The 115,343-nt window shown below is 33.6% G+C and carries 101 protein-coding genes and 1 tRNA gene (2 of these 102 only partly in view); 71 read left to right on the plus strand and 31 right to left on the minus strand.

What is annotated here, in order from left to right; genetic code table 11:
• The 41 genes from ACXX80_RS08580 to ACXX80_RS08780 form a co-directional block, all read left to right on the plus strand.
• On the plus strand, nucleotides 1-600 hold the 3' portion of the coding sequence (locus ACXX80_RS08580; protein WP_417953226.1) for a LacI family DNA-binding transcriptional regulator. It extends 441 nt beyond the left edge of the window; only the last 600 of its 1,041 coding nucleotides appear in the window; its start codon lies beyond the left edge, outside the window; it ends in the stop codon at nucleotides 598-600.
• A gap of 692 nt (nucleotides 601-1,292) precedes the next feature.
• A complete protein-coding gene (locus tag ACXX80_RS08585) occupies nucleotides 1,293-2,162 on the plus strand; it encodes an ABC transporter permease (protein ID WP_458552824.1) in 870 nt (289 codons plus the stop codon).
• A 58-nt stretch (nucleotides 2,163-2,220) separates the two neighbouring features.
• The gene (locus tag ACXX80_RS08590; protein ID WP_458552825.1) at nucleotides 2,221-3,498 is read left to right on the plus strand and encodes an ABC transporter ATP-binding protein; all 1,278 of its coding nucleotides are present in this window, start codon (nucleotides 2,221-2,223) and stop codon (nucleotides 3,496-3,498) included.
• Between the two features lie 11 nt (nucleotides 3,499-3,509).
• A complete protein-coding gene (locus ACXX80_RS08595) occupies nucleotides 3,510-4,127 on the plus strand; it encodes an acyltransferase (protein ID WP_458552826.1) in 618 nt (205 codons plus the stop codon).
• Nucleotides 4,124-5,077, plus strand: coding sequence for a hypothetical protein (locus ACXX80_RS08600; RefSeq protein ID WP_458552827.1), 954 nt, complete (start codon nucleotides 4,124-4,126; stop codon nucleotides 5,075-5,077). The genes ACXX80_RS08595 and ACXX80_RS08600 overlap by 4 nt, the downstream gene beginning before the upstream one ends.
• On the plus strand, nucleotides 5,067-6,233 hold the full coding sequence (locus ACXX80_RS08605) for a glycosyltransferase family 4 protein (RefSeq protein ID WP_458552828.1): 1,167 nt from the start codon (nucleotides 5,067-5,069) through the stop codon (nucleotides 6,231-6,233). The genes ACXX80_RS08600 and ACXX80_RS08605 overlap by 11 nt, the downstream gene beginning before the upstream one ends.
• On the plus strand, nucleotides 6,230-6,871 hold the full coding sequence (locus ACXX80_RS08610; RefSeq protein ID WP_458552829.1) for an acyltransferase: 642 nt from the start codon (nucleotides 6,230-6,232) through the stop codon (nucleotides 6,869-6,871). Before ACXX80_RS08605 ends, ACXX80_RS08610 begins: the two co-directional genes overlap by 4 nt.
• A complete protein-coding gene (locus ACXX80_RS08615) occupies nucleotides 6,868-7,761 on the plus strand; it encodes an NAD-dependent epimerase/dehydratase family protein (protein ID WP_458552830.1) in 894 nt (297 codons plus the stop codon). Before ACXX80_RS08610 ends, ACXX80_RS08615 begins: the two co-directional genes overlap by 4 nt.
• Nucleotides 7,740-8,897 (plus strand): glycosyltransferase, encoded by a 1,158-nt coding sequence (locus ACXX80_RS08620; protein ID WP_458552831.1) that lies wholly within the window; start codon nucleotides 7,740-7,742, stop codon nucleotides 8,895-8,897. The genes ACXX80_RS08615 and ACXX80_RS08620 overlap by 22 nt, the downstream gene beginning before the upstream one ends.
• A gap of 46 nt (nucleotides 8,898-8,943) precedes the next feature.
• Nucleotides 8,944-9,681: an FkbM family methyltransferase gene (locus ACXX80_RS08625; protein WP_458552832.1), complete on the plus strand. Its 738-nt coding sequence runs from the start codon at nucleotides 8,944-8,946 to the stop codon at nucleotides 9,679-9,681.
• Nucleotides 9,674-10,582, plus strand: a complete 909-nt coding sequence (locus ACXX80_RS08630; protein ID WP_458552833.1) for a glycosyltransferase family 2 protein — start codon at nucleotides 9,674-9,676, stop codon at nucleotides 10,580-10,582. Before ACXX80_RS08625 ends, ACXX80_RS08630 begins: the two co-directional genes overlap by 8 nt.
• On the plus strand, nucleotides 10,582-11,424 hold the full coding sequence (locus ACXX80_RS08635; RefSeq protein WP_458552834.1) for a glycosyltransferase family 2 protein: 843 nt from the start codon (nucleotides 10,582-10,584) through the stop codon (nucleotides 11,422-11,424). The genes ACXX80_RS08630 and ACXX80_RS08635 overlap by 1 nt, the downstream gene beginning before the upstream one ends.
• Nucleotides 11,425-11,468: 44 nt before the next feature.
• Nucleotides 11,469-12,311 carry a glycosyltransferase family 2 protein gene (locus ACXX80_RS08640; protein WP_458552835.1) on the plus strand — a complete coding sequence of 281 codons (843 nt, stop codon included), beginning with the start codon at nucleotides 11,469-11,471 and terminating at the stop codon, nucleotides 12,309-12,311.
• Complete coding sequence (locus ACXX80_RS08645; RefSeq protein WP_458552836.1) at nucleotides 12,311-13,252, plus strand: glycosyltransferase family 2 protein; 942 nt, start codon at nucleotides 12,311-12,313, stop codon at nucleotides 13,250-13,252. Before ACXX80_RS08640 ends, ACXX80_RS08645 begins: the two co-directional genes overlap by 1 nt.
• 129 nt (nucleotides 13,253-13,381) lie before the next feature.
• Nucleotides 13,382-14,233, plus strand: a complete 852-nt coding sequence (locus ACXX80_RS08650; RefSeq protein ID WP_458552837.1) for a glycosyltransferase family A protein — start codon at nucleotides 13,382-13,384, stop codon at nucleotides 14,231-14,233.
• Nucleotides 14,230-15,084, plus strand: coding sequence for a glycosyltransferase family 2 protein (locus tag ACXX80_RS08655; protein ID WP_458552838.1), 855 nt, complete (start codon nucleotides 14,230-14,232; stop codon nucleotides 15,082-15,084). Before ACXX80_RS08650 ends, ACXX80_RS08655 begins: the two co-directional genes overlap by 4 nt.
• Nucleotides 15,081-15,860, plus strand: a complete 780-nt coding sequence (locus ACXX80_RS08660) for a glycosyltransferase family 2 protein (protein WP_458552839.1) — start codon at nucleotides 15,081-15,083, stop codon at nucleotides 15,858-15,860. The genes ACXX80_RS08655 and ACXX80_RS08660 overlap by 4 nt, the downstream gene beginning before the upstream one ends.
• 22 nt (nucleotides 15,861-15,882) lie before the next feature.
• Nucleotides 15,883-16,617, plus strand: a complete 735-nt coding sequence (locus ACXX80_RS08665; RefSeq protein ID WP_458552840.1) for a glycosyltransferase — start codon at nucleotides 15,883-15,885, stop codon at nucleotides 16,615-16,617.
• A 10-nt stretch (nucleotides 16,618-16,627) separates the two neighbouring features.
• Entirely contained in the window at nucleotides 16,628-18,025 is a 1,398-nt protein-coding gene (locus ACXX80_RS08670; protein ID WP_458552841.1) for a DUF6056 family protein, read from the plus strand.
• Nucleotides 18,026-18,118: 93 nt separating this feature from the next.
• Complete coding sequence (locus tag ACXX80_RS08675) at nucleotides 18,119-18,298, plus strand: hypothetical protein (RefSeq protein ID WP_458552842.1); 180 nt, start codon at nucleotides 18,119-18,121, stop codon at nucleotides 18,296-18,298.
• A 196-nt stretch (nucleotides 18,299-18,494) separates the two neighbouring features.
• On the plus strand, nucleotides 18,495-19,217 hold the full coding sequence (locus ACXX80_RS08680) for a class I SAM-dependent methyltransferase (protein WP_458552843.1): 723 nt from the start codon (nucleotides 18,495-18,497) through the stop codon (nucleotides 19,215-19,217).
• A 34-nt stretch (nucleotides 19,218-19,251) separates the two neighbouring features.
• The gene (locus tag ACXX80_RS08685; protein WP_458552844.1) at nucleotides 19,252-20,067 is read left to right on the plus strand and encodes a glycosyltransferase family A protein; all 816 of its coding nucleotides are present in this window, start codon (nucleotides 19,252-19,254) and stop codon (nucleotides 20,065-20,067) included.
• Between the two features lie 44 nt (nucleotides 20,068-20,111).
• Nucleotides 20,112-21,041, plus strand: coding sequence for a glycosyltransferase (locus ACXX80_RS08690; RefSeq protein WP_458552845.1), 930 nt, complete (start codon nucleotides 20,112-20,114; stop codon nucleotides 21,039-21,041).
• Between the two features lie 14 nt (nucleotides 21,042-21,055).
• Nucleotides 21,056-22,249, plus strand: a complete 1,194-nt coding sequence (locus ACXX80_RS08695) for a glycosyltransferase family 4 protein (protein WP_458552846.1) — start codon at nucleotides 21,056-21,058, stop codon at nucleotides 22,247-22,249.
• Nucleotides 22,250-22,264: 15 nt separating this feature from the next.
• A complete protein-coding gene (locus ACXX80_RS08700; protein ID WP_458552847.1) occupies nucleotides 22,265-23,404 on the plus strand; it encodes a glycosyltransferase in 1,140 nt (379 codons plus the stop codon).
• Complete coding sequence (locus ACXX80_RS08705) at nucleotides 23,404-24,279, plus strand: glycosyltransferase family 2 protein (protein WP_458552848.1); 876 nt, start codon at nucleotides 23,404-23,406, stop codon at nucleotides 24,277-24,279. The genes ACXX80_RS08700 and ACXX80_RS08705 overlap by 1 nt, the downstream gene beginning before the upstream one ends.
• Nucleotide 24,280: 1 nt before the next feature.
• On the plus strand, nucleotides 24,281-25,717 hold the full coding sequence (locus ACXX80_RS08710; protein WP_458552849.1) for an MBOAT family O-acyltransferase: 1,437 nt from the start codon (nucleotides 24,281-24,283) through the stop codon (nucleotides 25,715-25,717).
• A gap of 2 nt (nucleotides 25,718-25,719) precedes the next feature.
• Nucleotides 25,720-26,637, plus strand: coding sequence for a hypothetical protein (locus ACXX80_RS08715; RefSeq protein ID WP_458552850.1), 918 nt, complete (start codon nucleotides 25,720-25,722; stop codon nucleotides 26,635-26,637).
• A gap of 60 nt (nucleotides 26,638-26,697) precedes the next feature.
• Entirely contained in the window at nucleotides 26,698-27,858 is a 1,161-nt protein-coding gene (locus ACXX80_RS08720) for a cytidylyltransferase domain-containing protein (RefSeq protein ID WP_458552851.1), read from the plus strand.
• A complete protein-coding gene (locus ACXX80_RS08725) occupies nucleotides 27,851-28,726 on the plus strand; it encodes an N-acetylneuraminate synthase family protein (RefSeq protein WP_458552852.1) in 876 nt (291 codons plus the stop codon). Before ACXX80_RS08720 ends, ACXX80_RS08725 begins: the two co-directional genes overlap by 8 nt.
• A 78-nt stretch (nucleotides 28,727-28,804) precedes the next feature.
• Nucleotides 28,805-30,202 (plus strand): glycosyltransferase family protein, encoded by a 1,398-nt coding sequence (locus tag ACXX80_RS08730; protein WP_458552853.1) that lies wholly within the window; start codon nucleotides 28,805-28,807, stop codon nucleotides 30,200-30,202.
• 1 nt (nucleotide 30,203) lies between these two features.
• Entirely contained in the window at nucleotides 30,204-31,637 is a 1,434-nt protein-coding gene (locus ACXX80_RS08735; protein WP_458552854.1) for an MBOAT family O-acyltransferase, read from the plus strand.
• A gap of 142 nt (nucleotides 31,638-31,779) precedes the next feature.
• A complete protein-coding gene (locus ACXX80_RS08740) occupies nucleotides 31,780-32,658 on the plus strand; it encodes a hypothetical protein (protein WP_458552855.1) in 879 nt (292 codons plus the stop codon).
• 3 nt (nucleotides 32,659-32,661) lie between these two features.
• Complete coding sequence (locus tag ACXX80_RS08745; RefSeq protein ID WP_458552856.1) at nucleotides 32,662-33,813, plus strand: glycosyltransferase family 4 protein; 1,152 nt, start codon at nucleotides 32,662-32,664, stop codon at nucleotides 33,811-33,813.
• A complete protein-coding gene (locus ACXX80_RS08750) occupies nucleotides 33,810-35,354 on the plus strand; it encodes a glycosyltransferase family 2 protein (RefSeq protein ID WP_458552857.1) in 1,545 nt (514 codons plus the stop codon). Before ACXX80_RS08745 ends, ACXX80_RS08750 begins: the two co-directional genes overlap by 4 nt.
• Entirely contained in the window at nucleotides 35,351-36,343 is a 993-nt protein-coding gene (locus ACXX80_RS08755) for a glycosyltransferase family 2 protein (RefSeq protein ID WP_458552858.1), read from the plus strand. The genes ACXX80_RS08750 and ACXX80_RS08755 overlap by 4 nt, the downstream gene beginning before the upstream one ends.
• Nucleotides 36,344-36,414: 71 nt before the next feature.
• Nucleotides 36,415-36,969, plus strand: coding sequence for a serine O-acetyltransferase (locus ACXX80_RS08760; RefSeq protein WP_458552859.1), 555 nt, complete (start codon nucleotides 36,415-36,417; stop codon nucleotides 36,967-36,969).
• The gene (locus tag ACXX80_RS08765) at nucleotides 36,969-38,084 is read left to right on the plus strand and encodes a glycosyltransferase family 4 protein (RefSeq protein WP_458552860.1); all 1,116 of its coding nucleotides are present in this window, start codon (nucleotides 36,969-36,971) and stop codon (nucleotides 38,082-38,084) included. Before ACXX80_RS08760 ends, ACXX80_RS08765 begins: the two co-directional genes overlap by 1 nt.
• A 121-nt stretch (nucleotides 38,085-38,205) precedes the next feature.
• Nucleotides 38,206-39,306 carry a glycosyltransferase gene (locus ACXX80_RS08770; RefSeq protein ID WP_458552861.1) on the plus strand — a complete coding sequence of 367 codons (1,101 nt, stop codon included), beginning with the start codon at nucleotides 38,206-38,208 and terminating at the stop codon, nucleotides 39,304-39,306.
• Nucleotides 39,303-40,649 carry an O-antigen ligase family protein gene (locus ACXX80_RS08775; protein ID WP_458552862.1) on the plus strand — a complete coding sequence of 449 codons (1,347 nt, stop codon included), beginning with the start codon at nucleotides 39,303-39,305 and terminating at the stop codon, nucleotides 40,647-40,649. The genes ACXX80_RS08770 and ACXX80_RS08775 overlap by 4 nt, the downstream gene beginning before the upstream one ends.
• Nucleotides 40,650-40,942: 293 nt before the next feature.
• Nucleotides 40,943-42,337 (plus strand): exopolysaccharide biosynthesis polyprenyl glycosylphosphotransferase, encoded by a 1,395-nt coding sequence (locus ACXX80_RS08780; RefSeq protein ID WP_458552863.1) that lies wholly within the window; start codon nucleotides 40,943-40,945, stop codon nucleotides 42,335-42,337.
• Between the two features lie 23 nt (nucleotides 42,338-42,360).
• On the opposite strand, the gene ACXX80_RS08785 is transcribed toward ACXX80_RS08780, so the two are convergent.
• Both ACXX80_RS08785 and ACXX80_RS08790 read right to left on the minus strand, forming a co-directional pair.
• The gene (locus ACXX80_RS08785; protein ID WP_458552864.1) at nucleotides 42,361-43,500 is read right to left on the minus strand and encodes a lipoprotein N-acyltransferase Lnb domain-containing protein; all 1,140 of its coding nucleotides are present in this window, start codon (nucleotides 43,498-43,500) and stop codon (nucleotides 42,361-42,363) included.
• Nucleotides 43,501-43,525: 25 nt separating this feature from the next.
• A complete protein-coding gene (locus ACXX80_RS08790; RefSeq protein WP_458552865.1) occupies nucleotides 43,526-44,596 on the minus strand; it encodes a putative type IX sorting system protein PorV2 in 1,071 nt (356 codons plus the stop codon).
• 193 nt (nucleotides 44,597-44,789) lie between these two features.
• Here ACXX80_RS08790 and ACXX80_RS08795 point away from each other — a divergent pair, with 193 nt between their 5' ends.
• Nucleotides 44,790-45,506, plus strand: coding sequence for a CDP-alcohol phosphatidyltransferase family protein (locus ACXX80_RS08795; RefSeq protein ID WP_458552866.1), 717 nt, complete (start codon nucleotides 44,790-44,792; stop codon nucleotides 45,504-45,506).
• 10 nt (nucleotides 45,507-45,516) lie between these two features.
• Nucleotides 45,517-46,380 (plus strand): glycoside hydrolase family 25 protein, encoded by an 864-nt coding sequence (locus ACXX80_RS08800; protein WP_458552867.1) that lies wholly within the window; start codon nucleotides 45,517-45,519, stop codon nucleotides 46,378-46,380.
• Between the two features lie 183 nt (nucleotides 46,381-46,563).
• On the opposite strand, the gene lptB is transcribed toward ACXX80_RS08800, so the two are convergent.
• The 4 genes from lptB to ACXX80_RS08820 all read right to left on the minus strand — a co-directional run bounded on the left by lptB (nucleotide 46,564) and on the right by ACXX80_RS08820 (nucleotide 49,536).
• A complete protein-coding gene (gene lptB / locus ACXX80_RS08805) occupies nucleotides 46,564-47,304 on the minus strand; it encodes an LPS export ABC transporter ATP-binding protein (RefSeq protein WP_099713342.1) in 741 nt (246 codons plus the stop codon).
• Nucleotides 47,305-47,409: 105 nt separating this feature from the next.
• Nucleotides 47,410-47,763 (minus strand): carboxymuconolactone decarboxylase family protein, encoded by a 354-nt coding sequence (locus ACXX80_RS08810; protein ID WP_114753020.1) that lies wholly within the window; start codon nucleotides 47,761-47,763, stop codon nucleotides 47,410-47,412.
• Complete coding sequence (tatC, locus tag ACXX80_RS08815; RefSeq protein WP_417951872.1) at nucleotides 47,756-48,571, minus strand: twin-arginine translocase subunit TatC; 816 nt, start codon at nucleotides 48,569-48,571, stop codon at nucleotides 47,756-47,758. The genes ACXX80_RS08810 and tatC overlap by 8 nt, the downstream gene beginning before the upstream one ends.
• Nucleotides 48,571-49,536: a KpsF/GutQ family sugar-phosphate isomerase gene (locus tag ACXX80_RS08820; protein WP_458552868.1), complete on the minus strand. Its 966-nt coding sequence runs from the start codon at nucleotides 49,534-49,536 to the stop codon at nucleotides 48,571-48,573. Before ACXX80_RS08820 ends, tatC begins: the two co-directional genes overlap by 1 nt.
• A gap of 85 nt (nucleotides 49,537-49,621) precedes the next feature.
• Here ACXX80_RS08820 and recQ point away from each other — a divergent pair, with 85 nt between their 5' ends.
• On the plus strand, nucleotides 49,622-51,817 hold the full coding sequence (recQ, locus tag ACXX80_RS08825; RefSeq protein ID WP_458552869.1) for a DNA helicase RecQ: 2,196 nt from the start codon (nucleotides 49,622-49,624) through the stop codon (nucleotides 51,815-51,817).
• A 68-nt stretch (nucleotides 51,818-51,885) separates the two neighbouring features.
• Here recQ and ACXX80_RS08830 read toward each other — a convergent pair whose 3' ends face one another.
• Nucleotides 51,886-52,128, minus strand: a complete 243-nt coding sequence (locus ACXX80_RS08830; protein ID WP_458552870.1) for a hypothetical protein — start codon at nucleotides 52,126-52,128, stop codon at nucleotides 51,886-51,888.
• Nucleotides 52,129-52,336: 208 nt separating this feature from the next.
• On the opposite strand from ACXX80_RS08830, the gene ACXX80_RS08835 reads away from it, so the two are divergent.
• Nucleotides 52,337-53,902, plus strand: a complete 1,566-nt coding sequence (locus ACXX80_RS08835; protein WP_458552871.1) for an NAD(P)/FAD-dependent oxidoreductase — start codon at nucleotides 52,337-52,339, stop codon at nucleotides 53,900-53,902.
• Between the two features lie 947 nt (nucleotides 53,903-54,849).
• Here ACXX80_RS08835 and ACXX80_RS08840 read toward each other — a convergent pair.
• From ACXX80_RS08840 to ACXX80_RS08865, 6 genes are all read right to left on the minus strand, one after another.
• On the minus strand, nucleotides 54,850-55,935 hold the full coding sequence (locus ACXX80_RS08840) for a glycoside hydrolase family 130 protein (protein ID WP_458552872.1): 1,086 nt from the start codon (nucleotides 55,933-55,935) through the stop codon (nucleotides 54,850-54,852).
• Nucleotides 55,936-56,016: 81 nt separating this feature from the next.
• On the minus strand, nucleotides 56,017-56,802 hold the full coding sequence (locus ACXX80_RS08845; protein ID WP_458552873.1) for a CHAD domain-containing protein: 786 nt from the start codon (nucleotides 56,800-56,802) through the stop codon (nucleotides 56,017-56,019).
• A gap of 471 nt (nucleotides 56,803-57,273) precedes the next feature.
• Entirely contained in the window at nucleotides 57,274-58,587 is a 1,314-nt protein-coding gene (locus ACXX80_RS08850) for an amidohydrolase (RefSeq protein WP_458552874.1), read from the minus strand.
• A gap of 209 nt (nucleotides 58,588-58,796) precedes the next feature.
• Nucleotides 58,797-59,423: a peptide-methionine (S)-S-oxide reductase MsrA gene (gene msrA / locus ACXX80_RS08855; RefSeq protein ID WP_417951864.1), complete on the minus strand. Its 627-nt coding sequence runs from the start codon at nucleotides 59,421-59,423 to the stop codon at nucleotides 58,797-58,799.
• A gap of 17 nt (nucleotides 59,424-59,440) precedes the next feature.
• On the minus strand, nucleotides 59,441-60,001 hold the full coding sequence (msrB, locus tag ACXX80_RS08860; RefSeq protein ID WP_458552875.1) for a peptide-methionine (R)-S-oxide reductase MsrB: 561 nt from the start codon (nucleotides 59,999-60,001) through the stop codon (nucleotides 59,441-59,443).
• Nucleotides 60,002-60,150: 149 nt separating this feature from the next.
• The gene (locus tag ACXX80_RS08865) at nucleotides 60,151-60,612 is read right to left on the minus strand and encodes a GNAT family N-acetyltransferase (RefSeq protein WP_458552876.1); all 462 of its coding nucleotides are present in this window, start codon (nucleotides 60,610-60,612) and stop codon (nucleotides 60,151-60,153) included.
• A gap of 168 nt (nucleotides 60,613-60,780) precedes the next feature.
• Between ACXX80_RS08865 and idi the strand changes: the two genes are divergently transcribed.
• From idi to ACXX80_RS08900, 7 genes are all read left to right on the plus strand, one after another.
• A complete protein-coding gene (gene idi, locus ACXX80_RS08870) occupies nucleotides 60,781-61,329 on the plus strand; it encodes an isopentenyl-diphosphate Delta-isomerase (RefSeq protein ID WP_458552877.1) in 549 nt (182 codons plus the stop codon).
• A gap of 12 nt (nucleotides 61,330-61,341) precedes the next feature.
• The gene (locus ACXX80_RS08875) at nucleotides 61,342-61,752 is read left to right on the plus strand and encodes a 6-pyruvoyl trahydropterin synthase family protein (RefSeq protein ID WP_315209145.1); all 411 of its coding nucleotides are present in this window, start codon (nucleotides 61,342-61,344) and stop codon (nucleotides 61,750-61,752) included.
• Nucleotides 61,752-62,207, plus strand: coding sequence for a peroxiredoxin (locus ACXX80_RS08880; protein WP_458552878.1), 456 nt, complete (start codon nucleotides 61,752-61,754; stop codon nucleotides 62,205-62,207). The genes ACXX80_RS08875 and ACXX80_RS08880 overlap by 1 nt, the downstream gene beginning before the upstream one ends.
• Nucleotides 62,208-62,359: 152 nt before the next feature.
• Nucleotides 62,360-63,322 (plus strand): type I phosphomannose isomerase catalytic subunit, encoded by a 963-nt coding sequence (locus ACXX80_RS08885; protein WP_458552879.1) that lies wholly within the window; start codon nucleotides 62,360-62,362, stop codon nucleotides 63,320-63,322.
• A gap of 68 nt (nucleotides 63,323-63,390) precedes the next feature.
• Nucleotides 63,391-63,657 carry a hypothetical protein gene (locus ACXX80_RS08890; protein ID WP_099713324.1) on the plus strand — a complete coding sequence of 89 codons (267 nt, stop codon included), beginning with the start codon at nucleotides 63,391-63,393 and terminating at the stop codon, nucleotides 63,655-63,657.
• 78 nt (nucleotides 63,658-63,735) lie between these two features.
• Nucleotides 63,736-63,809, plus strand: a tRNA-Thr gene (locus ACXX80_RS08895).
• A 127-nt stretch (nucleotides 63,810-63,936) separates the two neighbouring features.
• Entirely contained in the window at nucleotides 63,937-64,401 is a 465-nt protein-coding gene (locus ACXX80_RS08900; RefSeq protein WP_458552880.1) for a hypothetical protein, read from the plus strand.
• Between the two features lie 211 nt (nucleotides 64,402-64,612).
• On the opposite strand, the gene ACXX80_RS08905 is transcribed toward ACXX80_RS08900, so the two are convergent.
• The 11 genes from ACXX80_RS08905 to ACXX80_RS08955 all read right to left on the minus strand — a co-directional run bounded on the left by ACXX80_RS08905 (nucleotide 64,613) and on the right by ACXX80_RS08955 (nucleotide 73,372).
• On the minus strand, nucleotides 64,613-65,323 hold the full coding sequence (locus ACXX80_RS08905) for a DUF4369 domain-containing protein (RefSeq protein ID WP_458552881.1): 711 nt from the start codon (nucleotides 65,321-65,323) through the stop codon (nucleotides 64,613-64,615).
• A gap of 215 nt (nucleotides 65,324-65,538) precedes the next feature.
• Complete coding sequence (locus ACXX80_RS08910) at nucleotides 65,539-67,407, minus strand: M61 family metallopeptidase (protein ID WP_458552882.1); 1,869 nt, start codon at nucleotides 67,405-67,407, stop codon at nucleotides 65,539-65,541.
• A gap of 54 nt (nucleotides 67,408-67,461) precedes the next feature.
• On the minus strand, nucleotides 67,462-68,409 hold the full coding sequence (locus ACXX80_RS08915) for an alpha/beta hydrolase (protein WP_458552883.1): 948 nt from the start codon (nucleotides 68,407-68,409) through the stop codon (nucleotides 67,462-67,464).
• A gap of 1 nt (nucleotide 68,410) precedes the next feature.
• Nucleotides 68,411-68,752, minus strand: a complete 342-nt coding sequence (locus tag ACXX80_RS08920) for a hypothetical protein (protein WP_458552884.1) — start codon at nucleotides 68,750-68,752, stop codon at nucleotides 68,411-68,413.
• A gap of 65 nt (nucleotides 68,753-68,817) precedes the next feature.
• Nucleotides 68,818-69,096 (minus strand): DUF2805 domain-containing protein, encoded by a 279-nt coding sequence (locus ACXX80_RS08925; protein WP_458552885.1) that lies wholly within the window; start codon nucleotides 69,094-69,096, stop codon nucleotides 68,818-68,820.
• 119 nt (nucleotides 69,097-69,215) lie between these two features.
• Complete coding sequence (locus tag ACXX80_RS08930) at nucleotides 69,216-70,043, minus strand: sterol desaturase family protein (RefSeq protein WP_458552886.1); 828 nt, start codon at nucleotides 70,041-70,043, stop codon at nucleotides 69,216-69,218.
• A 44-nt stretch (nucleotides 70,044-70,087) separates the two neighbouring features.
• The gene (locus tag ACXX80_RS08935; RefSeq protein ID WP_458552887.1) at nucleotides 70,088-70,690 is read right to left on the minus strand and encodes an alpha-ketoglutarate-dependent dioxygenase AlkB family protein; all 603 of its coding nucleotides are present in this window, start codon (nucleotides 70,688-70,690) and stop codon (nucleotides 70,088-70,090) included.
• A 68-nt stretch (nucleotides 70,691-70,758) separates the two neighbouring features.
• Nucleotides 70,759-71,466, minus strand: coding sequence for an aquaporin Z (gene aqpZ / locus ACXX80_RS08940; protein ID WP_458552888.1), 708 nt, complete (start codon nucleotides 71,464-71,466; stop codon nucleotides 70,759-70,761).
• Nucleotides 71,467-71,483: 17 nt separating this feature from the next.
• A complete protein-coding gene (locus tag ACXX80_RS08945) occupies nucleotides 71,484-71,849 on the minus strand; it encodes a DoxX family protein (protein WP_458552889.1) in 366 nt (121 codons plus the stop codon).
• A gap of 67 nt (nucleotides 71,850-71,916) precedes the next feature.
• Nucleotides 71,917-72,813 carry an EamA family transporter gene (locus ACXX80_RS08950; RefSeq protein ID WP_458552890.1) on the minus strand — a complete coding sequence of 299 codons (897 nt, stop codon included), beginning with the start codon at nucleotides 72,811-72,813 and terminating at the stop codon, nucleotides 71,917-71,919.
• Between the two features lie 157 nt (nucleotides 72,814-72,970).
• Nucleotides 72,971-73,372, minus strand: coding sequence for a DUF2721 domain-containing protein (locus tag ACXX80_RS08955; RefSeq protein WP_395380992.1), 402 nt, complete (start codon nucleotides 73,370-73,372; stop codon nucleotides 72,971-72,973).
• Between the two features lie 170 nt (nucleotides 73,373-73,542).
• Here ACXX80_RS08955 and ACXX80_RS08960 point away from each other — a divergent pair, with 170 nt between their 5' ends.
• The gene (locus ACXX80_RS08960) at nucleotides 73,543-75,648 is read left to right on the plus strand and encodes a TonB-dependent receptor domain-containing protein (RefSeq protein ID WP_458552891.1); all 2,106 of its coding nucleotides are present in this window, start codon (nucleotides 73,543-73,545) and stop codon (nucleotides 75,646-75,648) included.
• A gap of 192 nt (nucleotides 75,649-75,840) precedes the next feature.
• Nucleotides 75,841-77,385: a DUF2254 family protein gene (locus ACXX80_RS08965; protein ID WP_458552892.1), complete on the plus strand. Its 1,545-nt coding sequence runs from the start codon at nucleotides 75,841-75,843 to the stop codon at nucleotides 77,383-77,385.
• A 201-nt stretch (nucleotides 77,386-77,586) separates the two neighbouring features.
• Here ACXX80_RS08965 and ACXX80_RS08970 read toward each other — a convergent pair whose 3' ends face one another.
• From ACXX80_RS08970 to htpG, 5 genes are all read right to left on the minus strand, one after another.
• Entirely contained in the window at nucleotides 77,587-78,165 is a 579-nt protein-coding gene (locus tag ACXX80_RS08970) for an NAD(P)H-dependent oxidoreductase (RefSeq protein WP_458552894.1), read from the minus strand.
• A gap of 5 nt (nucleotides 78,166-78,170) precedes the next feature.
• Nucleotides 78,171-79,106 (minus strand): saccharopine dehydrogenase family protein, encoded by a 936-nt coding sequence (locus tag ACXX80_RS08975; protein WP_458552896.1) that lies wholly within the window; start codon nucleotides 79,104-79,106, stop codon nucleotides 78,171-78,173.
• 151 nt (nucleotides 79,107-79,257) lie between these two features.
• Nucleotides 79,258-79,836 carry a Crp/Fnr family transcriptional regulator gene (locus tag ACXX80_RS08980; protein ID WP_458552898.1) on the minus strand — a complete coding sequence of 193 codons (579 nt, stop codon included), beginning with the start codon at nucleotides 79,834-79,836 and terminating at the stop codon, nucleotides 79,258-79,260.
• 187 nt (nucleotides 79,837-80,023) lie between these two features.
• A complete protein-coding gene (locus ACXX80_RS08985) occupies nucleotides 80,024-81,187 on the minus strand; it encodes a leucine-rich repeat domain-containing protein (RefSeq protein ID WP_458552900.1) in 1,164 nt (387 codons plus the stop codon).
• A gap of 481 nt (nucleotides 81,188-81,668) precedes the next feature.
• On the minus strand, nucleotides 81,669-83,570 hold the full coding sequence (gene htpG / locus ACXX80_RS08990; protein ID WP_458552901.1) for a molecular chaperone HtpG: 1,902 nt from the start codon (nucleotides 83,568-83,570) through the stop codon (nucleotides 81,669-81,671).
• Between the two features lie 179 nt (nucleotides 83,571-83,749).
• On the opposite strand from htpG, the gene ACXX80_RS08995 reads away from it, so the two are divergent.
• From ACXX80_RS08995 to ACXX80_RS09005, 3 genes are all read left to right on the plus strand, one after another.
• Nucleotides 83,750-84,226 (plus strand): lipocalin family protein, encoded by a 477-nt coding sequence (locus ACXX80_RS08995; protein ID WP_458552903.1) that lies wholly within the window; start codon nucleotides 83,750-83,752, stop codon nucleotides 84,224-84,226.
• 18 nt (nucleotides 84,227-84,244) lie between these two features.
• Complete coding sequence (locus ACXX80_RS09000; protein WP_458552904.1) at nucleotides 84,245-84,940, plus strand: YiaD family glycine zipper/OmpA-like lipoprotein; 696 nt, start codon at nucleotides 84,245-84,247, stop codon at nucleotides 84,938-84,940.
• Between the two features lie 103 nt (nucleotides 84,941-85,043).
• Nucleotides 85,044-85,991, plus strand: coding sequence for an ABC transporter ATP-binding protein (locus ACXX80_RS09005; RefSeq protein ID WP_458552905.1), 948 nt, complete (start codon nucleotides 85,044-85,046; stop codon nucleotides 85,989-85,991).
• A 55-nt stretch (nucleotides 85,992-86,046) separates the two neighbouring features.
• Here the strand turns inward: ACXX80_RS09005 and ACXX80_RS09010 are convergent, their stop codons facing one another.
• A complete protein-coding gene (locus ACXX80_RS09010) occupies nucleotides 86,047-88,458 on the minus strand; it encodes a S9 family peptidase (RefSeq protein WP_458552906.1) in 2,412 nt (803 codons plus the stop codon).
• Nucleotides 88,459-88,750: 292 nt separating this feature from the next.
• Between ACXX80_RS09010 and ACXX80_RS09015 the strand changes: the two genes are divergently transcribed.
• The 13 genes from ACXX80_RS09015 (at nucleotide 88,751) to ACXX80_RS09075 (ending at nucleotide 111,194) form a co-directional block, all read left to right on the plus strand.
• Nucleotides 88,751-89,758, plus strand: a complete 1,008-nt coding sequence (locus tag ACXX80_RS09015; protein WP_458552907.1) for a 3-oxoacyl-ACP synthase III family protein — start codon at nucleotides 88,751-88,753, stop codon at nucleotides 89,756-89,758.
• Between the two features lie 335 nt (nucleotides 89,759-90,093).
• On the plus strand, nucleotides 90,094-91,104 hold the full coding sequence (locus ACXX80_RS09020) for a LacI family DNA-binding transcriptional regulator (RefSeq protein ID WP_458552909.1): 1,011 nt from the start codon (nucleotides 90,094-90,096) through the stop codon (nucleotides 91,102-91,104).
• 192 nt (nucleotides 91,105-91,296) lie between these two features.
• Complete coding sequence (locus tag ACXX80_RS09025; protein ID WP_458552911.1) at nucleotides 91,297-94,413, plus strand: SusC/RagA family TonB-linked outer membrane protein; 3,117 nt, start codon at nucleotides 91,297-91,299, stop codon at nucleotides 94,411-94,413.
• A gap of 20 nt (nucleotides 94,414-94,433) precedes the next feature.
• Nucleotides 94,434-96,344: a SusD/RagB family nutrient-binding outer membrane lipoprotein gene (locus tag ACXX80_RS09030; RefSeq protein WP_458552912.1), complete on the plus strand. Its 1,911-nt coding sequence runs from the start codon at nucleotides 94,434-94,436 to the stop codon at nucleotides 96,342-96,344.
• 484 nt (nucleotides 96,345-96,828) lie between these two features.
• Nucleotides 96,829-98,766: a beta-mannosidase gene (locus tag ACXX80_RS09035; protein ID WP_458552913.1), complete on the plus strand. Its 1,938-nt coding sequence runs from the start codon at nucleotides 96,829-96,831 to the stop codon at nucleotides 98,764-98,766.
• Between the two features lie 83 nt (nucleotides 98,767-98,849).
• Entirely contained in the window at nucleotides 98,850-101,126 is a 2,277-nt protein-coding gene (locus tag ACXX80_RS09040; protein WP_458552914.1) for a GH92 family glycosyl hydrolase, read from the plus strand.
• A gap of 130 nt (nucleotides 101,127-101,256) precedes the next feature.
• Nucleotides 101,257-103,539: a GH92 family glycosyl hydrolase gene (locus ACXX80_RS09045; protein ID WP_458552915.1), complete on the plus strand. Its 2,283-nt coding sequence runs from the start codon at nucleotides 101,257-101,259 to the stop codon at nucleotides 103,537-103,539.
• A 4-nt stretch (nucleotides 103,540-103,543) separates the two neighbouring features.
• Nucleotides 103,544-105,004: a glycoside hydrolase family 125 protein gene (locus ACXX80_RS09050; RefSeq protein ID WP_458552916.1), complete on the plus strand. Its 1,461-nt coding sequence runs from the start codon at nucleotides 103,544-103,546 to the stop codon at nucleotides 105,002-105,004.
• Between the two features lie 49 nt (nucleotides 105,005-105,053).
• The gene (locus tag ACXX80_RS09055; protein WP_458552918.1) at nucleotides 105,054-106,142 is read left to right on the plus strand and encodes a glycoside hydrolase family 18 protein; all 1,089 of its coding nucleotides are present in this window, start codon (nucleotides 105,054-105,056) and stop codon (nucleotides 106,140-106,142) included.
• Nucleotides 106,143-106,194: 52 nt separating this feature from the next.
• Nucleotides 106,195-108,489: a glycoside hydrolase family 20 protein gene (locus ACXX80_RS09060; protein WP_458552919.1), complete on the plus strand. Its 2,295-nt coding sequence runs from the start codon at nucleotides 106,195-106,197 to the stop codon at nucleotides 108,487-108,489.
• Between the two features lie 80 nt (nucleotides 108,490-108,569).
• Nucleotides 108,570-109,472: an ROK family protein gene (locus tag ACXX80_RS09065; protein ID WP_458552920.1), complete on the plus strand. Its 903-nt coding sequence runs from the start codon at nucleotides 108,570-108,572 to the stop codon at nucleotides 109,470-109,472.
• Nucleotides 109,473-109,526: 54 nt separating this feature from the next.
• The gene (locus ACXX80_RS09070; protein WP_458552921.1) at nucleotides 109,527-110,522 is read left to right on the plus strand and encodes an isoaspartyl peptidase/L-asparaginase family protein; all 996 of its coding nucleotides are present in this window, start codon (nucleotides 109,527-109,529) and stop codon (nucleotides 110,520-110,522) included.
• Nucleotides 110,523-111,194: a copper homeostasis protein CutC gene (locus ACXX80_RS09075; protein ID WP_458552922.1), complete on the plus strand. Its 672-nt coding sequence runs from the start codon at nucleotides 110,523-110,525 to the stop codon at nucleotides 111,192-111,194.
• 108 nt (nucleotides 111,195-111,302) lie between these two features.
• Here ACXX80_RS09075 and ACXX80_RS09080 read toward each other — a convergent pair whose 3' ends face one another.
• Nucleotides 111,303-113,714, minus strand: a complete 2,412-nt coding sequence (locus tag ACXX80_RS09080; protein WP_458552923.1) for a TonB-dependent receptor — start codon at nucleotides 113,712-113,714, stop codon at nucleotides 111,303-111,305.
• Between the two features lie 292 nt (nucleotides 113,715-114,006).
• Here ACXX80_RS09080 and argS point away from each other — a divergent pair, with 292 nt between their 5' ends.
• On the plus strand, nucleotides 114,007-115,343 hold the 5' portion of the coding sequence (argS, locus tag ACXX80_RS09085) for an arginine--tRNA ligase (RefSeq protein WP_458554089.1). The gene runs 442 nt beyond the window's last position; 1,337 of the gene's 1,779 nt are visible here — the first part of the coding sequence; its start codon is at nucleotides 114,007-114,009; the stop codon falls past the right edge of the window.

A 115,343-nucleotide genomic window follows, 5' to 3' on the forward strand; every position in this document is an offset into this window, starting at 1 on the left:
AACATCATTGTGAACACGTTTAATAACCAAGTCGAATCCAGTTTTGTGAAAAGTTTCGTTGGTCAAGATTTATTCCGAAGTGGGCGAGTGGCGGCAAAATTATTAGATTCGATTACTGATAATGGCCAAATTGCTATTGTTCATATTGATGAAACCTACAAAAATGCAATTCACATGCAGGAAAAGGAACGGGGTTTTAGAACTTATTTTGATGAGAAAGAAAATTCGGCATACACGATTACCACTCTAAAATTAAAAAATCCAAATGTTGAACTTAATTTCAATACTTTCCTGAATGAAAACCCTGATTTGTCGGGTATCTTTATTACCACTTCTAAAGCGTATCAAATTGCTAAGGTAATTAGTGCATTTAAACGTAAAAAAATTGGAGTAGTCGGTTATGATTTGATTGATGAAAATGTTACTTATTTGAATCAAGGTGTCATTGATTTTATGATTCATCAAAATCAGAAAAGACAAGCGTATCTGGGAATAACTTCTTTAGTAGAACATTTTCTCTTTCAGAAAGAAATTCCAGAAATGATTCTTTTGCCTATTGATATTGTGAACGCAGAAAATGCGGAGTATTATATTGAATAATTTTACCTTTTTATATTCAATCTTCAAAAATAATGCTAAAAATAACCGCATTATTTCTCTTTATTGGATTTTATACAACTTTAAATGTGCAAAATTCCTTTATTGATAGCATTTGGTTTTGATCTTATGCACCTATAATATTGCTTTTATCTATGTATTATCGGTAATTTGGTGTTCCACTTTTGGACACATACATACCCTGACATTATCTAATGCCACATTTTAGTTTTTCATAGACTCTTTGTTAGTGTAGCGCTATTTTAGGACAAGACATTTGATACAGTAAAAAAAGTATATGAATAAGTCTCCAATGTTTTAAAATTGTCGATAGGTTGTTAATTGTTGGTGTTATTTGTAATGTAATAGTATATTCGCTGAAAAATAACTCTTTCTACAGATGGGCTTTGCCTCAAAACTGTAAGTTAGAGCAGCGAAGCGTATCAATAACTTTTCATTTTGGCTGTGAATCTTATCTCATCTAACCTTAGTAGTAGATACTATTCAAGAATAAATTGAATGCATCACTATTTTTAAGGAAATACCAAATACAAATTATTTATATTTGCTTTATAATGATACTGTTTGCTTAGTAAAATAAATGAGCTCTTGTTTCTCGATTCCGCACGAGATGACAGGCTCGAAATGGCAGGCTCGAAATGGCAAAATTAACGATAGGATTTTAGCATAAACCAATGAACCAACCCGAACAAACCAATACCACGTGGCTGTTTGAAATAACACCTAAAAATAAATTCTTTTCACTGAACCTTAAGGAAGTTTGGCAATACCGCGATTTGCTGCTGCTTTTTGTAAAAAGAGATGTGGTGACAGTATATAAACAAACGGTTTTAGGACCGCTATGGTACTTGATTCAGCCGTTGTTTACCTCGATTACGTTTACTATTATTTTTAATAACGTTGCTGGTATCAGTACGGGTAGTGTTCCTCCTTTTTTATTTAATTTGGCAGGAATCACCGTTTGGAACTATTTTACGGCTTGTCTTAACGGTACATCAAACACCTTTGGTGCCAATGCAGGAATTTTTGGTAAAGTATATTTCCCACGTATTATTGTACCACTCTCGATAGTGGTTTCTAATTTGTTAAAATTTGGGATACAGTTTTTTATATTTATTTGTTTTTACCTCTATTATTATATTCAAGGTGCTGCAATAGAAATGAATGTTGACGTTTTGTTTTTTCCATTATTGATTGTTATGATGGGTATTTTAGGATTGGGATTAGGAATGCTAATCTCTTCATTGGTTACGAAGTACCGAGATTTTAGTAATCTGATTGGCTTTGGCGTGCAACTGTTGATGTATTTATCAGCCGTGATGTATCCTATGGTATTAATCAAAGAAAAATTGCCTACTTATGGATGGCTTGTGGAGTACAATCCCTTGGCCTATGTTATAGAAACGACGCGATATATGTTATTGAATGTTGGACATATTTCTATTTTAGGATTAAGTTATACTTTTTTAGTAACCGTAGTGGTGTTTTTTACTGGAGTGCTTATATTTAATAGAACGGAGAAGAGTTTTATAGATACAGTTTAAATTTATTATTATTGATTACACGATTAGCCGAATAAACAGTTAACCAATTATACTTCCATTGAAAGATATTATATTAAAAGCCGAGAATATTTCTAAGCAATACCGCTTGGGGCTGGTAGGTACTGGTACGTTGAGTCATGACTTGAACCGTTGGTGGCATCAAATACGTGGTAAAGAGAATCCGTATTTAAAAATTGGAGATACTAATGACCGAAGCACTAAAGGAACCAGCGACTACGTTTGGGCATTGCAAGACATTAACTTCGAAGTGGAACGTGGCGAAATTTTAGGGATTATTGGTAAAAATGGTGCAGGAAAATCTACTTTATTGAAAATTTTATCCCGCGTTACGGCACCTACTACTGGAAGCATTAAGTTTGGAGGGCGTGTAGCCTCATTGCTTGAAGTAGGTACTGGATTTAACGGGGAAATGACGGGTAGAGAAAATATTTATCTGAATGGGGCTATTCTCGGGATGACCAAAAAAGAAATCACGGCTAAACTTGACGAAATCATAGATTTTTCCGGTTGCGAACGCTATATTGATACCCCAGTAAAGCGTTACAGCAGCGGTATGTATGTACGTTTGGCTTTTGCAGTAGCCGCATTTTTAGAGCCTGAAATTTTGATTGTGGATGAGGTACTAGCCGTGGGTGATGCTGAGTTCCAGAAAAAAGCCATTGGTAAGATGGGGGAAATTAGTAAAAGTGAGGGCAGGACAATTCTATTTGTAAGTCATCAGTTAGGAGCTGTTGCAACGCTGTGTAACAAAGGAATGTTGATGGAAAATGGTGGAATTGTTGATTACGGTTCTACTTCATCGATTATTGAAAAATATTTGATTCCAAACAATGATGATTTTGCTTCAAATTCTTATTTGCCAAATGTTGAATCTTTTGAAAATAAAAAAATATTTTTCACAAAGGGTGAAACAATTAATTCGAAAAACATGAATGCCGATTTCTTTGGATTTAATGAAGAAATTAAAATTCGATTAGGAGTTACAATTAAGGCAGATGCTAAAAATGTTGTTTTAGGAATTGGTGTACAAGATAAGTTTAATGTAAGGGTTTGTACATTTATGAATTATTTAACCGATATTATTATCGATAATACTAAGGATGTTTTTACTGTAGAAGTAACCTTGCCCAAAGAGATTATAGCACCAAATCACTATAGTTTTATTTTTGCTTTATATGAATATAATGGACAAATTTATGATATGGCTGAAAATGTTTGTAATGTAAAAATACACGATACGGGTACAGTATTTTCAAAATATGAAGGTATAGATTATGGTAACGTGATTGTTAATTCCAAATGGGAAATAACTTAATTATGAATAGGTTGAGAAAAATAATTTATAAATTTTTTTATAGGCTTCATGAAAAGAATGCTGCTCTTTTATTAGAGAAACAACAAAATTTCATAAATGATTTCAATAATAAAAATGCAATTATTGGAACGAATACAAGAATTTTTAGCGAAGCAAAAATTAATAATAATTTAGAAGATAAAACAAAAATTGTTATTGGAGAAAATTGCGATGTTAGAGGAGAGCTTTTAACATTTAGTCATGGAGGTGAAATTATTATAGGTGATTATTCATTTGTTGGTGAAAGAACAAAAATTTGGTCAGCAAAAAAAATAACTATTGGTAATAGAGTATTAATATCTCATAACGTAAATATCCATGATAATAATTCACATCCTTTGGATTCAAAATTACGACACGAAGATTTTAAACAAATTATTTCTGTTGGATTGCAGAAAGAGAATAATCTTGAGGAAAAAGAAATATTTATAGAAGATGATGCTTGGATTGGTTTTAATTCTACAATAATGAAAGGTGTTAAAATAGGTAAGGGAGCAATTATTGGTGCGAATACAATTGTGACAAAAGATGTCCCTGATTTTGCAGTTTGTGTAGGCAATCCGATGAGAATTACAAAATACGTATCATGAATTTAATTAGGAAAAAATACAATCAAATTAAAAACTTAGTAAAAAAAATTGATTTGATTTATAATGAATTAAATAAAAAAAATCAATTTTCTAAAAGGGAATTATATGGTTATAAAGATCCAAAAGTAAATTTAGGACAAATCCAGTCTCATTTAAATTCACAAAAAAGCAATATAAAGGAACTGTCCGAGGTTGAGTTCCAGGTTTTTTCCCAATTTGGAGATGATGGAATCATACAATGGTTAATTAATTATTTAGATATACCTAATAAAACATTTGTAGAATTTGGTGTTGAGAAATATACCGAATCAAATACACGGTTTTTATTATTTAATAACAAATGGCGTGGATTGGTTATTGATGGAGACCAGCTTAATATAGATTATATAAAAAATGATGTAGTTAGTTATTTTTTTAATCTTCAGTCAATTGTATCTTTTATTACAAAAGATAATATAAATGATTTGATAAAATCTAGGAATTTTGATAAAGATTTAGGCTTGCTAAGTATTGATATCGATGGTAATGATTATTGGGTATGGCAATCTTTAGAAAATATCAATCCTGTTATTGTAGTTTCAGAATATAATGCTGAGTTTGGTTTAAACCCATGGACAATACCTTACAAAGAAGATTTTGTTTGGGACAAAGTTAATGACATGTATTATTGGGGAACTTCTTTAACTTCTTTGTGCGATTTGGCAGATCAAAAGGGATATAGTTTTATAGGATGTAATTCACAAGGCAATAATGCTTATTTCATTAGAAATGATAAAATGAAAGGGTTGGAAAAAATATCACCGGAAGATGGATTTATCAAAGCTAAATTTTCATTAAACAGGAAGGTTGATGGTGAGCAATTTTCGGATTTTGAGAAAAGAAATAGTATGATAGGTAAAGAAATTTTTAACACAAGGATTAATAAAATAGATGTAATTAATGCACTCTAAACCTGAATTAATAGTCATTAGTCAAAATTTAATGGGAGGAGGTTCTAGCTTTCATAGAAATATGTTAGCGAATAAACCGGATGATTATTTTGATGTAAAATGTATTTATTTAGATCCATTACATTGGGAAGCAAAAAGGCTAGAAGATGTTGCATTAGGAATTAATGATGTTGTTTTTGAATTTGAAAATGAATCAGAATATGACATTGCAAAAAGATTCAATCAGCATATTTCAAATAGAAAAGGCGCGATTGTTACCAATTTATCAGAGGAGTTGATAACGATGAGTTATTTTCCGAAGTCTAATAAAACGGTATTTTTTATTTGTCATGACAAAGGATTTTTGTGTTTAATAAAAAAATACGATTTTTTGATAGACGTTTTTATTGCTCATAATATTGAAATTTATGAGAATATAAGAGAGTTGCTTCCGCAAAGATTAAATGATATTCATTTTATTCAGCACGGTGTTAAAATTCAAAATTTTTCAAGAAGTAAAAATGAAGATCGAAAATTAAATTTAGTTTTTTTGGCTCGTCATGTAAAATTAAAAGGCATCTATGATTTACCAAAGATTAATCAAGGGCTTTTAGATAAAAACATTGAAGTTAATTGGACAATTTTGGGAGATGGTGAGGAGCGAGAAAATTTTAAAAATGAAGTTAGCGGTCTTTCAAACTTTCACTTCCATATTCCCAAAACAGATCAGGAAGTTATAGCTGTTTTAAAAGCTCAAGATATCTATGTTTTGCCTTCTTCACATGATGGTCTACCAGTTTCATTACTTGAATCTATGAGTGTTGGATGTGTCCCGATTGTATATAATTTTAGTGAAGGAATAAAAAAAGTAATTACAAATGACATTGGTTATATTGTTGACATAAATGATGTAAGTGGAATTGTAGATAAAATCTCGATCCTTAATAATGATAGAAACCTTTTGTTTGAATTAAGTAAAAATGGTATACAAAAAGTAGAAAAGGAATTCAATATCAAGACACAGGCAAATATGTATTTTGAGCTTTATAAAAATTGGAAAAATTATAAAAAAGCTCGAAAACTTACTCTTTTGCAGTTAGAAAAAAAATATCATAACACTAAAATAATTAGTTTTGGTTTTAAGGTAATGAGGTATTTAAAAAGGAAAATCAAATGATTCGCAAAATCCTTAATAAATTCAAGAAAAAAAAGCCTAAAATGACTTCTTTTCAGAGATATAAAGACTATTTTGAAAAGGAGGCTTCTACTTTTATGCCTAATAATTCAAGTATACGCTTTGATGTTATTGACAAAATCGAAAATCGAAAATATGTAAGAATTGGCGAGAAAGGAATAATAAATGCGCATTTTATTTTTGAATCTGAAAAAGGAGAAGTAACCATTGGAGATAATGTGCATTTGGGAGGTGTTACTTTTATTAGTAGAAATAAAATAGAAATACAGGATGATGTGACGATGGCATGGGGAATCATTATTTATGACCATAATTCGCACAGCATTTATTGGGAAGAACGTAAAAATGATAATCAACAATGTTACGATGATTATATTAACTGCAACGGCAATAGTGTAGTTAATAAAGACTGGTCTTGTGTTGCAGATGCACCTATAGTAATAGAATCTAAAGTTTGGGTTGGTTTTGATGTGACTATTCTAAAAGGAGTTACCATTGGTGAAGGCGCCGTAATAGGTGCAAAAAGTGTGGTGACCAAAAATGTGGAACCTTGGACTGTTGTAGCAGGAAATCCAGCGGTTGTTGTGAAGTATTTACCTGAATACAATAAAAAGAAATGAAAATTTTAATCATAGGTTCTAGAGGATTTATAGGAAGTCATTGTGTAGATTATTTTACAGCAAGAGGACTTGAAGTATGGCAAGCTGATGTCAATGAATCTTCAGGTGAAAACTTTTATAAAATCAGTCGTCATAATTCTGATTATTCTATACTATTCAAAGAACAGCAATTTGATATTTGTATCAATGCGTCTGGTTCAGCCCACGTGGGTTTTTCATTTGAGAATCCTTCTAAAGATTTTGAATTAAACGTTGTCAATGTTCAAAAAATATTGGTAGCTATTCGGGATTATAATCCGGAATGTAAGTTTGTCAATTTTTCGAGTGCCGCCGTCTATGGCAATCCCCAATTATTGCCCATTACGGAGAATAGTAGTTGCAAACCTTTGTCACCGTATGGTTTTCATAAATTGCAAAGCGAGTTGTTGCTTGCGGAATATCACAAGTTTTTTGGATTGAATACCTGCAGTTTGAGAGTCTTTTCGGCTTACGGACCAAGGTTGAAAAAACAATTGTTTTGGGATTTGTATCAAAAAGCCCTTCAAGACGATGTAATTTTACTTTATGGAACAGGCAGCGAAACCCGTGATTTTATTTATATCGATGATTTGATGCAAATTATGGATTTGGTTATCCAGCATTCTTCCTTTCAGGGTTCCATTTACAATGTTGCCAGTCAGGTAGAAACTACAATTGCCGAAGCGGCACAACTTTTTCTGAATGAGTTTTCACCAGAAAAGAAGGTAGTGTTTAATGGCAAGGTCAAAGTAGGCGACCCTAATAATTGGCTTGCTGATATGGAAAAGCTTGAAAAATATGGTTTTAAAGCTCAATTTAATTTGTCTTTAGGGCTAAAAAAATATGCAGAATGGCTAAAAGAATCAAAGTAGGGATCATTTACTCTTATGATGAGAATTGGATTGGGGGTACTTATTATTATCAAAACCTAGTACAGTCCCTTAAATTATTGCCAGATACAAGAAAACCACATTTGGTTATTTTAAGTAACGGTATTTCCTCTTTTGATTCTATCAAAGCATTGAATTATCCATTCATAACATATAAAGACTTAAATACAATACTGTCTTTTTTTGAGAAATTCAGAAACAAGATAATAAGAAGACTATTTCCACAAAGGATTATTCCCAAGAAAAAAATAAATTTTGGAATTGATGTTTTGTTTCATCCAAGTGAGGTGCAAATTTCCAATTCCATAAAAAAACATTTGTATTGGATACCCGATTTTCAAGAAGTATACTTGCCTCATTTATTCTCTGAAGAGTATTTGAATTTTAGGAAAAAATCACAACAAGAACTGTTGCCGAGTGATAAACATATTTTATTCAGCAGTAATGATGCATGTCATGATTTTGAAAAATTATACCCTTCAGCAAGGTCAAAAAAGTATGTGGTTAATTTTTCGGTCTTTCATCCTAATTACTTGAATATTAAAATAGAGGTACTTAAAGGAAAATATCAAATATCAGATGGCCCTTATTTTTTTTCTCCAAATCAATTTTGGCAGCATAAAAACCATATTGTAGTTTTAAAAGCCATTCGAAAAATAAAAGAGAAACATAATTTTAATATTCAAGTTCTTTTTTCAGGTAAAGAGTTTGATTCCAGAAATCCAACTTATTTTGACGAAATAAAACAATTTGTTTTCGAAAACAATTTACAGGATAATATAAATTTTTTAGGGTTTATTGATAGAAGCGAACAATTGTGTTTTATGAAAAATGCATTGGCTATAATCCAGCCGTCGCTTTTTGAAGGCTGGAGTAGTGTCGTTGAGGATGCCAAAGCCATGAATCAAAACTTAATCGTTTCGTCATTGAATGTGCATAAAGAACAATTGGGAAATCAAGCGTATTATTTCAATCCCAATAATGAAAACGAATTAATAGATCAAATAATGTTATTTTTGGAGAACAAGATTGGTACTCCAGAATTTAATTATAACGAACAGTTAAGTTTATTTGGAGAAAAATTTATGGAAGTTATATCGGAAATCAATTCAAAATGAATTGTCTCATAATGCATTTTCAGTAATAAAGGAGTAAACCAATCATATGATAAAAAAAGTGATTCAAAGGATTTTAAATAAATTTGGTTATCAGATTTATAAGAAAAAAGATTTAGAAAAAAGATGGGTTGACAAAAATAATATGGAAGCTGGAGTAGAAAGGAGTTTCCTAAAAGGAATTGAAATAGAAACTGTTATCGATATTGGCGCATCTAATGGAATGTGGTCTGAAAGCTGTATTAAATATTATCCCGAAGCTTCTTATTTTTTGATCGAAGCACAAAAAGAACATCAATTTTCATTAGATAAATTTAAAAGGAAATATCCTAATGTAGATTACAAAATTGCAGCTGCTGGGGGAAGAGAAGGATTTGTTTTTTTTGACGATTCAGATCTTTTTGGAGGTTTGGCGATTGAAAAAGAAGACGACAGAAATCTGGTTAAAGTACCAGTGACTACAATAGATATTGAAGTTTATAAAAACTCATTAAAACCACCTTTTCTAATCAAGCTAGATACACATGGTTATGAATTACCTATTCTTGAAGGGGCTAAAGAAACCTTAAAAAAATCAAATATTGTTATTATTGAAGTGTATAACTTCATAATTGCCGACAAAAGTATCAGGTTTTGGGAAATGTGTGCTTATATGGATAAATTAGGTTTTTTGCCAATTGATTTAGTAGACGTATTACATAGGAAAAAAGATAATTCATTATGGCAGTTTGACTTGATTTTTATTAAGAAGGACAGAAAAGAATTTAGCTTTAATACTTATGAGTAAGAATATTGTTTATCCAAAAATTTCTATAGTTACTCCAAATTTTAACGGGGGAAAGTATCTTGAGCATACAATACAATCTGTTTTGGCTCAAAATTATCCTAATTTAGAGTATATTGTAATTGATGGAGGAAGTACTGATAATTCAGTTGCTATAATAAAAAAATATGAAAGTCAACTGGCATATTGGGTTAGTGAACCTGATAAAGGATTGTATGATGCCATTCAAAAAGGATTTGATTATTCAACAGGCGAAATTATGGCATGGATCAATTCAGATGATTTGTACCATCCTAAAGCATTTTTTACAGTAGCAGAAATCTTTACTAATATTAAAAATGTTAATTGGTTGATGGGCATACCTTCAACTTTTGATGAGTTGGGAAGAACGGTCTCCGTTAGTCCATTAAAAAGATGGAATAAATTAGATTACTATCTTGGGAATTTTGAATGGATTCAGCAGGAATCTGTCTTTTGGAGACGCTCTTTATGGACAAAATCAGGAAGTAAAGTTGATTCCAGTATGAAATATGCAGCTGATTTAGAATTATGGCTTCGTTTTTTTAGAAGTGAAAAATTATATGTTACACAAGCTCTATTAGGAGGTTTTCGACAGCGAAGTGAAGGGCAATTGTCTATGAATTTTCTTGATGAATATATGGTAGAAGCAAGAACGAAGATAAAAGAAGAAATAGAGAATCTTATTCCGAAAAAAGAAAAAGAATTGTTGATAAGCATAAAAAAGTACAATATCGTAATGAATATAATGCCGTATACTTTTTTAAAAAGAATTTTGACCAAGGTATTTTATTTGGATATGATCAAAAAGAAACAATTAGATTTTAGTTATCCACCTTTGATTTATTTTGATAGAGTCAAACAAGAATTTAAAATTAATATGTAATGCCTAAACTTTCCATTATTACCATCAACTACAACAATCTCGAGGGACTGAAGAGAACCGTGGAGAGCGTTGTCAACCAAACTTGGCAAGAGTTTGAGTATATTATTATTGATGGTGGTTCTATTGATGGCAGTGTAGCATATATCGACAGTAAAAGTGAACATATTGACTACTGGGTAAGTGAGCCAGACCAAGGTGTCTACTATGCCATGAATAAAGGAATCGAAGTTGCAACAGGGGAATATTTGCTTTTTTTGAATAGCGGTGATGTGTTGTATAATAACAATATTTTATTGACAACAAAAAAGTCATTACTCTTAGATATGGATATTGTATATGGTGATTTGTGGATTGTGGTAGAACAAGGTAAAGGGTTTAGAAATCGCTATCCTGATTTTATTGATTTTCCTTTTCTAAAACAAACATCCTTAGGCCATTCGTCTACTTTTATGAAAAAAGAATTATTCTATACCTATGGATTGTACAGAACAGATCTAAAAATAGTTTCAGATTGGGCCTTTTTTGTTAAAGTATTATGTAGACATAATGTTTCTCACTGTAAGATTGATCACATTATAGCTACTTTTTATGAGGGAGGTTTGTCAACTTCTACGGTTTATCATCAACAGCATGTTGAAGAACGTAAAAAAGTACTATTAGAAAATTTTGATATTTACGTTGCATCTTTTGAAGAATTGTTAATTAAATTTGAGCGACAAAAGGAACTTGTTAATCAGCTAGATCAAGGCATAGAAATACTTGTAACCAATAAGCAACTATTGAAAATTCTAAACAGTATTATTAGAGTATTTGGACTTGTTTTAAAGAAAAAGAGATCTTAAATTATTTTTTTGGTGCTACATTTTACTTAGTTAATTTGATATTTATGACTGTATCTGCAATAATCCCGTGTTTTAACGCTGAAACTACAATAGAAAGAGCCATATTAAGTGTGGTGTCCCAAACTAGTCCAGTGTCTGAAATTATTGTTGTAAATGATGGATCTACAGATAATTCGGGAAGACTTTTAGAGCATTTAATATCAAATTATGCGCAACTAAAAGTAATACACCAAGAAAATAAAGGCGTGTCTTTTGCTAGAAATGTTGCAATACAAGAGGCAATGGGTGACTATATTCTAACATTAGATGCCGATGATTATTTTGATCCTTCTTTTGTAGAAAAGGCCTTAATTAAATTTTCGGAAGATGCATCTTATGGTGGTGTAATGTGTGGTTATGTTCGGATTGTTAAAGACAGGAAAGTAAAACCCTATATCCCACCAATGGTATCGCTCTCGTCTTGTTTGTTAAACAATGGTGTGCTTTCTTGTTTATTATTTAAAAAAGAAGTTATGTTCGCAGCTGGAGCGTACGATACCGCTATGAGTAAAGGGTACGAGGATTGGGATCTTAACATACGAATATTAAAATTAGGATATACTTTTGGAGTAGTAAAGGAGGTCTTGTTTAATTATTCAGATATAAAGGGGTCAAGAACAGCTATTGCTACAAAGAATGACTTGGAGTTAAAATTGCAGATCTATGATAAATACAAAGATGACTATACAGATAATGCGAGATATATTTTCAAAGAATTAGTGCAACAAAATAATAAACTTAAGCAGGAAAAACAAAAAGTATTAGAGAGTACCTCTTTTAAACTTGGGCATCGAATTGTGGCATGGTTTAGCTTTATTAAAAAAATACTTAAATCCAAATCTACATAATGAGTAAATTAGTTTCAATTATAATTGCTACCTACAACAGAGCAACCCTTATAGAGAATACACTCAATTCTATTGCATCTCAGACCTATCAAAATTTTGAATGTATTATTATTGACGACGGTTCGACAGATAATACTGCAGCTATAGTTAATCCGATAGTAAGGTCCGATCGTAGATTTAATTATATAGTTCGTCCAGATACTATAAAAAATGGTGCAAACTATTCAAGAAACTATGGATTTTCACTTTCAAAAGGAGAATACATTAAATTTTTTGATAGTGATGATATCATGTTGTCTGATCATATAGAAGTTAGTGTTACTGCTCTAGAGCAAGGTAATTATGATTTTGTAGTGGCAGACTGTATCAATTTTGATGGAAAAAATTTTTTAGAGCGACCCTATGAGATAGATAGAGTAAACTCCTCATTAAGTGCAATCAATTTTGCGCAATGGAAAACAGCTTGGATTACTAATGATTTGTTGGTAAAACGCTATTTTGCAAATCAATTAGAATTTAGAGGTGGTATACGAGATAAAGCGACTGAGTATCAGTACAATATAAAATTGTTAATGTTTACAGATAATGGTTTTTTGATTCCTAAAATATTAACTCATAGACTTATACATGATGATGGACTTGTGGTAAAAGCAAAAAAAGATAAATTGTATTTTGATACGATGAATGCAGAAACATACTATGTAACCGCATTATATATTAAAGATTTGGCTTCAAAACCTTTGTTGAAATGGTTGCTTTCAAGCCATATAATACTAACGTATAAGCTAGCTATTCAACAAAAATGGCCAGAGAATATTTTGGGAGCTACCTGTTTACTTTTAAGAGTAAATGGATTAAAGGGGCTTCTATATCCACTAATTATACTTTTGGGAGTATTAACAAAAAGAGGTTATAAATTTGCTAAATACGTAAGAGATTGATTAGAACTAATGTTGTGTAGTGCGTTTAAGTACTTGTACAATATCACTTTATGAAAGCCTATTAGTTTAAAAATAACTTTATAAATTCACCTATTTGGCGAGTGTGTATTTAATTTAATAAAATGTATAATGTCTAAATTATTAGCGAGCAACGTAACGGTTATTATTCCCTGTTATAATGATGGGCAGTACATCATGGAAGCATTGCAATCACTATACAATCAAACTTTATTGCCTGAAAAAATTATTATTGTTGATGATGGTTCAGATGCACCAACCAAAAAAATATTGAACGCAATTAATCATCACTTAGTTCAGGTTATTTATCAGGAAAACAAAGGGGTTAGTGTTGCTCGAAATCGAGCCATTGCAATGGCAAAGACAGATTATATTGTTAATCTAGATGCCGATGATTATTATGAGCCTACTTTTTTTGAAAAAGCAGTCGCTGTACTTCACAAAGATCATGAGGTTGTGGCTGTGAGTAGTTACTGTCGCATTTTCAAAGCGAATACAACGGTTGAAATAATAAAGCCTGAAGGAGGGAACTTAAAAAACTTTATAGTAAAAAATCAATCAAGAGCGAGTGCCATGTTCACAAAAAAAGCCTGGCTAACCATAGGAGGATTTGATGAGAAAATGAAAGAGGGCTATGAAGATTGGGAATTTTGGATTGCAATTTTAAAATTGGGAGGAACTATACATGTCATCCAAGAAGTTTTATCACACTACAGAATAAAAAAAGTTTCTAGGGATCAAAACGCATTAAAAAAACATGATTTTGAATTAAGAAATTACATTTTCCTAAAACACAAAGAAGTGTATCACGAGCGTTTGGATTTTTACATTGGGGAATTGTTACGTCAAAATTCACTTTTGAGAAATAGTGTCCATAAAGCAAAGAATTCAATAAATTATACAATCGGGGAGATTATTTTGAAACCTTTGCGAGCCATAAAAAAAATATTTTACAGAAGATGAGTCCAATAGTTTCCATAATAGTACCCTGTTACAATCAAGCTTATTTTTTGAAAGAAAGTTTGCAATCCGTTTTAGATCAAAGTTATGCACATTGGGAATGTATTATTGTAAATGACGGTAGTCCTGATGACACCGCTATTGTCGCAAAACAATGGTGTGAACGAAATGTTCGTTTTCAATATGTTGAACAAAGTAATGGCGGATTGTCTTCTGCCCGAAACGCAGGTATTCGCGTAGCCAAAGGTGAATTTATTTTACCCTTGGATGCTGATGATATCTTGGATGTAGATTATTTGATGAAAACAGTTCCTGAATTAGAGCAAAATCGAAAGTTAGGAATAGTGTCCTGCTACACTCGTTTTTTCAAAAATACCATAGCAGATTCTTTTCATGAATTGAAACCACAAGGAGATCGAACCATTTATTTGCATTATGTGAATCAGTTAGTAGCCACTTCATTGTATAGAAAAGAATGTTGGTCAGCAGTAGGAGGATATGATGAAACGATGAAGAAGGGATTTGAAGATTGGGAGTTTTGGCTTAATGTTACTAAGAGAAGCTGGGATTTCAAGATTATCCCTGAGTTTTTATTCTATTATCGCAAAGCACAGCAATCCATGTTGATGCAAACTATTGAATCACATGCGGAGGATGTGAAACAGTATATTTTCACCAAGCACAAAGAACTATATATTAAAGATTTTGATAATTGCATGGAAGTCCTTTTTTATGAGTTAAAAGTTCAGAAAAAGGGACACGATCATTTTAAAAATTCAATTGAATACAAAATAGGGAAGGTAATGACAAAGCCTTATAGAGTACTTCTAAATTGGCTAAAAAAGAGAGAATGATATCAGTAGTAATCAGGAGTAAAAACCAATCTAAAGCATTATCTTTTCTGTTGAAAAATTTGACAGAAAGATATGCTGGTGACATTGCGGAAATTATTGTTGTAGATAATTGTTCTACTGATGACAGTCAAAAGGTTTGTGAACAGTACGATGCCCGTTTTGTAACCATTGAAAGGTTTAGTTTTGGCGGCAGTGCCAATGTGTGTGCTCGCGAGGCCAAACATCCTATTGTGGTTATTTTTAGTGCCCATTCGTATCCGGTGAGTCATGATTTCTTTCAGTTAATTAAGGATAAATTTGATCACAATCCTAATCTAGCTGGATTACGTTGTTTGCATCAACCTAATGATTATCGCAATTTTATCAATAAAATACCTGCTACAGTTGATCCTAATAAATCAGGATTAATTTTTTCAGGTTCAGCCTTTAGTAAAAAAGTTTGGGAAAAGTATCCTTTTAGAGAAGATGTAGCTACTTTTGAAGACAAGGAATGGACTACCAGAGTTCTGCAAGAAGGATATAATATTGATTTTGTACCCTCGATTTTTGCTTACGAAATTACAAGAACTCCCAAGCAATTGTTTTTCAGGTTCAAGAACGATGTGGTGGGTAATTACCAATTATGGGATCAAGATGTTAGTTTTTTAAGTGCTAATAAATCATTTGTGGGAGCTGTAATAAACACTTTTAAGACGTTTTTTACAAGTTTATTTTACGCTCTAAAACGTTACATTTATTTACTAACCTTTATGTTGAATAGGCCTACTAAATTCTAAATCAAAACCAAAAATTCTGAATATGAATCCAAAATTAAGCCTTATAATTCCTATTTATAATGCAGAGAAATTTATTATTAAATCTTTAGAGTATATTTCTCAATGGATTGATAATGTAGAGGTTGATGTTGAAGTAATATTAGTCAATGATGGCAGTTCTGATGATTCTGGGTTACTAATAGAGAAATATATTAAAAATTATAATAACAATCTGATTTTTATTTCCTACCATCAGAACAAAGGAAAGGGATACGCTGTCAAACAAGGTATGATTATAGCTAAAGGCGACTTTAGAATTTTTACTGATGCTGATATACCTTATGGCTTTGAAGTGATGGATGAAATGATATATTATCTTGATTTTAAAGGGTTTGATGTTTGTATAGGCAATAGGCGATCTGTACATTCGACATATTTTGCAAAAGTTACTTTTATTCGTAAACTTTCTAGTTTTGTATTTACTGGTATTGTTTCAAGATTTGTCGTTACTGGTATTAAAGATACACAATGTGGTTTAAAGGGATTTCGAGGAGAAGTGGCTAATCATTTATTTAACAAGTTGGTTGTTAATGGTTTTGGTTTCGATATAGAAGTTCTCTACTTATGTTATAAAAATGAATTTGATATTAAAAGAATACCCGTTACTTTTGGCGGAAATGATGAATCAACTATTAGTTTAGCAAAAGATTCAATCAGGATGCTAAAAGATGTTTTAGCTTTACCGTTTAGGTACCATTTTACTAATAAATACAAATAATTTTTATCCTATGCTTACAAGAATTAAATCACTACTCTTGAGACTATTTGAAAGTAGTAATTTTATTATCATTACAGGTGTTTTAACAATATTGCCTTTTATTATTATTTCAATTTTTAATAACCCATCAGCTGATGATTTTTGTTACAATAACTATACGAGAGATTTAGGGTACTTAAAAACTCAAGTTGAAGCATATAATAATTGGACGGGTAGGTATTGTTCAACTGCAATAATAAGTATTAAAGCTTTTCTATCAGGATCGTTTGTAATTTATAAGATATTTCCAATTTTTTTATTGATAGTATTTATTCAATCAATTCATCACTTATGCTCTGCGATATTTATTTCGCTATCAAAAAAAAATAGGTTTGTTTTGACTTTTTTGATAACTATATTGTATTTTCTACAAATGGAATCTACAGCTGAAGGTTTTTATTGGTTAGCTGGCTCCGTAACCTACCAATTATCAATAATTTCATCTGTTTTTTTATTCTCATTTCTGATTAAATTGTTAGAGACTTCCCAAAATAAATATTTGCTGTACAGTATCCTACTTTCTTTTGTAGTGGTAGGTTTAAATGAAATTGCAATGATGTATAGTGGTCTAATAATTGGAACAATTTTTCTATATAATGCAATTGCTAAGCACAATATAAATTATAAGTTGCTGTTTCTACTCGTATTTATTTGTATTTGCTCTGCATTTGTTGTTTTATCACCCGGCTCGGCTTCAAGAGTTAATACTTACCCAGGTAATCAGCAATTAATTTACTCATTTTTAAAAACTTTAAATGCTTTCAAAACCAATATCGGTAATTGGCTTCCTTCCATTTTAATTGCTTTTTTACTTTTTTTTGAACATCTCCAAAAAGAAAAAGTAAAGATTAATTCCAATATTTTCGATGTTAAATTGATTCTACCTTTCCTAATCGTTGCAATTTTTCCATTAATTGGTGTATTTCCTATTTATTATAGTCTTAAATGGGTTCCAGCTCGATCACTAAATCTAATTTATTTCTTCTTTTTGATAGGTCTTTTATATTTAGCCTTTGTTTTATTTTTCAGATTAAAAAAAAATAAAACAGATTTTTTAACTTTTTCAAAATGGACTAGAATATTTTTAATGGTTTTAGTACTAATACGTTTAGGAGGTAATAATAACATCAGAACCGCTTATGTAGATCTTTTATCAGGTAAAGCTTATGCCTATGATCAGGCATTAAAAAAAAGATATGAAATTATCTTAAAAAATAAATCAAAACAAATTGTTGTACCTCAACTCGAGAATTTGCCAAAAACGATTCATTTTGAGGATATAAGAGATAATTCAAATCATTGGATAAACCAATGTTATGAATCCTATTTTTATAAAAAAGAAATTAGAATTATACCAAGCAAACCATAAAGAAAATAGCTTTCATCATATAAAAATATTAAAGGTCTTGTAAATGAATTTTATAGTATTTATATCTATAGTTTTCCTATTCAACAAACTTTGATGTATCTTTTTAAATTGAAAACGTATGAATTACTAATTTTTTCTGTAGTAGGTTCGATAGTTTTTGGATATCTATCTTGGCATATAAAAGAAAAAAGAGCATTGAAATATATAAGAAAGCATGTTTTAAATAAAATTGATGAAGGGAAGTTGGGTTGGGGAAAGACTGTAAATGCTTAATTAATTTATATTAGTAACGTGCGGAAATTGAGGATTTAACTCTCGTTAATAGTGATGGTATTAATATAGCTTTACGTTTTGAAACCATTGATAATTGAAAATCATGAGTTGTTTCAAGAAAAATAAAAGAGTTTTGAACCCAGCAGAGTATTGGTTTATTATAACCCAGATAAATTATTAAGACAATAAAGATATTATGAAGAAAGATGTTGAAAAAATTATAAAAGATTGGTTCATTGATTTGAAACCTAAAATCTTGCCCATTTCTGTTTATATTATAAGAAAGTCATTGTTAGCCGCTGTTGCTGAGTTGAAACCTAAATTGCGAGGTAAAGTACTTGATTTAGCCTGTGGAATTATGCCCTATAAGGAATTTTTGATGTCTGATAAAATTGAAAATTATGTAGGTATTGATTTAGAGCCAAGCGAATACCATCATGATGTAAAACCTGATTTTTATTGGAACGGTACTGAAATTCCATTAGAAGACGAATCAGTAGATTTTGTTTTGGCTACGGAATTTTTAGAACATTATTTTGATACGGCTACTATTTTAAAAGAAATTAAAAGAGTTTTAAAGCCAGGAGGCATTTTCTTTTTTACCGTACCTGGAATTTGGCCTTTGCATGAAGCTCCTTACGATTATAATAGATTTACTCCTTTTGCATTAGAAGAGCATTTTAAACAAGCGCAATATACATCGTCGGTTATTAAACCTTTAGGGGGCTTTTATTATCATTTTGCTTTGTCAGTTGCCTTGTTTTTTGAATTTAGATTTTCTAAGAAATATAGAAATATTATGAAGCCATTTGTAAGCGTATTTACCAATTTTTTAATTAAGAAAGATAATAAAACGGAACAATTACCTTTTAAAAACGGACAGATGTATTCTGGGCTGTATGGTTTTGTAACTAAATAATTTATTGGCTCTTTTTTAAATAATCAAACCATTTATGAGTGTTAAGTTAAGTATAATCATTCCCTGTTTTAATTCTGAATCAACTTTAGAAACAACATTAGAGTCAGTCTTTAATCAAGATTTTCAAGAGTGGGAAGCTATAATTGTAAACGATGGTTCAACTGACACCACTGAACAAATAGCATTAAATTGGGTTGAAAAAGACCCTCGTTTTATATATTATGCCAAACAAAATGAAGGTTTGGGCAAAACAAGGAATTTTGCTATAACTAAATCGAAAGGTACTTATATTTTGCCTTTAGATTCAGATAATCAATTAATACATGATTTTACCAATGATGCAATTACAGTTTTTGAAAGAAATAAAGAAATTGGAGTTGTTTATGGTGATGCAGAATTTTTTGGTTTAAAAAAAGGTTTATGGAAAGTCGAGAAATATGATTTTGAGAAAATGCTTACCTATAACTATATTGATGCTTGTGCCATATATAAAAAAACATTGTGGGAACAAGTAGGCGGTTATGATGAAAATATGCCATATCAAGGTCTTGAAGATTGGGAATTATGGCTTGCTTTTGGGGCATTAAATGTCGATTTTTTTCATTTGCAAAAAATAACATTTAAATATTTTGTTGCTGAGAATTCAATGATTAGATCATTTACAAAAGACATGGCTATTGATACTAATGAGTATATGATCAAAAAATATAGTAAGGAGTATAGGTATTATTTTTGTAAATTTTATGCAGAACATAAATCTTTATCTGGTAAATTAAAAGATAAAAAGTTTGTTGTAGATCTTTTTTTAAAGACTTTTTTCGGCTTCTCCATTTTTGGCAAATTAAAATAGAAGTTATTATAAAGACCTTTTTTCTTATTTATAATTTTTTTAAAGTGAACGATATTACAGTAAGTATATTTATATTAACCTACAATCAAGAGCAATTTATCGCTCAAACGATTGAAAGTGTTCTGATGCAACAAACCAATTTTAATTATCAATTGGTAATTGGAGAAGATTATAGTACTGATCAAACAAGAAAAATTTGTGAACGTTATGCTGAAAAATACGGAGATAAAATAATGTTATTACCCAGTCTTCATATAAATATTGGACTTATTGCCAATTATATGCGAACTATTAAGAAGTGTAATGGGAAATATATTGCTATATGTGATGGTGATGATTATTGGATTGATGTGTATAAATTGCAAAAGCAAGTTGATCTGTTAGAAAATAATCCTAATTATTCAATTGTTCATACTGGAGTGAAATTTCTTTTTGCTAATGGGGAGTTTGAGGATTTTATAAATTTGAATAATTTAAAATACAATAGTTTTGAAGATTTAATTCGTTTTAATTTTATTTTTTCTGTGACAGCTGTTTTTAGAAATGTACAGTTTACTAATTCTTTGCCTACTTGGGTAGAGAAATACCCTTATGGTGATTGGTCTACTTATTTATGGACGATTAAAGATAAAGGTCAGATTTGCTATATACCAGATATAACTTCGGTTTATAGAAAGAATATTGGAGTTTCTTCAGGATTAAGAGATTCGGATTCTATAGATGTAAATATTTTAAAGGATATTTATAGCTATATAAATTGTGATATTAATAAAGAAAAACTTTTGAATTGTATTTTTGATAAGGAATGGGGGTTTTTAGTTGAACAGAATGCCAAAAAAGAATATAAAAAAGCTTTTGTATTGTTTATACGTTTAATAAAACAAAAGAAAGAAAAGTTGTTTTGGATTAAATACTATCTTCATTCATTAGTAAATAATTTTTTTAGGATAAAAACACACCAACTTACTAAGTAATTAATTTTAGAAAATTGAAAACAAAAATCAAAAGCACTATTTATTTCTTTTATGGATTTTGGAATTTATTTAAGTTCTTAGTTTTCGATTTAAAGAAAATAAGAGATGCTGAAATAGTATGTTTTTTCCCGTATTATCATACAGGTGGCGCCGAGAAAGTACATTTGAATATTGTAAAAGCGTTAAGTAATAAAAATGTTTGTGTCATTTTTACTTTGAATTCAGCCACCAAAAATTTTCAGGAGCAATTTAAAGCTAGTGCCCAATGTATTGAAATAAACCCAATACTCAATAAGCGAAATTCATTTGTAAGTAGAATGTTAAAAAAAAGCATTTACAAAACGATTAACACATCCAATAATTGTAAGGTTGTATTTGGAAGTAATGCTGCTTATTTTTATCAAATACTTCCTTATATTTCCGGTCAAATCGTTCGAATAGATTTATTTCATGCTTTTAGTAGAACTGATAGCCCAGAATTGGAGGTAGTAAATAGTGTAAAGTATATAGATAAGAGGGTTGTTATTAATCAAAGTACTAAAAAAGATTTATTAGAAATGTATAGTCGTAATGATATAGGGTTAGAATATTATGAAGTAATTCGAGTTATCGAAAATGGTATATCCATATCAAATCGAAATTTTTTTGCAAAAGATTATTCTAACATAAAAGTTGGATATGTAGGCCGATGGTCTGATGAAAAACGACCTGAAATTTTTCTAGAAATTGCTAAGCAAGTCCAAAAAATACCGCAGAATTTTCAATTTTATATGGCAGGTACAGGTATGAAAAGTAATCTTGACCAAATAGAAAATGCAGGTGTTGTTTTTTTAGGCGAGTTAACAAGTAATGAGGAGCTTTCATGTTTATATAAAGAACTTTCTCTTTTATTGATAACTTCTGAATACGAAGGATTTCCAATGGTAATTATGGAATCAATGGTGCAGGGTGTTATTTCTATAAGTACGAATGTTGGAGGGATAAGTGAGCATATAACTAATAATAAAAACGGAATATTAATTAGGAATACTACTAAAGAAGAAATTGTCGTGGACTTCATAAAAGCTATTGAACAACTGGTATATAATAGAGAGAAGATGCAAGAAATGGGTAAAAATGCTTTTCAATATGCTCAAAATAAATTTGATATAAATTCATTCAATGAGAATTATAAGGAACTTTTTGAAGTAGAAAGTAATACATTATAATCTTAATTTTAGTATATGAAAATCCTTATGGTAGCCATACCGAATCATCATTTTTTTCAATGGGTCAGCCAGTTGAAAGAGTCAGGCTATGAGGTGTTTTGGTTTGATATAACGGATGGAGCAGGATTTTCAGAGAGAATCAATTGGGTACAACAATTTAATGGTTGGAAATTAAAACTGGACTATCCGTTTCGTTACAAAATAAAAAAGAGTTTTCCTCAATTATATTCTTTGCTAGAAAAAATCATAGTCAACAAAGTCGATACTGTTTTTGAAAATTTACTAAAAAAAATTCAACCCGATATTGTGCATTGTTTTGAAATGAAACTGGCTGGTTTGCCCATTTTATCGGTTATTGAAAAGAATAAAATTCCATTTGTATATTCTTCTTGGGGAAGTGATATGTTTAATTACGAGAGTTTAGACGTTAGAACAACTCCAGCAAAATCATTTTTAAAACGAGTTGATTATCTAATTACTGATTGTAATCGCGATTTTAAAATTGCACAGCAGTTGGGTTTTACTGCTAATTTTCTTGGTGTTTTTCCCGGAAATGGGGGGATCGCAATTGAGAAATCTTTTATTCAATCCAATAATACTCGAAAGACCATTTGTGTGAAGGGTTATGAGGATGGTGTTGGAAAAGCATTGGCAGTCATCAAAGCAATTGAATCTATACCGTTAGATGAATCAATTGATTTTTTAGTTTTTAGCGCTGATGAAATCGTATTCGATTACTTGAAAAATTCAGAATATTTCAAGCAAAAAAAAGTTGAAGTAATTACTAAAAATTCATTTATTCAGAATAAATTCCTGTTGCAAAAATTAGGGAACTGCTCTCTTTATATCGGTAATAGTAGTTCTGATGGAATGCCAAATTCATTGTTGGAAGCAATGGGGATGGGTGTTTTTCCTATTCAATCGAATCCAGGGAAGGTAACGGAAGAAGTCATTACGCATGGTGTAAATGGATTTTTAATTGAGGACACAAATGATACCAAGGCTATAGCCAATCTAATCAAAAGCGCTATTGAAAATCAAGAATTAAGAGCCAAGGCGCAAGAATACAATGTTAGCTTCATTCAGAAAAACTATAGTAGAGAAATGCTACAAAAAGAAATTATAGGTTTGTATCAAAATGTTAATTTGAATTAATGGAAATTTCTTTTTTAATAGTTACCAAAAATCGTCCTGAAGAATTACAGTTTACTTTAAAAAAACTGTATAAGATTTTTGATGCAGCTCATCACGAAGTTTTAGTATTTATTGATGGTTGTGTTGCAACGGAGAAATTACAAAGTCAATACAATTGGGTAAAATGGCATGTCTCAATTGAAAGTATCTCTGCTTCGCCAGCTCGCCATTTTTTATATCAGCAGGCCAAAGGTGAAATTTTTATTGGTTTGGATGACGATGCCCATTTGATTTCTGATAACCCAATAGAAACGATTAAAAGTTTTTTTAATACAAATCAAAATCTTGGAATTTTAGCTTTTACTGAAATAAAAGGGTTGTTTGAAAACCCCAAAAAGCAATTGGAACATACAAAAAAAGAAGGATTCCTGACTACTGAATTTATCGGCTGTGGTTTTGCTGTTCGTAAAAAAATATATGATAAAACAATTGGATTCCCTACTTGGATTGATATTTATGGAGAAGAGACTTGTTTATCCATAGCCGTGATGGATTTGAATTATGATATTTATTTCACGAATCAAGTAGCAGTGAATCATCGAGTAGATATTCAAAAACGAAAATTACAAGGAAAGAATTACTTTCGTTTTCAAAAACAGCTTCAAAATAGTTTTAGAATATATGTGGTTTATTATCCAAATCCATTGCCTAGAATACTCCGCTTGTTGTGGCACAATTTTAAAAAATATGCCATTTCCGACACAACTTATTTTAAATTATATTGCTTAGCAATTGGAAACATGTTTTGGAGCTTTCCTATGGTAATAAAAGTTAGAAAAAGAATGACAGCTCAAACACAACAAAAATTAAAAACCTTAAAAGGAATCTCATACTAACATGCTTTTTAATTCTTTTTCCTTTGCGGTTTTCGTCCCAATCGTTTTTTTATTGTACTGGTTTGTCTTTCAAAAATCACTGAGGGCGCAAAATGTTTTACTGCTTGTGGCTAGTTATTTTTTCTACTCCTGTTGGGACTGGCGTTTTGTTTTTTTATTGTTATTTTCTACGGGATTGGATTATTGTTCTGGTTTACAGTTGGATAAAAGCAACAATAGTTCTATTCGGAAATTTTGGTTTTATTTCAGTATTGGAATCAATTTATCATTTCTCGGGGTTTTTAAGTACTTCGATTTTTTTGTGCTTTCTTTTCGGGATTTACTTATCAGATTTGGTCTTTCAGTTGATGTTTCAACCCTGAATATTATTTTACCAGTTGGAATTTCCTTTTACACTTTTCACGGATTGTCCTATGTGATTGATGTGTATAAAAAACGAATTTCTGCTGAGAAAAATTTTGTGGAATACGCTGTTTTTGTTTCTTATTTTCCACTTTTAGTTGCTGGTCCAATTGAACGGGCGACTCATTTGTTACCACAAATTAAGGTAAAACGAAACTTTAATTACGACCAGGCCATTTCCGGATTGTATCAGATACTCTGGGGTTTATTCAAGAAAATTGTAATAGCAGATAATTGTGCGCATTTTGCAAATGAAATTTTTAATGACCCCGGCAGTTATAACGGAAGTACTTTGGTGGTTGGTGCGTTGTTTTTTACGTTTCAGATTTATGGTGATTTCAGTGGGTATTCAGATATTGCTTTGGGAACATCAAAATTATTTGGTATTGAATTACTCAAAAACTTTGCATTTCCTTACTTTTCAAGAGATATTGCTGAGTTTTGGCGTCGTTGGCACATTTCGCTTTCATCCTGGTTTAAAGACTATTTGTACATTCCTTTAGGCGGAAGCAAAGGCGGGAAACTGATGCAGATTCGCAATACATTTATTATATTTTTAGTCAGTGGTTTTTGGCACGGTGCCAATTGGACTTTCCTGATTTGGGGATTTTTGAATGCTTTGTATTTTCTGCCCCTACTTTTAACGAATCAAAACAGGACAAATTTAGGTGTTGTTGCACAAAACCGTTGGTTGCCCAATTTTAAGGAAACGTTTCAAATACTGACCACTTTTGGGTTAACTGTTTTTGCATGGATATTTTTCAGGGCAGATTCTGTTACTTCAGCATTTGCTTATATAAAAGGAATTTTCTCAAAATCGTTATTAACGCTACCAGAAGTAAGACCAACTTTTTTAATAATTTTAGTAATGTTTTTTATAGTAGTAGAATGGCTTGGCCGCGAAGGAAATTTTGCTCTGGATAATTTCAGAAATCATGGCAATCGATTTCTTCGCTGGTCGTTTACTTTGCTGATTTTGGTTCTTTTATTTCTTTTTGGAAAAGAAGAACAACAATTTATTTACTTTCAATTTTAAGGATGAAAAAATTTCTAAAAAAATTATTGATTTTTTTGATACTCTTTTTTCTGGTGGATAAATTGATCTATTGGAAAATTCAGTCTTTGCCGAATCGTGAATTTGATAAACGGCTCGAATGGATTCTGGAAGGTAAAATGAATAAGGATATTTTGATATTTGGATCTTCCAGAGCACAGCATAATCTGTATTCCGATCTAATTCAGGATAGCTTAAAGCAAGCTACGTTTAATTTAGGTTATCGCGGTTGTAATATTGATTTTCAAGTATTTCTTTTAAAAACGGTGTTAGAACATAACAAAAAACCTAAAATAATAATTTTGACGGTAGATAATGATAGAGAATTTGTCAACGAAAAAACGTTACAATTTCGATACGACAAGCTTTACTCTTTAGTGAAATACCAGGAAATTACAAATGCATTGATTTTTAGAAAAGAAATTTCTCCATTTGCAGTTGGTTTATTTTCTGCCAGAGTGGGTTACGAACAGTTTTTAAAGCCAAAACCAATCACAAAATATGAAAATTGGACCAAAGCAGGAACAGTGTTGTTGGATTTTACCGCTACCAATTTTGATAAAAAAATTACGCAAAGTAAAAAGTATAATACAAAACATGAATTATCAGAACGTTTGACTTTATTTGGGGAATTTCAGACTATTTGTAAAAAAGAAAACATACAATTATACGTTCTTGTACCACCAAATTTTGTAATCCAGAATGAGGAATTTGTAAACAGGGTAAAAGGGTTACTAGTTGATAAAAACACAAAATTCTACTTTGAAAATTCTCAGTTATTTAAGGATTCACACTATTTTTCTGACCGATCTCACTTGAATAAAAAAGGTGCAATTGAATATACACATCAACTGATAAAAAAATTAAAAGAAATGCAAACTGCAAATACCATCAATCCCTAAATTAAGTCTCATTCAAAAGACTATATTTGTCATTACTTTAAGCCAGATAATTTCAAAAAAATGAAAAAAATAGGTATAATTCCACTTCGTAAAGATTCTAAAGGAATTCTAGGGAAAAACAAAAAGAAAATGGCAGGACGGCCTTTGTTTTCGTGGGTGCTTACGGAAGCTATTTTTTCTGATTTGGATGCTGTTTATGTGTTTACAAACGATACAGACATCATTTGCTATATAGAACGCGAATATTACTGGAGCGATAAGGTGTTTGCCCTGTTGCGCAATGAAGAAAATGCCAATGATACCGCTTCTACAGAGAGTTCCATGATGGAGTTTTCAGCCAAAATTAATCATGATTATGCTGTTTTATGTTTGCTTCAAGCGACTTCCCCTTTGACTTTAGCTGCCGATATTAATGCCGTTTTAGATAAAATCACTACAACACAATATGACAGTGCTCTTACTGTAGTCAATACCCATCGGTTTACCTGGAATAGTGATGGAACACCACAAAATTATGATGTGTTTAACAGGCCTAGAAGGCAAGATTTTGAAGGATTGTTGATAGAAAATGGTGCGGTGTATGCCACTAAAAAAGAACTTTTTTTAACTTCTAAAAACAGAGTCAGCGGAGACATTGGCTTAGTAACCATGTCTGAAGAAACTTTGATGGAGATTGACAGTATCTCTGATTGGGGTATTGTTGAAAATCTATTGACAGAGCGACAAAAAAAGAGTAAGACTCAGCAAAGGATTAACTATTTAGTATTGGATGTTGATGGAGTTTTTACCGATGGTGGGGTTTACTATAATGAAGAAGGAGAAATGGCCAAAAAGTTTGATATGCGTGATGGCATGGGGTTAGAAATTTTAAGAGAGAATAATGTTGAAGTAATCACATTGACTTCTGAAAATTCCAAATTGGTTGCACAGCGTATGGTAAAACTTCAAATTAAAGAGGCGTTTTTTGGTGTTAAGGATAAATATTCTTTTTTAAAGCAATTTCTTGCCACTAAAAATAGTAGTTTTGGTGCTGTTGCTTATGTAGGAGATGATGTAAATGATTTGACTAATATGTGTAGTTCCAGTTTGTCTTTTGCTCCGGCAAATGCAACTGCTACAGTAAAACTGAACGCTGATTTTGTGCTTGGAACAGCTTCTGGAGCCGGGGCTATCAGGGAAGTTTGTGAAATCGTATTAAAGTATAATAAAAGATATGACTGATTTTAAAAAACCTTACGTAATTGCTGAAATTGGCTGTAATCATAAAGGCGATATAGCAATTGCGAAAGAATTGATAAAGATTGCAAAGATTTTTTGTAATGTTGATGCTGTAAAATTTCAAAAAAGAAATAATACCGAATTATTGACAGAGGCGCAATACAATGCACCGCATCCAAATGCTAGCAACTCTTATGGTGATACCTATGGTGCACATAGAGAATTTTTAGAATTTGATGTGAACCAACATCAAGAGTTAAAAGACTATTGTGAATCTATAGGAATTACGTATTCAACTTCTGTTTGGGATACGACCTCGGCCAAAGAAATAGCTTCTTTGAATCCAGAATTTATTAAAATCCCATCTGCCTGTAATAATAATTTTGAAATGTTGGGTTGGCTTTGTGATCATTACCAGGGTGAAATTCATATTTCGACAGGGATGACGACTAAAGATGAAGCAGATACTCTGGTCAATTATTTTGTTGAAAAAGGCAGGAATAAAGACTTAGTGTTATACAATTGTACCTCAGGATATCCGGTGCCTTTTGAGGATGTGTGTTTGTTAGATATTACTTTGCTGAAGCAAAAATATGATGCTATTGTAAAGCATATTGGTTTTTCCGGACATCATTTGGGAATAGCCGTAGATGTAGCGGCCTACACGCTGGGTGCCAACATTATTGAAAGACATTATACAATAGATCGCACCTGGAAAGGTACTGATCATGCTGCTTCATTAGAACCTATGGGATTGCGAAAATTAGCTAGAGACTTAAACGCTGTTCATAGTGCTTTATCTTTTAAATCAATGGATATTTTACCTATTGAACAAGTGCAGAGGGATAAACTAAAGAATAAAAAAGTTTAAATAAGATTGATTAAAAAAAAAACACAGTATTGAGTTTTTAAATACACTGTTTTTTTATAATTAATTAGGGATATAAATATGAGTAGAAAAATATTTGTTTTTTTTCCAGACGGAGTGGGGCTGCGTAATTTTGCCTTTACTAAATTCAAGGAATTAGGAGAACAAAAAGGACACCAAATTGTCTATTGGAATAATACTGTTTTCTCTCTCAAAGAGGAGTTGGGTTATGATGAGGTAAAAATTGAAAATCATAGAATAAATAGGTTAACACCAATCTATTCCCGCATTAGAAAACACATCGAATTGAATGTTTCTCAAAAGAAATTTAAGGATGACGTGTATCCTACTTATAAATTTCCTTTTAGCTATAATGGTTTGAAAAACATACTGATAACGCTTTATACGAAGTTATTAATAGGGTTGAATTCATCAAAAAAAGGGATTGTCCGTATCCGAAAACGAATCAATAGACTAGAACGTTCCACTGAGAAATACCAGTATTGCAAAGCTCAGTTACAAGAACACCAACCGGATTTAGTATTTTGTACCACACAGCGCGCCACGCAATCTATAAGCGCTTTATTAGCAGCGAAAGATTTAGGGATTCCTACTGTTGCTTTTGTATATTCTTGGGATAATGTGCCTAAGGCAATGCAAGTGGTGGAAACGGATTATTATTTTGTTTGGAGTGATTTAATGAAATCGGAAGTTCTAAAATACTACTCATTCATACACGAATCCCAAGTTATTGTTACAGGGACACCTCAGTTTGAACCGCATTACGACAGCCGATTGCTGCAAGAAAGAGCTGCGTTTTGTGCCGAGCATCATTTGGATGTTGATAAAAAATATATTTGTTATTCCGGTGATGATGAAACTACATCGCCTCTAGATCAATATTATTTAGAAGATTTAGCACATGCGGTACGCAGTTTAAATGCTAAAGGCAAAAATCTGGGAATTATCTACAGAAAATGTCCTGTTGATACGACTAGTAGATACGATGCTGTTTTGCAGGCGAATGCTGATGTCATTGTCGCAATAGATCCTATCTGGAAACCTATGGGGAAACAATGGAATGAAATTTTGCCTACTAAAGAAGATGTAGCACTATTGTACAATGTATGTGCCCATTCTGAATTGGTAACGAATGTATGTTCCTCTACTGTTTTTGATTTTGTAGCACATGAAAAACCGTGCATCTATTTCAATTACGAGCAACCACAATTAAGAAAAGGAATTCGAGACATTGGACAAAATTATAAGTATGTTCATTTTAGAAGTATGCCCAGTCCAGAAGCGGCTGTTTTTTGTACGGATAAAAAAGAGTTGGAATATTTAGTAAGTCAAATCATAGCAGGCAAATTATCAAATGTTTCAGAAGGGAAAAAATGGTATGAAATTGTGGCCGGTGTAACTCCAACACAAGCTTCAGAGAAAATATGGACAGCTATCGATAATTGTTTAAAAAAATAATATGTTTTTCAACTCTTTTTCTTTCGCTATTTTCCTGCCTATTGTTTTTGTGTTGTATTGGTTTGTTTTTAATAAAACTAAAAGCACTCAAAATGCAGTTCTTATTCTAGCGAGTTATTATTTTTATTCTTGTTGGGATTGGCGCTTTTTATTTTTGTTGGTTTTCTCTACTTTTTTGGATTATTATACCGGAATTCGAATTGAAAAAGCAAAATCCGAAGGTTTCCGAAAATTTTGGTTTTGGTTGAGTATCAGTATTAATCTTGGTTTTCTGGGAGTTTTTAAATATTATAATTTTTTTGCTGATTCTTTCTCTGATTTATTGAATGGGTTTGGATTACAAACAAGTCCTTTATTGCTGAATGTAGTTTTACCAGTGGGTATTTCGTTCTATACTTTTCACGGTTTATCCTATGTGATTGATATTTATTTAAAACGTATAAAAGCCGAATATAACTTTGTGGATTACTCTTTGTTTGTCAGTTATTTTCCATTATTGGTGGCAGGTCCAATTGAAAGAGCTACACATTTATTGCCACAAGTGAAAGTGAAACGTACTTTTGATTATCAAAAGGCCAAAGAAGGAATCTATCAGTTTATCTGGGGATTGGTCAAAAAAGTAGTCATTGCCGATACTTGCGCTACCTATGCCAATGCAATTTTTGATAATTATCATTCGATGAATTCACTATCATTGTTATTGGGAGCAGTTTATTTTGCATTTCAGATATATGGGGACTTTTCCGGTTATTCAGATATGGCTCTGGGAATGTCAAAATTATTTGGAATTGATTTGTTGCGTAATTTTAATTACCCATATTTTTCAAGAGATATAGCGGAGTTTTGGCGTCGTTGGCACATTTCGCTATCGTCATGGTTCAGGGATTATTTATATATTCCTTTGGGAGGAAGCAGTGGTGGCATGGCGATGAAAATTCGAAATACCTTTGTGATTTTTTTAGTCAGTGGTTTTTGGCATGGCGCCAATTGGACATTTATAGCTTGGGGATTTATTAATGCCTTGTATTTTTTACCGTTGTTACTTTTAAAAAAGAACAGGTCTAATATGGAAACGGTTTCATTGTATTGGAATTGGAATTCTCTTAAGGTAATTTTAAGTATCATTAGTACCTTTTCATTAACTTGTTTGGCTTGGGTATTTTTCAGGGTAAAATCGATAGGAGATGCTTTTGATTATATTGGTCGTATTTTTACTGATCAGCATTTTTTACCGCAGTATTTAGAAAATGAACGGTATAATTATGAAATTGTATTCATGATAAGCATTTTTGTTCTAGTAGAATGGAATAGCCGAACCCAAGTGGAACCCATTTCAGGAAGATACAGTAGTCTTAAATTAGCATTATGTATTGCAGCTGTCATTGCTTTAGGAACGTATTCGGATTATAAAGAATTTATTTATTTTCAGTTTTAGGGATGAAATTTCCGTTTTGCCAGGCTAGGGAAATGTCAGTAAATGAAGTTTTTATTATGTCATTTCTCTTTAGTCGAAATGAGAGAGCAATCGCGATATGGAAGTTTGTTGAAATCACAAATATAAAAAGAGTAAAACAACAATGAAACGGTTTTTAATTTTTACCATCAAAATACTTTTGCTGACCTTTTTTGTGTTGGTTGCATTAGATTTAGTATATACAAAAGTGTATTTACAATCCTCCAATAGGGGGAAAATTGATTATGTTTACAACTCAGCATCGCGCGATTATGATGTAGTAATTTTAGGATCCTCGAGAGCCAATAATCATTTTGTAGCTCCAATGTTTGAAGACAAAGGATTGAAGGCTTTTAATTATGGTATGAGTGGCGGGCATTTGTTTGAAGCCTCATTGCTACTGAAATTAATGATAGAACGGAAGTATGTCATAAAAAATGTGATACTTGAAGCCGATTTGAACTTGTCGAATGAGAAGGAGTCTGAGAGTGTGGCATCTAAATTTATGCCTTATATTCACGATTCTAAAGTTATTGCAGCTCATTTTGCACAACAGCCTGATTTTTGGGTTAACTATTACCTTCCTTTTTATAGGTACATTGTTTTTGAACCTCAGGTAGGGTTTAGAGAAATGTATAACTCTGCCCTAAAAAAACCAACCAAGTTATTGGATCATTTAGGTTATTATCCGTTGGGTAAAAATCCAAATGCCAATATGAAAAATGACTTGACTAATCTAAAACCCTTGCATAATAAATACTATGAAGAAATAAAGCATCTTTGTAAAATAAATCATATTAACCTGATAACCGTTATGACACCCATGTGTACTAATACCAAAGGATTAAATTATTTTGAAAAAGTACATCAGATGTATCCCGAAATTCATAATTATGAAAGTGCAGTTCAAGGCGATCAGTTTTTCTCCTCCTGCGGGCATTTGAATGATACAGGAGCACGATTGTTTACCAGCGTAATTATAAAAGATTTTTTCAATAAATAAACTATGCACATTGCCTTTCTAACTCCTGAATATCCCCACGAAAGAGTAGCTCACGCTGCCGGTATTGGTACCAGTATCAAGAATTTAGTGGTTGCTTTGGCCAAAGAAAAAGTCAAAGTTTCAGTATTTGTATATGGCCAGCAAGAGGATGCGGTGCTTATCGAGGAGGGAATGACCATTCACTTGATCAAAAATAGAAAATACAAATTTATGGGTTGGTATTGTCATAGAAAGTACCTCCAGAACTACCTAAATAAGCACATCCTTTCTGAGCAAATTGATGTTATCGAAGCACCTGACTGGACAGGAATTACTGCTTTTATGCGTTTGAAAGCACCAGTGGTGATTCGGTTTCATGGTAGCGATACTTATTTTTGCCATATCGAAAAACGACATCAAAAAGCAAAGAATTTTTGGTTTGAAAAATTAGCAACTAAAAAAGCCAAGGCCTTTATTGCACCGACTACTTATGCAGGGAAAATTTCTCAAGAATTATTTGATATTAAAAACAAAACTATACAAACTATTCATTACGGATTAGTATTAGAACATTTTGAAAATCAAAATCCAGCACTTTTTGAAAAGGGAATACTGTTGTATATAGGCACGGTAATACGCAAGAAAGGTGTGTTTGAACTGCCTGAAATTTTTAAAAAAGTTAGGTTGCAATTTCCGGAAGCAAAGCTGATTTTAATTGGTGGAGATTCTTCAGATGTACAAACAGGCAGCCATTCTACCTGGCAACTGCTTCAAAAAGAATTTGATATAAATGATTTAGAAAAAGTAAGTTACCTCGGGAAAATATCTTATCAGGATGTTCAAAACTACATCAAACAAGCACAAGTTTGTATCTTTCCCAGCTTTGCAGAAACTTTAGGCATGGTAACTATAGAATCAATGGCACTGCAAAAGCCGGTGGTTAATACTAATATAGGTTGGGCACAGGAATTAATTGCAGATGGTGAAAGTGGTTTTCTGGTACATCCGCACGATCATTCTCTTTATGCTGATAGAATAATTTCGTTGTTAGACGACATGGATCTCTGTTTGTCAATGGGAGGAAATGCCAGAAAACGTGTGGAAGCCGTTTTTGACATAGAAAAAATTGCACCACAGAACATCCTTTTTTATCAATCTATAATTGGACAATCGTGATTGTATTGTATCATCAAAATAACCGTGTAACTAAAGTTGTGTCGAGTCATAATGAATCAGTTGCTGTTGCGATGCATTCGAGCATTCCAGAAGTACTTATGATATTGGCCCATCAATTTCCTCTGGATACTATCGTCTGGTGCCATCAATTACTGGAAAACAGTTTGAATATGGATAAGATTGCAACGCTTTTTCATCATAATAAAATGATGCTTTCGTTTCGACCGAAATCAAATAATTTTTTTGATAATTCCATCGGATATGCAGAGGAATCTTTATTTATTAACGTTAATAAAAAGGTCTCGTATCCTACGTGGCAAATGAGTAGTTATGTTGGGGTTATTCACGCTTCTGTTTTAAATGCAATAGGTGATAAAATAGTTTGTGAACCCGATTTAGATTATTATCTGAGTTCACTGGCTAAATTATGTATGCCGTTGGGATTGTTGTGCTATTCCGAACCACAGCTTTTGAAGTCGGTAGAAATAATTGATTCACTTGTTAAAGCATCCAACTTTACACTTTTTCGTTTTGTGAAGCAACATTATAAAACGAGATGGGTATTTTTGTTAGCGTTGAATTTGCTTTTATATGAACGTAAAATTTTGTTTTATCCTTTTATTTCCACACTTTTTTTTAAAAAAAGATTTAATAATAAAATAAATATAGATGATATTGTCGTTCAATCATCAAGAGTAATTACAGATAATGAAACTATAGATGTCATAATTCCAACAATTGGGAGGAAAGAATATTTATATGATGTGTTAAAAGATTTTTCAAAGCAAAGTCTTTTACCTCAGAAGATTATTATAGTAGAACAAAATCCAGAACCATTTAGTAAAAGTGAATTGGATTATGTAGAAATTGAAAAGTGGCCTTTTGAAATACAACATATTTTCACGCATCAGGCAGGAGCTTGCAATGCCAGAAATCTGGCTCAAAAACAAATTAAAAGCAAATGGGTTTTCTTTGCTGATGATGATATCAGAATTAGTGGAGACTTTATCGAAAAGAGCTTTAAAAATATGGATAAATTTGGAGTAAAAGCAGTTTCATTATGTTGTTTGCAGGAAAATGAAGTGCTCACTTTTAATAATGTTTTTCAATGGGGAAGTTTCGGTTCTGGTTGTAGTGTTGTTGGCAGTGACATTTTAAAAAAATGTAGTTTTAATCTTGGTTATGAATTTGGTTATGGGGAAGATAGCGATTTTGGGATGCAATTGAGAAATCAAGGAAATGATATTTTATTTTTGCCAGAACCTTCAATATTGCATTTAAAGGCGCCAGTTGGAGGATTTAGAACAAAACCAATATTGAAGTGGCATGATGAAGTCATTCAGCCAAAGCCATCTCCTACAGTGATGCTGTATTTGATTACGCATAACACAAAACAACAAATCTTAGGGTATAAAACCGTTTTGTTTTTTAAGTTTTTTAAGCATCAAAAGATTAGGAATCCTTTTCAATATTTCGCAGTTTTTAATAAACAATGGAGACAAAGTGTTTATTGGGCTAATCAATTAAAAATAGATTCATGAAATTTTCATTAATTATCTGCACGTACCAGCGTGCTGAGCCTTTATTACAACTTTTAAGGTCTGTGAGAGAGCAAACAAAATATCCAGATGAAATATTAATTATCGATGGCTCCACTAATCAGGATACGGAGGTAATTATAGTTAATAATTCATTTGATAATTTAAATTATTATTCCGTTTCACCACAACATCGAGGTTTGACTAAACAACGCAATTTTGGAATTGAAAGAGTTGCAGCTGATACAGATATAATCTGTTTTTTAGACGATGATATTGTTTTGACAGCTACTTATTTTGAAGAACTATTAAAAACGTATCAAATCTTTCCAGAGGCTTTGGGTGTTGGAGGGTATATTATTGATGAAACTAAAACTGAATTTGTTGGAGAAAAATATCAGCCAAAAATAAATGAATTTTATTTTGACGGATGGAAAATAAAAGATGGCAGCCGATTCGTGCTAAGAAAAAAATTGGGATTAGACAGCGATTGTCCTCCCGGATATTCTTCCTTATATTCACACGGTCGTAGTGTGGGGTTTTTGCCTCCAAGTGGAAAAACATATGAAGTTGAAATGTTGATGGGCGGAGTATCTTCGTTTAGAAAAAAAGTATTTGATACGTTGCATTTTTCAACATATTTTGAAGGTTATGGGCTGTATGAAGATGCTGATTTTACGTTAAGAGTAGCTAAAATGGGTAAGCTATATTTGAATACTGCTGCAACTTTGTACCATTATCATGATGCCGCAGGAAGACCTAATCAATATCAATATGGGAAAATGGTGGTGCGAAATGGTTGGTATGTGTGGCGAACAAAGAATCCCCAACCGACTTTAAATGTAAAATTTAAGTGGCATTCTATTACCATATTATTGACTATAATCAGATTTAGCAATACATTTACAACTATTAATAGAAAAGAAGCTTTTACGGAATCTTTGGGTAGAATGGTTGGTTGGTGGAGTCTCATAATCAACAAGCCACAATAAATCAATAAAATTCAATAAAATTCACTTTTTATTTAGTCCTTACAATTTTTTAGAGTAAAGTAATTTAATTCATGACATTATTTAAACTTATACAATCGGATTACAAAAAACATCAGGATTATGGTGGTCATTTTGTTGTAATATTTTTTTTTACTCAAGGATTTTGGGCAGTGTTTCATTACCGTATTTCACATTATATCTTTACAAATGTTCGTATTCCTTTAGTACGCCATTTACTTTTGTTTGTTTGCTTGATAGGGCAAAAAATTATTGAAATAATAACCGGAATTTCGATTCCAGCATCTGCTAAAATTGGGCATTCTTTTTATATTGGGCATTTTGGAGGAATTATTATCAATTCAGAAGCCATTATAGGTTATAATTGTAATATTTCTCAAGGGGTAACAGTAGGTGTTTCCGGGCTGGGAGAAAATAGAGGGATTCCTGTCATAGGTAATGAAGTCTATATTGGAGCGAATTCAGTTGTTGCGGGCAAAATCAGTATTGGTAATAATGTGTTGATTGGAGCTTGTTCTATGGTAAACAAGTCACTTTCTGATTCTGATGTGGCCTTAGGAGTTCCCGCAGTTGTTATTTCTCAAAATGGATCTAAAGGATATATATAATGAAGTTGTTAATTGTTTCAACGGCACCCTTCGTTTATAAGCAAAATGAAGTTTACGCTTATAGTCCGTATGTAAATGAGTTAGTCATTTGGGAAAAATATGCTGACGAAATCGCCTTTTGTTGCCCAATTTGGGGAAATGAAAATGGACTTTTAGTTTCTAAATTGCCTTTTGAAATTGTCTCTCATTTTAAATTAATTGATTTTAATTTGAATTCTTTCGTTAATATCATAAAAGCTTTTTTTTATGTGTTTTATAATCTCTTTATTCTATTTAAATCCATGTTTTGGGCCGATCACATTCATTTACGGTGTCCCGGAAACATTGGATTGCTGGGATGTTTTGTTCAGATTTTATTTCCAAATACACCAAAAACTGCAAAATATGCTGGGAATTGGGATACGAAATCCAAACAGCCTTTGACGTATAAATTGCAACAATGGATTTTGAACAATACTTTTTTAACCCGAAATATGCAGGTTTTGGTTTACGGTGAGTGGGAAGGCATGAGCCATAATATAAAACCTTTTTTTACAGCTTCCTATACAACCCATGATATAGTACCTGTTACTCAAAAAAGTCTGAATGAAATTGTTGACTTTGTTTTTGTTGGTGCCTTAGTACAAGGTAAACATCCGTTATATGCTATACAATTAGTAGAAAATTTGCATCAAAAAGGATATGCAGTGAGATTGAATCTTTATGGAGATGGGGTGGAACGAGAAATGCTGGAGGATTATATTGCAATGCATACTTTAGAAAAGATTGTTTCATTACAAGGAAACCAATCACAGGACATTGTTAAGAAAGTCTATCAAAGCAGTCATTTTGTAGTATTACCTTCTGACAGCGAAGGTTGGCCCAAAGTAATCGCAGAAGGTATGTTTTGGGGTTGTGTTCCTCTAGCTACTTCCGTTTCTTGTGTGCCTTATATGTTGGATTATGGGAATAGAGGGATTTTATTGCAGCAGGATTTAGAAAAAGATAGTGCTAAAATTGAGGCGATTTTAAAGGATCAAACCGATTTTGATGCTAAAAAAAATAAAGCTGCGGAATGGTCCAGAATGTTTACACTGGATGTTTTTGAGGAAGCGATTAAGGAGTTAATTGTATAGGGGATTGAAGTTTAAAGTTTAAAGTCTGGAGGGTTTGAATTGGGAGCGATGGGAGCGGCAAAATGCAAAATCTGAGATTAAGAGAGAAAGAAGAAATAAGAAATAAGAGTAGAAGAGGAAGATGCAACATAACAATCATAAAATAAGAGTCATTCAAATTATAGATTCTCTTGAGGCAGGTGGTGCCGAGCGTATGGCAGTGAGTTATGCTAATGCATTATTCCATACTATTGAGTTTTCCGGATTGGTGGTTAGTCGTAAAGAAGGACCACTTTTAAGTCAGGTTGACGAAGGGATATCATATTTATTTTTGAATAGATATAAAGCAGTTGATTTAAAAGCACTTTACATGTTAAGAAATTATGTGAAGCAGCATAAGGTCACTATTGTTCATGCTCACAGTACCTCTTTTTTTCTAGCTTTTTTATTGAAATTAGTTTGTCCTTCGATACAATTAATTTGGCATGATCATTATGGGGATAGTGAGTTTTTATCCAAAAGGCCATTAGGTGCTTTAAAAATTACGTTACCTTTTTTTAGCGGAATTATAGCCGTAAACCAAAAATTGAAAGTTTGGGCTGAGCAAAAAATGAATTTCAAGAATACGATTTATTTGCCTAATTTCCCTTCTGAAGGGAATAATAGCAACGCCTTTACTGTATTGAAGGGAATCGAAGGAAAGCGAATCGTATGTTTAGCTAATCTCCGAGTACAGAAAGATCACTTTTTATTATTGAAAGTAGCACGTAAACTAAAAATATCCCATCCAGAGTGGACTTTTCATTTGGTCGGAAAAGATTTTAATGATGAATATTCTCAAAAAATTAAGGATCTTATAGTTTCTTTTGATTTAGAAAAAAATGTGTTTCTTTACGGTACCAAATCCGATATTGAAAATATTTTACAACAAGCTACGATAGGGATTTTAACATCACAATCAGAGGGTCTTCCTGTTGCTCTTTTAGAATATGGAGGATTAAAAAAACCTGTTGTAGTTACTGATGTAGGGGAAATATCCTCGTTGATTATCAATGGAGAAAACGGTTTTCTTGTGGCTCCTCAAAATGAGCATTTGTTTTACGAGGCATTAGGAGCATTAATAGACAATGAGTTTCAGCAGCTTGATTTTGGCAATTTACTTTATAAAAAGGTACAGGAGCATTATTCAAAAAAAGCTGTAGTTGCAGCGTATTTAAATTGGTTAAACAATATTTGTAAATGAAAAAAGAGGATCAATCCTATTTGTTTTTAATTCTTTTCCATGTTTTTATTGGTGCATTGGGTTATGTTCTACCGTTTACCTCTAAAATATATGGATATTCTATTTTTATTTTTGGGTTGTATTACATCATTAAAAGTCAAAATAGAAGTAATGAAGCGCTTATTGTAGCTGCTTATGTGGTAGGGAGTGAAGTTTTTTTGCGGATGACCGGCGGAAATCCTTTGTATGAAATTTCGAAGTACGGTGTAATGGTTTTTATCCTGTTAGGAATGTATTACAGTGGTTTTTCTAAAGGTGCCGCACCCTATTGGACTTTCTTACTTTTATTGGTGCCCAGTATTGTTATTTCAACTTTTGCATTGAATTTTGAAACTGATATCCGGAAAGCGATTGCATTTAATATATCTGGTCCCGTTTGTCTGGGTATCGCTTCCTTGTATACGTTTAGGCGTAAGATTTCATTAGAAGACACCAATAATATTTTGTTGAGTATGGGATTGCCTATTATCAGCTGCATGGTATATTTAACCCTTTATACACCAAATATTCAGGAGGTGGTTACCGGAACTGAATCTAATTTTCAAACTTCTGGGGGTTACGGCCCTAATCAAGTAGCCACTATTCTTGGCTTGGGTATGTTTATTTTTTTTTCCAGAATAATATTGGATTCTAAAACAAAATTTCAAATTTTAATTAATGTTTTTATAGCCTTGAATATTACGTATAGGGGGATGATTACCTTTTCTCGTGGAGGAATGATTACCGGATTTTTAATGATTTTCTTACTACTGTTCTTTTTGTATTTTAAATCTAATTTTGCAGGGAAGGTGAAATTAAATTATATCATAGTTTTATTAGTAATTGCACTAATAGCAACGTGGTCGTATACATCGTTTCAAACAGGTGGGCTTATTGATAAGCGGTATGCGAATCAAGATGCCGCCGGAAGGGCAAAAAAAAGTCAATTGACTGGAAGAGAGGAAATAGCAAAGGATGAAATTAATATCTTTTTAAAGAATCCTATTTTTGGTGTAGGTGTTGGGAAAGGAGTTGAAGTTAGAAAATTAGACACCCCAGATGCGGCTTTGTCACACGATGAAATTACCCGTATGTTAGCGGAGCATGGTTCATTAGGAGTATTAGCATTATTAATTTTATTTTTCACACCTCTGGTTTTGTATTTAGATAATAAGTTTAATATGTTCTTATTGTGTTTTGTTGTCTTTTGGTTGTTAACCATTAATCATGCTGCTATGCGAACTGCGGCTCCTGCCTTTGTGTATTCTTTATCTTTATTGAATGTACAGTTGGGGAGTCCGAGGAGGGTTAAGAATGAAGAATAATGATTAGTTTTTTTAGTGATAAGTATTCAGTGGTCAGTGATTAGTAATCAGATTTCAGTGTTCGGTTATCGTTGAGTTATTCTTTATTATTATTGATTAAATGCATTTCGGATCGGTTTTGGATACATTTTAATACTTGAAAAAACACTAAAAGTACTTTGTTTAGTTATCTTATTAGTATTTGTGTTGTATTAAAATGTACTCTATTAAAATTTTGTTAAAAAAATTAATATTTCTTCCATTTACTTCGAGGCAAAAGTACTAAATTGCAGCCTTAAACGTAAATACCACCTATGTTTTCAGTTGATAAAATGCATTTTGAAATATCAGAACGAAAGATGATTCTGCGTGTTTTTGATGTTTTTTTTGTTTTTGGTTCTTTGTTCTTGACAGGAAATATATTTGATTTTGATTATTTTATTTTGTCTACCAATAATTTGTACTGGATATTAATTCTAGGCGTTTATATCAATCTTTTCGGGACTATCTTCGAAATGTATAATCTTCAGGTTGCCAGTAATCAATTTCAGGTACTAAAGAGTACTATTCTCACCGTTTCAACAACTGTGTTAGTGTATTTGCTAACACCAATTTATTCTCCAGAACTTCCTTCAAAAAGAATTCAGATTGTATTGTTTTATGTAGTGGTGTTTTTTGCTTTGTTTTTATGGAGAATGTTTTATGTTTCGTTTTTAGCCTCTACTCGATTTTTGCAAAATGCAGTTTTAATCTGTGATAATGATCAAGTAGAAGAGTTAATATCCGGATTAGAAAATATCGATCCTCATTATAAAATAATTGCATTTGTTAATGCTGATGCAGCTGAAGATGAGGCAGCTGAATTTCCCTACGTTAAAAATATAAAGCGGGATGCGTTGTTTTCTTTCGTAAAACAAAATTCTATATCCGAAATTGTGATTGCTTCCCAAAAGACAGATGGGATTACGGCTGATTTGTATCAGCAATTGCTTCATTTACTGGAGTCTGGAGCCATAATTCGAGAATATACACAAGTCTACGAAAGTAAAACGCAACGTATTCCGGTACATTATATGTCTAGAGATTTTTATCGGTTTTTTCCTTTTAGCAGAAGCAATCACAATAAGTTGTATTTAATTGCTGCTCGTATTTTTGAAATCAGTGCTTCGGTGCTTGGATTGTGTATCGGTTTGGTGTTATTTCCCTTAATACTAATCGGAAACGCAATAGGAAATCGGGGAAAGCTATTTTATACTCAAGAACGTGTAGGCAAAGATGGTGTGGTTTTTGAAATTTTAAAGTTCAGAACGATGGTCAGTAACGCTGAATCTAACGGAGCAGTTTTTACCACTACAAATGATTCTCGGGTAACAGTATTCGGCAAGTTTTTAAGAAAAACAAGAATTGATGAATTTCCGCAATTTATAAATATCTTAAAAGGAGATATGGCTGTTATTGGCCCTCGTCCTGAGCGTCCTTTTTTTGTAAAGGAAATTGCCGGAATTATGCCTTTCTATGAAACAAGACATATTATAAAACCAGGCCTTACGGGATGGGCGCAAGTAAACTACGCTTATGGTGCCACAATTGATGACAGTTTGATAAAACTTCAATACGACTTGTATTATATCAAACACAGAAGTATTTTTTTGGATTTAAATATTGCTTTTAAAACAATTACCACCGTTTTATTTTATAGAGGACAGTAGTATTCCTAATTACTGTAAATATTTTAAATTATAATTGGAATGCGTTTTTTATTTTGAATCGCCAGTCTTACCAAAACAATTCCGTTAGTAATTATTAATGGAAGTACCAGTAAAAAATGAACTTTGTTAATTACTACAAAGAAATAGATTCCCAGCGATAGGATATTGAATAACGCGAGATTGTAAATTCCTTTTTTGTTTTTTGTCCAATAAAAATAAAGTAATCCTAATAAAGTTGGATTAAAAATTAAAATATTATAATTGTATCCTAATTCCAAATGTGACGAATAAAATCCAACAAACGTAAAAAACAGGCCTATAATCGCTATTAGGATGAGATAAAATAAATCAATACTTTTCTTATTTATCAGTACTATAAACCCAAGGAAAAGTATATAGGTATAGATATTATTCCACCAAGAGCCAGGAGCTTCATTCTCGAATTCTAGTAGTGTCTTGTTTTTCTGTGCTAGTGGTTGGTTCTGAAAAGAAATGTTTTTCAGGCTTTTTTGCAGTTCAAATGGTAAAAATAGTTGCGTCCCCAAACCATCTACTTTTTTTCCAAAGATGATGCTCGTCCCTAATTTTTCGTAAAAGTGATTGTCAAAATACGGATAAAGGATTGTTCTGTAAGTTATGTCGGTATCCGTATTTTTTACAATTGCGGTGGTGTCTAACGTTTTGTTGATGATGTCAACAACCATCGATGTGCAGTTTTTATCAATAAACTTATAGGTATAATGACTTTCGCCAGAGGCTAAAGAAGTATTCAGGTTGTCAAATAATTTTTGCTTCAAAGGGAATGGCATGTTTAATTCCTGCTCATAAACGGATCTTTTTTCATATTGATATTGAGTAATGAAATCAGGATAGGAGTGCGCTACAGCAAAATATTGTAAGTCGCCTTTTATGAATTTCATGACGAAATTTGGAGTGTTAAAATCAAATGCACCATAATTGTATACCACATCAATTCCGTTGATGGTATCGCGTACCCGAATCGCAGTGTGTCCAAAAAGAGAATAGGATTCGTTACCCGTTCCGCAAGTAATTACGCTAACTTGTGTGTTTTTTGATAATTCGATGCTTTGTCCGAAACTATAGCTTGTAGTTGAAAGCAAGAGTATGAAAAGAACTATTTTTTTAAAGGAAGCTATATTCATTTTTTGTAGTATTGTTGTTTTTAAATTAATTTCTAAACATTCCCAAATCTACTTTTACTGAAAAAATATTGGAATACAAAGCAGTACTTTGATCGCCTAAATCAGTCAACGCATAATCAATCTGGATGCCTTTGTATTTAAATCCCAAACCAATATTTGGTTGAAAGCCCACTTTTTCGGAATTATCCAGTTGTTGTACATTTTGAAAATTACCCACGCCTGCACGAACAAATACTAAATCAGTATAACCAAATTCAAGACCCATTGCCGGATCGATGCTGACAAAATCTGTCGAGATAAGATCATTCGTTTTGGCAAATCGCATATTCATATTAGCTGCAGCCAAAATACTGTAATCGTATCGAATAATGAACTTTTTAGCGATTCCTAATTGTGCTTTTGGAGCCGTAATCTCAGTGCTTTCGGGTAATTCTTGGTTTTCTCCGGGAATGGAATTGGCAATTTTCTGATATTCGTCCTCATCAATATTCCATACATTATACGTGGTTGTTATATCACGAAGCATTAATCCAAATTTCCAGTTGTTCTTTTCGAATTGTAAACCAACATCAAAACCAAAACCCCAGGAATTGGCAAATTTACCAATGATTCGTCGGATAACTTTTGCGTTTACGCCATATTGAAATCCGGGAACAGGTAGTTTTCGAGCATAAGAAAAAGTGAAACCATAATCGGCTGTAGAGAAAAGACTGATTCTGTTGTAGTCAATATTACCTTGGCTGTCGATTAGCTCTGTAGTGTTTAAAATATCATCGACACCAAAACGAATTAATGAAATTCCCCAAGCGCTCCGGTCATCTATAGGACTTGCGTAGGCCATGTAATCATATTGGGCAATATTAGCAAAATAATTAGCATGCATTATTGACACCTGATGATCCTCCAGATGAATAAGCCCAGCAGGATTCCAATACCCGGAATTTACATCACTCGTAGCAGCCACAACAGTATTAGACATACCTAATGCAGCCGCATCCACGCCGATATTCATAAACTCATTCGAGTATTTTCTGACGGCTTGACTGTAATTTAGCGTACTAACCAAAACCGCTGCAAATAGGAAGCTTTTTTTCAATTGGGTCATTTTTACAAACTAAAAGTCTGTTTAATTTTTATCAAAAATATAATTTTTTACTGAGCTTATTTCTTCCTTTCGGTAAATATATCCAAACAAGAAATCACTGTTGAAAAAACTCTATTAAAAAACGTACTTCTCCTTGACTTATTATGCTAAATTTGCCAACTGTGGTTCACTAAATTTTATAACTATGACTATTAAAAAGCATATCCCCAATATTATTACTTTACTTAATCTTTTTTGCGGTTGTATCGCTTTGGTTTTTGCTTTTAACCAAGATTTTGAAATGGCATTTTATTTTGTTTGTTTAGGTATATTCTTGGACTTTTTTGATGGTTTTTTTGCCCGATTATTCAAAGTGTCGAGCCCGCTTGGATTGCAGTTGGATTCTTTGGCAGATATGGTTACCAGCGGTGTTGTGCCGGGTTTAGTGATGTCTCAAATGATGATTGACAATTCATCAACTGCGGCAGTTGCTCATTTACAACTCTTTCCTTATTTAGGATTTTTGATTGCCTTAGGTTCTTGTTACCGATTGGCAAATTTTAATATTGATACCCGCCAAACAGATTCTTTTATTGGTTTGCCAACTCCTGCCAATGCGCTTTTTATTTTAAGTCTGCCTTTGGTTTTAAAATACACTGATTCTTTATTTGTAATCGAAATTTTGACAAATCAATGGGTTTTATTGGCAATATCGGTATTGAGCGCTTACATCTTGAATGCTGAAATTCCATTGTTCTCCTTAAAAATCAAAAAGTTCAATTTTAAAGACAATGTGCTTCAAATCGTGTTTTTGATTTGTTCTCTTTTGTTGTTAATTTTTCTTCAGTATCTAGGAATTCCTTTAGTAATTCTCTTTTATGTTTTACTTTCTGTGGTGAATAATAAAGTGCTAAAAAAGTAATTCTTTTTGAATGAAAAGAAAAACAGTCAGAAGTAAAACTACGGTTGTTCGTAAGCCTAAAAAGAAAGCAACTGTTTTCTCCGGAAAGGTTTTGCGTTATTCTATTGTCACTTTTTTTATTGTATTGATTGTTGCTGTTAGCTATCATTATAGAGATGGTTTAGCGTACTATTTTAGTTTTAAATCAGATAAAATCCTAAGGGAAGAAACCGAAGCCAAGCGCATTTCTGATGTTCGAAATTATCAGGTTTTAGAAAAACACGAGGGGAAAAGTATCGGTTTGGATGTTTCGGAATATCAAGGAAAAATCCGATGGACTTATGTCGACACTCTAGAAAATAAATACCCGCTACATTTTGTGTTTATTCGTGCTACTGTTGGAAAAGACAGGAAAGACCGTCAGTTTAATAAGAATTGGCTTGGCGCCAAAGAAAATAAAATGATTCGCGGTGCCTATCATTATTACCGTCCCAACGAAAATTCAATAGAGCAAGCCGAACTTTTTATTAAAACTGTAACGTTACAAAAAGGTGATTTGCCACCCGTTTTAGATATAGAAAAACTTCCTAAAAATCAGTCGATTGAAAATCTTAAATTAGGTTTAAAAAGATGGTTAACTGCTGTAGAATCGCATTATGGTGTGAAACCTATTATTTATACAGGCGAGCGGTACTATGATGATTTTTTAAAAGAAGAATTCAGCGATTATCTTTTTTGGATTGCTAATTATAATTTCTATAGAGAAGAAATAGCCGGAGATTGGTTGTTTTGGCAATTCACTGAAAAGGCATCAGTTCCTGGGATTAAAGGTAATGTAGATATAAATATTTACAATGGAGATTTACAGCAGTTGCGGTATATTACTGTGGAGTAGTTTTAGTGTTCAGTATTCCGTTTTTGAGTGATCCGTTATTTCGATTAATATAAAAAAATCCATTCGTTTTGCAAATGGATTTTTTTTATGAACCTAACATATTTTGAAACCTGTCGGGTTTATTATGCTATTGGATCTTCAATTGATGGATTGAATACTAAAAATCGGAGCATTGCTCCCTTTCTAAAACTCCAATTTTTTCTTTCTCAACTCAAAATTTTGTCCCAAATACACACGCCGAACCATTTCATCTTCCACTAATTCTTCGGGCATTCCCGCTTTTAGGATTCCACCTTCAAACATCAGATAGGTTTTGTCAGTAATAGCCAAGGTTTCCTGAACATTGTGATCGGTAATAAGAATGCCAATGTTTTTATTTTTTAATTGTGCTACAATTCTTTGAATGTCTTCAACGGCAACAGGATCGACACCCGCAAAAGGTTCATCCAATAAAATGAATTTTGGATCGGTGGCCAAACAACGTGCAATTTCGGTACGACGGCGCTCTCCTCCGGAAAGTAAATCGCCACGATTTGTACGAATGTGTTCTAAGCTGAATTCTTCGATTAAACTTTCCATTTTAGCCTCTTGTTCCGCTTTGGAAAGTTTTGTCAATTGCAGTACACTTAATATATTATCTTCAATACTTAATTTTCTAAAAACGGATGCTTCCTGTGCTAAATAACCAATTCCCTGCTGTGCTCTTTTGTACATAGGATAATCGGTAATATTCAAATCATCCAGAAATATATTGCCTGAATTTGGTTTAACCAATCCTACAATCATATAAAAAGAAGTAGTTTTTCCAGCACCGTTAGGTCCCAAAAGCCCTACGATTTCGCCTTGATTTACTTCTACCGAAATGCCTTTTACAACACTTCGCCCTTTATAGGTTTTAATTAGATTTTCGGCTCTTAATTTCATTTTTTTTAGTTTAATCGTTTAAACTGGTTAACTGTTTATTCGTCAAATTGTTTAATCGTGTCAAATAAACGAATAAACAATTAAACGATTCAACATCTTAACAAATTATTTGGTTGCGTTTTCTTCCAATGCTTCCCAGAATTCATAGGCTCTACGTAAATGTGGCACTACGATTGTTCCGCCCACAAGAGTTGCAATTCCCATAGCTTCCATCATTTCTTCTTTGGTAACGCCTTCTTTATGGCTGGTTTCCAAATGGTATTTTACGCAGTCATCGCATCTTAAAACTGCCGAAGCTACTAATCCAAGTAATTCTTTCGTTTTTACATCTAAGGCGCCTGCTGCGTATGCATTTGTGTCTAGATTAAAAATACGTTTTACAATTTTATTATTGTCTGCCAATAATTTTTCGTTCATTCTTGAACGGTACTCGTTGAATTCTTCTATTATATCAGCCATTTAACTTTTTTTTATTTTTTACTACTATTTTTGAAATAAGGATACTCGCTTCATAGATTAACAACATCGGAATGGTTACAATGATTTGACTCACCACATCCGGAGGTGTTACAATTGCTGCAACTATAAGAATAATGATTACGGCGTATTTCCAATATTTTCTTAAGAAAACCGGTGTGACTAATCCTAATTTCGTTAGGAAAAAAATGATTATGGGTAGTTCAAAAAACAATCCACACGCAATAACACTTGTTTTTACTAACCCAATATACGAATCAATACTAAACTGGTTTTTTACTACTGTACTGATGGTAAAAGTGGCAAAAAAGTTTACTGACATGGGTACAATTACAAAGTAGCCAAACAATACACCTAGAAAGAATAGTAAAGAGGATGAAATGATAAAAAGTCTCGCGTGTTTTTTCTCTGTATCGTATAAAGCTGGACTGATGAATTTCCAAACTTCCCACAGAATGAATGGAAAACCAAGAATAAATCCGGCAGTTATACACGTCCAAATCAAAACGTTGATTTGTCCCTCCATGTTCGTATTTTGGATGATGAAAGGCATTTCGGTTACGCAAATACTTTCAGCAAAGCCCAATTGATTTGACAGGTCGCAAAAAAAGCGGTAGGTTACAAAATTAGCATTTGTAGGACCAAAAATGATGACATCAAAAATATAATCACTGATGAAAAAAGTGACTGTAGCCAAGATTAATATTGCAATTGTGCTTCGAACCAATAACCATCTTAATTCTTCAAGATGATCTAAAAACGACATTTCGTTTAAGTTTTTTTTCGCCATTATATTATTCCTTCTTTTAAAATATCGTGTAAATGTAATACTCCTTTGTACTCCCCATTATCAACTACTACTAATTGTGTGATGGAGAAGTCTTCCAAGATATTCAATGCATCTACAACCATAGCAGTAGATGGTATTAATTTTGGGTTTTTTGTCATAATATCTTTGGCAGTCAAATCAGCGAAAGAATCTCTGTCGTTTAACATTCTTCGAATATCACCATCGGTAATAATACCTATAACTTTATCTTGATCGACAACCGCTGTTACGCCAAGACGTTTTTCAGAAATTTCGAAAATAACCTTTTTTATTGATGCATCAGGCGATACCATAGGTTTTAAGGTATGTTCCAACATGTCTTTTACACGCAATAATAATTTCTTGCCTAACGCACCTCCTGGGTGGTAAACGGCAAAATCTTCCGGTTTGAAATCGCGCATTTCCATAAGGCAAATGGCAATTGCATCACCCATTACTAATTGTGCAGTTGTACTGTTCGTTGGAGCAAGGTTGTTAGGACAAGCTTCGGCATCTACTGTGGTGTTCAAAACAAAATCAGAACCCTTAGCTAGAAAAGAAGCTGTATTTCCAGTTATTGCGATCAATGTATTTTCAAAACGTTTTAGGAGTGGTACTAAAACCTTTATCTCAGGACTGTTGCCGCTTTTTGAAATACAAATGATAGTATCTTCATTTTGTATCATTCCTAAATCACCGTGAATAGCCTCTGAGGCATGAAGAAATAGCGATGGTGTTCCGGTAGAATTAAAAGTAGCTACCATTTTTTGGGCAATAATAGCACTTTTTCCTATCCCTGTAACCACTAGTCTTCCTTTGGAATTATAGATGTTTTGTGTCGCTTCAATGAAGTTTTCATCAAGAAAATCAGTTAGTTTGGCAATAGATTGGCTTTCCGATAAAATAGTTTTTTTGGCGCTAGCCAATATATTTTCTTTAGATATCAAAACAGAATAATTAAAATTTGTATGTGTAAAAGAAATTTGTACCTTTAGGTGTTGCAAATTTATACAAAATACCACATAATAAAGAATGAATTCAAACGAAATTGATATCCACAAAGAATTAAAGAAATATTTTGGCTTTAGCCAATTTAAGGGGTTGCAGGAACAAGTCATAAAAAGTATCCTAAACCAACAGAATACATTTGTGATAATGCCCACAGGAGGAGGAAAATCACTTTGTTATCAATTACCAGCTTTGATTCAAGAGGGAACTGCTATCGTAGTTTCGCCTCTTATTGCTTTAATGAAAAATCAAGTAGATGCCATCAGAAGTTTATCTTCTGAAAATGGTGTAGCCCATGTTTTAAACTCCTCTCTTACCAAAACTGAAATTGCCCAGGTAAAAAAAGATATTACTTCAGGATTGACAAAGTTGCTGTATGTGGCACCTGAGTCTTTGACTAAGGAAGAATATGTGAACTTTCTTAAAAATGTGACCATATCTTTTGTAGCGATTGATGAAGCACATTGTATTTCGGAATGGGGACATGATTTTAGACCGGAATATAGAAATTTAAAGCACATCATCAAGCAATTAGGTGATGTTCCTATTATTGGGCTTACTGCAACAGCAACGCCAAAAGTACAGGAAGATATTCTTAAAAATTTAGATATGTCTGATGCAACTACTTTTAAAGCATCATTTAACAGACCTAATCTATATTACGAAGTACGTACTAAAACTAAAAATATAGAATCGGATATTATCCGTTTTATCAAACAACATAAAGGAAAATCAGGAATTATTTATTGCTTAAGCCGCAAAAAAGTAGAGGCGATTGCCGAAGTTTTGCAGGTAAACGGAATAAGTGCTGTTCCCTATCATGCGGGACTAGATGCTAAAACCCGTGCCAAACATCAAGATATGTTCCTTATGGAAGATGTAGATGTGGTGGTGGCAACTATCGCTTTTGGGATGGGAATTGACAAACCGGATGTACGTTTTGTAATTCACCATGATATTCCTAAATCACTGGAAAGTTACTATCAAGAAACCGGTCGTGCGGGTCGTGATGGTGGAGAAGGTCATTGTTTAGCGTATTACTCCTATAAAGATGTCGAGAAATTAGAAAAATTCATGTCGGGGAAACCCGTTGCTGAACAGGAAATTGGGTTTGCTTTGTTGCAGGAAGTTGTTGCTTACGCCGAAACGTCTATGTCAAGAAGGAGATTCCTGCTTCATTACTTCGGAGAAGAATTTGATGATGTTAATGGTGATGGCGCTGATATGGATGATAACATTCGAAATCCAAAAACAAAAGTTGAAGCCATAGATCAAGTGGTGCAACTATTGGAAGTAGTTCGCGATACGAAACATTTATACAAATCAAAAGAAGTTGTTTTTACCTTGATAGGCCGTGTCAACGCAGTCATCAAAGCACATAGGACAGATACACAGTCCTTTTTTGGATGTGGTGCAGATCATGATGAAAAATACTGGATGGCCTTGTTGCGACAAGTTCTTGTTGCAGGATTTTTGTCTAAAGATATTGAAACCTATGGCATTGTGAAAATTACCAAGAAAGGATTGGATTTTATTAAAAACCGAGAATCCTTTATGATGTCTGAAGATCATGAATACAATGAATCTGAGGATGAAGCGATTGTTTCCGCTTCCAAATCTACCGGAACTGCCGATGAATTATTGATGGTTATGTTGCGTGATTTGCGTAAAAAAGTCGCTAAGAAATTAGGCGTTCCTCCATTTGTGGTTTTTCAAGATCCATCATTAGAAGATATGGCTTTGAAATATCCTGTTTCTCAAGAGGAATTGATTAATATTCATGGTGTTGGAGAAGGAAAAGCTAAAAAATACGGAAAGGAATTCTTAGAGTTAATCAGCCGATATGTTCAAGATAACGATATCATCCGTCCAGAGGATTTAGTGGTGAAATCTACAGGAGTAAACTCAGTAAATAAACTTTATATTATCCAAAATATCGACAGGAAATTATCTCTAGATGATATTGCTTCTGCCAAAGGTATCAATATGGATACTTTGATTAAAGAAATGGAGCAAATTGTGTATTCCGGAACTAAACTAAATATAAAATATTGGATTGATGATATGCTTGACGATGATCAGCAAGAGGAAATTCACGATTATTTTATGGAATCCGAATCTGATAATATAGAAAACGCACTCAAAGAATTTGATGGCGATTATGATATTGATGAATTGCGCTTAATGAGAATTAAATTCATCAGCGAGGTTGCTAATTAGTCATAAAGATGGAAAGTCGAAAGTCTTAAAGTTCTAATGTTTTGTTCAAGCTTTCGACTTTAAGACTTTTAACTTTCGACATACAACTCTCCTCGATGTGGCTTCAAAGCATCTCTTACCTGAATCATGTTTTCATCCGTGACTACCATAAAAGCAATGGCTTGCATTTCGCCTTGAATTTCAAATCCAGTTATATTCAACGGTAATTTTTCAATGGCGATATATTCTTTTAAATGGATTTCGTGATGTTCCGCTGTTTTAGCTGCAGCCGGACCGCGGAAATCCCATATCAGTTTTATTTGTCTAGACATTTTTTAGGAAGGGTTAACTGTTTATTTGTTTAACTGTTTTGAACGGGCAAAGTTACAAAGTCTTATTCGAAAATAAGCCAATTTGAAAATTTGAAAATGGATTCTTCTATCTATAACAAGAAGTCAGTACAAAATACTACTTTTGTACCTGGATTATTTTGGATATTTTTAAAAGTCAAATAATCTAAAAATCGAATAATCTAAAAAAATGCCTCAAGAACTCTTATTACAAGTATCTCCAGAAATTGCAGCAAATGATTTGTTGTTGAAAAATCATTTATTGAAACAAATTAAGGTTTCTGTAAATGAAATTCAGCACGTTTCTATTTTGAAAAGATCGATTGATGCCCGCCAAAAAGCTATAAAAATCAATCTTAAGGTTGTAATCTATTTAAAAGGAGAACCTTTTCAAGAGCAAAAAATACAACTTCCGGATTATGGTAATGTGGCTACAGCTCAAGAAGTAATCGTTGTTGGCGCAGGACCTGCAGGACTTTTTGCTGCTTTACAATTGATAGAATTGGGATTGAAGCCTGTAGTTATTGAGCGTGGAAAAGATGTTAGAGGCAGAAGAAGAGATTTGAAAGCCATCAATGTGGATCATCTTGTCAATGAAGATTCCAATTATTGTTTTGGCGAAGGCGGAGCAGGAACCTATTCAGACGGGAAGTTGTATACCCGTTCTAAAAAAAGAGGTGATGTAACGCGAGTTTTGGAATTGTTTGTCGCTTTTGGAGCTTCAGAAGATATTCTGATTGAAGCGCACCCACACATTGGTACCAATAAATTACCTCAAATTATTCAGGATATTCGAGAAAAAATCATCGAATGTGGCGGACAAGTTTTATTTGAAACCCGACTGACTGATATTTTAATAAAGAACAACGAAGTGCAGGGTATCGTTACTCAAAAAGGAGATACGATTCTTGCCAATAAACTTATTTTGGCCACAGGACATTCGGCTCGTGATATTTTCGAATTATTAGATAGGAAAAAGATTTTTATCGAGGCCAAACCTTTTGCCTTGGGCGTAAGGGCAGAACATCCACAATCTTTGATTGATAGCATTCAATACAGTTGTGATTATCGTGGCGAATATTTACCTCCGGCTCCGTATTCTATTGTGAAGCAAGTAGGAGGAAGGGGAATGTATTCCTTTTGCATGTGTCCAGGTGGCGTTATTGCACCTTGTGCGACAAGTCCTGGCGAAGTGGTTACCAATGGTTGGTCGCCATCCAAAAGGGATCAGGCTACTGCCAATTCCGGAATTGTAATCGAATTGCAATTGGAAGATTTTAAACCTTTTGCTAAATTTGGTGCTTTGGCTGGAATGGAATTTCAAAAAAGTATAGAGCAACGCGCATGGCACTTGGCTGGTGAAAGTCAAAAAGTTCCCGCACAGCGGATGATTGATTTTACTCAAAACAGAGTTTCATCAGATATTCCTAAAACGTCCTATGTTCCCGGAACGACTTCAGTAGAAATGGGACAGGTTTTTCCTGGGTTTTTAACACAAATATTGCGAGAAGGATTCACTGAATTTGGAAAATCGATGCGTGGTTATTTGACAAACGAAGCGATACTTCATGCACCAGAATCCAGAACGTCATCGCCAGTGCGTATTCCAAGAGACCCATTGACCTATGAACATCTTCAAATAAAAGGGTTGTACCCTTGTGGAGAAGGCGCAGGTTATGCCGGTGGAATTATATCTGCCGCTATTGATGGTGAGAAATGTGCGTTGATGATTGGTGCGATTTTGAACCAAAAATAACCGGAATAGAAATTTAGGTTTTCCTAAAGATTTTCCAGCTTTGAAATGAATTTCACGAATTGCCACCAATATCAATTATCAATTAATTGGTATTGGTGGCTTATATTTCGGGTTGTACCCATGCGGACTTTACGTTTTCCCACTAAACATATCATTTTTTTTGCGTTTGTTTAGTTTTTTTAAATTAGATGTTATGCTTTTTCGTTACGTTATAGATCTTTAGATTCTCAGATGCTAAAGACTAATAGTGATTGATTGAGTGCCTATGCTGTTTTTTATTTTCCAAAATAATAATTCATTCTCTGTTTGTATAGGTGGTTGTGGACTGTCAGTATTCTTTTTTTGTCCATAATACAAGACGATAATTTTGTATACTGATGATCATCTACATTTAAGTTTTTCTTTAATCCTAATTTTTATACATTATCTTCTTTGTTTATTTCGATTATAATCTAGAGTTAATAGTAAAATAATAATTGATTTATTTTTAAAGCATCTTAATTTTACAATTTACAATCTGTTTTGGGTAACAGATTAAATAAGAAATTATAAAAATCATAAATATGTTTCAAAAATTTAAAAAGTCTGAAATTTTAATTTTAGTGCTGGTTGTAGCGTTAATTTTTACTTCTGAATATTTTTATATTGTGTTAAAAGATCCTCAGCGCGCTATATTTATTGGTTTATGGCCCCCGACAATCTTAGGGTTTTTAATATTTTTAAATCTTAAACTCAAAAAATAATATGGAAAATATAGAATTAATTATCATGACAGTAGTGGTAATTTTATGCTTCGTTGCATTCTTTATTTCTACTTTTAATGAATTTGAAAAAGTTGAAAAAAAAAATTTAACGAGCGAGAATAGTAGGGGTATAATATCCAGATTCTTGGCATATCTAGAAAGTTTAGTAGCGGAATAGTTTGTTTACAATTGGAGTGATTGAGTTTATTTTTTAACTGCTACAGCGATTTTTGAATCGGCAGTCCCATAATACAGAAACCATTGTTTTTTAAAATAAACTAATCCTTCTACAAAGCAAACTTCATTTACCTCACCTGTTTTTTCATAAGGTTTGTCCGGGTGAATAAAATAATCTTCCATTCGGTCTATTAATTTATAGGGATTTTCTTTATCAAATAGCGCTTGACTAGCTGAGTATGTGAATTTAGGCAAACTCGAATCATTATAATTGGCGGCATTACTTCCGTTATAAATTAGTACTATACCTTCTTTTTGGATTAATGCAAAAGGACCTGGTTCAACTAAACGACTATCAAAATAACCCATTCTAGGATGTAAAACGGTAATCATTTTTTTGCTTTCTTCGTTTTCGGCTACTTCCCAATGGATAAGATCTTCGGAAGTTGCCAGATACAAATCAGTATCTCCAAAATACATCCAGTATTTGCCTTTAATTTTTGTAGCTGTAATTTTATCACCGTCTAATTTACAAACGATAGCTCCGGATTTTGACCATAAATCTTTGTATTTTTCTTCCTTTAAAACTAAACCGTGTTTTGTCCATGTTTGTAAATCCTTTGAGCTGGCTAAACAAAGTCGGGCTGTTTTGCCATCATAAGAAGTATAAGTCATGATATACGTTCCATTTTCGCTTTCTATTATTCTTGGATCTTCAACGCCACCTTTCCATTCGTACTGTTTCATAGTATCATTGTCTGGATAAAATATTGGTGCCGGTTGTTTTTTAAAGTGCAGTCCGTCTTCGCTGATGGCCAGGCCTAATCTTGAGGTCATGTCTTTGTCCTGTGCTCTATAGATGAGATATACTTTTCCGTCTTTGACAATCGCTGATGGATTAAGAACATTTCTTTCTTCCCAGTGTACTTGTTTATTGCTTATTGGAGATTGAAATACCTGATTTAATTGAGGTTCTAAAATCGGGTTAAGGCTGTCTACTTTTACAAAGTTGAGCAGCGCCCAATCTTTGTTTTTAGTTTCGGATTTATAAGCGGAATTACTGCCACAACCGATTAGAGCAAATAAGAATAATAGCGTAATGGTTTGTTTCATAATGTTCATAATGTTTTAGAAGGAACACCCTATTCCTACAGTTATTTAGTGTGTTTTTTGGTTTTTATTTGTCTCAAATATTTACAAAAGAGTCTGATAGGGTAAAGTTGCATTTATTTTGTTGAATAACAATTCTCTTTTTGAAGTTAATATTGCTTTCGTTACTTGAAGTTGTTTCGTTACGCTTGGATTTGTCTTATTGGACTTAATGCCTTTTTTTAAATGATTGATGACAACTTCGTAATCATGCCATTCTCCAAGCAAATCAGATAAAATGTTTTTGTCTTGCAAGGTTTGGTTTTGGGATTCACAAATCAGGATTTTTTCGTTGTATAAATATGTTTTTAACCGTTTGCGAAAACTGTGCATTTGCATTTTTTTAAACTTGGTTTTGCACATTAATTTTGTAATTGCTCGTCTCTTTTTGTATATATACTGATTAACCTTTTTTACACTAGCTTTAGTAACCAAAGGAATAATTTTGTTATATCTTTTTTTTAATTTTTTAAGGAAGCTTTTATTCACAATTGCGAAGAAACGTCTCAGTTCTTTGGTTTCGAGTTTTTTTAAATGATTTCTGTATGCTTGCAGCAAATGAGAATTAGGCTGTTCAGCAAGTAAGGATTCTTCTATTTGAAGTTCTCTTATTTTCCCGGCTTGTTTAAAAATAAGTTTAAAAGAGGTGTAATTTTTTTTACGCTTAAATTTTTTAGAACTGTAGTTTACCAAATCAAATAAAGCGTTCATCCTCTTGATTTCTACTCGAAGTGCATGGAAGTTTTCTGGAGTAAATAACTTTGGAGATTTTTCTAAAATAAGGTTTATGGCACTTTTTCTTTTTTCTAAATATGTTCTAAGTGCTTTCATCTTTTATAAAATGTTATTTCTGAATAAAAAAAGAATGATACTTGCAACAAAAGATGCGCTTAACAAGGCATAAAGAAGTTTCGTTTTTTTCTTCAAATTCTTCGGTTGTAATTTCTCCTTTAATAAATATTTTTTTCAGAATATCCAATGAAGTTTCCTTTTTTGTTCGCTGACCAAGAAAGTTATAAGGAGTTGCAAATATCCAAATGAGGATGGTTATCCAAAAAATATACTAGAAAAAATGCATTCCACCAAAATGATGCTCGTTATACATGGCGCAGTATTTAAGTTGTTGAAAATTAATATAAATATATGAATTATAGCGCAGTAAATCAATTTAGTACATTAGATTTTTCTTGTATATGGCTAAAAAAAAACGCCTCATTGTAGTGAGACGTTTTTTGTGCTTTTACTATTGTGGAATTGATTATCAATTTGCAATACCTCGTTAGTGAATTAGTTTTTATATAATTACTTATTTTTTTTAGCATTCATTTCCATGTAATCTATAGTAAGGTCTGACATTGCTTTCATTCCTAACACAAAACCGCTTTCATCAATATAAAAATCAGGAGTATGATGCGGAGCAGTTTCTGATATTGGTTTGCCTTTAGGAGCACCCCCCAAAAAGAAATAAAGACCGGGTATTTTTTCCTGATAAAATGAAAAATCTTCGGCACCTGTAACAGCAGGAGTCAGTAGTACATTCTCTTTACCAGCAACATCTTCTAATGTTGGAATCATTTTTTCGGTCAACGATGGGTCGTTGTAGGTAATAGCAGTTTTGTTAGTAATAGTCACATCGGCAGTGGCTCCGGCACTTTCTGCTATTGCCGTTGCAATTTGTTTTATTCTGGAATGAACCATTTGCTGTACTTTACTGTCCAGAGAACGTATGGTACCATTCATTGTAAGTTCCTCTGGAATGACATTGCTTCGTACTCCTGCATTTATTTGTCCAACACTTACAACTGCAGCAGATTCTGTTATATTTACATTTCGGCTAACAATGGTTTGCAATCCCATTACAATCTGAGAAGCGGTAACAATGGGGTCAATTCCAAGCCATGGATAAGCACCATGCGTTTGTTTACCCATTATTTTTATTTTAAACCAATCTGATGCTGCCATTGTACCTTTCGGACGGTACTTTATTTTGCCAACTTCTGTCTGAGCATTAATATGTAATCCGAAAATAACATCTACTTTGGGATTAGTAAGGACACCTTCTTTTATCATCAATTCTGCGCCTCCTTCTTCACCTTCAGGCGGTCCTTCTTCTGCAGGTTGAAAAATGAATTTAACGGTTCCTTTTAGTTCGTTTTTTATAGATGCTAAAATTTCGGCTGTTCCCATTAAAATTGCAATATGCGTATCGTGCCCACAAGCGTGCATGATAGGAACTATGTTGCCATTGTATTCGCCTTCTGCTTTGGAAGCAAAAGGAATGTCCACTCGTTCTTTTACAGGTAATGCATCAATATCTGCTCTTAGGGCGACAACCGGGCCTGGTTTTCCTCCTTTTAGAATACCAACAACTCCAGTTTTTCCTACTCCGCTATGTACCTCAATCCCTAGAGAACGCAGGTGCGCTGCTATTTTTTCGGCAGTTTTAAATTCTCTGTTTCCTAATTCCGGATTTTGGTGAAAGTCTCTTCGCCAAGTAATAACTTTGGATTCTAAAGAAGCTGCCTTTTGAGCAATCTTAGATTTTAGTACTTCATTTTGCGCAGAAGCAAAAAGGGAGAAAGTGAATAATCCTGTAAAAAAAATAATTTTTTTCATTGGGTGTGGTGTGAAATTTGGTTCCATAACAGCAATTATTTCAAATGAAATTTAGGCTATTTTGATGGTAATAGGGTCAGTTAAAAACAAATATAGCAAAAAATATTTTGCGTTGCAGCAATTTTAAAGAGTAGTGTAAAGCATCTTGAATTTAGGAGGATATAAAAAAAAACGCCTTGTTTGTAGTAACAAGGCGTTAGTTTAATAATTTATTTTTTCTTCTTTAATCGGCTTTTAAAAAGCTTTTCAAATTTTTCCATTTTGGGTTGGATAACCATTTGGCAATACGGTTGACTTTTATTGTTTGCATAGTAATTCTGGTGGTAGTCTTCAGCTTTATAAAATTTAGTCAACGGCTCCAATGTAGTGACTATTGGACTGTCATAAATTCCAGCTTTTTTCATTGCAGCGATAATTGTTTGTGCTGCTTTTTTTTGTGCTTCATTTTTATAAAAAATAGCAGAACGATATTGAGTTCCTACATCGGCACCTTGTCGGTTTAGCGTAGTTGGATCATGGACTGTAAAGAAAACTTTGAAAATCTCATCCAGATTTGTTACGTTTTTATCGTAGGTAATCTGAACCACTTCGGCATAACCAGATCTTCCAGTAGAAACATCCTCATAAGTAGGATTAGCGACTTTTCCGCCTGCGTATCCTGATATTGCCGATTTTACTCCAATTAGATTTTCATAAACGGCCTCAACACACCAGTAACAACCACCGGCCAATGTAATCGTTTCGAAATTGGATTGTTTTTTGGTTTTATCGACTGAGCTGTTTTGTCCAAACATGCCAAACGAAGTCAATAGCACCATTAAAAATATATTTTTCATAGTAGTTAGATTTATTTTTATTTAGTATCGAGAATAAAGTCAAGGGCGATAGAATTCATACAGTATCTTTTTCCGGTTGGCGCAGGTCCATCGTCAAAAAGATGTCCTAAATGGCCGTCACATCTTCCGCAAAGCGCTTCAATTCTTTCCATTCCAAGAGAATTGTCGGTTTTGTAAATAACACTGTTTTTGTTGTCTTGTTCAAAAAAGCTTGGCCAACCACAGTTGCTTGAAAACTTGGCGCCGGAACGAAATAGTTTATTACCACAGGCTGCACAATAATAGGTTCCTTTTTCATCTGTGTCCCAATATTTTCCTGTAAATGGTCTCTCGGTATCCGCATTACGAGTTACTTCGTAAACGTCTTCGGGTAAAACCTTTTTCCATTCGGCATCACTAACATTGAGTTTTTTTGTATCTGTATTAGAATAATACGGATTTCCTGGTTTGTTGATTGAGTTTCCCATTGCGATAGATTTTTTTGTACTGTCCTTTTTATTTGTCGTTTGCGCACAAGCAGTGAACATGAATAAAGGAAGTAAAAATAATAGGCTTAAAAAACGGCTTGCTGTTCTCATAATTTTCTTTTTATTCTACAAATGTAAAGCGCTTTTGAACCAAAAAATGTCGCCTACTTTGCAAATTAATAGTTATTTAAGTAAGTTTTAACTATCGTTATTTACGGGTAAAACACAGTTCTGGATTTATAATTAACAAAACCTTATTATTAAATAACCATTCGCATGTTGATAAGGTGTTTTTTGAAGCCTACTTTTTCATAGGCCTTTATTGCCGACGTATTGTCGTTGTATACATCCAGTCTAATTTCGAATACATCCTGAAGGGTGCACCACTTTTTGAGCGCTTCAATAATTTTAGCGTTTACTCCTTTTCCTCTGTGATTAGCAACTGTGTACATAAATCCTAAATAGGCATAGTTCAGATGATTCAGATAAGGCTTCGCGGTCTCTATTCGCGCATATCCAGATCCTATGAGTTCCGAATCAATCTCAGCAACCATTACTTCTATATGTGGTGCTGAAATCATTTTTTCGATATCATAATAATGTATCTTCTCTGCTTTTAGAGTAGGGTCAAAAGGACGTTCGGCAGTAATGATTCCCTGTTCAAATTCAAGGAGTTTTTCTAAATCGTTTGGATGTGCTTTTCGGATAGTTATAGTTTGCATTTTGTTAGTTATAATTTGTCATAAAAATACAAAAGAATCTTTGAAAGTGAGGTGTCAGTTTTATATTGGACAGTCTTGAAATAATTCGGCTTCAACAAAACGAAACAGAACGTTAAAGCCCCCGTCACTAATTATCTTTTTTGTATTTTTGACCAGTAATAGATTTATATGTTAGAAGAAAACGTAATATTAGTTAATGAGAAGGATGAGCAAATAGGATTGATGCCTAAGCTTGAAGCACATGAAAAAGCGGTTTTACATCGTGCTTTTTCGGTTTTTGTTTTAAACAGCAAAAACGAAATCATGTTGCAACAACGGGCACATCAAAAATACCATTCTCCTTTATTGTGGACCAATACGTGTTGCAGTCATCAGCGAGAGGGTGAAACAAATATTCAAGCAGGAAGCCGAAGATTATTTGAAGAAATGGGTTTTAAAACAGAACTGAAAGAACTTTTCCATTTTATTTACAAAGCACCTTTTGATAATGGTTTGACAGAGCATGAACTTGATCATGTGATGATTGGATATTATAATGAGGAGCCAGTTATCAATCCGGAGGAAGTCGAGGATTGGAAATGGATGAAAATTGAAGACGTGAAAATGGATATGGTCCTTCAGCCGGCATTATATACCGTTTGGTTCAAAATTATTTTTGATGAATTTTATCATTTTCTGGAAGAACACAAAAGCCCTTTGTCCCCAAATAACCTATAATTCATAAATTTTATGAAAGTTACTATTTCACGGAAAGCCCATTTTAATGCGGCTCACAGATTATACAGGAAAGATTGGACTTTCGAACAAAACGATGCTATTTTTGGGAAGTGTAATAATCCAAATTTTCACGGGCATAACTATGAACTGATAGTAAGTGTTACTGGCGAAATTGATCCAGAAACGGGTTATGTAATGGATGTGAAATTCTTGAGTGACATTATTAAGGAGGATGTTGAGGATAAATTCGATCATAAAAACCTAAATATTGACGTACCTGAATTTCAGGATTTGAATCCAACAGCTGAAAATATTGTGGTAGTTATATGGAATAAAATCAGAAAAAGAATCAAGTCTGAGTTTGAATTGGAAGTTGTTCTTTACGAAACACCAAGAAATTTTGTAACTTATAGAGGAGAATAATGGAACTAAAAGTAGGGGACACAATTCCCAATTTTACAGCTAAAGATACTAGTGGATCTGATTTTAACATTGCAACTATAGTGGGACATAAACCGCTTGTTATTTATTTTTACCCAAAAGATAATACGCCTGGTTGTACAGCTCAAGCCTGTAGTTTTAGAGATCAGTACGAGGATTTTAAGGATCTTGGTGCGGAAGTGATAGGAATTAGCAGTGATAGCGTCAGTTCCCATCAACAGTTTACTAGACAGTTTAAACTACCTTTTATTCTTTTGTCAGATTCAGATAAAAAAATCAGAAAACTTTTTGGTGTTCCCGCCGGAATGTTCGGATTGATTCCTGGAAGAGTGACCTATGTAACCGATAAAAATGGAGTTGTCCAAATGATTTTTGACAGTATGCTGGCTACAAAACATATTCCCAAAGCGCTAGAAGCCATTAAAAAATTAATGTAATTTATTGCAGAAAGCTACAGGAAGACGATTCTCACGGATTTAAATTTATGCTTTGCTTTTTGGTTATTTCCTGGTTTCTGTAAATGGAAATCTATTTTCTCGGAAATAATATGGATTTTTTATACCTTTCGAATTCGAAAAAACTCACATAAATGAAATTTTATCCATTACAATTTGAACCCATTTTGAAAGAAAGAATTTGGGGAGGTGAAAAACTAAAAACACTACTTAATAAACCAATTACATCAACAATTACTGGAGAAAGTTGGGAGTTGTCTACAGTAGAAGGCGATGTAAGTGTTATTGCGAACGGAGAATGGAAAGGGAAATCATTGACTACTATTATTAATGATTCTCCGGACGAAATGTTAGGAACAGCAGTTTATGCAAGATTTGGAAAACAATTTCCGTTGCTTTTCAAATATTTAGATGCTCGTGAAGATTTGTCCATACAAGTACATCCAAATGATGAGTTGGCTAAAAAACGACATAATTCTTTTGGTAAAACCGAAATGTGGTACATCATGCAAGCAGATGATGATGCCAGAATTATTGTGGGCTTCAAAGAAAAATCGAATGCCAGTGAGTATTTAGAAAATCTAGAAAATAAAACCTTACTTTCTATTCTGGACGATGTAAAAGTGAAATCAGGTGATGTTTTCTTTTTAGAAACAGGAACAGTTCATGCTATTGGTGCGGGATTAGTGGTTGCTGAGATTCAACAAACTTCGGATATTACGTATCGTCTCTATGATTTTGATAGGGTAGATGCTAGTGGTAATACAAGAGAATTACATGTTGATTTAGCTTTGGACGCCATTAATTATAATAAAGTAGAAACGAAGAAAGAGTATACTAAGAAAATAAATAGTTCAAACGAAATTGTTGACTGTCCTTATTTTACGACTAATTTTATTCCGTTAGACGGAGAAATTTCGGTTTCTAAATCTGGAAAAACCTTTACGGTATATATGTGTACAGAAGGAACATTTGAACTGGAATATAACAATTCAAAAATACAATATAAAAAAGGAGATACGGTTTTGATTCCTGCGGCAATGAATGCATTCATTCTCAGTGGAAAAGCTTCAATTTTAGAAATTTACATTTCATAGTCGGTAATAGAAAGATTATGTGTACTTTTGCAGACGCAAATTAAAATTCAAATTTTAAAAAAATAAAAATGGCAAACGTTAAGAATTTAAAAAAAGACATCAACTACGTTTTAGGAGATATTATTGAAGCAGTTTACTTGTTCGAAATTTCTACAACAGGAAAACCAACAACTGAAACTAATGATTTAATTGATGAAGCTATTGCTGCTTTTGACGCTTTAATCACTAAAGTGAATGCAAAAAAGGTAGAAAATAAAAAAGCGCACTTCAAACAAATCAATGTTGAATTGGAACAAACTGCAAATCAATTGATTGCTAAAATCAACGAATTGTAGTCAAAAAAAAAGCAAAAAAAGTTTGAATTTGTTTTGGAAAAAAGAAATTCAGTCTTATATTTGCACCCGTAATGAGTCGCCAGCGTAGCTCAGTTGGCTAGAGCAGCTGATTTGTAATCAGCAGGTCGTGGGTTCGAGTCCCTCCGCCGGCTCTTTAATAAAACCATCCCGTATTAAACGGGATGGTTTTTTGTTTTTGGCAAAAATGCAAATTGATTTCCGTTTTAATTGAATATCATAATTTTTTTGTTAATTTGGTATCTAACCTAAAAAAAAATTATGGAAGAGCATTCAGTTATTGAAAATTTTGAAATGAAACTAAATGAGTCTGCGAAAGACTTTTTGAAAGAAACGGCAAAATGGGCTTATTTTTTATCAATTCTTGGTTACATAGGAATTGGTTTTATTGTTTTTGCTGCTTTATTTGCCGGTACGTTATTCTCTACTATGGGGAAAATGAATCCAGCAATGGGAATGATGGGTTCTTCTTTCGGAATGGTCATGGCTGTCGTTTATTTGCTTATTGCGGCGCTTTATTTCTTTCCGGTGTATTACTTGAATAAATTTGCATCTAATGCCAAAGCAGCGTTCAATAACAACGATTCCGAAACACTTACGACTTCTTTAAGATACCTAAAATCACATTACAAATTTATTGGAATTATGACTCTGGTTGTTTTCTCTCTGTATCTTTTAATGTTTGTAGGGATGATTGTTGGTGGAATGGCTTTTAATAACGCTTAAAATGCTTTTATATTCAGTAATAATGAATGGGAAAGAAGGGTTGGAATGTGCTAACGACAAAAAAACTTTCAACGCTTGATTCAAATGTTGAGGTTTGTTCTATCAAACTCAAGGTTTAGTGTATTCTTCATAAAACAAAAAAAAATCATCTTGTGTAAGCAAGATGATTTTTTTATTCTAATTAGGGATAAAATGTAGCTTTTAGAACTGTTTATTTCTGGTTTTTGATGCTGGTAATGTATTCCGTTAATTTTTTGCCATAAAGCGATTGTGCTACTTTAGGTGACATTGATTTTTGAATTGTATCTAAATATTTGATATTGATATCATAGATTTCGGATAATGCTATATAAGGTGCCACCTCAAATTTTCTGTTGTTTAGTGCAAAATTAGTAGCAAATAAGTACTTTCTTTTAATGTTAGAATCTTGTCTTGCACTTAAACTATCTATTTTTTGTGTGTTTTGACTTTTGATAGCATTAAATTTTTGCTCAATCAAAGAAAGATTTTCATTTGTGAAACGAGCATTGATTTTTTTATATTCTTCAAATATTTCCTGATTTTTTGAGCCTTTAATTTTGGCATCAGATAAATAACGATCTAAACTTGTTTCAATAGTTATGTTTCCTGGCTCAGCAAAGAAGGGTAAATTATTGTCTAAAGAATTGCTCACACCTCTGTCTAAGAATAAATAAAGGATTTCAGGAGACTTTAGATCCAGATTGCTTTCAAATGAGGAACTTCCATCAATGTTGATAGTGTCAATAGCTACTAATGTAGTGTCAAAAACTCTTTGGATGTACAAAGTTCCTTTTTTTAATCCTTTGATATTTCCTGTAATATGTAAATTAGTTTTTGATTCATTATTGTTACAAGAGGCCAATAGGATAAGCGTAACGAATGCAATAATTGATTTTTTCATGTGAAGTTAAAATTTGTTTTTTTTGAACATGCTATCGCCATTTTTTTTATGATTTGTCCCAAAGATTGGAGATTGAATCATGACGATTTCATTAGTGTTTATATTTTGGCGCAAAATAAAGAAAATTGTTGGAATGATTTTGCTAACGCATTCAAATTTCACAAAAAAAATCCCAATCTATTTCTAAATTGGGATTTCAGGAATTATTTTTGAAATTATGATTTCAACCAAGCTTCTTTTAAAGCAGTTTTGGTTGCATCTGTAGCCTTAAGACCTTCTTTTTCTTCATAAGGAAATTGTGCCTTTCCTTTGATTATTTGTTCCTTACCATCACGTTTTATTATTACGGTAATAGGGTCGTTTTCTTTCCAGTTTTGACTCTCCGTAATCATATCGTAAATGTTATCCAATGAATATGGTTTTTCATTTATTGATACTAAAATATCTCCTCCTTTAAGTCCTAAATTTGTATAAAAAACGTTTAATTCTATGTTTGGAATCACAATGATTTCTTTAGTTTGCTGATTCACCGTGATGTATGGTGATTGTCCTTTTAAGAACACATTTCCAGGTACCTTTTCTATTGATTTAGTAACACCAACTTTAGCCAAATAAGTCTCGTAAGGAATTGGAGTAGGGCCAGATACATATGTGCTTAAAAAAGTTCCCACTTCAGGATAGGTAAATGAAGTTATTTTGGCAAAAAGCTCAGTATCATTAAATGGTTTTGAAGCGCCATATTCATTAGATAATTTTTGCATCAAATCAAGAATTCCTCTCTCGCCATTGCTTTTTTCTCTAATAATGATATCCAGACACATTCCAATAAGTGCTCCTTTTTCATATACGTTCAAGTATTGGGCTTTGTATGGTTCTGTCAAGACATTAGCACTCATCGTAGTGAAGGGCATCGTATCATTCATGGCATTTGCATGCTCAATTTTTTCTGCCATTCGTGTATAAAACTCTTCTTCAGTAATTAATGCTTGATTGATTTGAAAAAGATTAGCAAAATATTCCGTCACTCCTTCGTACATCCATAAATGTTCTGACATTTTAGGTGTATTGTAATCAAAATAGTGAATCTCTTTAGAATGAATCGTAAGCGGTGTTACAATATGAAAGAATTCATGTGAAACTACATCCTTCATTGATTTAACCAACTCTTCTTTTGGCATCATTTCAGGTAAAACAACGGTAGTCGCTGTAGGGTGTTCTAATGCTCCAAATCCTTTGGCATCAGTAGGTGTCATACTTGATAAATACAATAAAACGCTGTATTTTTTTGTAGCATTGATTTTTCCTAAAAATGTTTTTTGAGCGGTCATCATCGTTTTCATCTCCGGTGTTATGCTTTCTGCAGTGACTTTTCCAGTAGGAGAATAAACGCCAATCAGTATTTCCATACCGTCAACCGTAAAAGTAGTATAGTCCGGCTTAGCATACATAATAGGATTTTCAACTAATTCAGCATAACGAGGAGTTGTAAATACATCATTAGTTGTACTTGCATCTTGATCAGTCATTGAGGTTGCTCCCCAAAGTGTTTCTGGATGCGAAATACTTACAGTGTATGGAAGGTCTTTTTTGTCTTGAAAATAACCTGCAAAACCGTGCATGTTCAGCATGAAGTTTTTCCCTGCATCAATGTTTGTTCCTGCTGGTGAAAAAATATCATTTTGACCAAAACCACCACCTTTTTCAGTGTCAAAAGTGTCGTTTACCAAATAAGTTATTTTTACTAACGTTTTTGCATTTTTAATATTCCAAGTGTTATCATCTGTTTTAGTTACTGCTAATACACTTCCTTTACTGTCAAATGCTTTAAAATCCTCGATATATTTTCCATAATCATCTACAGAGTAGGTTCCGGGAACAATTTTAGGAATGCTGTATGTTACTTCATCCGTACTGATTTTCGGGGCAGTAATCGTGACAAGTACTTTGTCCTCTTTTACCTCATTCAAATTAATAGCAACTTTTACTATATCAGTAACAGATTTCGAGTCATTAGTTGAAGTACTGGCAGTTTTACAGCCCAAAAGAACCGATGCAAATGCGAGTGTAAAAAATATTCTTTTCATTTTGTGTTATTTTATTTTAGTTGTTAGTCTCTCAAATTGTAGAATTGTTACAATTTAAAGTGATTTCACAAACGTTTTTATCGTGCTTGTTAATCTTGGTATTATTGGTAAATCAGGATTGGTATAGGATTTCATGTTTTCAGCATCATCGCTTTTAATTTCTTTAAAAACATGATTCATATTTTCGATTAAAACGAGTTCAGCCTCCGGCTTTGCTTTTTTTAGCAGTTCTGCTTCTTGAACTGAAACTTGTAAATCCTTGGTTCCGTTTATTATTAATACTGGTATTTGTAATTTTGTAATTTCGATTTGTGGGTTGTATTTTATCCATGAAATCATATACGGCTGGATACTTTCCCTGAAAAGTGAGGCTAACATAGGATTTTTTAATTCGAAAGTTTTTCCGCTTTTAAGGATATCTAGATTTTTCTGCACCTCTTCTTTTAGGAAAGGTGCTTGTTTTGCTATTTGCTCTACTAAAACAGCATCAATAGTTCTTCCGGCTCCAGCTAATGAAATAAAAGCGTCTGCTTTGTCATTTGCAGCTATCATTCCTATTAAAGAACCTTCGCTATGTCCTGCAATTATTATTTTATTATATTTTTTTTGATTTTTAAAAAATGACAAAATGAATCTTGCATCTGTAATGAAATCATCAAAAGTTAGCGTTGCCTCATTTACGGTTTCAGTTTTCATTTGAGAAATGATTCTTTTATCATAGCTAAAAACGGCAATGTCATTTTTCGCCAATTCTTCGGAGAGGTATTTTAAGGAATTATTGGTCAAACCTTTTTGATTGCCATCTCTATCGGTAGGTCCTGAACCCGCAATGAGTATGAGAAGATTCGTTTTCTTGTTTTGTTTTAAAGGCGAATACAACGAACCATTTATCAATGGATTTACAGCGATTTCTTCTTTATTAAAAGTTTTAATTGCTGTTTCTGCTTGAGAATAACAAAGTGCTGAAAACAGTGTCAGGAATATAAGTAGTGATTTTTTCATTTTATTTACGGTTTAGTTCGTTCATTACTACTTCTGGATTTTCAACTTCAATGATGAGTTTTTTGTAATAATGATTTTCTAATGCTACAATTATGGCTTTTTTTTTATTCATTACATCCCAGAAATTCCTGCCTTTTTTATAAAATGTTCCAGCAGTTATAATACCAGGAATTTCAGTGCCAGGCATTCTAAAGCCTTTCCAAAAAGTAAACTCTTCGTCGTTCTGATAGGCTTCAAGAATTTTTTCTTTCGGAATCGTAATTTTACTTTCTAGAGCCCAGATTTTGTGCCAACCTTTTATTTCAAAAATAAAAGTATTGTCTTTTGATGTTACTGAAACCATTATTGAGTTTTGAAAAGTTAGTTGACATAAAAACAAAAAACTCCTGAATATCAGGAGTTCTATTTCTAGTCTAATTTGTTTTTTATATAATATTTTCCATCCAAATCTTCATCAAAATCATCAATCTTAACTGGTTTTGGTTTTGGTTTATTTGCAGTTGCTTTCTTTTTCCACATTTCAAATTTTTCTGCGGGCATTTTCTTTTTCATTATCTCAAGAATCTCTTTTTCTACCAGACCAAATTCTTTTTTTATGATTTCAAAAGGATTTTTTTCTTCTAAAGCCATTGTAACAAGTTTTTCTGTTTGCTCCCAGTTCAATTCTTTTCGGTTACTCTTTTTCATCACGTGAAAATTAATTCAAATAAGTTGTTAATGATTAATAAATTACATTTCTAATTTGATACCAATATTAAGAAAAAAAATAATTAGATTTTCTCAAAAGGTCATTTTTTTTATGCTTTTTAACTATTTTCCTTTAAAGGCTGTTTTTGAAAGGGTATTTTTAATAAATTTTTTAATTCATTGTGCTCTTCAGGCTTCGGATGCGTGTCGATTCCATAAATGATTTCTTCTTTTGGAAGTGTCATAAAAGTTCCGAAAAGCCTGTCCCAAATTGAAAATATATTTCCGTAATTACTATCCGTGTACGGTAAAACATGATGATGGTGTACTTTGTGCATGTCCGGAGAAACTATTAAATAACTCAAAATAGTATCCACTTTTTTTGGAAGCGAAATATTAGCATGATTAAATTGTGTGGCCACAACTGATAAAGTTTGGTACAGAAAAACCAGCCACATGGGACTTCCAATAATTAAAACGCCCATTGCCGTAAATGTAAACCGAATCACACTTTCTCCCGGATGATGCCGGTTTGCAGTTGTGGTGTCAATCCAAGTATCCGTATGATGGATCAAATGGAAACGCCATAAGACTTTGGTTTTGTGCTCTACTAAATGTACCAGATAAGCACCAATTAAATCCAATAAAAGCAATCCGATGAAAGCGTAAAGCCACAATGACATTTCAGGCAGCCATTGTAAAATTCCAAAATTATTGGCAATAGTCCAATCGGCAGTTTTTAACAAAATAAATGCAAGACAAAAATTCACCACAATAGTCGTAAACGTCATAAAGATATTAATACCCGCATGCTGCCATTTTTTATAGGTAAAATTGAAGAGCGGAAAAGCATTTTCAAGTAACCAAAAAAATGTGATTCCGCCTACGAGAATTAAGCTTCGATGTGATGATGGAATGGTAGAAAAGTAAGCAATAATATCATTCATATTTGGAGTATTTATTTCAAATTTAATACATTTTTATAAAATATCTATTTGATAACCCGAAAAGTAAGATTTATTCTTGGGTTAAGGGGTTTTGCAGTTTTCGGGATTTGGTGTTTCCAGAAATGCTGCGTGGTTCCTTTCATCAGTAACAAACTTCCATGTTGTAAAATGATATTTTTTTTAAGGTCTTTGTCCAAATTATGTTTCAATTGAAACGTACGTTCGGCGCCAAAACTCAACGATGCAATTACAGGATTTGTTCCTAATTCTTTTTCATTATCGGCGTGCCAGCCGTTGCTGTCTTTTCCGTCGCGATACTGATTGAGTAAGACGGTTGTGAAAATGGTTTCCGAAACCTTTTCGATTTCCGTTTTTAGCTTTTGTAAAAGCGAATTCCAAGGATGCGGTTGCATGGTAATATTCGAATAGGAATAGGGTTTTCCTTCGTTTCCAAACAAAGCCGTCAAGCGAGGTTGTGGATGAATTTTACCATAAACTCTAATTTCATCTTGTTGCCAAGGAATATCTTTTGCTAATTCGGCAAAAATAATATCGGCTTGCGCTGTGTTAAAAAACTGAGGATAATAAATGATTTCCGCATCAAGTAAATTAAGATGTATCGGTTCCGATTGAAAAAGTGAATTCATTTTACAAAAATAAAGAGAAAAATGTAACGTTGAAGCTTCATTTTTCTCTTTAGAATTAATTATTTGGGTTATGCTTCTGAAGTATCCTGTAACAGATTTTTATATATAAATCCCGCCACAATGGCTCCCAGAATTGGCGCAAGCCAAAACAACCATACTTGTGATAAAGGCTCGCCACCTACAAATAAAGCCTGTGACAATGATCTTGCTGGATTTACGGAAGTATTGGTGATGGGAATACTGATTAAGTGAATTAAGGTTAGGGCAAGACCGATGGCAATTCCTGCAAATTTTCCGTTGGCAAACTTATCGGTTGCGCCAAGGATAACCAATACGAAAAATAAAGTCAACACAAATTCAGCTATAAAAGCCGCTTGCATCGAATAACCGTCCGGAGATAAAGTGCCAAATCCATTGGAAGCAAAAGCACCCGCTTTAGTATTGTCTATAATAAAACCTGCTTTTCCGGAAGCGATTGTGTATAAAGTTCCGGCTGCGGCAATGGCGCCAACACATTGCGCAATGATGTAGGGTAATAACTCTTTGGCAGAGAATCTACCGCCTGCCCATAATCCGAAAGAAACAGCGGGATTAAAATGACCTCCTGAAATATGACCCACTGCATACGCCATGGTCAAAACTGTTAAACCGAAAGCTAGCGAAACTCCCGCAAATCCAATTCCTAAATCAGGAATGCCGGCAGCAAAAAGTGCACTGCCACAACCGCCAAATACCAACCAATACGTTCCAAAAAATTCTGCAAATAGTTTTTTCATAATAGATTAATTTAAAGTTAATTGTTGAATAATGTGTATTGAAAAGCCCAAAAAATGAGAACTAATTGTAAAGGCATCCGCAAAAGCAAAACCCATTTTGGCAAACCCATTCTTGCTTTTTCATCGAAATACATGTACAAATGCGTTGGGAAAATAGCAATTAATAACGCAATAACTCCCCAAGCGGCATAGCTTGAAAGCACAGGAATACACAATGATATTCCTAAAATTATTTCGGCTAAACCGCTGATGTGATTTAGTAATTTTGGATTCGGGAAATAAGGCGGAATGATTTTTAGGTACAATCTCGGGTTTCTGAAATGGTTTAATCCTGCAATAAAGTAAACAAAAGCCATCACATATAAATGCCAAGGTAAATTCATAATAAAGTTATTTATTACGAATTTATAAAAATTTAAATGAAATTAGCACAAATGTTTTGAATAGAAATTAAGCTTTTTTCTTAAAATTCACATTCATAATCACAATTGCCAAGATGATTAATATAATCCCAACCCATTGAAGCAGAATTACTTTTTCGTGTAAAAGAAAATAAGCCATCAGTACTGATACAGGAAGTTCCAGTGCAGAAACAATGCTTCCAAGGCCAATTCCGGTAAGTGGGAAACCGGCGTTGAATAATAAAGGTGGAATTATAGTTCCAAAAAGAGCCAGTATGATTCCCCATTTTATGAAAATCTCAAAATTGAAAGGAGTTGTTTGTGTAGCAATTGAAAATCCGGTTACGATTACTGCACCACCAAGGAGCATGAATAAACTGCGTTGCGCTGACGAAACATGAGTGGCTACTCGATTTGCGGTAAACATGGTTGTGGTAAATGAAGTTGCAGCCAAAAGTCCTAAAACGATGCCGCGCCAGTCTAGTTCGACTTTGCTTTGAATCAAATTTGTGGCAAGCGCCGTTCCAAATAATACGATGATTACCGATATTATTTTTTGAGTGGAAGGTCTTTTCTTTTCTAAAATCATTTCGAATAAAACGCCCATCCAAACGGTTTGCATCAATAAAACGATAGCAATCGAAACGGGAATGTATTTAACGGCCAAATAATAAAAGATACTTGTCATTCCCAGTGAAGTTCCCGCCAGCATTAATTGAGATATGTTTTTCTTAGATGCTTTTACAACGGCATTTCCCTTTTTAGCTTTTTGAAACATATTAATCAGCAGCATTCCAGTGATTCCGTATACGAATTGCGCAATGGTAACTTCTGGTGTAGTGAAACCTTCACCGTAGGCTATTTTTACAAAAGTAGCCAGCATTCCATAACTCGTTGCGCCAAGACCTACCAGGAAAACTCCTTTTAATACATTATTCTTTATCATTTTTTTCAATTTTAAAAAGCGGGCAAAGATAGGCTTTAGTTACTAGTTATGAGGTATAAATTAGTACTTAATATTTGAGACTGTTATTCTCTTTTGATTTCGCTTCGCAATGAGGGGATTAAAGCATGATCTAAGGTGTTTTAGATGAATGCAGGTTTTATTTTGCTTCTTTCTCGACTAAATCGCTCAAATGCAATCGTAACGCATTTACGGAAATACTGATTTCCCAAAACGACAATCCTAATGAAATCAACAGTCCCAATAAACTCATTCCAAAAAGATAAATTCCGGCTGTTTGCTGTTCCAAGAATAATAACAGCATGGCAAAAACAGATAAAAACAGACTTAAAACCCCAGCCATTTGCATGTTGCGAATCAGAGTCAACCGTAAGTTTAGGTTTTTGATTTCCAATAAAATCGTATCGTTTTGCTTTTCCTTGTAGGTTTTTTTTAAGCCTCTGACGATTGTGGCAATGGTCAAAAAGCGATTGGTATACGCTAATAAAATCAACGAAGTTGCGCCAAAAAGTAATGCAGGAGTTTCTATTTGTAAAATCATTTTGAATTTAGTTTTGGAATTTTATTTTAAAAAAGAGTTGTAAAGTTCGGTATTCTGTGCTGAAATCGATCTTATAGTCTTGTGAAAGATAACGATTTTCTAAAATCAGTTTGTTTTTTCGTAACGTTTAGAATTATAGTGCTACTAAAGGAGTAACACAAATAGAAACGATGAAAAAGAATTATTTTTTGAGTATGTTTTTTTTAGGAGCAATATTCACACTTTCGGCTCAGGAAGAGACAAAAAAAGCAGTGGAATTAAATGAAGTAGCCATTGTAAAAACTAAAAAAGCAATTGAACAAAAAGCAGATAGAACCATATTTGATTTTTCCAGTCAGCCTAGTTTGAATTCCGGATCTGTATTAGAAGGAATAAAAAAACTGCCGGGACTTATCGCTTCAGATGTTGCCGGTATGATGTATCAAGGCAAACAGTTGGATGTTTTTATGGACGGAAGACCGCTTAATATTACTTCAAATGAATTAAATTCTTTTCTGGAAGGAATGCCTGCGAATGCCATTGAAAAAATTGAAATCATCACACAACCAGGAGCGGAGTTTCCCGCTACTTCCGGTGGTGCAATTATGAATATCATCACGAATAAAAACGCTAAAAATTATTTAAGCGCTACGTATACGAATAGTACTAATATTACGAGTTACGATCATTTGCGATGGAGAATCAATAATAGTTTGTTGTTGAGCGCTAAGAATAAATATTTTGGATGGCAATTGAATGTTGGACAAAATTATAGGGAATCTGCGGTGTGGACTTCACTGACTAAAAACGAGAATAACACGACTTCGTTGCTTTCCACTACTGAGGCAGATCGCTTCGGACGTACTAATTTTGCTAAATCTGCGCTGACGTTTGATATTGGCAACGACCGATTGTTATTTAATTACGATGTAAACTACAGCAACAATAATAGCAATACAGTAGGAAATGGTCCCGGTTTTAGTACCAATGATGATTCCTTTACGGATGCTTTGCGTCAGGATTTTGTTGTTACCTTCCAAAAAAAGTTTGAGGATAAATCTAAAAAATTGGATTTAAAATTCAATTATAACAACAACCAAAATGATTTTACACTGAATTCCAGAACTAATAATGTTGCTATATTAGATAATGCGTCGACGCAGCGGTTGTATAATGCTAAATTTGATTATTCGCAGCCTATTTCATTTTCTGATGAAGGAAAATTAAGCTTTGGAGGTTTGTATGAAGCGCTTCTTTTTGAAACCCAAAATATGGAAATTGTTAATTTGGATTATCAACGGAAAACAGCAGCAGCTTACGGTGAGTTACAAACGAAATTTGATAAGTTCAATTTTATTGTGGGCGGTAGAGCCGAGGATTACAATATCACTGGAAAAACCAACACCGCTGATTTAATTCCGTTTAAGCAATTCCGTTTTTTTCCAAATGCCAGCGCTCAATATAATTTTAGTAATTCGGTTTATTTTAATGTGAATTATAACAAGAAAATAAGTTTGCCAAGCACTTCAGCTTTAAATCCAAACAACACCAATTATCAGAATCCAAATATTGATTACTCTGGAAACCCGAATTTGCAGCCTACAATTTTTGATAATTACGAAGTAAAATTGAGTGCTTTTGATTATGCTTTTATCGGATATAATGTTAGTTCTGCTCAAAATCAGGTAATCAACAGAGTGTTGCTAACAGACAATGTTGTTGTAAATACCAATATAAATGTCCCTCAAATAAAAATTCATAACTTTAATGTTGGAATGCCAATTCCGTATATGTTGTTTACCGAAGGACTTAAAGAAACTATGAAAATGAATATTAATCCGGATAAAATGAACTTTTTATATGTGTATACGGCGTATCAGTTTCATCAAATTCCCGAAATTAAGACCAATGGTTTTTGGATGTTTAATTTGATGTCTCAAATTCTGTTACCAAAAGACATCAAGTTTGTAGCCAACTTTAATTACATCATGTCTAAGGGGAATTATTTTTATTTCAGTGCTGAGAAGCCTTTTAATAATACGCTTGATTTAACGTTTTCTAAAAAGTTTTTCAAAGACCAGTTGTCGGTTTCCATAAGTGCAGATGACATTCTTAATTCGAACCGATTTGTGTTCAGTTCTGTGGGTACGCCTTTATTATTAGCAAATAAAAACGATACACGTCGTTTTGGCTTTAGTGTAAATTATAAAATTCCAACTAAAAACAAATTGGCAAAAGAGGATCCTAATTTATTGAATAAAGAGAAAAAAGAAGAAGGAAATATTTTGAATCAGTAACATCCTGTTTTTATTTTTGGACTATTCTAAACACAATAACCTGCAAGTTAACGCTTGCAGGTTTTTTATGAGTTGTGATATGTTTTTGCTAAGTTTACTGTATGAATTACTTTTCTGTTGGAGGTATAAAGCAATCGAAATCATTCGGAAAAAGATATATTAAGTCTATATTTATCAATTGAAATATAAATTATGATACAAAAATTAAAACAGCGGGTCAAGAATATGTTAGAACATCAGATAAAACATATGGGTACATTTACCAGTGGTATTTATGCGTTTATTATTGGTTCTGTTTTACTGACGATTGACTATCATGTTGATTTTGGAATGAAATTCAAAATCAATGAAATGGAAATTTACAATCGGTTGATTCCGGTTTCTACTATTCTAATCTCCATTCTGATTGGAATTTCATTAACTACTTTTTCTGTTATTTTTGTTGTAATGCAGCTGGCATCCTCTCAGTTTTCACCCCGAATTTTGAGACATTTTTTAGCAAATAATCTTAGAATGCAACAATTTATCGGATTGTTTGTGGGTACCATTTCGTTGTGTGTATTACCTCAATTAGCTTCTGTTTTTTACCAAACTTCTTTTCTTTTAACACTTACAACAGGTTCTTTGCTTGCTTTTTATTGTTTGGTATGGTCTTATCCTAACATGATCAGCTATTTAAGTATCAACATGAATGTTTCCAGTATTACAAATGGAATTAAAACGGAAATGGTTGAAGAAATCAATGATTTGTATCAGGAAAATTGGAGTGTGGGAAAGAATCTCCTTTACAAACGTTCCAAAATTGACCCCGATAAATTTCAAGTAAAAATCGTAAGTCCGTTTGAAACCGGTTATTTGGATAGTGTGAATTATAAAAAATTGGAAAAAATAACCGAATATATCAGTAGTTCTGATGTGGGTGTATTTTTTGAAAACGCCTATCAAAAGCCAATTGTAGGGGAATTTATCATGAAAGATACCACTACGCTTATCGTATTAGTTTTTAGCGAGGAACTCCAAATGAATCAGATTCTTCGTTTGAAGAAAGAAATAGGAGCGATTGTCAGCACAACTTTTAAAGTTAAGTTGTTCAGAAGCCATACGCAAGATGTGAATTTTGGTGTAAGAAAACTGGTAGATATTGCGATAAAAGCCATCTCTCCAGCGGTAAATGATCCAACGACTTGTTTGAATTGTATTGATCAAATAGGGGAAATTGCAAAAGAATTAGCCATACGAGAATTTCCTTCTACGGATTCCAGGACTTTGGGTTCCAAAAAAATACAGGTAAATGAATTTAATTTTGAGGAATTCATTGACTTTTGCTATGATCAGATTTTTCAGTGGGGTAAAGAAGATCCTACCGTTGTGAAGAGAATTATCAGATCGATAAGGATTATTTTACCATTAGTTGAAAACCCTTTCAATTTGAAAATATTAATTCAGCAAGTTGAGGAAATGGATTTACTTGAAATTTATAATTTGTCACAATACAAAAAAGGGAAGCTAAAAATATCAAAAGAAAAATTAGTAATTATAGAGAGAGAATTGTCTCGATTTAGACAAAAAGCAAAATTGCAAATTAAAGTGCTGGAGCTGAAAGGAGTACTTAATCATTACGAAACGAAGCATTATTCGGATAATTCAGAAATTACAACTGCTGAAATTGAAGCGATTGAATATCTTAAAGCCTATAAAGCGGTTGCCGATACTATTAATAAAAATGAATTAACATAAAAAACCTGCAAGTTTAAGCTTGCAAGTTTAATTTAGAGTTATTTACTTTTGAGAATGTACACGAGCGGGACGCTCGCGCTCGCTGGGGGGCAACTTTTGGCACTGACCACACAAATATGACTAAAATTTTATTGCACCAGCGTACTTTCCTGATTGGCGCAAGCCTTGCCATTGATGAAAACGGGTGTTATGCGTTCGCTTTTATTTATTTTGTTCTCCCAATTTTTCAACCTTTGAAATCCATTTTTGTCTTGTTGTTTCTTTTGAGTTTTTAATGATGCCAAAGTAGGAAACTTTAACTGGATTAATTCCACAAAATTCTAATGTAGATTTTTTTAGTTGGTTGACACTTGGTCTACCATAAACTAACCAATAATACCAACTAGGTTGGTCAAGTGTCGTAATAATATGAGCTGTTTTACCTTTTAACAATTTGTCCCATAGTATTGAGTTTTCTCTGTACTGAAATGCAAAGCCTGGCAAAAAAAGTCTATCGATAAATCCTTTCATAATCGCAGGAAGTCCGCCCCACCAAACAGGGTGAATCCAGACTAAATGGCCTGCCCATTTTATTTTTTCCCAAGCATCAATCAAATCGGGCTCTAATTCGGTTCTTTTTTGGTAACCAAATTGTAAATTTGGGTTAAATTTTAAATCTGCAATCAGTATTTCTTTGACTTCTGCACCTGAATTTTCTGCTCCTTTCTTATAGGATATTGCGAATGCCGAGTTTAAACTTTCCTTATTGGGATGACCAATAATAATAACTATTTTTTTCATAATTGCTAATTTATAGTAATTGCACTATTTGAAGTTAATGAAGATAAAAACTCTTTAGGATTGTGTAGTTGATGACTAAAATAAATACCACTCTCAATGTTGTTTTTTAGCATTTTTTCAACGTGAATTACTGTAGAAAAAGCGGTCAATTCCGATTGCCCTTCTCGGCATTTTAGCATCACTTTTTCTTTATTTGATTTACTTTGAGAGAAATGAATTTCAAAAGCCGAAATATCACCATTTCCGCTACCTCCAAAGATCAATTTTCTTTCTTTAAAATTTAAAATTTTAAAGAAATTTATTTTTTGCATAATGCCTAAAGCCGCAGTAATGAGTTTAGAATCAAAGGTCAGTTTGGCTCTAACAGTTGGTATTTTTTCTATTTGATTAAAAATATATAAATCTGGAATATCAAAATCATACACTTTTCTTTTTTTACCGTCAAAATTAAAAACATGATACTTTGAATTAAAAAAATGCTTGGTATGAATCTTTGTATTATTTTGATAGAAATTAAATGGTTTACTTACATTTTCAGCCATAAAATCAGCAGAGCTTTTTCCAGCTTTATCTTTAGTAGAGTAATAAATCAATATTTCAACATTTTTAATATCTTTTGCAACCTCACTTTTTGCAATTACTAGCAATGGAGCAATACCACCCATCCATCCAGAACTAAATACAATTTTACTTTCAATGCTTTTTTTGTGAGTAAAATCTTTAGATTTCACTAGCTCACTCGTAGGTTTTGTAATATCAATATAATCAATTTTAGAATTTATTGCATATTCTAAAACATTATTATAGAAGTCTTTTGCACAAATAATGATTAGATTGATTGAATGCTTGTATAATGATTCAAAAGAGTTTTTGTCATTTACATCAATTTGAATATGATTTGGATTTGTATCTTTATTTCTTGTTCCGATGAAAATTTTCAAAGCTGGATTTCTACTCGAAAGCATTTTATAAATAGTTTTACCAATCAAACCAGTTCCACCAATAATTAAAATTGTTTTGCTCATCTATTTAGTTTTAAATGTTAGATGTGCAAAGCTAATTCCTGTTAGATTTTAAGAATAGGACAAATGTCTAAAAAGAAAATTCTTTTCGTATTCTGCTTAAATGTCGTTGTGAAATACCTAAGTACGAGGCTAAATATTGTAAAGGGATTTTTTGGACATATTCTGGATGATTTTTCATTAAGTCTGAATATCGTTTAGTTGCATCACTTTTTTGCAATTGAAATATTCTTTTTTCTAATTCAATATATTGTCGTTCTGCAATTGTTTTTAAGAAATAGACCCAATTAGGATTTTGTTGTATTAATTTTTCGAACTTGTCCTTAGGAATGATTAATAATTCAGTTTTTGTAATAGCTTGTATGTTTTCCATTGTTGGTTGTGCTGTCAAAAATGAAGAATAGGCAGTCATTAAACTGTTTGGAAAAGTGATACAATAAGTAACTTCTTCATCTTTGTCGGAAGTAAAATAAGAACGCAGGCTGCCGGTTAAAACAAAAGCTACTTGTTTGCAAGTTTCGCCTTCTTTAATAAAATACTCCGCCTTTTTGAAAGTTTTATAAGTTAAAAGTTGAAGAAAATCGTCAATTTCAATATCTCTCAATATATTGAAGGAATGCAAAAAGTGTCTTAAACTATCGTCTTTCATTTTTGGTTCTCTGTTTTTTCGAAAAGGTTGTTATAAGGTTACGTATAACGTTCCCGCGCTACACGCGGTTTGGGACTAAATTAAGCCCTATTTTCGGATTTGCCAAATCTTCCAAATACAAAACCAATTTCAAATTAAGCCTAATACCCAAATTGCTTGTTGCGTGTGTTGGCAGATGGTTTCTTTACTAAAAACAATTTGTATTAGCAACACAATTATATCCAAGTTTCTGTATTTCATTTTGTATGTCTGCTAATTCTGATTGATCACAACATATTGAAGATAGATTTAGGTTTTCTCCGATTGAATAGTTTGAAAATGCATTTCCATTTTTGATAATTAAAGATTGTAAACTATTTTTATAGCAACTAAAATATAGTAGTTGTTTAGAATTTCTTATGTCTAAAGTTGTTAATAGATTAAAAGAACAATCTAAATTTAATAGTCCTATTAAATCATCTAGTAAAAGAGATTTTAAGTTATTATTAGAACATTGTAATAAATTTAATTTAGCACATTTACCTAAATATAAGGAATCTAATTTATTATGATTACACGTTAAATAAAAAAGGTTGATGCAACCAGAAACATTCAAAGTCTTTAATTGATTTGACTGACACTGTAAATCTATTAATTTTTTTAGATTACTAGCATCAAGTGAAGTTAGTGAGTTGTAAGAAATTAATAAATATTCTAAATTTGTCAAATGACTTATGGAGAGTTTTGTTATTAAATTATTATAACCTCTTAAGTCTTTTATATTATTTGAATTACTAATATTTAATTCACTTATTTTATTATAATAAAATTCTACTGTTTCAAGTGACCTTAAGGAACTTAAATTTAAAGATGTCAATTGATTATAGTAACACCAAAGAACTTTGAAATTGTTTAATCCTTGAATATTTAAAGTCTTAATTCTATTGTTATCGCAATATAAATTTTCAAGATTTTTCAAGCTGGAGACATCCAAACCTTCAATTTGATTACCTCTACAAGATAAAGTTTTAAGATTTCTAAATGAAGTTACACCTTCCATTGAAGATATATTTGAATTATCAACTTTTAGATAGCTAACTTTTTCTGCTTCGCACACTTGTATTATTCCGTCATCATTCGTATCAACTTTAATGACGATTCCATCTAAATTTGTGGCTATACTATTTGTACTAGTTGATGATAAAATTTTTTGTCTAAAATTTTCATCAGCAATATTTACAATTTGAGTACAACTTGGATCGGAATTAATGATACCAGAATCGGAATTTTGTATATTATCTGAATTTGAACAACTGATTGAAAATAGTGTTAATAAGGTAAATAAGTAGAAAAAAGTTTTTTTAATATTCATATGTTATATTTTATCATTTGTTGCGATAGGTATTTGAATTCTCCAGTTTGATGCGAAATTTCTGCCAACTTGTATATATGTATGATAGAATAATACAAAGCCATTCCCTTTTGGGTAGATAGGTATGATAACAGCTATACTTCATTTAATTCAAATATATAAATAATTCTTTACAAATAGTTAAAAGGATTATTTGATAAGTGAACTGGTTTGAGGGATTTTGATGAATATTGTTTTGAAATCGAAAACATCCTAAATAGCCCCGATAGTCCCGAAGCTTCGGGAGAAATCCTTTGCTGTGGCGCAAGCCAAAAGCAAAGATTGTAGCGCATAGCGGGAGGGAAGTTGTTCTGAAAAACAATTGTTGTGCTCCAAAAAAAAAGCTGCCCATGATTGGACAGCTTTTAGTATGTTGGATATTCCGAAGCAAGTTCGGAATAAGCGATTCACACCATTTTACTTCATAAAATGAGTTCTCTGCTTATTTAATCATCTCAAAACTTCTTTTTACGAAAGCCGTTAATGCTTCTCCTTTTAATAGGTTTTGTGATAACTTCGCTAAGTCAAGCGCTTGTTTTACTAGACTTTCCTGAGCGTCTTTGTCTTTGTTGTTTAGGATGCTTGTTGCCAATTCAGAGTTAGTATTTACCACTAAATTGTACATTTCCGGCATATTTCCCATTCCAAACATTCCACCGCCACCTGACTGACTCATTTCTTTCATTCTACGCATAAATTCCGGTTGCGTGATGATAAATGGTGAAGCATTACTATCTAAAGCTTCCAGTTGAACTGAATACGTTTGTTTAGGAACAATAGCTTCTAAAACGGTTTTCAAGTTGGTTTGTTCTTCTTCAGATAATTTAGAAATAGTCGTTTCCTCTTTCTTGATTAAATTATCAATATGGTCAGAATCCACACGTACGAAAGTCATGTTGCTGTTATCGCCTTCAATTTTTTGAATTAAATGTGAGATAATTGGAGAATCCAGCAATAAAACTTCATATCCTTTGTCTTTTGCAATTTCAATATACGAGTGTTGCGCTTCTTTGTTTCCAGCGTATAAAACCACTAATTTTCCGTCTTTGTCCGTTTGATTAGCAGCAAGATTTTCTTTTAACTCTTCTAAGGTAAAATATTTACCGTCAACTGTTGGGTACAAAACAAACGCACCTGCTTTTTCGTAGAATTTATCTTCAGATAGCATTCCGTACTCTAAAACGATTTTGATGTCGTTCCATTTTTGTTCAAAATCCTCACGGTTTTCAGTGAACAACGATTTTAATTTATCGGCAACTTTACGCGTGATGTAATTCGAGATTTTCTTCACCGCAGCATCCGCTTGCAATCCAGAACGAGACACGTTCAACGGAATGTCCGGTGAATCCACAACACCTTTCAGCATCATTAAAAACTCAGGAACAATTCCTTCTACATTATCCGTTACGTACACTTGATTTTGGTACAATTGGATTTTATCTTTCTGAATTTGTAAATCAGAACCTAATTTTGGGAAATACAAAATACCGGTTAAGTTGAACGGATAATCTACATTTAAATGAATGTGGAATAACGGTTCTTCAAACTGCATTGGGTACAATTCATGGTAGAAATTCTTGTAATCCTCCGCTGATAATTCCGTTGGTTGTTTGGTCCAAGCCGGATTTGGGTTGTTGATGATGTTGTCTACTTCAACTTCCGTAAAAGTTTTGTCTTTATCTTCTTCAGCAACTTCTTCACCCTTTTTTTGCTCTATTTTCTCTGTTTTGGTTCCAAATTTAATTGGAATAGGCATGAACTTATTGTATTTATTCAACAGTTCTTTGATTTTGTATTCTTCCAAGAATTCCAAAGAATCTTCGGCGATATGCAAAATGATTTCTGTACCACGAGAAGTTTTGTCAGCTGGTTCTAAAGTAAATTCTGGGCTTCCGTCGCAAGTCCAGTGTGCTGCAGGTTCGTCTTTAAATGATTTAGTGATAATTTCCACTTTTTCAGCAACCATAAAAGCAGAATAAAAACCAAGACCAAAATGTCCAATAATTCCTGAATCTTTAGCAGAATCTTTGTATTTGTCCAAAAATTCCTCAGCTCCAGAAAACGCCACTTGGTTGATGTATTTTTCCACTTCATCAGCTGTCATTCCCAGACCTTGGTCAATGACGTGTAGTTTTTTGCCTTCCTTGTCGATTTTTACCTCGATAATTGGGTTTCCGTATTCTACTTTGGCTTCGCCAATGCTGGTTAAATGCTTTAATTTAAGTGTTGCATCTGTTCCGTTCGAAATCAATTCACGCAAGAAAATTTCGTGATCGCTGTATAAGAATTTCTTGATTAAGGGAAAGATGTTCTCTACCGAAACATTAATTTTACCTGTTGTCATATTATGAATTTTTAAGTTTATTTTAATGGATATTAGTCTTTCAAATAGAATACCAATTACAATTGAAGTGACAAATTGTCGTAGACGTTAATTATGATACAAAATAATTTAATTTTGAAACAATTTTCTTTTGTTGCGTTGTATCTTTGTGTAAGTATTAATTCATTAAATTTAGAAAAATGAGAAAAGTAATTTTAGTATGCACGTTAGCTGTTTTGATGTTCGCATGTAAGTCAACATCAGTGACAAGTACGAATACAGATAGAAAAGCTCAAGTTGCAATGAAAGGAAATTGGACAATAAGTTCTGTAACGTATCCAGGTTCGCAATATGTAAAAGTGAATAGTTTTCAACTTGCGGATTCAGAATGTTTCGTAGGAAGTAATTGGAAATTTGTTTCGAATAATAATAAAGGTACTATGGCTTTGACAAAAGCAAATTGTATGGCATTCAGCTCACCAATCACATGGTTTATCAATAATGATGGGCAGTTTGTTCTTAAAGTTCTTAATGCGGGAGAAAAAGCGAGAAAAGTGAAAGAAGGTTATATTTTAAACGTAGCCAATCAAACAGAATCCTCTTTTCAATTAGTTGATAAAATTGATGTTGCAGGAAAAATGACTGATGTTGTGTATCAGTTTCAAAAAGTTAATTAATAAGTAATAAATACAAATATGAAAAAGATTTCGATAGTTGCAATGGCAACAATAATGATTATAGGTTCAATGTTTACGAGCTGCGAGGCAGTAAAAAACACTAATAATACTCAAAAAGGTGCTGGTATTGGTGCTGTAGCCGGAGCTGTACTTGGTGGTGTTCTTGGGAACAATCTTGGTAAAGGCGGTAAAGGTGCAATGGGAGCAGTTTTAGGTGGTGTTGTTGGTGGTGTTGCCGGTGGAGTTATTGGTAACAAAATGGACAAACAAGCAAGAGAAATTGATGCTGTTCTTCCGGGAGCTGAGGTAGTTCGTGTAGGAGAAGGTATTAAATTAGTTTTGAATGAAAATGCTGTGCGTTTTGATACTAACAAATCTTCTTTGACTGCTAGTGCAAAAGCTAATTTGGATAAATTAGTTCCAGTTTTTGCAGAATATCCAGATACTAACATTACTATTTACGGGTACACAGATAGTACTGGTGCTGCTGCTTACAATTTGAAACTTTCAGGAGAAAGAGCAGCCTCAGTTAGAAATTATTTAGCTAGCAAAGGTGTTTCTTCAAGTAGATTTCAAGTTACTGGTTTAGGTATTGCTGATCCAATTGCTTCAAATGAAACTGTTGACGGTAGAAGTCAAAACCGTCGTGTTGAATTTGCTATTACTGCAAATGAAAAAATGATTAAAGACGCCGAAGCTGAAGTGAAAAAATAAGCAAAAATACTATATAAACAAAGGCTGTTTCATTAAGAAGCAGCCTTTTTTTGTGTCTTAATTTGAATTAAACATTGTAAATTTGCACTCTTAAATACAGATGATGCTCGAGATAAAAGATATTTCCTTCACTTACATTGACAAACCCGTTATTGAAAATGTTAGTTTCACAATTGCCAAAGGTCAAAATACCGCTATTATTGGCGAAAGCGGTTGCGGTAAAAGTACATTGCTAAAACTCATTTATGGATTATATGACTTGGATAGCGGAGCAATAACCTATAATGAAAACCCTATTTTGGGCCCAAAATACAATCTTGTTCCAGGAGAAGATTACATTAAATATTTAGCTCAGGATTTCGATTTGATGCCGTACATAACTGTCGAAGAAAATGTAGGCAAGTTTTTGTCGAACATGTATCCTGAGCAGAAGAAAGCCCGCGTTCAAGAATTATTGGATATGGTCGAAATGACCGCTTTTGCAAAAGTAAAAGCAAAATGCCTAAGTGGCGGACAGCAGCAGAGAGTGGCTTTAGCAAGAGTTTTGGCTTTAGAACCGGAAATTATTTTATTGGACGAACCTTTTAGCCAAATTGATTCTTTCCGAAAGAATTCGTTGCGCCGCAATTTATTTCGATACCTAAAAGACAAAGGAGTTACCTGTATTATCGCCACGCATGACAGTACTGATGCGTTGTCTTTTTCTGATGAAACAATTGTGGTTCAAAACGGAAAAGTAGTGGCAAAAGGGAATTCTAAATCCTTGTATGAAAACCCAGCTAATAAATACATTGCATCTCTTTTTGGGGAAGTAAATGAATTGAAATTATCGCAATTAATAGACCTTGAAGACGATGAAGATGCGAATCTTTTATTGTATCCACACCAATTAAAAGTGGTAGACAACGCTATTATGAAAGCAGTTGTCAAGCAATGTTATTTCAAAGGAAGTCATTATTTAGTTAAAGCAGCTTTTGAACGAAGAGCAATTTTCTTTGAACACGATTCTGAATTAGAGCTTAATCAGGAGGTTTACCTGATGTTAGCTTAAAAATAGAAAACCCCGAAATTACGATTTCGGGGTTTTGTTTTTTATGCGGCTTGAATTAATTCTTCAAATATTTTTCTAAGAACTGATCTTGTTCCCAAAGCAAATGCAAAATATTCTCTTTGGCTGCATAACCGTGACTTTCTTTTGGAAGAATCACCATTCTTGCCGGAGCGCCTAAACCTTTCAAAGCTTGAAAATAGCGTTCGGTTTGTAATGTAAACGTTCCCGGATTGTTATCGGCTTCACCGTGTACTAAAAGCATTGGCGTTTTCATTTTGTCCGCATTCATGAATGGTGACATTGTGTTGTATACTTCAGGAGTTTCCCAGTAGTTGCGCTGTTCCATTTGGAAACCAAAAGGAGTCAACGTTCTATTGTATGCACCACTGCGAGCGATTCCGCAAGCAAAAAGGTTAGAATGCGTTAACAAATTAGCGGTCATAAAAGCACCATAAGAGTGACCACCAACGGCTACTTTTTTTCTGTTGATGTATCCGAGAGCATCTACCGCATTAATCGCTGCTTCTGCATTGTCAACTAATTGAGTTATGAAATTATCATTTGGTTCAGTCGTTCCTTCGCCAATGATAGGAAAAGCAGCGTCATCAAGAACTACATAGCCTTTGGTTACCCAATATACGAATGAGCCATAACTAGGAAATGTGAATTCGTTTGGGTTTTGTGTACTTTGTCCCGCTGAATTTTTGTCTTTATATTCAGCTGGATAGGCCCAAATCAATAATGGCATTTTCTCTTTTTTAACCTTGTCATAACCAACAGGTAAATACAACGTTCCGGATAATTCGACACCATCTTTACGTTTGTATTTAATCACTTCCTTACTCACATTTTTGATACTTTCAAAAGGATTTTTGAATGCGGTAATTGGCGTTAGTTTATTTTTTTGTTTGATGTTTCTAAGGTAATAATTTGGATATTCATTTTTAGATTGGATTTGGACTAAAACAGTTCCTTTCTTGAAATCTTCAATCTCTAATATATCCTCTTTTTTATCGGTGTAAGCTGAGGTGTACAAACGTTTTGCTTGTAATGTTTTCAAATTAAATTCGCTGATAAATGGAAACTGACCGTTTTTAGTAAAACCATCGCCAAGTAAATACGCATTGTCATTTTCGATAGCCAAAACATACCTGTTGTATTGGTTTTTTCTGGTTTCAAAATTTCCAGGATCAGCATATACATCCTGTGAGTTTCTGTCGAAAATTACTTTTGGAGCCTGACTTGGATTCGAAGGATTGATAATATACGTTTTGGTATTACGGGTATCGTACCATTCATCTGAAACAATCGCAACGTTGTCGTTCCCCCAAATCATTCGGCTGTAGCGTTGCGGTGTTTTTACCAATGAAGTAGCTGCTGCATCAAATGGTGCGTTCCAAAGAAAAACTTCATCTCTGAATTCCACTTTGTTTGCAGGATCTCCGCCGTCTAAGGCTTCAGCATACGCTAATGTTGCCGGTTTATCTGTTCTCCAGCTCATGTTTCTTTTTCCTTTTCGAACGGCCATAAAACCTTTAGGGATAATTTCAGTAAGTGGCACTTCATTTACCACTTTTACCTCGTTTCCGGCTTTGTCATAAACTACAGATTTTGATGGAAAACGACTCAACGGAACGATATATGAAAATGGTTTTTGAATCGTAGTTATCATCAAATAATTTCCATCTGGCGAAAAGCTTTCTCCGGCGTACATATCGGCTTTTTTGAATAAAGTTGCGGTTCCGTTCAAGTTCACTTTGTACAATTCAGAAGTCATGATGTTCTCAAAATTGATTTCATCATTCTTGTTTTTCAACATATCCGGATAGGTTCTGTTTTGGGATTTCGCCCCATCAGCATTCGAAATAATAGGACCGGTTGGCAAATCTTTTTTGGCATCCAAAAGTGCTGCTCTGTTTTTTGGTAACATTTTCACCAAAATAGTTTCGTTGTCATTCATCCAGCTGAACGGACTTCCAATATTCGCATTCACAGTGGCTTCGGTTAATTTGGTGGCTTTCGCCGAAGCAACATCAATAACCCAAAGTTCAACACCGGAAGCGGTAGTGTGGGAAAATGAGATTTTTTTATCATTTGGTGACCAAGCGATAGTACTGATGCGAGGATTTGTTGGTAAACCTGTAACCTGTACTTCGTTCAAGTCTTTTATTTTACGTAATTTCAGATTGTTTACATACGTAACTGTACTCGAAATATTTGTAATTGGATTAATTCGCAAACCGCCCAAACGCAGTTCGTCTTGGTTTAAGTCGTCCAGTGATTTATAGGTGTTTCTATACGTCAACAGCATGTATTCTTTTTTAGTATCCATCGATACCGAAGGCGCTCTTTCATAATCCGCCAATTCCAAAATGGATTGTGATGGTTTTTGATAGGTTAAGTTTTCTTGTGCAAAAGTGGTTAAGCTCAGTCCCAGAAATAAAAAAAATGGAATTTTTAACTTCATAATTTGAATGATTTTAAATTAGCGTTAGCAGTGTCAATAATTGGTCTAAAATAATTCAATGTTGTTACATTTGGAAGCAAAACACTCTTTTTAACGTTTGCATTGGTTTCAGTTCGCTTTCTTTTGATTTAATTTCTATTGGTGTTCTGTCATAATTTTATGACTGCTGCTAGATGTTAAGGATGACAAAAGCCATAAAACTTGTAAATTGACAAAAAAGTGGTAATTTGTGAGCTTATATTTTTAAGTATGTTTTAAATTTGCAACTTTATTTTAATAAAATAACAATAGTATGTATCATTCAAAAATAGCAGGATTGGGTTATTATGTTCCAGAAAACGTAGTGACCAATGACGATTTGTCCAAAATTATAGATACCAATGACGAGTGGATTCAGGAAAGAACAGGAATTCAAGAACGACGACACATTATAAAAGGAGAAGATACAACGACTTCTATGGGTGTAAAGGCGGCTGAAATTGCGATTGAACGTTCTGGTGTTGCTAAGGAGGATATCGACTTTGTGGTTTTTGCCACTTTGAGTCCTGATTTTTATTTCCCTGGACCAGGAGTTTTAGTGCAACGTGATTTGGGATTGCGAACCGTTGGTGCATTGGATGTAAGAAATCAGTGTTCTGGGTTTATCTATGCGTTATCAGTAGCAGATCAGTATATAAAAACTGGAATGTATAAAAATATATTAATCATTGGGTCTGAGGTTCATTCTACAGGATTAGACATGACGACCCGTGGACGTGGCGTTTCAGTAATTTTTGGAGATGGGGCAGGAGCAGCTGTTTTGAGCAGAGAAGAAGATTTGACAAAAGGGATTTTATCCACGCACTTACATTCTGAAGGGCAACATGCCGAAGAACTAATTGTAAAAGCTCCAGGAATGGGAGGCCGTTGGGTAACTGATATTTTAGCGGATAATGATCCGGATGATGAAAGTTATTTCCCGTACATGAACGGACAATTTGTATTTAAAAATGCTGTAGTTCGTTTTAGCGAAGTAATTAATGAAGGATTACAAGCGAATAATCTGCAGGTTTCGGATATTGATATGTTGATTCCACATCAGGCTAATTTGAGAATTTCGCAGTTTATCCAAAAGAAATTTAACTTGACAGATGATCAGGTCTATAATAACATTCAGAAATACGGTAATACAACCGCAGCTTCTATTCCAATTGCTTTAACTGAAGCATGGGAAAAAGGCAAAATAAAATCAGGAGATACTGTTGTTTTGGCAGCATTTGGAAGTGGTTTTACTTGGGGAAGTGCCATTATTAAATGGTAATTATTGGTATTTAGATACCAGATTTATCTAATGTTTTATATGAAAACCCCGAAGTTGAATTACTTCGGGGTTTATTTTTTGTGGCCTAACTTCTTAAAATTATTTGTTTCAAATTAAAGTGTTTTCAGGTCTTATTGATGCTGTTCTAGTCAAATTTTGTATATTTTTATTGTAAGGATATCTTCGTGTATATCCTAATAACGCTATGTTTTTAGCTGTTTGTTAGCATAAAAAAAGCGATTCTTTTAAAAAAATATTTACTAAAACGATTTTGTAACTATTTTTATATATATTTGTTACGAAAACATTAAATTTTTCTTAAAGTTAGTTTCTGGATGAAAAAAATTACTATTAAAGACATTGCCATAGAGTCTGGAGTTTCAATCTCTACGGTATCTTTTGTCCTTAATGGAAAGGGAGAGAAAATGGGAATCAGTAAAGCTGTTATTGTAAAAGTGCAAAATGTAGCTGAGAAGTTACATTACAAACCTAATATGATTGCCAGCAGTCTTCGAACAGGAAAAACAAGATCTATCGGGCTTATTGTTGAAGATATTTCGAATCAATTCTTTTCTGATTTAGCCAGAGTAATAGAAGATGAAGCTAAGAAGTTAGGATATAGAGTTTTTTATTGTAGCACAGGCGATGATAATGAAAGATCAGGTGAATTAATTCAAAGTTTGCTTCAGGCAAATGTGGATGGTTTTATTATAACTCCAACAGAAAAATTAGAAAAAAGTATTGATCATCTTTTGAATTTAAAAATGCCAGTGGTACTAATTGACAGGTATTTTCCGAATCAAAATGTTAGTCATGTTGTTATGGATAATTATAATGGTGCTTATGTGGCAACAGAATTTTTTATAAAAAAGGGATGCAAAAATATTGCTGTGGTTAACAATACTTCAGAAATGATTCAGATGAAATTGCGTGAGCAAGGATATTCTGAGGCAATGAAAGAGGCAGGTATATATGATGAGACACTTACTCTACATTTGGATTATCGCAGTAACGAAGAAAGTAAAATTGATGCGATAATTGATTTTTTCAAAAAGAAATCAGATATAGATGCAATACTTTTTTTAGCTAATTATATGGGTTTAGCCGGGTTGCAAGCTTTTAAAAGAATGGGTTTAAGGATTCCTGAGGATATTTCCATCATTAGTTATGACGACCATTATAGTTTTAAATTGCATTCCCCCTCTATTTCTGTTATTGAGCAACCTATTGATGGTATTGCCGTAAAAGCAGTTCAATTACTGATGGATCAAATGACAAATGGAAATGACTTTGCGATAGAAAAAGTACTTGAAAAAGGGAAACTGATTATTAGAGAATCGGTATAATATAAAATAGGGTTAATCATTTTAAATTTTTTTTAAATGGATAATCTGTTTTTTTTATTAATTTGCTAAATCGATTTAGTAAAAATTTTTAATTAAAAACTGTGTGATGCTTTGGATCATACATTGAAATTGAGTTCTCATTTTTTATAAATATTTTAAACCAAAACCAAAAAAAAACTAAAACAATTGCTTATGAAACAAATTTTAGCAGTGTTAGGATTGGTAATGCTCAGCTGCTTTGGCGCAATAGCACAAAACCGATCCATAACAGGCGTAGTCGCAGATGCAGGAAACAAGGGTATTGTTTCTGCAACCGTAAAGGTAAAAGGTAAAACTATCAGTACAATAACAGATTCCGACGGAAACTTTGCAGTCATGGTTCCTTCTGGTAAAGTAACACTGACTGTATCATCTATCGGGTTTACTTCAAAATCAGTAGATGTTGCTGAAAGTGAAAATAATATTACTGTTGTGTTGGCCGAAAATACACAAGAGTTAGGAGAAGTAGTAGTTACGGCTCTTGGAATTAAGAAACAAAAAAAATCGTTGGGTTACGCTGTTCAGGAAATAAAAGGACAAAGTCTTGTGGAAGCCAGAGAGCCCAATTTAGCAAATGCGCTGGTCGGTAAAGTAGCGGGTTTACAGGTTGTACGCTCGAGTGCTGGTCCTGGAGGATCTTCAAAATTAGTTTTAAGAGGTTTTAATTCCTTGACTGGTGATAACCAACCTTTGATTGTTGTTGATGGAGTTCCTATGGACAACTTTACAGGTGCTACTAATAATGATTATTGGGTTCCGAGTCTTGATATGGGAAATGGTATTTCGGATTTAAATTCGGAAGATATTGAAAGCCTTTCCGTATTAAAAGGACCATCAGCAGCCGCCCTTTATGGATCAAGAGCTGGTAATGGAGTTATTTTGATTACAACCAAAACCGGTAGAAAACAAAAAGGATTAGGGATTACGTTTACTTCCTCTGTAGGGTTTGAAACTATTTTTACAAGACCTAAACAACAAAACGACTTTGGGCAAGGTGCCGGAGGTTCATTCGATAGGCTTTCTGGTTCGAGTTGGGGACCTAAAATTGAAGGACAAACTGTTATAAATTGGGATGATAAAAGTGAGACTTTGGCTTCCCATGACAATGTTGGTAACTATTTTAGCGGCAGCGGAATAACTAAAAACAATAGTGTTTCGTTTCAACAATCGATTCAAAAAACATCTATATATACCTCTTTCAATCGTATGGAGGATCAGAGTATGATTCCTGGTGCTAGATTGGGCAGAACAAACTTACTGGCAAGAGCGGTTTCTAAATTTGGAGAGGGAGAGCGTTGGACTGTAGATACTAAAGTTCAATATACCAATGCAAAAGCAAACAACAGATCCATTGGAGGACCTAATGGTTCTAATCCGTTTTTCTTGTTAAATAATTTTCCAAGATCAATTGATATTACACAATTCAAAGAAGCTACTAATGCAGATGGGAATATGATTTGGTTAGGAAGTGGAAGCGGAATTAATCCTTATTGGGGTAGAAAATATAATCTTAATGAAGATGTAAGAGATCGTTTTATGATGAACGCTTCGTTAAAATATGATATTGCAAGTTGGTTGAATGCTGAAATCAAAGCAGGAGCCGATACGTATACTAATAGCTCAAATGCAAAAACGTACGCTGGTAGTCCTTTAGCTCCTACAGGTAGTTATAGTGTTGGGAAAAGCACTTTTACAGAAACGAATTACCAAGCTTTATTGATTGCTAAAAAGGATGATCTTTTTGGGAAATTTGGCGGTATGGCTACACTTGGAGGTAACTTGATGTCACGTAAATCATCGTCAATAGGAGCTAACGCAAGCCAATTAGAAGTGCCTAATTTATTTTCGATAAATAATGCGATAGGTAATCCATCTGTAAGTGAAGGCTTTAGTGAGAAGTCAATTAATTCAGTTTTTGGATCGGCACAACTAAATTATGATGGCTATTTATATTTAGACGCTACTTTTAGAAACGACTGGTCTTCTGCATTAAGTAAAGCAAACCGTTCATTCTTTTACCCGTCACTAAGCCTTTCGTATGTGTTTACGGATATGTTTGCAGCGATGAATAAAAGCCTTCCAGACTGGTTTAGTTATGGTAAATTAAGAGCGAGTTATGCTTCAGTGGGTAATGACCTTGATCCATACAGGTTAGTTAATGTTTATAAAATAGGTAAAGATCCTAATAGTAATACAACTGCTTCAAGAAATGACATTTTGTTAGATCCGAATGTGAAAAGTGAGTTGATTAAATCAACTGAATTTGGAGCCGAATTGCGTTTTTTCAAAGGTAGATTTGGTCTTGATGTGTCGGTTTACAAATCCAATGCAACCAATCAGCTGATAGATCTTCCTATGGATCCGTTAAGTGGTTATAAATACAAGAAAATCAATGCGGGTAATATTCAAAACAAAGGTGTTGAGTTAGTCGTTGACGGAAAAATATTGACTAATCCAAGCTCATTATTATGGAATGTTTCGGCTAATTTTTCTACAAATAAAAGTAAGATTGTGTCACTGTTTGACGATGTAACAGTTTATACGTTAAGAGGATTTGATAATGTTTCTGTGGTTGCAGAAGTAGGAAAAGCTTATGGAGAAATCTACGGAAGTAAATTTTTAAGAGTAACGGATGAAGCGAGTCCTGAATTTGGCCAGTTACTATTAGATGCTTCAGGATTGCCTCAAGCAGCTCCAGGTGGATCTGTAAGTTTAGGAAATCAGCAAGCAAAAGCAATGATTGGTTTTACTAATACCTTTGCTTATAAAGGAGTGTCTTTGTCATTTTTAATTGATGCCAGAATCGGCGGTGAAATATTCTCAGGAACATTATCGGATATGCAGGCAAGCGGAACTTCATCTGTAACAGTAGTAAATGGATTAAGAGAAGATATCGTAGTAAACGGAGTTATTGCAAATGGTACAACTTATGTGAAAAATACAATAGGAGTTACTCCTGAAACGTATTGGGGTAGAGTAGCAGGCTCAGGAAACTTAGGTATAACAGAGGCTAATATATATGATGCAAGCAATGTTCGTCTAAGAAATGTACAGTTGAATTATGATTTCCCTGCTAAGTTCCTGACAAAAACTGCACTACAAAAAGTTAGTCTAGGACTTTCTTGCAATAATGTTTGGATGATTAAAAGTCATATGAATGGACTTGATCCAGAATCTGTTTTTGCGACTGGTTCTAATGCGACTGGTTTTGAAAATGGTGCTGCACCAACGACTCGTACCTTTTTGGTAAATCTTGCATTGAGCTTTTAATCAATTATAAAATTTATAACATGAAAAATATAGTGAAAAAATCAAGTTTAGCTTTAGCAATTGTGGCGATGCTAACTTCTTGTGATAATTTCGATGAGATTAATACAGATCCTACAGCTGCTAATGCAGATCAGGTTCAAGTGGAATACTTTATAAATAGCTCTATAATTGGAGCACAAATGAATCCAGATGTTGCTGAGAGGTCTTTTGTGCTTTATTGGAAAACAGCTGGGCATCAAATGTTAAGTACCGGAATATCTGGCGGGAGTTATGATGATGGCTGGTCAACAGCTTATTATAATAGTTCTGCAGGATGGTTAAACTCTATAAACACAGCTATTCAGGTTGCCGAAGAAAAAGAAGCTAAAGGCACTGTAAAACCATATTCCGGTAATCTAAAACAAGTGGCTCGTATATGGAGAGCATATTTGATGAGTGAACTTGCTGATAATTTTGGTCCTATTGCGATTGATGCATTTCAGGGTAAAAATCCGGAATTTAAGGACTTAAAAACGGTTTACTATTTCTTATTGGCTGAACTGAAAGATGCCTCTGAGAAATTAGACGTTTCGGTTTCGAATATCAGTAACCCAAAATTAAAGAATGAAGATCCAGCTTACGGTTATGATTATGTAAAGTGGAAAAAGTATGCTAATTCTATGCGTCTTCGTTTGGCAATGCGTTTATCTGAAGTAGATCCTGCTAAGGCAAAATCTGAATTTGAAGCTGCGGCAAGCAGTAGTTTGTTAACAGATGCTTCTGATAATTTTCAAGTGCAAGAAAAACCGGGATGGGATGATTTGACTGGTGTAATGAGTCGTGAATGGAATGCACAGATTATATCAGTGACATTAAACAATCTTTATATTGGATTAGGTGGTGTAAAATCAACAGATTTGTTAGCACCTTCTTTTCATGCCAGTGTTAAACCAGCAGATTATATAGGATTAAAATTTGAAAATCATTTTACAATGAAAACAAATGAGCCTGCAGCAGGTTATTGGTTAGATGGTTTGCCAAATGCGATAGATCCTCGTGCCTATAAAGCATTTAATATTCCGGGAGATTTTACAAATTCTAATTTTTCTGGATATCCTTCTTGGGATAATAGTGCAGAGACTACATCGGCAAATTTGTTTGATGCCAATGGTGCAGTAGTTAAAACAATTGAGGCAAAAAATACATGGAATGCCTTTGCTGTAGGTAATTGGGGAGCATTAGGAAGTAGAAATGGAGTAAGATCATTTAATGGTACTATGCCACGTTTGTCTCAAGCATTCAGAGGAAGTACAAGCAAACGTATCTTTTTTGCTTCATGGGAAACTTACTTTTTATTGGCTGAAGCTGCTGTTAAAGGTTGGGCTGTCCCAATGAGTGGTAAGGATGCTTATGAAGCTGGTATCAAAGCGAATTTTGACTATTGGGGAGTTTCATCTCATCTGAGCGCTTACCTTAATTCTAATGATTATAACAGAGCGGGAACTTCTGTAAATTGGTCTCATACTACAGAACCGCCTACGAGCCACGCAATGAATTATGTTGATGGTTATACAAATGCAGCCGGTGTAGCTACCATTTTATATCCTAAAAATAATTTATATAAAAATGGTGCGGTAAAAAATGATTTGTTAACAAAAATTATAACACAAAAATTCATTGCACAAACTCCTTGGTTGCCATTGGAAGGATGGAATGATCATAGAAGATTAGGCTTGCCTTTCTTTGAAAACCCGGCTGTAGAATTACCTTTAGTTAATTTACCAACTTTAAATTCTTCTAACTTCATGACCAATCAGGTTAGTTTCTTTCCACAACGATTGAAATATACTTCAGGTTTGAAAAATTCAAATGTAAAAGGGTATGAACAAGCGGTAGGATTCTTAGATGGTGCTGATGGTATATTTACCCCGCTTTGGTGGGCTAAGCACTAATAGTTTAGATTTAAAATGGATAAAGCAGGTCGGGTAGGTTTTACCTCCCGACTTGTTTTATTATTTATCATCTTGACATTTCTAATAAAAAAGGTATAAAAAATAGATGTTATTTAACAGGGTTGAGTTGTTTTTATCACCTCTTTTTTCGCAATACACAAAGTTTTATTCTTTGCTGTTTGCTGAAAAAAATGGAGTTATTTTCAATAATCTGTAGAATAGAATAACATTGTTTACGCATCTTTTGCAATAGAAATAAAGCTGCTTTAGGCAGTTGTAACAATGATAAATTGATTAGATTTTTATACTTTTAAAATAGTAAACCAATAAATTATAATGCAATAAGGTGTTGCCAAAGGATAAAACACTTATGTCCATTAGAATAGAAATTATACACAAATAATGATTTTAATACTCCTATACAATGAAATGTAAAAAAGCCTTTTGTTGGTTTGGCATCCTCTGTTTTATAAACCTGTTTTTTGTGGCGAATGCTCAAAATAGTTCAGTAGTTCTCAAAAACGGCTGGCAATTTCGTCAGGAGAAAACGGTAAAATGGAATGCCGCAACAGTACCAGGAGAAGTGCATACTGATTTGTTGAATAACAAACTCATTCCAGATCCGTTTTTTCGTGACAATGAGAAAAAATTGCAATGGATTGAAAAGAAAAACTGGGAGTATAAAACTTCTTTTCAAGTGACTCCAGAAGCATTAAAGAAAAAAAATGCAGCACTCGTTTTTGATGGATTGGATACCTATGCAACGGTTTATTTGAATGGAAAACAAATATTAAAAGCGAATAACATGTTCCGTCAATGGCGTGTTGATGTGAAAAAATATTTGAATCCCGGTACGAATAAATTAGTGGTTGTATTTCTATCGGCGCAAAATGTAGTGGATTTACTTGCCAAGAAAGATTTACCTTTTGTAATTCCGGATAATCCTCGTTTGTATGTTCGTAAAGCACAGTATCATTTTGGTTGGGATTGGGGTCCTAAATTTACGACTTGTGGCATTTGGAAAGAAGTACGATTGGAGACTTTTGACGAAAAAACACCAGAGAAGCCTTATGTTTTAAATCGTAAGATTGAATTGGTGCAACAACCGGACAGTCTTGGAAAATCATTTTATTTTAAAATCGACGACAAGCCAGTGTATATGAAAGGGGCAAATTATATTCCATCGGATGCTTTTCTTTCGAGAGTTAACAAAAAAGATTACGAAAAGATAGTTTTGTCTGCTAAAGATGCCAATATGAATATGCTTCGTGTTTGGGGCGGCGGAATTTATGAAGACGATTATTTCTATGATTTATGTGATAAATATGGAATCAATGTTTGGCAGGATTTCATGTTTGCTGGAACGATGGTTCCCGGTGATAAAGCGTTTTTCGATAATGTAAAAGAAGAAGTGCAATACCAAGTGAAACGTTTGCGTCATCATCCGAGCATTGTTTTGTGGTGCGGGAATAACGAATCTGACGAAGCATTTAAAAACTGGGGATGGCAAAAATCGATGAATATGTCAAAGCAGGACTCGACTCGTTTGTGGAAAGATTACGTTCGTTTGTTTCAGGACAGTATTCCAAAATGGGTAAAAGAAGTGGATGATAAAAGACCATATATCAGCAGCTCGCCATTATTTGGTTGGGGCAGGAAACAAAGTATTACAGAAGGCGATAGCCATTATTGGGGAACTTGGTGGGGATTAGAAGATATTGAAGTGGTTAAAAATAAAACAGGGCGTTTTGTTAGTGAATACGGAATGCAAGCGATGCCGAATTATTCTTCAATAGAAAAATTTACGTTGCCTGAAGACCGTCATTTATTTTCGGATGTATTAAAAGCACATCAAAAAGCAGGAAATGGTTTTACGAAACTAAACTCCTATTTGAATCGTTATTTTATTGATTCCACCAAAGTGAAAAATATGAAAGTCGAGGATTATACCTATCTCACACAGTGTTTACAGTATTATTCGCTAAAGAATATTATTGGGATTCATCGTTCCAAAGCGCCTTATAATATGGGAACTTTAGTTTGGCAATTGAATGATTGTTGGCCAGTGGCGAGTTGGAGTGTTACGGACTATTATAACCGACAACCCAAAGCGGCTTGGTATGCCATGCGGGAAGCGTATCGGGATGATAAAACTCCTGAAATTGACCTGACACGTCCTATCGATTTGAAATTGGAAAATCCTAAAATAAGTTGGACCATTAAAGGAAATGAAATAATCATTAAAGCTCTGAAACCAGCTAAATATGTCTATTTGGAAATTAAGGGATACCAAGGGAAATTAAGCACTAATTACATGGATTTATCTGCCGGAGAAGAAATGAAAATTTCGTTCGAAGGGAAAATAACAAAGCCAATTATCAAGGTTATGTCATTGTACGATGTAATAAATAGATACAAATAAAACCAAACAAAATATGATGTAAGCCACTGTTGATCAGATGAACTTTGGCTAATTATAACTTACTTTAAAATATAACAGAATCAATGTTTACAAGATATAGCAAAATAGTTTTCTCTGGAATTTTCGCTTTTAGTGTATTATGCACTTTACCGGTTACTTCACAGGTGAAAACTAAAAAACAAAACAGTTTAAACTACACTCAATATGTAAATCCTCTGATTGGTTCTGCTGGTCACGGCCATGTTTTTGTGGGTGCCAATGTTCCTTTTGGAGCCGTTCAGTTAGGACCGGTAAATGTTTTTGAAGGCTGGGATTGGTGCAGTGGTTATAATTATGCGAGTAATACAATATTAGGGTTTACACATACCCATTTGAGTGGTACAGGAATTGGAGATTTGAATGATATTCTTTTGTTGCCGGTATCAGGAAAAGTGCCGCTTACCAAAGGAACAAAGGAAGATATGGTTACTGGTTATGGTTCTTATTTTTCGCATGAAAATGAAATTACTAAGCCAGGATATTACAGTGTTTTACTTGATAAATACAAAATAAAAGCAGAATTAACGGCAACCGAAAGAGTAGGATTTCATAAATATACTTTTAATTCTGTTGATGATTCCCATGTTTTATTGGATTTAGCCGATGGTGTGGGTTGGGATAAACCAATGAAAACATTCATTAAAAAAACTGGAGCTAAGACGATAGTTGGTTACCGCCTTTCAAAAGGTTGGGCTGATGATCAAAGGGTATATTTTGCAATGGAATTTTCGGAACCTATTTCGAATATTTCGTTGTATGACAACATTTCAGCAGTGTCAGGAAATGAAGGAGAAGGTGTCCGAATGAAAGCTGTTATTGATTTTGCAAATTTAAAAAACAAACAAGTTTTAGTCAAAGTGGGTCTTTCGCCGGTGAGTTATGAGAATGCTTCCGCAAATATAAAAGCGGAGATTCCAACTTGGGATTTTGCAAAAACGGTGAAACAAGCCAATTCAAAATGGAATACCGAATTAAATAAAATTCAGATTAAGGCCGATGAAAAAACGATGAAAGTTTTTTACACTTCGCTGTATCATACCGTTTTTGCGCCTTCTATTTTTAATGATGCCAATGGCGATTATAGAGGAACAGATAAAAAAGTATATGAAAAAGCAAATTTCACTAATTACACCACTTTTTCACTTTGGGATACGTATCGCGCTTTGCATCCTTTGTACACGATTACGCAACCCGATAAAATTAATGATATTGTCAAATCATTTTTGGCAATCTATCAGCAACAAGGAAGATTACCGGTTTGGCATTTGATGGGTAACGAAACCAATACCATGAACGGAAATCATTCGATTGCGGTTATTGTAGATGCGTATCTAAAAGGCTACCGCGATTATGATACGGCTCTAGCGTACGAAGCCATCAAGAAAACGGCGATGCAAACCCGTGACGGAATGGATTACGTTCAAAAACTGCAATACATTCCGGCCGATACGATGTTAGAAACCGTTGGAAATGCTTTAGAATATGCTATAGACGATTGGTGCGTGGCTCAGATGGCAAAAGCCTTGAACAAGACCGATGATTATACTTATTTTTCAAAAAGAGCTAATTTGTATAAACTTTATTTTGATAAAGAAACAACGTTTATGAGAGGAAAATTAGCCAATGGGAATTGGAGAACACCGTTTAATCCGCTTTCATCTGCTCATCGCAAAGACGATTATGTAGAAGGAAATGCGTGGCAATACACGTGGTTGGTGCCTCAAGATCCTTATGGTTTAATTGATTTATTTGGAAGCGAAGATAAATTTCTAGCCAAGTTAGATTCACTATTCCTAATAACTGATAAAGTGGAAGGCGAAGAAGCTTCTCCGGATATTAGTGGTTTGATTGGACAATATGCGCAAGGAAACGAACCCAATCATCATATTCCTTATTTATATGCATACGCTGGACAGCCTTGGAAAACAGCAAAACTGATTCGGGAAATTGATGATAAATTCTATTCCACAAAACCGGATGGATTATGCGGTAACGAAGATTTGGGACAAATGTCGGCTTGGTATGTTTTCTCCGCGATGGGATTTTATTCGGTTAATCCCGCGAACGGAATTTATATTTTAGGAAGCCCGTTGGTGAATAATGCAACTGTAAAGAATAAAGATGGTATTTCATTTACATTAAATGCGATAGATAACAGCAGCACTAATATTTACATTCAGAAAGCGGAATACAATGGCAAGCCGTATACAAAATCTTACATCACTCACGATATGATTGTAAAAGGAGGCGAATTGAAATTATATATGGGAAGTAAACCTTCGGGAACTTGGGGTGTAAAAAAAGAGGATAGACCGCAGTAGAGTGTTCGGCTGGCAGTGTTCTGTGCTACTGCAAGGTTTTTTAAAACCTTAGGTATAATTTTCGCCCGCAATTTTATTTAACAGAATGATATTAGGGTGAAGATTTTTAAGAATTATTTATATTAAAATTATGAAGATAAAGAGTTTGATTTTTGGTTTAATGGTAATCTGCGCTGTTGCAAATGCACAAACCAAAGTTTTAGATCCAGTAGAATATGTAAATCCTTTGATGGGTACACAGTCAGTGCATAGTCTTTCTAATGGGAATACGTATCCGGCGATTGCAAGACCTTGGGGAATGAATTTTTGGACACCGCAAACCGGTAAAATGGGAGACGGATGGATTTATACGTATACCGCTGAAAAAATTCGAGGATTCAAACAAACACATCAGCCTTCACCGTGGATGAATGATTACGGACAGTTTTCTATCATGCCCGTTACAGGAAAATTAGTGTTTAAAGAAGACGAAAGAGCCAGTTGGTTCAGCCATAAATCTGAAACAGTGAAGCCATATTATTACAGCGTTTATCTCGCCGATTATGATGTGACTACCGAATTAACCACTACCGAAAGAGCGGCACATTTTCAATTTACCTTTCCTGAAAATGAACAGTCTTCGATCGTGATAGATGCTTTAGATAAAGGGTCTTATGTTAAGATAATTCCATCTGAAAATAAAATTATAGGATACACAACTCGCAATAGCGGTGGCGTTCCGGCTAATTTCAAGAATTATTTTGTGCTGATATTTGACAAGCCATTTATATCGAATTATACTTGGAAAGACACTCTTTTGGAAAAAGATAAATTGGAAAGTTTAGCCAATCATGCAGGTGCTGTAGCGAGTTTTAAAACTAAAAAAGGAGAGAAAATAAATGTCAGAGTCGCTTCTTCATTTATAAGTATCGAGCAAGCCGAGTTGAATTTGAAAACGGAATTAGGAAATGCTTCTTTTGAAAAAACGGTTGCGGAATCAAAAGAAGAATGGAATAAAGTTTTAGGGAAAGTACAAGTGGAAGGTGGCAGTGATGAACAATTTAAAACTTTTTATTCTTGTTTGTACCGTACCGCATGTTTTCCTCAAAAACACTATGAAATAGATGCCGCAGGGAAAATTATGCATTACAGCCCGTATAATGGTAAGGTTTTACCCGGTTATATGTATGCTGGTACTGGTTTCTGGGACACCTTCCGAGCATTGTATCCATTGCTTAATTTAGTATATCCTTCCATAAATAAAGAAATGCAGGAAGGTTTGATTAACGACTATAAAGAAGGTGGATTCTTGCCGGAATGGTCTAGTCCAGGATTTAGAAATGTGATGGTTGGTAATAATTCAGCATCCGTAGTTTCAGATGCTTATATGAAAGGGTTACGCGATTATGATATTAATACTTTGTATGAAGCCTTGTTGCATGGCGCCAATAATGAAGGGCCAATGGATGCAGTAGGAAGAAAAGGCGCTGCGTATTACAATACATTAGGCTATGTTCCTTACGATGTGAAAATCAATGAGAATGCAGCACGAACATTGGAATATGCGTATGATGATTTTGCCATTTGGAAATTGGCGAAAGCCCTAAACCGTCCCAAAAAAGAAATCAATTTGTTCGAAAAACGAATGATGAATTATAAAAATGTTTTTAATCCTGCGTTCAAATTAATGAGCGGAAGAAATAAAGATGGAAGTTTTCCTGCGGATTTCAATCCTTTCAAATGGGGAGATGCTTTTACCGAAGGCAACAGTTGGCATTATAGCTGGAGTGTTTTTCATGATGTGCAAGGTTTGGTTGATTTAATGGGAGGCGAAAAAGCATTCACTACTAAGTTAGACGCTGTTTTTACCATGCCTCCAGTTTTTGACGAAAGTTACTATGGCTCCGTTATTCACGAAATTCGGGAAATGCAAATCATGAATATGGGACAATATGCGCATGGCAATCAGCCTATTCAACACATGATTTATTTGTATAATTACGCTGGTCAGCCTTGGAAAACACAATACTGGTCCAGAGAAGTAATGAACCGATTGTACAAACCTACAGCAGACGGATATTGTGGTGATGAAGATAACGGACAAACTTCGGCGTGGTATGTTTTTTCAGCGATGGGTTTTTATCCTGTTTGTCCGGCTACAGAAGAGTATGTTCTTGGAGCGCCTTTATTTAAGAAAGTAACGTTGCAATTAGAAAATGGAAAAGAAGTAATTATAAATGCACCAAATAACTCGGAAGGAAATAAATATGTTCAGGAATTAAAATGGAATAATTCCACTTACACAAAGAACTATATCAATCATTTTGATTTACTCAAAGGGACGGTATTGGATTTTGATATGAACAATACCCCTAATAATCAAAGAGGAACTTCGTCGAGTAGCTATCCATATTCTTATTCAACTTCAAAATAATACTATGCAATCACGTAGAAAATTTATAAAAAACACAGGTATTTTATCCGCAGGATTGTTGGCAATTCAATCGGAAGTTTTTGCTTCTGAGACCAATATTTTTAATTTTCCAATGAAAGATTTTGTTAGCAAACGTCCACCATTAGCCGAACGAAAATTTACCAGCGAAGCGATTGAAGCGGCTATTGTACGCATTAAAAAACAAATAGCAAATCCGGAACTGGCTTGGTTGTTCGAAAACTGTTTCCCGAATACATTGGATACGACAGTCGATTTTGAAATCATCGATGGCAAACCGGACACGTATGTGATTACAGGAGATATTGACGCGATGTGGCTAAGAGATAGTACAGCTCAAATTTGGCCTTATATTCCGTTTGTAAAAGACGATGCAAAACTTGGTGAACTGGTAAAAGGAGTGATTAACCGCCAGACTAAATGCATTTTGCTTGATCCGTATGCCAATGCTTTTTATAAAGATTTCAATCAAGTAAGCGAATGGAAAAATGATATTACCAAAATGCAACCAGGAATTCATGAGCGCAAATGGGAGATTGACAGTTTGTGTTATCCCATCCGATTGGCACATGGATACTGGAAAGAAACCGGCGATATAAGTTTGTTTGACAGCCAATGGAAAAAAGCCATGCTTTTGGTATTACAAACGTTTAAAGAACAGCAACGTTTTGATAATAAAGGTCCTTATACTTTTCAGCGTACTACCGCTTGGGCTACTGATGGTGTTCCATTGAGTGGTTACGGTTATCCGGTAAAACCTTGCGGGATGATTGTTTCTACCTTTAGACCAAGTGATGACAGTACTTTGTTTGGGTATTTGATTCCAAGTAATATGTTTGCCATTGAAGTACTCGGCTATTTAATGGAGATTTTCTCTTTGCCGGAAATTAAGGATACTGATTTGGTTGCCAAAGCCAAAGAATTACAACAGCAGGTACAAAAAGGATTGAAAGAAAACGGAATTATTCAACATCCAAAATTTGGAAAAATCATTGCTTTTGAAGTAAATGGATACGGAAGTTTTCACATGATGGATGACGCCAATGTGCCTTCCTTATTGTCATTACCGTATTTAGGAGCGATTCAGCCGGATAGTAGTTTGTATCTTAATACTCGAAAAGTAGTCCTTTCAGAAAACAATCCATTTTTCTATAAAGGAAAAGCAGGCGAGGGTGTTGGCGGTCCGCACACTGGCGCAGATACTATCTGGCCGATGAGTATAATTCTTAGAGCGATTACCAGTGTAGATGAAAAGGAAATAAGAAAGTGCATTAGCAATTTGATACAAACACATGCCGATACTGGTTTTATGCACGAGTCCTTTCATAAAGATGATGCAACAAAATTTACCCGTAAATGGTTTGCTTGGGCAAATACACTTTTTGGGGAATTGATTGTTCATACCAGTATTAAATATCCTCAAATCTTAATGGATAAAAATATTTAGGAATATCAATCGCCATTGTAATTACAAATTGAAAATCAATAATGTAAAAATGAAACATATAAAATTTCTTTTTTTGGTACTTTTTGTTACTAACAGTATATTGGCTCAAAGCAATAAAAACCTAGCTGTAATTGCGTATTACACGGGTGATGATAAACTAATAAATGAATTTGAGGTCAATAAACTGACGCATATCATCTATAGTTTTTGTCATTTGAAGGATGGTAAATTAAATGTTGACACGGCTAAAGATTCTCTTGCCATTAAACATCTGGTATCATTAAAAACTAAAAATCCGCAACTAAAAATCATGTTATCATTAGGTGGTTGGGGTGGTTGTGCTCCGTGTTCTGATGTTTTTTCTACGGAAAAAGGAAGAGCAGTTTTTGCGAAATCAGTACAAGAAGTCAATACTTATTTTAAGTGTGACGGAATAGATTTAGACTGGGAATATCCCACTATAGAAGGAGTTCCAGGGCATTTGTATCAACAAGCTGACAAAAAGAATTTTACAGAACTTATAAAAGTTCTTCGCCAGACTTTAGGGAATAAGAATGAATTGAGTTTTGCGGCTGGAGGATTCCAGAAATATTTAGACGAATCTGTTGAGTGGAAAAAAATAATGCCATTGGTGGATCGTGTAAATATTATGAGTTACGATTTGGTAAATGGTTATTCAAAAGTAACGGGACATCATACGCCATTGTATAGCACTAAAAAGGATGAAGAATCTACTGATAAAGCGGTAAGCTATTTATTAAAATTAGGAATACCTGCCAAAAAACTTGTGATTGGAGCAGCCTTTTATACCCGCATTTGGAAACAAGTATCCAATATTAATAACGGTTTATATCAATCTGGTGAACCAACGGGTGGTGTGAATTTTAAAGAATACACCACATCATTTACACTAGTTGATGGTTGGAAATATTTTTGGGATAAAAAAGCAAAAGCAGCTTACTGGTACAATGAAAAAGCAAAATTATTTGCTACTGGTGATGATATTGCTTCTGTTAAAGCAAAAACGAGCTATGCAATTCAAAAGAAACTAGGTGGTATTATGTTTTGGGAACTGGTTTTAGACAGTCCGCGCAATGGGATGCTAGATGCGATAGATCAAATAAAAACAGCTAAATAATTCAATTTGAATCTTTCAAAAAAAGGATTCACTCTTAAAAATAAGAATCGTTATGGTATTAAAAAAAACAGTCTTACTACTTTTTTTATTAGCTTCAGTGCTAATGAATGCGCAACAACAGCCTTCTATTATTCCAAAACCCGTTGATCTTAAAATGGGGAATGGTAATTTTACAATTGATGGAAATACGACTATCCAGTACGATAAATCGCGAAAAGACTTAAAAGCAACTGCTGATTTTTTTGCATCCTATATTAAAAATATTTCAGGATTTTCTTTAAAATCAAATAAGGCTGCAGCCAAAAAAGTGGAGTTTGTAATTGAAAAAAGCATCCATGAAGAAGGATATCAGCTAACTGTATCTTTAACTGCTATTGTAATTAAAGCGAGTAGTCCAAAAGGTGTTTTTTACGGTATACAATCAATATTGCAAACTTTACCAGCTATTCGTACTAATGCAGCTTTGGAAGTGCCGGTTATGCAGGTGAATGATTATCCTCGTTTTAAATGGAGAGGACTGCATCTTGATGTAAGTCGTCATTTCTTTGGTCCCGATATGATAAAAGAATACATTGACTTGATGGCATCCTACAAAATTAATGTTTTTCACTGGCACCTTGTGGATGATCAAGGATGGAGAATTGAAATAAAAAAATATCCAAAACTTACAGAAATAGGGGCTTGGAGAGTAGATAATACTAATCTAAATTGGCGAGAAAGACCACAAGCTAAGGAGGGCGAAAAGCCAACTTACGGAGGTTTTTATACGCAAGAACAAATCAAAGAAATTGTAAAATATGCTGCAGATAGAAATATAACCATAGTACCTGAGATTGAAATGCCGGGTCACGTGGCTTCAGCTATTGCATCTTATCCGCAATTGAGTTGCACCCAGCAGCCGCAACTACCAATGACAGGGGGAAACTATTCGAATATGTCATCAAATTACTGTGCCGGAAATGACGAAGTTTTCTCTTTCTTAGAAAATGTACTTGCGGAAGTGATGCCACTTTTCCCTTCGAGTTATATCCATATTGGTGGTGATGAGGTTGACAAAGGGCCTTGGAAGAAATGTGTACGTTGTCAGGCAAGGATGAAAAGTGAGGGTTTAAAAGATGAGCATGAATTACAGAGTTATTTTATCAAGCGAATTGAGAAATTTGTCGTCAGCAAGAAAAGAAAGATAATTGGCTGGGACGAAATATTAGAAGGTGGTCTTGCTCCCGAAGCTGCGGTAATGAGTTGGCGCGGTGAAGCTGGAGGAATCGAAGCGGCTAAGATGAGGCACAATGTGGTGATGACACCGGGCACTCCTTTTTATTTCGATCATTATCAGGCAGGCCCTGAAGGTGAGCTTTTGGCTATTGGAGGGTTCAATACCGTAAAAAGGGTTTATGATTATGATCCTATTCCTAAAGAATTAAATAAAGAAGACGAAGTCTATATTTTAGGCGCACAGGCTAGTGTATGGACAGAATATATTACTACTCCCGAACATTTAGAATATATGGTTTTGCCACGTATGGCCGCATTGGCAGAAGTAATATGGTCTCCAAAAGAAAATAAAAACTGGGATAACTTTAATGAAAGATTGCAGTATCATTTTAAAGGATATGCCCAAAAAGGGTTGCATTATTCTCCAGGTAATTTTACGGTAAATGTTAAACCTTTTTCTGAAAACGGACAGTTGCTGGTAAGTCTTTTTACTGAAGCATTGAATGGACAGATTCGTTATACAACAGATGGCACGGAACCTACTTTGCAAAGCGAAAAATATGAAAAGCCTATAGGTATTAAATCATCACTCGTACTAAAAGCATCCACTGTTGTTGATGGACAAATAAAAGGATTGCAGGCTGCAAAACAAAATTTTGTGATGCATAAAGCTATTGGAAACTCTGTACAATACACTAATCCAGTAAGCCAATATTACTTGGCCGATGGTCCAAACTCTTTAACGGATGGTGTTCGAGGCACAAATGCAGTGGGTAAATACTGGCATGGATTCAGTGAAAAAGATATGATTGCAACAATAGATTTAGGGCAAGCTACCACAATTGAAAATATTTCATTGGGTTGTTTACAAAATTATAGTGACTGGATTTTTTTACCGCAATCTGTGAAATTTGAGGTTTCAACAGATGGAAAAGTTTTTAAGGAAATTAAAACAGTAAACAATCCTGTTGATATCAATCAGAAATCGGCAGTACATAATTTTAGTGCAACATTTACACAGGAAAAAGTAAGATATATTAAAGTAACGGCCAAAAATAATCTTTGTCCTCCAGGTCATAGCGGAGCTGGAAAACCAGGATGGTTATTTGCAGATGAAATTATAGTAGAGTAAAATACCGATCATATAAGGTGCAGCTTTTCAAAAATTATCGTGTCACTTTTAAGCAAATAGTAAATACAAGAAAAATATAAATGAATAAAGAATATGCATTAGGGTTAGATGTTGGAGGAACTCACATTACTGCGGCAGTTATAGCTATTAACGAGATGAAAGTACTTGATTTTTCCGTGCATAAAGAGTCTTTTGATTCTAACTTGCCTGCCGATGAGATTTTGGATGTTTGGGAGAAAGCTATCCACAGTTCATGGAAGAATTCCGGGATAGAAAAGTTGAAAGGATTAGCGATATGTATGCCAGGTCCATTTGATTATGAAAGTGGTATTTGCTGGATAAAAGACCAAGCAAAATACGAACATTTTTATAGTTTAAACATTCGTGAATTAATTCGAGAAAGACTGAATTTGCCTAACGATTTACCAATTGTATTCGATAATGACGCGAATTGTTTTGGTAAAGGAGAATTTTTTAAAAATGTAGAAAATAGTTCAAAAAAACTTATGGCAGTTACACTTGGGACTGGTCTTGGAGCTTCTTTTATAGACAATGGTAATGCAATAGATTCAGGAACTCAAGTACCAGCCGATGGCGAGTTATATAACCTCCCATTTAAAACTGGAATTGCGGAAGATTATGTTTCAGCTCGAGGGCTTATATCTCGTTATAAAGCTGCAAGTGGTATAGAAATCAGTAATGGTCTTGAACTTTTTAGTCTTGCTAATACTGGAGATGTTATGGCTATAAAAGTATTTGAGGAAGTAGGAGCCGATTTAGCGAAGATTGTAATTCCGTGGTTAAAAAGTTTTGGGGCTGACAGTTTCATAATAGGTGGCAAAATTGCAAATGCAAGTGACTATTTCTTGCCGGCTTTTCAACAAAAAATAAAGGATTCCGGGAGTGAAGTCAATATCTTAGTATCCACAGATAATGAAATTGCGGCTTTACTGGGTGCTACAAGTTTGCTTTGTGAAATATAGTATTTAAATATAATTATTTTTAAACCAAAGTAGGATTAATATAAAATCAAAAATATGAATAACCGTAGAAATTTTATAAAAACAGCGGCGATAGGTTCAGTTGCTGTAGCATTAAATTCATTCAATGGGAAACCGGAGGAGGAGAGTGGTTTTTTATCCAAAAAAGTAAAGAAACCCATTGTGCTCTCTACGTGGCGATTTGGAATTGAAGCGAATGCTGCCGCTTGGGAAATTTTAAAAAATAACGGACGCGCTCTCGATGCTGTTGAAGCTGGAGTGAAAATTCCAGAAGGCGATCCAACGGAAAGAAGCGTTGGCTATGGTGGAAGGCCGGATCGAGATGGGCGAGTTACACTTGACGCTTGTATTATGGACGAAAATGCAAATATTGGCTCGGTGGCTTGTCTGGAATATATTAAGCATCCTATCTCAGTAGCTCGCGCAGTGATGGAAAAAACACCTCATGTAATGTTAGTGGGAGAAGGTGCTTTGCAGTTTGCCTTATCACAAGGTTTTAAGAAGGAAAATTTACTGGTTGAAGAATCCGAAAAAGAGTGGAAAGAATGGTTGAAAACGAGCCAATACAAACCGATTGCCAATATCGAAAATCACGATACCATTGGTATGATTGCGTTGGATGCTGATGGAAATCTTTCTGGTGCGTGTACAACCAGCGGAATGGCTTTTAAGATGCATGGACGTTTAGGAGATTCACCTATTATTGGGGCTGGTTTGTATGTTGATAATGAAATTGGTGCCGCCACAGCCACAGGACATGGAGAAGAAGTAATTCGGATTTCGGGTTGTCACTTGGTTGTCGAATTGATGCGCCAAGGGAAATCACCACAAAAAGCATGTGAAGAAGCGGTTGCCAGAATAGTAAAATTAACAAAGAATAGAAATAAAGACCTGAAAGACATTCAAGTTGGTTTTATCGCCTTGAATAAAAAAGGGGAATATGGATCTTATTGCATTCAAGGAGGTTTTAATTACGCAGTCAATGATGCAACTGGAAACAGATTAATTGATGCCGATTATTTTTTAAAATAAATGAAAAAAGCTCAACTAGAGATAGCCTGTTTTAATCTTGAATCGGCTATTATAGCTCAAGATAATGGTGCTGATAGAGTAGAATTGTGTGCCAATATGAAAGAGGGCGGAACTACGCCAGATTTCGAACTCACCAAAATTGTTCGGGACAGAGTCACCATCGATTTGAATGTTATGATTCGGCCTCGTAGTGGAAATTTCGTCTATTCCGATTTTGAATTTGAGCAAATGAAATCAGAAATATTAGCATTCAAAAAACTTCAGGTTGATGGTTTTGTTTTTGGAATTTTGAAGGAAGACGGAACTATCAATGAACAACAAAATACGGAATTAGTAGCTTTGGCAAATCCACTTCCGTGTACGTTTCATCGTGCTTTTGATGGAATAAAAAACAAGTTTCAAGCGCTTGAATCTTTAATCGAATGTGGTTTTAAAACCATTTTGACTTCAGGGGAAGAAACAAATGTAGTAGACGGTATTGATGTATTGGCAACATTAGTTGAAAAAGCAAATAATCGAATTGTAATCATGCCGGGCGGTGGCTTGCGTTCATCAAATATTGGAGTATTAAAAGAAAAAACGAAAGCTGTTTTCTATCATTCCTCCGCTATAACTGATTCAGGCGAAATAGCAAATCAACAGGAAATCCAGTCTATAAAAGCAAATTTGTAAGAGATATAAAATTATTTAAATCGAAAAACCCGGAGTGGCATACTCCGGGTTTTTCTTTTGGTAACTAACTATTAAAACTAATTTTTATTGAGGTATTTTATTTTTTGTTTAAAACAGTCCTCCGCCATCTTGTTTGGTGTTGTTATCTCTTTGTTTGCGTTGCAAGCTTTTGTTTTTTCCTGCGCCAAAGATGTAGTTGAAACCAAGATAAACGGATTGGCTTTCCCAAGAAAATTGACCTACTTGCGGATATGGATTTTGCCCATCAAAACCGGCTTTCATGGTATTAAAAATATCATTGAAACGAACGCTTAAGGTGGCTTTGACTTTTAGGAATGAATAACGTCCGCCGGCATCAATTTTATACATTTCTTTACCGTTGAATTGTACCCCATCAACTCCAGAACGATAAAATCCGAATAAAAGGAAACGAAGACTTTTTGTTGCTTTGAAATTACTGTTAAATCGAGCGTTGAAAGCTGATGCTGTAACTTCTTTGGAAACCAAATCAAATGAATTGCTGCTTGTGTTTAGTACAGAAACCAATCCTTTTTGGTTAATACTAGAAAAATCTATTGCTGGTTGTATATCCCACCAACTATTGATTTTGTAATTTAAAGATACTTCAAAACCATAAGCTGTATTATTGTCGAAGTTATCAAAACTCATAATTTGTTGATCCTGATTTTCTGGATCTGGGTATAGAATTCTGTTAATTTCGTTATGAATGCTTCGTACAAAAAGACCTGTGGTAAATGTTCCTTTAGCAATTGTTTTAGTATAATTTAATTCAATAGAATTGGTGAATTGTGGGTCTAATTCAGGATTTCCAATGGAGGTTACTCTAGGTGTGCTGAATTCTCTAATAGGTTTGGTTTGGTCTAAACCAGGTCTGTCTACACGGCGGCTCAAACTGATTTGAAACTGATTTTTGTCGGTAGGAGAATAAGTCATCGAAGCCGAAGGATAGACCGTGAAGTAATCGTCCTTGTAAGCGGTAGCGCCGTTTAACATTGCGTTTACCTTGTAACTTTCAAAACGGGCACCCAATTGGTATCCTATTTTTTTGAATTTCTGTCCAAAAGTAGCATAAGCAGAATAAATATCTAAATCATAGGTGTAGTCAGAATTTGATAAAGAACTGTTGTTGGTGATGTAATTGTTTTCGGTTCGTACAATTCTGCTTTCAGCACCCAATTCTAGATTAGTCTTGTCATTTAGCGGATTTACATAGTCTAAATTGATAGTGGAATTATTTCTTTTCTCACCAAGATTATCGGTATAAGAACTGCTGGGAATATTTGGGTTGTTGAAAGAAGTTAGAAAACTAGCATCTTGATTTTCAGAATAGATGCTGTGATTTATTTCTAAATCAAGCGTTTCTCCTTCTTTTTTTGTTAAATGTTTGAAAGCTACATTGTAAGTACCGTCCGTATTATCTGAAAAGTATTTAGAATTTAGCAGTAAATTTTGTGAAGCATCAGGATTTAAAATGTTCACATCCACGATACCATCTCCAACAAATATGTTTTGATTCGTGTAGGCAGAAATAGTGTTTTTGTCATTGATGTAATAATCCATTCCAATTTTGAACAAATGAGATTTGTTGTCATTCACAATATCAAACATTTGATTGGAGTTGTCGTCAAGTCTTGAAATTTGCCCTTCATTGAATCTTTTGCCAAAATTATTTCCATAAGTGGAGAAAAAGTTCACTTTACCGGTTCTATAATTCATGTTGATCGAGTTGCTAATCTTTGGTGTTTGTGCAAAAGTTAGACCCGTATTAACACTAGCATTAAATCCGTCATTAGCATTTTTATGTAAAACGATGTTTATGATTCCAGACATTCCTTCTGGATTGTATTTGGCACTTGGATTAGTGATTAATTCAATTTTTTTAATGGAAGTTGATGGGATTTGTTTCAATAACTGAGAAGCTTCAATATTGCTAGGACGTCCATCTACTAAAACGCGTACGTTTTCGTTTCCGCGCAAAGATAATTTTCCGTCCTGATCTATATTTACAGAAGGAATATTATTCATGATTTCGGATGCGGTTGCGCCAGCGGTAGTCAAATCTTTACCTACATTGATTACTTTTCTGTCAATTTTTTGTTCAATAGTAGAGCGTTCAGCAATTATATTTACGCCTTTTAATTGAATGGCATCTTCTTCGATAGTAATCGTGTTCAGATTTGCGTTTTTTGCTTCGTTTGTCAATGAAATTGCTTTTGTAATGGTTTTATAACCTATAAATTGAATTTCAACAACGTAATCTTTTAAGGCTAAATTTTTTATTTGAAAAGTTCCTTTGTCAGATGTGATGTCACCAGTAATGACTTTATTGTTTTCCTTTACCACAATATTTACGTAGGCTAAAGGTTCGTTAGTCTTTTTGTCAGTGATTTTTCCAGAGATAATTCCGGAGTTTTCCAGAATTAATGGTTTGACCGAAGTTTGTGACTGCATCGAAAACAACGTTCCAATAAAGCAGATTAAAATTAATTTAAGTTTCATGATTGATTTGATTTAAATGATTGATGATACAAATGTATTCTTTTATATAATACTATGTTAAACATAATACCTTTTTTAATAATATTTAACATTTTTTAACAAATACGAAATTGTAAAATTTACTTAATAGACCTCTAAAGATGGATTTTGTTACATCGATTTTTGAAAAAAATATGTATTTATATCTTATACTAGGTTAAAAGCTTCATTTTTAGATGCAAATTATCTTGTTTTCCAATTTTCAAATTACTGCAATATGACTATCTTTGCACCCTTAAAACCAATACACGAAATGACATTACCACAAATTCTTACGCCCTCTATTGAAAAAGCTGTAAAAGTTTTATTCGACGTTACGATTGATAAAGTTGAATTTCAAACTACACGGAAGGAATTTGAAGGAGATATTACAATGGTTATTTTTCCCTTGTTGAAAGTTGTTAAAAGTAATCCAGTAGAATTGGGAAATAAAATAGGGAACTTTTTAGTTGAAAATTTGGCTGAGGTAAGTCGGTTTAATGTAGTTTCCGGATTTTTGAATATTGTTATTTCAGATGAGTATTATTTGGATTTCTTCGGAAAAATAAAAGACAATGTTAAATTTGGTTTTGTAACACCTTCACCAGAAGATAAAGCGGTTATGGTGGAATATTCTTCACCAAATACGAATAAACCTCTGCATTTAGGTCACGTACGTAATAACCTTTTGGGATATGCCGTAGCGGAAATCATCAAAGCTTCGGGCAAGAAAGTGTATAAAACTCAAATCATTAATGATCGAGGAATCCATATTTGTAAATCGATGTTGGCTTGGCAAAAATTCGGAAACGGACAAACGCCGGAATCAACAGGTTTAAAAGGAGATAAATTAGTTGGAAATTATTACGTTGCTTTTGATAAAGCGTATAAAGAAGAAATAGCGCAATTAATGAGCGCTGGTAAAACAGAAGAAGAAGCAAAAAAACAAGCGCCAATTATTCTTGAAGCACAGGAAATGTTGCTGAAATGGGAAGCTGGAGATGATGCGGTAATCACGCTTTGGAAAACCATGAATCAATGGGTTTATGATGGTTTTGCTACAACCTATAAAAATTTAGGAGTAAATTTCGATTGCTTTTATTACGAAAGTAATACCTATTTATTGGGGAAAGATGTCGTTCAGATAGGTTTGGACAGAGGCGTTTTCGAAAAAGATCCTGACGGTTCGGTTTGGATTGATTTAACAGATGAAGGTTTAGACCGTAAAATTGTATTGCGTTCAGACGGTACTGCGGTTTACATGACGCAAGATATTGGAACGGCGATTCAGCGTGTGAAAGATTATCCAGATGTAGGCGGAATGGTTTATACGGTAGGAAATGAACAGGATTATCACTTTAAAGTGTTGTTCCTTATCTTGAAAAAATTAGGTTTTGACTGGTCTAAAAATCTATTTCATTTGTCTTATGGAATGGTAGATTTACCTTCCGGAAAAATGAAAAGCCGTGAAGGAACGGTTGTAGATGCGGATGATTTGATGCAAGAAATGGCAGATACAGCACAAAAGATTGCTGAAGATTTAGGGAAATTAGACTCCTATTCTCCAGAAGAAAAAGCAAAATTATATAACACGATAGGTTTAGGGGCGTT

It is taken from the genome of Flavobacterium sp. GNP002 (assembly GCF_054343795.1).

Excerpts from the sequence above, each read along its gene's own strand:
- ACXX80_RS08785 (WP_458552864.1), bottom strand. The coding sequence starts at position 43,500 with ATGAATATAGCTTCCTTTAAAAAAATAGTTCTTTTCATACTCTTGCTT.
- lptB (WP_099713342.1), bottom strand. The coding sequence starts at position 47,304 with ATGAAATTAAGAGCCGAAAATCTAATTAAAACCTATAAAGGGCGAAGT.
- ACXX80_RS09065 (WP_458552920.1), top strand. The coding sequence starts at position 108,570 with ATGAATAAAGAATATGCATTAGGGTTAGATGTTGGAGGAACTCACATT.
- ACXX80_RS08850 (WP_458552874.1), bottom strand. The coding sequence starts at position 58,587 with ATGAAAAAAATTATTTTTTTTACAGGATTATTCACTTTCTCCCTTTTT.
- ACXX80_RS09010 (WP_458552906.1), bottom strand. The coding sequence starts at position 88,458 with ATGAAGTTAAAAATTCCATTTTTTTTATTTCTGGGACTGAGCTTAACC.
- ACXX80_RS08730 (WP_458552853.1), top strand. The coding sequence starts at position 28,805 with ATGAGTAGAAAAATATTTGTTTTTTTTCCAGACGGAGTGGGGCTGCGT.
- ACXX80_RS08880 (WP_458552878.1), top strand. The coding sequence starts at position 61,752 with ATGGAACTAAAAGTAGGGGACACAATTCCCAATTTTACAGCTAAAGAT.
- ACXX80_RS08915 (WP_458552883.1), bottom strand. The coding sequence starts at position 68,409 with ATGAAAAAATCACTACTTATATTCCTGACACTGTTTTCAGCACTTTGT.
- ACXX80_RS08935 (WP_458552887.1), bottom strand. The coding sequence starts at position 70,690 with ATGAATTCACTTTTTCAATCGGAACCGATACATCTTAATTTACTTGAT.
- ACXX80_RS08640 (WP_458552835.1), top strand. The coding sequence starts at position 11,469 with ATGACTGTATCTGCAATAATCCCGTGTTTTAACGCTGAAACTACAATA.
- ACXX80_RS08635 (WP_458552834.1), top strand. The coding sequence starts at position 10,582 with ATGCCTAAACTTTCCATTATTACCATCAACTACAACAATCTCGAGGGA.
- ACXX80_RS08720 (WP_458552851.1), top strand. The coding sequence starts at position 26,698 with ATGAAAAAAATAGGTATAATTCCACTTCGTAAAGATTCTAAAGGAATT.
- ACXX80_RS08955 (WP_395380992.1), bottom strand. The coding sequence starts at position 73,372 with ATGATTTTACAAATAGAAACTCCTGCATTACTTTTTGGCGCAACTTCG.
- ACXX80_RS08760 (WP_458552859.1), top strand. The coding sequence starts at position 36,415 with ATGACATTATTTAAACTTATACAATCGGATTACAAAAAACATCAGGAT.
- ACXX80_RS08875 (WP_315209145.1), top strand. The coding sequence starts at position 61,342 with ATGAAAGTTACTATTTCACGGAAAGCCCATTTTAATGCGGCTCACAGA.
- ACXX80_RS08960 (WP_458552891.1), top strand. The coding sequence starts at position 73,543 with ATGAAAAAGAATTATTTTTTGAGTATGTTTTTTTTAGGAGCAATATTC.
- ACXX80_RS08775 (WP_458552862.1), top strand. The coding sequence starts at position 39,303 with ATGAAAAAAGAGGATCAATCCTATTTGTTTTTAATTCTTTTCCATGTT.
- ACXX80_RS09050 (WP_458552916.1), top strand. The coding sequence starts at position 103,544 with ATGCAATCACGTAGAAAATTTATAAAAAACACAGGTATTTTATCCGCA.
- recQ (WP_458552869.1), top strand. The coding sequence starts at position 49,622 with ATGAATTCAAACGAAATTGATATCCACAAAGAATTAAAGAAATATTTT.
- ACXX80_RS09020 (WP_458552909.1), top strand. The coding sequence starts at position 90,094 with ATGAAAAAAATTACTATTAAAGACATTGCCATAGAGTCTGGAGTTTCA.
- ACXX80_RS08610 (WP_458552829.1), top strand. The coding sequence starts at position 6,230 with ATGATTCGCAAAATCCTTAATAAATTCAAGAAAAAAAAGCCTAAAATG.
- ACXX80_RS08995 (WP_458552903.1), top strand. The coding sequence starts at position 83,750 with ATGAGAAAAGTAATTTTAGTATGCACGTTAGCTGTTTTGATGTTCGCA.
- ACXX80_RS08965 (WP_458552892.1), top strand. The coding sequence starts at position 75,841 with ATGATACAAAAATTAAAACAGCGGGTCAAGAATATGTTAGAACATCAG.
- ACXX80_RS09075 (WP_458552922.1), top strand. The coding sequence starts at position 110,523 with ATGAAAAAAGCTCAACTAGAGATAGCCTGTTTTAATCTTGAATCGGCT.
- aqpZ (WP_458552888.1), bottom strand. The coding sequence starts at position 71,466 with ATGAAAAAACTATTTGCAGAATTTTTTGGAACGTATTGGTTGGTATTT.
- ACXX80_RS08615 (WP_458552830.1), top strand. The coding sequence starts at position 6,868 with ATGAAAATTTTAATCATAGGTTCTAGAGGATTTATAGGAAGTCATTGT.
- ACXX80_RS08670 (WP_458552841.1), top strand. The coding sequence starts at position 16,628 with ATGCTTACAAGAATTAAATCACTACTCTTGAGACTATTTGAAAGTAGT.
- ACXX80_RS08770 (WP_458552861.1), top strand. The coding sequence starts at position 38,206 with ATGCAACATAACAATCATAAAATAAGAGTCATTCAAATTATAGATTCT.
- ACXX80_RS08600 (WP_458552827.1), top strand. The coding sequence starts at position 4,124 with ATGAATTTAATTAGGAAAAAATACAATCAAATTAAAAACTTAGTAAAA.
- ACXX80_RS08715 (WP_458552850.1), top strand. The coding sequence starts at position 25,720 with ATGAAAAAATTTCTAAAAAAATTATTGATTTTTTTGATACTCTTTTTT.
- ACXX80_RS08980 (WP_458552898.1), bottom strand. The coding sequence starts at position 79,836 with ATGAAAGACGATAGTTTAAGACACTTTTTGCATTCCTTCAATATATTG.
- ACXX80_RS08765 (WP_458552860.1), top strand. The coding sequence starts at position 36,969 with ATGAAGTTGTTAATTGTTTCAACGGCACCCTTCGTTTATAAGCAAAAT.
- ACXX80_RS09000 (WP_458552904.1), top strand. The coding sequence starts at position 84,245 with ATGAAAAAGATTTCGATAGTTGCAATGGCAACAATAATGATTATAGGT.
- ACXX80_RS08685 (WP_458552844.1), top strand. The coding sequence starts at position 19,252 with ATGAGTGTTAAGTTAAGTATAATCATTCCCTGTTTTAATTCTGAATCA.
- idi (WP_458552877.1), top strand. The coding sequence starts at position 60,781 with ATGTTAGAAGAAAACGTAATATTAGTTAATGAGAAGGATGAGCAAATA.
- ACXX80_RS08985 (WP_458552900.1), bottom strand. The coding sequence starts at position 81,187 with ATGAATATTAAAAAAACTTTTTTCTACTTATTTACCTTATTAACACTA.
- ACXX80_RS08755 (WP_458552858.1), top strand. The coding sequence starts at position 35,351 with ATGAAATTTTCATTAATTATCTGCACGTACCAGCGTGCTGAGCCTTTA.
- ACXX80_RS08735 (WP_458552854.1), top strand. The coding sequence starts at position 30,204 with ATGTTTTTCAACTCTTTTTCTTTCGCTATTTTCCTGCCTATTGTTTTT.
- ACXX80_RS08905 (WP_458552881.1), bottom strand. The coding sequence starts at position 65,323 with ATGAAAAAATCAATTATTGCATTCGTTACGCTTATCCTATTGGCCTCT.
- ACXX80_RS08625 (WP_458552832.1), top strand. The coding sequence starts at position 8,944 with ATGATAAAAAAAGTGATTCAAAGGATTTTAAATAAATTTGGTTATCAG.
- ACXX80_RS08585 (WP_458552824.1), top strand. The coding sequence starts at position 1,293 with ATGAACCAACCCGAACAAACCAATACCACGTGGCTGTTTGAAATAACA.
- ACXX80_RS08830 (WP_458552870.1), bottom strand. The coding sequence starts at position 52,128 with ATGTCTAGACAAATAAAACTGATATGGGATTTCCGCGGTCCGGCTGCA.
- ACXX80_RS09055 (WP_458552918.1), top strand. The coding sequence starts at position 105,054 with ATGAAACATATAAAATTTCTTTTTTTGGTACTTTTTGTTACTAACAGT.
- ACXX80_RS08800 (WP_458552867.1), top strand. The coding sequence starts at position 45,517 with ATGAAAAGAAAAACAGTCAGAAGTAAAACTACGGTTGTTCGTAAGCCT.
- ACXX80_RS08665 (WP_458552840.1), top strand. The coding sequence starts at position 15,883 with ATGAATCCAAAATTAAGCCTTATAATTCCTATTTATAATGCAGAGAAA.
- ACXX80_RS08950 (WP_458552890.1), bottom strand. The coding sequence starts at position 72,813 with ATGATAAAGAATAATGTATTAAAAGGAGTTTTCCTGGTAGGTCTTGGC.
- ACXX80_RS08630 (WP_458552833.1), top strand. The coding sequence starts at position 9,674 with ATGAGTAAGAATATTGTTTATCCAAAAATTTCTATAGTTACTCCAAAT.
- ACXX80_RS08725 (WP_458552852.1), top strand. The coding sequence starts at position 27,851 with ATGACTGATTTTAAAAAACCTTACGTAATTGCTGAAATTGGCTGTAAT.
- ACXX80_RS09025 (WP_458552911.1), top strand. The coding sequence starts at position 91,297 with ATGAAACAAATTTTAGCAGTGTTAGGATTGGTAATGCTCAGCTGCTTT.
- ACXX80_RS08930 (WP_458552886.1), bottom strand. The coding sequence starts at position 70,043 with ATGAATGATATTATTGCTTACTTTTCTACCATTCCATCATCACATCGA.
- ACXX80_RS08650 (WP_458552837.1), top strand. The coding sequence starts at position 13,382 with ATGTCTAAATTATTAGCGAGCAACGTAACGGTTATTATTCCCTGTTAT.
- msrA (WP_417951864.1), bottom strand. The coding sequence starts at position 59,423 with ATGAAAAATATATTTTTAATGGTGCTATTGACTTCGTTTGGCATGTTT.
- ACXX80_RS08705 (WP_458552848.1), top strand. The coding sequence starts at position 23,404 with ATGGAAATTTCTTTTTTAATAGTTACCAAAAATCGTCCTGAAGAATTA.
- ACXX80_RS09015 (WP_458552907.1), top strand. The coding sequence starts at position 88,751 with ATGTATCATTCAAAAATAGCAGGATTGGGTTATTATGTTCCAGAAAAC.
- ACXX80_RS08925 (WP_458552885.1), bottom strand. The coding sequence starts at position 69,096 with ATGAAAAAGAGTAACCGAAAAGAATTGAACTGGGAGCAAACAGAAAAA.
- ACXX80_RS08740 (WP_458552855.1), top strand. The coding sequence starts at position 31,780 with ATGAAACGGTTTTTAATTTTTACCATCAAAATACTTTTGCTGACCTTT.
- ACXX80_RS08605 (WP_458552828.1), top strand. The coding sequence starts at position 5,067 with ATGCACTCTAAACCTGAATTAATAGTCATTAGTCAAAATTTAATGGGA.
- ACXX80_RS09040 (WP_458552914.1), top strand. The coding sequence starts at position 98,850 with ATGTTTACAAGATATAGCAAAATAGTTTTCTCTGGAATTTTCGCTTTT.
- ACXX80_RS09070 (WP_458552921.1), top strand. The coding sequence starts at position 109,527 with ATGAATAACCGTAGAAATTTTATAAAAACAGCGGCGATAGGTTCAGTT.
- ACXX80_RS08660 (WP_458552839.1), top strand. The coding sequence starts at position 15,081 with ATGATATCAGTAGTAATCAGGAGTAAAAACCAATCTAAAGCATTATCT.
- ACXX80_RS08840 (WP_458552872.1), bottom strand. The coding sequence starts at position 55,935 with ATGAAACAAACCATTACGCTATTATTCTTATTTGCTCTAATCGGTTGT.
- ACXX80_RS09030 (WP_458552912.1), top strand. The coding sequence starts at position 94,434 with ATGAAAAATATAGTGAAAAAATCAAGTTTAGCTTTAGCAATTGTGGCG.
- ACXX80_RS09045 (WP_458552915.1), top strand. The coding sequence starts at position 101,257 with ATGAAGATAAAGAGTTTGATTTTTGGTTTAATGGTAATCTGCGCTGTT.
- ACXX80_RS08700 (WP_458552847.1), top strand. The coding sequence starts at position 22,265 with ATGAAAATCCTTATGGTAGCCATACCGAATCATCATTTTTTTCAATGG.
- ACXX80_RS09060 (WP_458552919.1), top strand. The coding sequence starts at position 106,195 with ATGGTATTAAAAAAAACAGTCTTACTACTTTTTTTATTAGCTTCAGTG.
- ACXX80_RS08675 (WP_458552842.1), top strand. The coding sequence starts at position 18,119 with ATGTATCTTTTTAAATTGAAAACGTATGAATTACTAATTTTTTCTGTA.
- ACXX80_RS08835 (WP_458552871.1), top strand. The coding sequence starts at position 52,337 with ATGCCTCAAGAACTCTTATTACAAGTATCTCCAGAAATTGCAGCAAAT.
- ACXX80_RS08885 (WP_458552879.1), top strand. The coding sequence starts at position 62,360 with ATGAAATTTTATCCATTACAATTTGAACCCATTTTGAAAGAAAGAATT.
- ACXX80_RS08710 (WP_458552849.1), top strand. The coding sequence starts at position 24,281 with ATGCTTTTTAATTCTTTTTCCTTTGCGGTTTTCGTCCCAATCGTTTTT.
- ACXX80_RS08910 (WP_458552882.1), bottom strand. The coding sequence starts at position 67,407 with ATGAAAAGAATATTTTTTACACTCGCATTTGCATCGGTTCTTTTGGGC.
- ACXX80_RS08845 (WP_458552873.1), bottom strand. The coding sequence starts at position 56,802 with ATGAAAGCACTTAGAACATATTTAGAAAAAAGAAAAAGTGCCATAAAC.
- ACXX80_RS08900 (WP_458552880.1), top strand. The coding sequence starts at position 63,937 with ATGGAAGAGCATTCAGTTATTGAAAATTTTGAAATGAAACTAAATGAG.
- ACXX80_RS08645 (WP_458552836.1), top strand. The coding sequence starts at position 12,311 with ATGAGTAAATTAGTTTCAATTATAATTGCTACCTACAACAGAGCAACC.
- ACXX80_RS08780 (WP_458552863.1), top strand. The coding sequence starts at position 40,943 with ATGTTTTCAGTTGATAAAATGCATTTTGAAATATCAGAACGAAAGATG.
- htpG (WP_458552901.1), bottom strand. The coding sequence starts at position 83,570 with ATGACAACAGGTAAAATTAATGTTTCGGTAGAGAACATCTTTCCCTTA.
- ACXX80_RS08655 (WP_458552838.1), top strand. The coding sequence starts at position 14,230 with ATGAGTCCAATAGTTTCCATAATAGTACCCTGTTACAATCAAGCTTAT.
- ACXX80_RS08865 (WP_458552876.1), bottom strand. The coding sequence starts at position 60,612 with ATGCAAACTATAACTATCCGAAAAGCACATCCAAACGATTTAGAAAAA.
- ACXX80_RS09080 (WP_458552923.1), bottom strand. The coding sequence starts at position 113,714 with ATGAAACTTAAATTAATTTTAATCTGCTTTATTGGAACGTTGTTTTCG.
- ACXX80_RS09005 (WP_458552905.1), top strand. The coding sequence starts at position 85,044 with ATGCTCGAGATAAAAGATATTTCCTTCACTTACATTGACAAACCCGTT.
- ACXX80_RS08810 (WP_114753020.1), bottom strand. The coding sequence starts at position 47,763 with ATGGCTGATATAATAGAAGAATTCAACGAGTACCGTTCAAGAATGAAC.
- msrB (WP_458552875.1), bottom strand. The coding sequence starts at position 60,001 with ATGAGAACAGCAAGCCGTTTTTTAAGCCTATTATTTTTACTTCCTTTA.
- ACXX80_RS08620 (WP_458552831.1), top strand. The coding sequence starts at position 7,740 with ATGGCTAAAAGAATCAAAGTAGGGATCATTTACTCTTATGATGAGAAT.
- ACXX80_RS08795 (WP_458552866.1), top strand. The coding sequence starts at position 44,790 with ATGACTATTAAAAAGCATATCCCCAATATTATTACTTTACTTAATCTT.
- ACXX80_RS08890 (WP_099713324.1), top strand. The coding sequence starts at position 63,391 with ATGGCAAACGTTAAGAATTTAAAAAAAGACATCAACTACGTTTTAGGA.
- ACXX80_RS08745 (WP_458552856.1), top strand. The coding sequence starts at position 32,662 with ATGCACATTGCCTTTCTAACTCCTGAATATCCCCACGAAAGAGTAGCT.
- ACXX80_RS08920 (WP_458552884.1), bottom strand. The coding sequence starts at position 68,752 with ATGGTTTCAGTAACATCAAAAGACAATACTTTTATTTTTGAAATAAAA.
- ACXX80_RS08970 (WP_458552894.1), bottom strand. The coding sequence starts at position 78,165 with ATGAAAAAAATAGTTATTATTATTGGTCATCCCAATAAGGAAAGTTTA.
- tatC (WP_417951872.1), bottom strand. The coding sequence starts at position 48,571 with ATGGCGAAAAAAAACTTAAACGAAATGTCGTTTTTAGATCATCTTGAA.
- ACXX80_RS08945 (WP_458552889.1), bottom strand. The coding sequence starts at position 71,849 with ATGAATTTACCTTGGCATTTATATGTGATGGCTTTTGTTTACTTTATT.
- ACXX80_RS08680 (WP_458552843.1), top strand. The coding sequence starts at position 18,495 with ATGAAGAAAGATGTTGAAAAAATTATAAAAGATTGGTTCATTGATTTG.